At 44.8% G+C, this 115,343-nt stretch carries 112 protein-coding genes (2 of these 112 only partly in view); 105 read left to right on the top strand and 7 right to left on the bottom strand.

Features of this window, described 5'->3' with window-relative positions; translation table 11 throughout:
* The 11 genes from DESACI_RS17670 to DESACI_RS17625 all read left to right on the top strand — a co-directional run.
* Positions 1-2,188, top strand: the 3' portion of a protein-coding gene (locus tag DESACI_RS17670; protein ID WP_014828570.1) for a calcium-transporting P-type ATPase, PMR1-type. 572 nt of this gene lie to the left of the window's left edge; 2,188 of the gene's 2,760 nt are visible here — the last part of the coding sequence; its start codon lies beyond the left edge, outside the window; the stop codon is at positions 2,186-2,188.
* Between the two features lie 442 nt (positions 2,189-2,630).
* Positions 2,631-3,476, top strand: a complete 846-nt coding sequence (gene dapF, locus DESACI_RS17665) for a diaminopimelate epimerase (RefSeq protein ID WP_014828569.1) — start codon at positions 2,631-2,633, stop codon at positions 3,474-3,476.
* A gap of 58 nt (positions 3,477-3,534) precedes the next feature.
* Positions 3,535-3,816: a hypothetical protein gene (locus tag DESACI_RS24300; RefSeq protein ID WP_148271325.1), complete on the top strand. Its 282-nt coding sequence runs from the start codon at positions 3,535-3,537 to the stop codon at positions 3,814-3,816.
* Positions 3,806-4,684 carry a YicC/YloC family endoribonuclease gene (locus DESACI_RS17660; RefSeq protein ID WP_041276127.1) on the top strand — a complete coding sequence of 293 codons (879 nt, stop codon included), beginning with the start codon at positions 3,806-3,808 and terminating at the stop codon, positions 4,682-4,684. The genes DESACI_RS24300 and DESACI_RS17660 overlap by 11 nt, the downstream gene beginning before the upstream one ends.
* A 13-nt stretch (positions 4,685-4,697) precedes the next feature.
* Complete coding sequence (gene remA, locus DESACI_RS17655) at positions 4,698-4,973, top strand: extracellular matrix/biofilm regulator RemA (protein WP_014828567.1); 276 nt, start codon at positions 4,698-4,700, stop codon at positions 4,971-4,973.
* Between the two features lie 9 nt (positions 4,974-4,982).
* Positions 4,983-5,588 (top strand): guanylate kinase, encoded by a 606-nt coding sequence (gene gmk / locus DESACI_RS17650; RefSeq protein ID WP_014828566.1) that lies wholly within the window; start codon positions 4,983-4,985, stop codon positions 5,586-5,588.
* On the top strand, positions 5,588-5,800 hold the full coding sequence (gene rpoZ, locus DESACI_RS17645; protein WP_014828565.1) for a DNA-directed RNA polymerase subunit omega: 213 nt from the start codon (positions 5,588-5,590) through the stop codon (positions 5,798-5,800). Before gmk ends, rpoZ begins: the two co-directional genes overlap by 1 nt.
* The gene (coaBC, locus tag DESACI_RS17640) at positions 5,794-7,002 is read left to right on the top strand and encodes a bifunctional phosphopantothenoylcysteine decarboxylase/phosphopantothenate--cysteine ligase CoaBC (protein WP_014828564.1); all 1,209 of its coding nucleotides are present in this window, start codon (positions 5,794-5,796) and stop codon (positions 7,000-7,002) included. The genes rpoZ and coaBC overlap by 7 nt, the downstream gene beginning before the upstream one ends.
* Positions 7,003-7,009: 7 nt before the next feature.
* A complete protein-coding gene (gene metK / locus DESACI_RS17635; protein WP_014828563.1) occupies positions 7,010-8,200 on the top strand; it encodes a methionine adenosyltransferase in 1,191 nt (396 codons plus the stop codon).
* A 239-nt stretch (positions 8,201-8,439) separates the two neighbouring features.
* Entirely contained in the window at positions 8,440-9,687 is a 1,248-nt protein-coding gene (locus DESACI_RS17630) for a phenylacetate--CoA ligase family protein (RefSeq protein WP_014828562.1), read from the top strand.
* Between the two features lie 11 nt (positions 9,688-9,698).
* Positions 9,699-10,100 (top strand): ACT domain-containing protein, encoded by a 402-nt coding sequence (locus tag DESACI_RS17625; protein WP_014828561.1) that lies wholly within the window; start codon positions 9,699-9,701, stop codon positions 10,098-10,100.
* 346 nt (positions 10,101-10,446) lie between these two features.
* Here the strand turns inward: DESACI_RS17625 and DESACI_RS17620 are convergent, their stop codons facing one another.
* Together DESACI_RS17620 and DESACI_RS17615 are read right to left on the bottom strand one after the other, a co-directional pair.
* Positions 10,447-10,995, bottom strand: coding sequence for a hypothetical protein (locus DESACI_RS17620; protein ID WP_014828560.1), 549 nt, complete (start codon positions 10,993-10,995; stop codon positions 10,447-10,449).
* A 291-nt stretch (positions 10,996-11,286) separates the two neighbouring features.
* Positions 11,287-12,513: a solute carrier family 23 protein gene (locus DESACI_RS17615; RefSeq protein ID WP_014828559.1), complete on the bottom strand. Its 1,227-nt coding sequence runs from the start codon at positions 12,511-12,513 to the stop codon at positions 11,287-11,289.
* Between the two features lie 458 nt (positions 12,514-12,971).
* Here DESACI_RS17615 and priA point away from each other — a divergent pair, with 458 nt between their 5' ends.
* The 16 genes from priA to hslO all read left to right on the top strand — a co-directional run bounded on the left by priA (position 12,972) and on the right by hslO (position 29,831).
* On the top strand, positions 12,972-15,233 hold the full coding sequence (priA, locus tag DESACI_RS17610) for a replication restart helicase PriA (protein ID WP_014828558.1): 2,262 nt from the start codon (positions 12,972-12,974) through the stop codon (positions 15,231-15,233).
* A gap of 66 nt (positions 15,234-15,299) precedes the next feature.
* Positions 15,300-15,752, top strand: a complete 453-nt coding sequence (gene def, locus DESACI_RS17605) for a peptide deformylase (protein WP_014828557.1) — start codon at positions 15,300-15,302, stop codon at positions 15,750-15,752.
* Between the two features lie 110 nt (positions 15,753-15,862).
* Positions 15,863-16,822 (top strand): methionyl-tRNA formyltransferase, encoded by a 960-nt coding sequence (fmt, locus tag DESACI_RS17600; protein ID WP_014828556.1) that lies wholly within the window; start codon positions 15,863-15,865, stop codon positions 16,820-16,822.
* 93 nt (positions 16,823-16,915) lie between these two features.
* Positions 16,916-17,602, top strand: a complete 687-nt coding sequence (locus DESACI_RS17595) for a zinc metallopeptidase (protein ID WP_014828555.1) — start codon at positions 16,916-16,918, stop codon at positions 17,600-17,602.
* Positions 17,595-18,953, top strand: coding sequence for a 16S rRNA (cytosine(967)-C(5))-methyltransferase RsmB (rsmB, locus tag DESACI_RS17590; RefSeq protein WP_014828554.1), 1,359 nt, complete (start codon positions 17,595-17,597; stop codon positions 18,951-18,953). Before DESACI_RS17595 ends, rsmB begins: the two co-directional genes overlap by 8 nt.
* A 164-nt stretch (positions 18,954-19,117) precedes the next feature.
* Complete coding sequence (gene rlmN / locus DESACI_RS17585) at positions 19,118-20,209, top strand: dual-specificity RNA methyltransferase RlmN (RefSeq protein WP_427846754.1); 1,092 nt, start codon at positions 19,118-19,120, stop codon at positions 20,207-20,209.
* Positions 20,187-20,987, top strand: a complete 801-nt coding sequence (locus DESACI_RS17580) for an FhaA domain-containing protein (protein ID WP_014828552.1) — start codon at positions 20,187-20,189, stop codon at positions 20,985-20,987. Before rlmN ends, DESACI_RS17580 begins: the two co-directional genes overlap by 23 nt.
* A 51-nt stretch (positions 20,988-21,038) precedes the next feature.
* The gene (locus DESACI_RS17575) at positions 21,039-21,488 is read left to right on the top strand and encodes an FHA domain-containing protein (RefSeq protein WP_014828551.1); all 450 of its coding nucleotides are present in this window, start codon (positions 21,039-21,041) and stop codon (positions 21,486-21,488) included.
* Complete coding sequence (locus DESACI_RS17570) at positions 21,469-22,188, top strand: Stp1/IreP family PP2C-type Ser/Thr phosphatase (RefSeq protein ID WP_014828550.1); 720 nt, start codon at positions 21,469-21,471, stop codon at positions 22,186-22,188. Before DESACI_RS17575 ends, DESACI_RS17570 begins: the two co-directional genes overlap by 20 nt.
* A 4-nt stretch (positions 22,189-22,192) precedes the next feature.
* Positions 22,193-23,476 carry an FtsW/RodA/SpoVE family cell cycle protein gene (locus DESACI_RS17565; RefSeq protein WP_014828549.1) on the top strand — a complete coding sequence of 428 codons (1,284 nt, stop codon included), beginning with the start codon at positions 22,193-22,195 and terminating at the stop codon, positions 23,474-23,476.
* Positions 23,473-24,879, top strand: coding sequence for a peptidoglycan D,D-transpeptidase FtsI family protein (locus DESACI_RS17560; RefSeq protein ID WP_085939237.1), 1,407 nt, complete (start codon positions 23,473-23,475; stop codon positions 24,877-24,879). Before DESACI_RS17565 ends, DESACI_RS17560 begins: the two co-directional genes overlap by 4 nt.
* Before the next feature lie 9 nt (positions 24,880-24,888).
* Positions 24,889-26,670, top strand: a complete 1,782-nt coding sequence (gene pknB / locus DESACI_RS17555) for a Stk1 family PASTA domain-containing Ser/Thr kinase (RefSeq protein WP_014828547.1) — start codon at positions 24,889-24,891, stop codon at positions 26,668-26,670.
* A gap of 40 nt (positions 26,671-26,710) precedes the next feature.
* Entirely contained in the window at positions 26,711-27,604 is an 894-nt protein-coding gene (gene rsgA, locus DESACI_RS17550) for a ribosome small subunit-dependent GTPase A (protein WP_014828546.1), read from the top strand.
* Between the two features lies 1 nt (position 27,605).
* Entirely contained in the window at positions 27,606-28,274 is a 669-nt protein-coding gene (gene rpe / locus DESACI_RS17545) for a ribulose-phosphate 3-epimerase (RefSeq protein ID WP_014828545.1), read from the top strand.
* A 1-nt stretch (position 28,275) separates the two neighbouring features.
* Positions 28,276-28,914, top strand: coding sequence for a thiamine diphosphokinase (locus DESACI_RS17540; RefSeq protein WP_041276602.1), 639 nt, complete (start codon positions 28,276-28,278; stop codon positions 28,912-28,914).
* A 35-nt stretch (positions 28,915-28,949) separates the two neighbouring features.
* On the top strand, positions 28,950-29,831 hold the full coding sequence (gene hslO / locus DESACI_RS17535) for an Hsp33 family molecular chaperone HslO (protein WP_014828543.1): 882 nt from the start codon (positions 28,950-28,952) through the stop codon (positions 29,829-29,831).
* Positions 29,832-29,980: 149 nt separating this feature from the next.
* Here hslO and rpmB read toward each other — a convergent pair whose 3' ends face one another.
* Complete coding sequence (rpmB, locus tag DESACI_RS17530) at positions 29,981-30,172, bottom strand: 50S ribosomal protein L28 (RefSeq protein ID WP_014828542.1); 192 nt, start codon at positions 30,170-30,172, stop codon at positions 29,981-29,983.
* A gap of 216 nt (positions 30,173-30,388) precedes the next feature.
* Between rpmB and DESACI_RS17525 the strand changes: the two genes are divergently transcribed.
* The 6 genes from DESACI_RS17525 (at position 30,389) to DESACI_RS17500 (ending at position 37,047) form a co-directional block, all read left to right on the top strand.
* Positions 30,389-30,745 carry an Asp23/Gls24 family envelope stress response protein gene (locus DESACI_RS17525; RefSeq protein WP_014828541.1) on the top strand — a complete coding sequence of 119 codons (357 nt, stop codon included), beginning with the start codon at positions 30,389-30,391 and terminating at the stop codon, positions 30,743-30,745.
* Between the two features lie 79 nt (positions 30,746-30,824).
* The gene (locus tag DESACI_RS17520; protein WP_049804136.1) at positions 30,825-32,465 is read left to right on the top strand and encodes a DAK2 domain-containing protein; all 1,641 of its coding nucleotides are present in this window, start codon (positions 30,825-30,827) and stop codon (positions 32,463-32,465) included.
* A 143-nt stretch (positions 32,466-32,608) separates the two neighbouring features.
* Positions 32,609-33,277, top strand: a complete 669-nt coding sequence (gene sdaAB / locus DESACI_RS17515) for an L-serine ammonia-lyase, iron-sulfur-dependent subunit beta (protein ID WP_014828539.1) — start codon at positions 32,609-32,611, stop codon at positions 33,275-33,277.
* Positions 33,278-33,288: 11 nt separating this feature from the next.
* Positions 33,289-34,152 (top strand): L-serine ammonia-lyase, iron-sulfur-dependent, subunit alpha, encoded by an 864-nt coding sequence (gene sdaAA, locus DESACI_RS17510; protein ID WP_014828538.1) that lies wholly within the window; start codon positions 33,289-33,291, stop codon positions 34,150-34,152.
* Positions 34,149-36,752 carry an ATP-dependent DNA helicase RecG gene (gene recG, locus DESACI_RS17505; protein WP_014828537.1) on the top strand — a complete coding sequence of 868 codons (2,604 nt, stop codon included), beginning with the start codon at positions 34,149-34,151 and terminating at the stop codon, positions 36,750-36,752. The genes sdaAA and recG overlap by 4 nt, the downstream gene beginning before the upstream one ends.
* Positions 36,753-36,921: 169 nt before the next feature.
* Positions 36,922-37,047 (top strand): small, acid-soluble spore protein, alpha/beta type, encoded by a 126-nt coding sequence (locus DESACI_RS17500; protein WP_148271324.1) that lies wholly within the window; start codon positions 36,922-36,924, stop codon positions 37,045-37,047.
* Positions 37,048-37,144: 97 nt separating this feature from the next.
* Here the strand turns inward: DESACI_RS17500 and gpr are convergent, their stop codons facing one another.
* Entirely contained in the window at positions 37,145-38,131 is a 987-nt protein-coding gene (gpr, locus tag DESACI_RS17495) for a GPR endopeptidase (RefSeq protein WP_014828536.1), read from the bottom strand.
* 267 nt (positions 38,132-38,398) lie between these two features.
* Between gpr and rsmD the strand changes: the two genes are divergently transcribed.
* Both rsmD and DESACI_RS17485 read left to right on the top strand, forming a co-directional pair.
* Positions 38,399-38,977 (top strand): 16S rRNA (guanine(966)-N(2))-methyltransferase RsmD, encoded by a 579-nt coding sequence (gene rsmD, locus DESACI_RS17490; RefSeq protein ID WP_083845613.1) that lies wholly within the window; start codon positions 38,399-38,401, stop codon positions 38,975-38,977.
* 17 nt (positions 38,978-38,994) lie between these two features.
* Positions 38,995-39,495: an ATPase gene (locus tag DESACI_RS17485; protein ID WP_014828534.1), complete on the top strand. Its 501-nt coding sequence runs from the start codon at positions 38,995-38,997 to the stop codon at positions 39,493-39,495.
* 58 nt (positions 39,496-39,553) lie between these two features.
* Here DESACI_RS17485 and ylbJ read toward each other — a convergent pair whose 3' ends face one another.
* Complete coding sequence (ylbJ, locus tag DESACI_RS17480; protein ID WP_014828533.1) at positions 39,554-40,705, bottom strand: sporulation integral membrane protein YlbJ; 1,152 nt, start codon at positions 40,703-40,705, stop codon at positions 39,554-39,556.
* Positions 40,706-41,198: 493 nt separating this feature from the next.
* Between ylbJ and DESACI_RS17475 the strand changes: the two genes are divergently transcribed.
* The 60 genes from DESACI_RS17475 to DESACI_RS17185 all read left to right on the top strand — a co-directional run bounded on the left by DESACI_RS17475 (position 41,199) and on the right by DESACI_RS17185 (position 101,741).
* Positions 41,199-42,395, top strand: a complete 1,197-nt coding sequence (locus DESACI_RS17475; RefSeq protein ID WP_014828532.1) for an acetate/propionate family kinase — start codon at positions 41,199-41,201, stop codon at positions 42,393-42,395.
* Between the two features lie 72 nt (positions 42,396-42,467).
* Entirely contained in the window at positions 42,468-42,977 is a 510-nt protein-coding gene (locus tag DESACI_RS17470) for a YceD family protein (protein ID WP_041276125.1), read from the top strand.
* 32 nt (positions 42,978-43,009) lie between these two features.
* Entirely contained in the window at positions 43,010-43,189 is a 180-nt protein-coding gene (rpmF, locus tag DESACI_RS23800) for a 50S ribosomal protein L32 (RefSeq protein ID WP_014828530.1), read from the top strand.
* A 243-nt stretch (positions 43,190-43,432) separates the two neighbouring features.
* The gene (fapR, locus tag DESACI_RS17465) at positions 43,433-44,017 is read left to right on the top strand and encodes a transcription factor FapR (protein WP_041276600.1); all 585 of its coding nucleotides are present in this window, start codon (positions 43,433-43,435) and stop codon (positions 44,015-44,017) included.
* Positions 44,018-45,001, top strand: coding sequence for a phosphate acyltransferase PlsX (gene plsX, locus DESACI_RS17460; protein ID WP_014828528.1), 984 nt, complete (start codon positions 44,018-44,020; stop codon positions 44,999-45,001).
* 35 nt (positions 45,002-45,036) lie between these two features.
* A complete protein-coding gene (locus DESACI_RS17455) occupies positions 45,037-46,032 on the top strand; it encodes a beta-ketoacyl-ACP synthase III (protein ID WP_014828527.1) in 996 nt (331 codons plus the stop codon).
* Between the two features lies 1 nt (position 46,033).
* Entirely contained in the window at positions 46,034-46,984 is a 951-nt protein-coding gene (gene fabK, locus DESACI_RS17450) for an enoyl-[acyl-carrier-protein] reductase FabK (RefSeq protein ID WP_014828526.1), read from the top strand.
* Positions 46,985-46,992: 8 nt separating this feature from the next.
* On the top strand, positions 46,993-47,928 hold the full coding sequence (gene fabD, locus DESACI_RS17445) for an ACP S-malonyltransferase (RefSeq protein ID WP_014828525.1): 936 nt from the start codon (positions 46,993-46,995) through the stop codon (positions 47,926-47,928).
* A gap of 1 nt (position 47,929) precedes the next feature.
* The gene (gene fabG, locus DESACI_RS17440; RefSeq protein ID WP_014828524.1) at positions 47,930-48,673 is read left to right on the top strand and encodes a 3-oxoacyl-[acyl-carrier-protein] reductase; all 744 of its coding nucleotides are present in this window, start codon (positions 47,930-47,932) and stop codon (positions 48,671-48,673) included.
* A 46-nt stretch (positions 48,674-48,719) separates the two neighbouring features.
* Positions 48,720-48,947 carry an acyl carrier protein gene (acpP, locus tag DESACI_RS17435; RefSeq protein ID WP_014828523.1) on the top strand — a complete coding sequence of 76 codons (228 nt, stop codon included), beginning with the start codon at positions 48,720-48,722 and terminating at the stop codon, positions 48,945-48,947.
* 144 nt (positions 48,948-49,091) lie between these two features.
* Positions 49,092-50,036, top strand: a complete 945-nt coding sequence (locus tag DESACI_RS17430; protein ID WP_014828522.1) for an NAD(P)H-dependent flavin oxidoreductase — start codon at positions 49,092-49,094, stop codon at positions 50,034-50,036.
* 12 nt (positions 50,037-50,048) lie between these two features.
* A complete protein-coding gene (gene fabF, locus DESACI_RS17425) occupies positions 50,049-51,290 on the top strand; it encodes a beta-ketoacyl-ACP synthase II (protein ID WP_014828521.1) in 1,242 nt (413 codons plus the stop codon).
* 22 nt (positions 51,291-51,312) lie between these two features.
* Positions 51,313-52,101 (top strand): ribonuclease III, encoded by a 789-nt coding sequence (rnc, locus tag DESACI_RS17420; RefSeq protein WP_014828520.1) that lies wholly within the window; start codon positions 51,313-51,315, stop codon positions 52,099-52,101.
* Entirely contained in the window at positions 52,091-55,678 is a 3,588-nt protein-coding gene (smc, locus tag DESACI_RS17415; RefSeq protein ID WP_014828519.1) for a chromosome segregation protein SMC, read from the top strand. Before rnc ends, smc begins: the two co-directional genes overlap by 11 nt.
* The gene (locus DESACI_RS17410) at positions 55,671-55,913 is read left to right on the top strand and encodes a hypothetical protein (RefSeq protein ID WP_014828518.1); all 243 of its coding nucleotides are present in this window, start codon (positions 55,671-55,673) and stop codon (positions 55,911-55,913) included. The genes smc and DESACI_RS17410 overlap by 8 nt, the downstream gene beginning before the upstream one ends.
* Positions 55,914-56,532: 619 nt before the next feature.
* The gene (ftsY, locus tag DESACI_RS17405; RefSeq protein ID WP_085939236.1) at positions 56,533-57,459 is read left to right on the top strand and encodes a signal recognition particle-docking protein FtsY; all 927 of its coding nucleotides are present in this window, start codon (positions 56,533-56,535) and stop codon (positions 57,457-57,459) included.
* Complete coding sequence (gene mtnP, locus DESACI_RS17400) at positions 57,459-58,247, top strand: S-methyl-5'-thioadenosine phosphorylase (RefSeq protein WP_242833198.1); 789 nt, start codon at positions 57,459-57,461, stop codon at positions 58,245-58,247. The genes ftsY and mtnP overlap by 1 nt, the downstream gene beginning before the upstream one ends.
* A gap of 16 nt (positions 58,248-58,263) precedes the next feature.
* The gene (gene mtnA, locus DESACI_RS17395; RefSeq protein WP_014828515.1) at positions 58,264-59,301 is read left to right on the top strand and encodes an S-methyl-5-thioribose-1-phosphate isomerase; all 1,038 of its coding nucleotides are present in this window, start codon (positions 58,264-58,266) and stop codon (positions 59,299-59,301) included.
* A gap of 32 nt (positions 59,302-59,333) precedes the next feature.
* Positions 59,334-60,635 carry an amidohydrolase gene (locus DESACI_RS17390; RefSeq protein WP_014828514.1) on the top strand — a complete coding sequence of 434 codons (1,302 nt, stop codon included), beginning with the start codon at positions 59,334-59,336 and terminating at the stop codon, positions 60,633-60,635.
* Between the two features lie 77 nt (positions 60,636-60,712).
* Positions 60,713-61,069, top strand: a complete 357-nt coding sequence (locus tag DESACI_RS17385) for a putative DNA-binding protein (RefSeq protein ID WP_014828513.1) — start codon at positions 60,713-60,715, stop codon at positions 61,067-61,069.
* 61 nt (positions 61,070-61,130) lie between these two features.
* Entirely contained in the window at positions 61,131-62,489 is a 1,359-nt protein-coding gene (ffh, locus tag DESACI_RS17380) for a signal recognition particle protein (RefSeq protein ID WP_014828512.1), read from the top strand.
* Positions 62,490-62,907: 418 nt separating this feature from the next.
* Positions 62,908-63,174: a 30S ribosomal protein S16 gene (rpsP, locus tag DESACI_RS17375; protein WP_014828510.1), complete on the top strand. Its 267-nt coding sequence runs from the start codon at positions 62,908-62,910 to the stop codon at positions 63,172-63,174.
* Positions 63,175-63,197: 23 nt separating this feature from the next.
* Complete coding sequence (locus DESACI_RS17370; protein ID WP_014828509.1) at positions 63,198-63,428, top strand: KH domain-containing protein; 231 nt, start codon at positions 63,198-63,200, stop codon at positions 63,426-63,428.
* Between the two features lie 64 nt (positions 63,429-63,492).
* Complete coding sequence (gene rimM, locus DESACI_RS17365; protein ID WP_014828508.1) at positions 63,493-63,993, top strand: ribosome maturation factor RimM; 501 nt, start codon at positions 63,493-63,495, stop codon at positions 63,991-63,993.
* 9 nt (positions 63,994-64,002) lie between these two features.
* Positions 64,003-64,812, top strand: coding sequence for a tRNA (guanosine(37)-N1)-methyltransferase TrmD (gene trmD, locus DESACI_RS17360; protein ID WP_041276598.1), 810 nt, complete (start codon positions 64,003-64,005; stop codon positions 64,810-64,812).
* Positions 64,813-64,995: 183 nt separating this feature from the next.
* A complete protein-coding gene (locus tag DESACI_RS17355; protein WP_014828506.1) occupies positions 64,996-65,553 on the top strand; it encodes an RNA methyltransferase in 558 nt (185 codons plus the stop codon).
* A 152-nt stretch (positions 65,554-65,705) separates the two neighbouring features.
* The gene (rplS, locus tag DESACI_RS17350) at positions 65,706-66,053 is read left to right on the top strand and encodes a 50S ribosomal protein L19 (protein WP_014828505.1); all 348 of its coding nucleotides are present in this window, start codon (positions 65,706-65,708) and stop codon (positions 66,051-66,053) included.
* Positions 66,054-66,360: 307 nt separating this feature from the next.
* On the top strand, positions 66,361-66,873 hold the full coding sequence (gene lepB, locus DESACI_RS17345; protein WP_014828504.1) for a signal peptidase I: 513 nt from the start codon (positions 66,361-66,363) through the stop codon (positions 66,871-66,873).
* A 42-nt stretch (positions 66,874-66,915) separates the two neighbouring features.
* The gene (gene ylqF, locus DESACI_RS17340) at positions 66,916-67,746 is read left to right on the top strand and encodes a ribosome biogenesis GTPase YlqF (protein ID WP_014828503.1); all 831 of its coding nucleotides are present in this window, start codon (positions 66,916-66,918) and stop codon (positions 67,744-67,746) included.
* 85 nt (positions 67,747-67,831) lie between these two features.
* Positions 67,832-68,614 carry a ribonuclease HII gene (locus tag DESACI_RS17335; protein ID WP_014828502.1) on the top strand — a complete coding sequence of 261 codons (783 nt, stop codon included), beginning with the start codon at positions 67,832-67,834 and terminating at the stop codon, positions 68,612-68,614.
* Between the two features lie 111 nt (positions 68,615-68,725).
* Positions 68,726-69,082, top strand: coding sequence for an NADH-quinone oxidoreductase subunit A (locus tag DESACI_RS17330; RefSeq protein ID WP_014828501.1), 357 nt, complete (start codon positions 68,726-68,728; stop codon positions 69,080-69,082).
* Entirely contained in the window at positions 69,073-69,594 is a 522-nt protein-coding gene (locus DESACI_RS17325) for an NADH-quinone oxidoreductase subunit B (protein WP_014828500.1), read from the top strand. Before DESACI_RS17330 ends, DESACI_RS17325 begins: the two co-directional genes overlap by 10 nt.
* Positions 69,584-70,075, top strand: coding sequence for an NADH-quinone oxidoreductase subunit C (locus DESACI_RS17320; RefSeq protein ID WP_014828499.1), 492 nt, complete (start codon positions 69,584-69,586; stop codon positions 70,073-70,075). Before DESACI_RS17325 ends, DESACI_RS17320 begins: the two co-directional genes overlap by 11 nt.
* An 11-nt stretch (positions 70,076-70,086) precedes the next feature.
* Complete coding sequence (locus DESACI_RS17315) at positions 70,087-71,190, top strand: NADH-quinone oxidoreductase subunit D (RefSeq protein WP_014828498.1); 1,104 nt, start codon at positions 70,087-70,089, stop codon at positions 71,188-71,190.
* Between the two features lie 24 nt (positions 71,191-71,214).
* On the top strand, positions 71,215-72,258 hold the full coding sequence (gene nuoH, locus DESACI_RS17310; RefSeq protein WP_014828497.1) for an NADH-quinone oxidoreductase subunit NuoH: 1,044 nt from the start codon (positions 71,215-71,217) through the stop codon (positions 72,256-72,258).
* A gap of 4 nt (positions 72,259-72,262) precedes the next feature.
* Entirely contained in the window at positions 72,263-72,664 is a 402-nt protein-coding gene (locus DESACI_RS17305; RefSeq protein WP_014828496.1) for a NuoI/complex I 23 kDa subunit family protein, read from the top strand.
* On the top strand, positions 72,619-73,170 hold the full coding sequence (locus DESACI_RS17300; protein WP_049804075.1) for an NADH-quinone oxidoreductase subunit J family protein: 552 nt from the start codon (positions 72,619-72,621) through the stop codon (positions 73,168-73,170). The genes DESACI_RS17305 and DESACI_RS17300 overlap by 46 nt, the downstream gene beginning before the upstream one ends.
* On the top strand, positions 73,167-73,511 hold the full coding sequence (gene nuoK, locus DESACI_RS17295) for an NADH-quinone oxidoreductase subunit NuoK (RefSeq protein WP_014828494.1): 345 nt from the start codon (positions 73,167-73,169) through the stop codon (positions 73,509-73,511). Before DESACI_RS17300 ends, nuoK begins: the two co-directional genes overlap by 4 nt.
* 21 nt (positions 73,512-73,532) lie before the next feature.
* Complete coding sequence (nuoL, locus tag DESACI_RS17290) at positions 73,533-75,476, top strand: NADH-quinone oxidoreductase subunit L (protein ID WP_014828493.1); 1,944 nt, start codon at positions 73,533-73,535, stop codon at positions 75,474-75,476.
* Positions 75,476-77,020, top strand: coding sequence for a complex I subunit 4 family protein (locus tag DESACI_RS17285; RefSeq protein ID WP_014828492.1), 1,545 nt, complete (start codon positions 75,476-75,478; stop codon positions 77,018-77,020). Before nuoL ends, DESACI_RS17285 begins: the two co-directional genes overlap by 1 nt.
* Complete coding sequence (locus tag DESACI_RS17280) at positions 77,020-78,465, top strand: NADH-quinone oxidoreductase subunit N (RefSeq protein ID WP_014828491.1); 1,446 nt, start codon at positions 77,020-77,022, stop codon at positions 78,463-78,465. Before DESACI_RS17285 ends, DESACI_RS17280 begins: the two co-directional genes overlap by 1 nt.
* A gap of 335 nt (positions 78,466-78,800) precedes the next feature.
* Complete coding sequence (locus tag DESACI_RS17275) at positions 78,801-79,160, top strand: YraN family protein (RefSeq protein WP_014828490.1); 360 nt, start codon at positions 78,801-78,803, stop codon at positions 79,158-79,160.
* A gap of 141 nt (positions 79,161-79,301) precedes the next feature.
* Positions 79,302-79,991 (top strand): response regulator transcription factor, encoded by a 690-nt coding sequence (locus DESACI_RS17270; protein WP_014828489.1) that lies wholly within the window; start codon positions 79,302-79,304, stop codon positions 79,989-79,991.
* The gene (locus DESACI_RS17265; protein ID WP_014828488.1) at positions 79,991-81,841 is read left to right on the top strand and encodes a sensor histidine kinase; all 1,851 of its coding nucleotides are present in this window, start codon (positions 79,991-79,993) and stop codon (positions 81,839-81,841) included. The genes DESACI_RS17270 and DESACI_RS17265 overlap by 1 nt, the downstream gene beginning before the upstream one ends.
* Before the next feature lie 247 nt (positions 81,842-82,088).
* Positions 82,089-83,651 carry a YifB family Mg chelatase-like AAA ATPase gene (locus DESACI_RS17260; protein ID WP_041276123.1) on the top strand — a complete coding sequence of 521 codons (1,563 nt, stop codon included), beginning with the start codon at positions 82,089-82,091 and terminating at the stop codon, positions 83,649-83,651.
* A gap of 192 nt (positions 83,652-83,843) precedes the next feature.
* Positions 83,844-85,142, top strand: a complete 1,299-nt coding sequence (gene nagA, locus DESACI_RS17255) for an N-acetylglucosamine-6-phosphate deacetylase (protein WP_014828486.1) — start codon at positions 83,844-83,846, stop codon at positions 85,140-85,142.
* A gap of 273 nt (positions 85,143-85,415) precedes the next feature.
* Entirely contained in the window at positions 85,416-85,976 is a 561-nt protein-coding gene (locus tag DESACI_RS17250; RefSeq protein WP_014828485.1) for a GNAT family N-acetyltransferase, read from the top strand.
* A 395-nt stretch (positions 85,977-86,371) separates the two neighbouring features.
* Positions 86,372-88,462, top strand: a complete 2,091-nt coding sequence (locus tag DESACI_RS17245; RefSeq protein ID WP_014828484.1) for a sigma-54-dependent Fis family transcriptional regulator — start codon at positions 86,372-86,374, stop codon at positions 88,460-88,462.
* A 339-nt stretch (positions 88,463-88,801) separates the two neighbouring features.
* Positions 88,802-89,647 carry a 3-hydroxybutyryl-CoA dehydrogenase gene (locus DESACI_RS17240; protein WP_014828483.1) on the top strand — a complete coding sequence of 282 codons (846 nt, stop codon included), beginning with the start codon at positions 88,802-88,804 and terminating at the stop codon, positions 89,645-89,647.
* Positions 89,648-89,662: 15 nt separating this feature from the next.
* The gene (locus DESACI_RS17235) at positions 89,663-90,445 is read left to right on the top strand and encodes a short-chain-enoyl-CoA hydratase (protein WP_014828482.1); all 783 of its coding nucleotides are present in this window, start codon (positions 89,663-89,665) and stop codon (positions 90,443-90,445) included.
* Positions 90,446-90,569: 124 nt separating this feature from the next.
* On the top strand, positions 90,570-91,928 hold the full coding sequence (locus DESACI_RS17230) for a thiolase family protein (RefSeq protein WP_014828481.1): 1,359 nt from the start codon (positions 90,570-90,572) through the stop codon (positions 91,926-91,928).
* 47 nt (positions 91,929-91,975) lie between these two features.
* Positions 91,976-93,124, top strand: a complete 1,149-nt coding sequence (locus tag DESACI_RS17225) for an acyl-CoA dehydrogenase family protein (protein WP_014828480.1) — start codon at positions 91,976-91,978, stop codon at positions 93,122-93,124.
* An 86-nt stretch (positions 93,125-93,210) separates the two neighbouring features.
* Entirely contained in the window at positions 93,211-94,185 is a 975-nt protein-coding gene (locus DESACI_RS17220) for a CoA transferase subunit A (RefSeq protein ID WP_014828479.1), read from the top strand.
* Positions 94,185-94,994: a CoA-transferase subunit beta gene (locus tag DESACI_RS17215; protein ID WP_014828478.1), complete on the top strand. Its 810-nt coding sequence runs from the start codon at positions 94,185-94,187 to the stop codon at positions 94,992-94,994. Before DESACI_RS17220 ends, DESACI_RS17215 begins: the two co-directional genes overlap by 1 nt.
* A gap of 268 nt (positions 94,995-95,262) precedes the next feature.
* On the top strand, positions 95,263-95,730 hold the full coding sequence (locus DESACI_RS17210; protein ID WP_014828477.1) for a chemotaxis protein CheW: 468 nt from the start codon (positions 95,263-95,265) through the stop codon (positions 95,728-95,730).
* Between the two features lie 18 nt (positions 95,731-95,748).
* On the top strand, positions 95,749-96,564 hold the full coding sequence (locus DESACI_RS17205; RefSeq protein WP_014828476.1) for a methyl-accepting chemotaxis protein: 816 nt from the start codon (positions 95,749-95,751) through the stop codon (positions 96,562-96,564).
* A gap of 413 nt (positions 96,565-96,977) precedes the next feature.
* Positions 96,978-97,904: a PhnD/SsuA/transferrin family substrate-binding protein gene (locus DESACI_RS17200; protein ID WP_041276122.1), complete on the top strand. Its 927-nt coding sequence runs from the start codon at positions 96,978-96,980 to the stop codon at positions 97,902-97,904.
* 333 nt (positions 97,905-98,237) lie between these two features.
* Positions 98,238-98,897 carry a universal stress protein gene (locus tag DESACI_RS17195; protein WP_014828474.1) on the top strand — a complete coding sequence of 220 codons (660 nt, stop codon included), beginning with the start codon at positions 98,238-98,240 and terminating at the stop codon, positions 98,895-98,897.
* 846 nt (positions 98,898-99,743) lie between these two features.
* Positions 99,744-101,192, top strand: a complete 1,449-nt coding sequence (locus DESACI_RS17190; RefSeq protein ID WP_014828473.1) for an MFS transporter — start codon at positions 99,744-99,746, stop codon at positions 101,190-101,192.
* 15 nt (positions 101,193-101,207) lie between these two features.
* The gene (locus tag DESACI_RS17185; protein WP_014828472.1) at positions 101,208-101,741 is read left to right on the top strand and encodes a universal stress protein; all 534 of its coding nucleotides are present in this window, start codon (positions 101,208-101,210) and stop codon (positions 101,739-101,741) included.
* 240 nt (positions 101,742-101,981) lie between these two features.
* On the opposite strand, the gene DESACI_RS17180 is transcribed toward DESACI_RS17185, so the two are convergent.
* A complete protein-coding gene (locus DESACI_RS17180) occupies positions 101,982-102,623 on the bottom strand; it encodes a response regulator (protein WP_014828471.1) in 642 nt (213 codons plus the stop codon).
* Entirely contained in the window at positions 102,601-104,079 is a 1,479-nt protein-coding gene (locus tag DESACI_RS23170; RefSeq protein WP_014828470.1) for a sensor histidine kinase, read from the bottom strand. Before DESACI_RS23170 ends, DESACI_RS17180 begins: the two co-directional genes overlap by 23 nt.
* Before the next feature lie 526 nt (positions 104,080-104,605).
* On the opposite strand from DESACI_RS23170, the gene DESACI_RS17170 reads away from it, so the two are divergent.
* From DESACI_RS17170 to DESACI_RS17130, 10 genes are all read left to right on the top strand, one after another.
* Positions 104,606-106,186, top strand: a complete 1,581-nt coding sequence (locus DESACI_RS17170) for an APC family permease (protein ID WP_014828469.1) — start codon at positions 104,606-104,608, stop codon at positions 106,184-106,186.
* 507 nt (positions 106,187-106,693) lie between these two features.
* A complete protein-coding gene (locus DESACI_RS17165; protein ID WP_242833079.1) occupies positions 106,694-107,539 on the top strand; it encodes an undecaprenyl-diphosphate phosphatase in 846 nt (281 codons plus the stop codon).
* A gap of 206 nt (positions 107,540-107,745) precedes the next feature.
* Positions 107,746-108,405 (top strand): TetR/AcrR family transcriptional regulator, encoded by a 660-nt coding sequence (locus DESACI_RS17160; protein ID WP_014828467.1) that lies wholly within the window; start codon positions 107,746-107,748, stop codon positions 108,403-108,405.
* A gap of 6 nt (positions 108,406-108,411) precedes the next feature.
* A complete protein-coding gene (locus DESACI_RS17155) occupies positions 108,412-109,479 on the top strand; it encodes an HlyD family secretion protein (protein ID WP_041276592.1) in 1,068 nt (355 codons plus the stop codon).
* Positions 109,480-109,481: 2 nt separating this feature from the next.
* Entirely contained in the window at positions 109,482-110,189 is a 708-nt protein-coding gene (locus tag DESACI_RS17150; RefSeq protein WP_014828465.1) for an ATP-binding cassette domain-containing protein, read from the top strand.
* Positions 110,182-111,348 (top strand): ABC transporter permease, encoded by a 1,167-nt coding sequence (locus DESACI_RS17145; protein WP_014828464.1) that lies wholly within the window; start codon positions 110,182-110,184, stop codon positions 111,346-111,348. The genes DESACI_RS17150 and DESACI_RS17145 overlap by 8 nt, the downstream gene beginning before the upstream one ends.
* Positions 111,345-112,553, top strand: coding sequence for an ABC transporter permease (locus tag DESACI_RS17140; RefSeq protein WP_014828463.1), 1,209 nt, complete (start codon positions 111,345-111,347; stop codon positions 112,551-112,553). The genes DESACI_RS17145 and DESACI_RS17140 overlap by 4 nt, the downstream gene beginning before the upstream one ends.
* Before the next feature lie 296 nt (positions 112,554-112,849).
* Entirely contained in the window at positions 112,850-114,295 is a 1,446-nt protein-coding gene (locus DESACI_RS17135) for an MFS transporter (protein ID WP_014828462.1), read from the top strand.
* A gap of 31 nt (positions 114,296-114,326) precedes the next feature.
* Positions 114,327-114,464, top strand: coding sequence for a hypothetical protein (locus DESACI_RS24995; protein ID WP_207643900.1), 138 nt, complete (start codon positions 114,327-114,329; stop codon positions 114,462-114,464).
* A 106-nt stretch (positions 114,465-114,570) separates the two neighbouring features.
* Positions 114,571-115,343, top strand: partial view of an iron-containing alcohol dehydrogenase gene (locus tag DESACI_RS17130; RefSeq protein ID WP_014828461.1) — the 5' portion only. Its footprint extends 430 nt past the window's final position; 773 of the gene's 1,203 nt are visible here — the first part of the coding sequence; it begins with the start codon at positions 114,571-114,573; its stop codon lies beyond the right edge, outside the window.

Here is a 115,343-nt window from a genome sequence, read left to right as displayed (position 1 = left end):
CCGGCGCAATATGGGCTATATGGGGACTTCTGTCGTCAACGGGCGAGGTGCCGGTGTTGTAGTGGCCACAGGTATGGATACAGAAATGGGCGTTATTGCGGGGATGATTCAAAGCGTAGAAGAGGAAGAAACCCCTTTGCAGAAACGTTTAGCGGAATTGGGAAAATGGTTGGTCCTCATTAGTATTCTTGTTTGTTTAGCCGTAGTGATTACAGGAATTTTACGGGGCGAAGATTTCTATAAGATGTTCTTCACGGGTGTATCCCTTGCCGTTGCAGCGATTCCCGAGGGCTTGCCGGCGATTGTTACTGTTGCTTTGGCGGTAGGTGTGCAGCGGATGGTCAATAGGCAGGCGATTATACGCAAACTCCCTGCAGTGGAAACGTTAGGTTGTGCCACGGTGATTTGTTCCGATAAAACCGGGACGTTAACTCAAAATGAAATGACTGTACGTCAAATTTATTCGGACGGCAGAAAAATAACGGTTTCCGGTCAGGGCTATGATCCTAAGGGGGATTTTTATGGTGCTGATCCTGAGAAGGAAAAAGATCCTCTGCATGAAGGCTTAAAAATTGCTGCCTTGTGCAACAATGCAATCTTGACGAAGAAGGGAGCTCAAGTTGCAGGACTTTTTCGCTCGAAGGGAAATGATGCTCCCTGGGGGATTGAAGGCGACCCCACTGAAGGAGCAATTTTGGTGGCGGCGGCTAAGGCGGGGATCTGGCGCGAGGTTTTGGAGCGGAAGGAAGAACGGATCGGAGAATTACCCTTTGATTCTGACCGTAAAAGAATGACCGTGGTCTATAAAACAAAGCATGGTCGTAAAGCCTATGTTAAGGGAGCTCCGGACAGAATCCTGCAGCTTTGTAAGCAGGAGTTAACATCTCAAGGTACTGTGGAGTTATCTTCTCAGCGCAGGCAAAGCATTATGCGGGCAAATGACGAGATGGCTCGGCACGCTCTCCGCGTCCTGGCTGTGGCGGAAAAACCCCTTGCGGAGAACGAGAGGCTCGATGAAGGGATTGAACAAGGTCTAACCTTCGTAGGTTTGTTGGGAATGATTGATCCTCCGCGTCCCAGTGCAATTAGAGCAATAAAATTATGCCGTCAGGCCGGTGTTAAGCCTGTTATGATCACGGGAGACCATCGGCTGACAGCAGAGGCCGTAGGTCGTGAACTGGGGATTTTAAGAGGGAAAGGCGGAGTTATCTCGGGAGAAGAGCTGGAGCGAATGTCCGATGAAGACCTCAGCCAGCGTGTTATGGATCTGTCCGTCTATGCCCGTGTTACTCCTAAGGACAAATTACGGATCGTACGTGCCTTTAAAAACCACGGTCAAGTGGTTGCTATGACCGGTGATGGCGTTAATGATGCTCCTGCGGTCAAAGAAGCGGATATCGGGGTTGCTATGGGTGTCACCGGAACCGATGTGACCAAGGAAGCGTCTTCCATGGTTCTGGGAGATGATAATTTTTCGACCATTGTCGCTGCCGTGGAAGAGGGGCGAGGAATTTATGATAATATCCGTAAGTTTATTCGTTACTTGCTCTCCTGTAATCTGGGAGAAGTTTTGACAATGTTTTTAGCAACCCTTGTAGGTTTGCCCCTTCCCCTCCTGCCAATTCAAATTCTCTGGGTGAATTTGGTTACAGATGGTTTGCCTGCGATGGCATTGGGAGTAGATGGAGCGGAGCCGGAAATTATGAGTCGTCCGCCGAGGATTCCCGGGGAAAGCATATTTGCCCGCGGTCTGGCTCGCAAAATCGGTATCAGGGGAACGTTAATAGGTCTTGGCACTCTTTCGGTTTTTGTGATCGGACTTTTTATGGGCGTCAATATGTTAGGGGCTCGAACCATGGCTTTCAGTACCCTAGTGTTTTCTCAATTATTTCATGTTTTCGATTGTCGCTCGGAAGAGCGCGGTATCTTTGAAGTTGGCCTTTTTTCTAACCCTTATCTGGTAGGAGCAGTCTTGGTTTCAACGATAATGCAGCTCAGTGTCATCTATCTTCCACCCTTGCAGGCAATTTTTAAAACCACAACCTTACAAAGCTGGCAATGGATTATTATAATTTGCGTAGCCGGTGGACCCTCAGTTCTGATAGGTTTAGTACGCCTTCTCAAGAACAGTTGGCAAGGTAAACCGTCGATAGCTAAAGGTGAACCGCCCCTGCCTACACTTCGTTAAGAGGTAGGGCTTCCGGCAAGCCCAAAATCCATGTCTCAAGTATATCTCGTTAGACACCTCACCCGATAGGAGTGAGTCCATCGTTTCGGAAAGGACGGCCTGTATGCATTTGCTGCATATAGGCCGGATTCATGGTTTCTACTAGAGAATGAGACTTAGATATTAATGTTAAAGGGTAAGTCCCAGATCTATCAAGTGAGCACTGAAATAATGATAGCTTGTAATCACTCGTGTATACTTAACATAACTGGTTGACCCGTTTTATCTTGCGTAGTATCCTTTAATAAGAAATTACGTAAACTATACTAAAACGTTTAGATGGAGATTACTCCATCTAAACGTTTTAGTCAGACTAATCAAAGGAGTCTATTCAAGTTATATTCGATATGTTTAAAGCGACTATAACATAAACAGCGAAAAATGTATGGGGGGAGCAAGTGCTATGGAATTTGTCAAAATGCATGGTCTGGGGAATGATTTTGTTTTCCTCGATCATTTTTCTCTTACACCGGAAAAACCGGTAGATTACCCGAAGCTGGCCCAGAAACTCTGCCACCGTCAATTTGGGATAGGGGGAGATGGGTTAATTGTAATTTTGCCATCAAAAGTAGCGGATGCCCGGATGCGTATCATAAATTCGGACGGATCCGAACCTGAAATGTGCGGTAACGGTATCCGTTGTTTTGCACGGTATGTCTATGACCGAGGAATTGTCTCCCAAAACCCGATGAGAGTGGAGACTCTGGCCGGAGTTTTAACCTTGGTACTTGATATTAAGGAAAGTGAGGTTCAGGGAGTTCGTGTCGATATGGGCGAACCTATTTTAAAAGCTGATCTTATTCCGGTTCTTAGCGAAGTCGAGCCGGTAGTCGAGCAGCCTCTTGAAGTCTTAGGGCAAACATTTCATTATACGGCCGTTTCCATGGGAAATCCCCACTGTGTCATTTTTGTCAATGATTATTCCGCTCTGGACTTTGAGCGTTTTGGTCCGGCAATTGAGAAACATCCCTTGTTCCCGCGTAAAACCAATGTAGAATTTATTCGCGTTGACTCCCCTAAGGAAATGACCATGAAAGTCTGGGAACGGGGTGCCGGACCAACGCTTGCCTGCGGGACAGGTGCTTGTGCATCCGCAGTTGCCGCTGTACTCAATAAGAAGACGGAACGTACTGTGACCGTTCATCTCCCGGGGGGAGACCTGTTGATAGAGTGGGGAGCCGACAATCATGTTTATATGACGGGACCTGCGGCTTATGTGTTTAAAGGAGAATGGCTGGGAGCTGAATAATCTGACAGACCGGTCGATTCTTTAGTTTGAATGTTGAACTACAGTAACTGCGTGCTTTTTGGGGCTCGCAGTTCTCTTTTTATTATCAGACATCCATCTCACGAAGCAGCTCCTCACAGCCGCTGGCCAAGGACGGCCGAGTGTCTCTGAAGCCAAGGATGGCGAGAAGAGACCGATGGGCGGAGGAGATTTTCGGGATTTTTTACTTAGGGAAAATGATTCCCAGATCTGTTATAATATAGTATGGGCAACGACCACACTTAGTTTAACGTGCCCGATTAAGCATAAAGGGGTGAACAGCCCGGTTGTATTGACTTACCGGGTGAAGTATGGCGTATAGCATGACGGGATTTGGACGAGGGGAAGCAAGCGGCAGCGGTTATCAGTTTTCTGTGGAGTTGAAGGCCGTCAATCATCGCTTCTTAGAAATTGTTGTTCGTTTACCGCGTAATTTTGTCGGGTTCGAAGAACGCGTCCGCAAAATTTTACAAGAAAAATTCAAACGTGGGCGGATAGAAGTACATATCAATATCGTGGAAACTGAAGGAAAAATGAGATTAGCGAAGGTTGACAAAGAATTGGCGCTGTCGTATGATAAGGCATTGAAGGATCTCGCTTCAGCTCTTCATACGGCCTATGATGCGGATATTTACCGATTAGTGGCTTTACCCGAGGTGCTTTCAGTTCAGGAACCGGAAGTCGAACCGGATACCTTGTGGAGTGAATGTGCAAAGGCACTCTTGAAAGCTGCCGAAGGTTTCGGGCAAATGCGCCGTGCTGAAGGAGAAAAGCTAACTGTCGATCTTTTGCAAAGATTAGATCAGCTGACAGAGCATATGCATCTAATTTCTGAACGCGCGCCTCATGTTGTGACCGAATATCAGGAGCGGCTACAGGAACGGATCCAAACCTTATTAGGCGGTGTAGAATTAGATCCTGTTCGCTTAGCAAATGAAGTTGCCTATTTTGCAGATCGCGCTTCAATTACAGAGGAACTGGTTCGTTTTGACAGCCATTTGGCTCAGAGTCGTGAGGCTCTGCGCAGCTATGATTCTGTTGGACGTAAACTGGACTTTTTGGTTCAAGAAATGAACCGCGAAATTAATACCATCGGTTCTAAAGCTAATGATTTGATTATCGGAAAACAGGTTGTCATTGTCAAAAGCGAACTTGAGAAAGTGCGCGAGCAGATTCAAAATTTAGAGTAATGGAGGATTCATTTTGGACATCAAGCTTATTAATATTGGTTTTGGCAATATAGTTTCTGCCAACCGAATTATCTCGATTGTAAGCCCGGAATCTGCCCCAATTAAGCGTATCATCCAAGAGGCACGTGATGCGGGTATGCTGATTGATGCGACTTACGGCCGGCGTACACGTGCTGTCATTATTTGTGACAGCCATCATGTGATTCTGTCTGCAGTGCAGCCGGAAACTGTGGCCCATCGCCTTTCAACCAAAGAGTCCAGCAATCATGTGGAAGATCCGGCGGATTAGGGGTGTAGCGTGGAAAAAAGTCATGGGTTATTAATTGTCCTTTCCGGACCTTCGGGTGCAGGGAAAGGAACCCTTTGTCAGGAATTGCTTCGCCAAATGCCTAATTTAAAATATTCTGTCTCGATGACCACCCGCTTACCGCGTCCCGGTGAAGTGGATGGAGTTCATTACTTTTTCCGCTCGCGGGAAGATGTCGAAGCAATGATCGCCAGAGACGAATTGTTGGAATGGGCTCAGTTTTGTGATAACTACTATGGGACACCAAGGTTCGCAGTAGAGCAAGCTATTGTGGACGGTCAGGATGTTATTTTAGAGATAGAAATCCAAGGTGCCTTACAAGTTAAAAAGCGTTTTCCTCAGGGAGTCTTTACCTTCATAGTTCCTCCTTCCCTCGCTGCGCTCTCAGAGCGGATACATAAACGGGGAACTGAGTCTGAGGAAGTTATTCAAAAGCGTTTAGCTACTGCTATACAGGAATTGGAGTATGTCAGTGAATATGACTACGTTGTGGTCAATGATGAAATTCCTGCGGCTGTTGATAAATTGAAGAGTATTATTATCGCTGAAAAATGTCGGGTCAAACGAAAACCGTTCGTTTTTAAGGAGGAATCCTAATGAAACAACCGTCACTTGATAAGTTGATGGAAAAAGTCGACAGTAAATATACATTAGTTATTGTAGTTGCCAAGCGGGCACGTTCGATTATGGAAGAAGGGAAGCATGAGGATTTGTCTAAGGGAGTTAAATCAGTCAGCATATCCCTTGAAGAGATTTCCAAATCAACCAGCAGCTATGAATGCATTCCTGATGAGCATTCAGCATGCTAGCAGGCAGAAAAATTCTGGTGGGAGTCAGCGGCGGTATCGCCGCTTATAAAACGGCTGACTTGGTAAGCCGCTTGAGAAAGCTTCATGCTGAAGTTCACGTGGTGATGACACAGTCAGCGACGGAATTTATAACCCCGCTGACCTTAAGGAGCTTGTCTGCTAATCCGGTCTATATTGACCTGTTTGAAGAACCGAAGGTATGGAACGTTGAACATATTGCCTTAGCAGAGTTAGCAGATGTCGTGATTGTCGCTCCGGCAACGGCAAATATTTTAGCCAAGATGGCAACCGGTTTAGCGGATGATTTTCTGTCCACGGTTTTGCTGGCGACTCGGGCGCCGATTTTTGCAGCTCCGGCGATGAACCATGCTATGTATCATCATCCGGCTACCCAGAGAAATCTTGCAATTCTTCAAGAACGAGGAATACGTCTGATTGGGCCTGATTCGGGTTTTCAAGCCTGCGGCACCGATGGAGACGGCCGCATGAGTCAACCCGAAGAGATCGTAGAGACGCTCCTCCGCTTTTTTCAGATAGGGAATTATTTAAAAGGAAAAAAAGCGCTTGTGACTGCGGGGGGAACTCAAGAACCATTAGATCCGGTGCGCTATCTTGGCAATCGAAGTTCCGGGCGGATGGGCTATGCCGTTGCCCAGGCTTTGCAAGAAGCCGGGGCTGAGACTATATTGGTCAGCGCCCCCACCGATTTGTCTGCTCCCCGGGGAGTTGCCCGTGTGTCCGTGCAAACTGCTTTGGAGATGCATGATGAGGTCTTGTCGCGCTTTGAAGACATGGATATTGTTGTCAAGGCTGCTGCCGTAGCCGATTATCGTCCTGCCATACAGGCCGAGCAGAAAATTAAAAAAGACGGGTCGGGGCGAATTATTGAATTGGTCCCCAATCCTGATATTCTAGCCGAACTTGGTCACAAGAAGAAATCCCAGGTTTTGATCGGTTTTGCTGCCGAGACAGAAAATCTTTTAATCTACGCTCAAGAAAAAATGAAGCGTAAGAATGTCGATCTTCTCGTGGCAAATGATGTTACAAAGCAGGGGGCAGGGTTTGGGAGTTCGACCAATATCGTTAGTTTTCTTTTTCCTGACGGAAGAAAAATAGATTTTCCTAAAATGAGCAAGCTTGAGGTTGCTCGACATCTCGTGAAAGAGATTGCTGACATCCTTGGGGTGAAAGTAAAGGAGTGATTTGCTGATGGCCAAAAGGTTATTTACCTCAGAGTCCGTAACTGAAGGGCATCCCGATAAGATTTGCGATCAGATATCGGATGCTATTTTGGATGCGATTTTTACTCAAGATCCTAATGCAAGGGTTGCTTGTGAAGCCATGGTTACTACAGGTTTAGTTCTTGTCAGTGGTGAAATCACAACATCCTGTTATGTGGATATTCCGCATGTTGTCCGCGAAACAGTACGGGAAGTGGGCTATACACGTGCTAAATATGGTTTTGATGCTGATACCTGTGCAGTTTTAACCTCCATCGGAGAACAATCGGCAGATATTGCCTTAGGTGTAAACCAAGCCTTGGAGTCAAAAACCGGGGAAATGTCGGATCTTGACATTGAAGCCATCGGTGCCGGTGACCAAGGAATGATGTTTGGCTATGCAACCAATGAGACTGAAAGCTATATGCCTGTACCCATTGACTTAGCTCATCGTTTGGCACGCCGTTTAACAGAAGTCCGTAAATCGGAATTTTTAAGTTATTTGCGCCCGGACGGCAAAACCCAAGTTACCGTAGAATACGATGGAGACAAGCCGGTTCGTGTTGATACCATCGTGATTTCTACCCAACACCATCCGGATGTCACCCAAGAACAAATTCGCCGGGATTTGCTCCAGCACGTAATTTATCCCACGGTCCCCAAGGAATTGCTTAATGAAGATACAAAATACTTTATTAATCCTACCGGACGTTTTGTTATTGGAGGACCACAAGGGGATTGTGGTTTAACAGGGCGGAAAATTATCGTAGATACCTATGGCGGCATGGCTCGCCATGGAGGAGGCGCTTTTTCCGGAAAGGATCCCACAAAGGTTGACCGTTCCGCCGCTTATGCGGCACGGTATGTGGCGAAAAACGTGGTAGCAGCCGGATTTGCAGACCGTTGTGAAATTCAGATCGCTTACGCCATCGGTGTAGCCCGTCCGGTCTCAGTTTCCGTTGAAACCTTCGGAACAGGAAAGCTGCCGGATGAGAAAATCGTTGAATTAGTGATGAAGACCTTTGATCTCCGCCCAGCGGGAATCATTAAAAATTTGGATCTTCGCCGCCCGATTTATCGCCAGACGGCTGCTTATGGGCATTTCGGCAGAACAGACCTTGACCTTCCCTGGGAAAGAACCGATAAAGTAGAAGCTTTAAAAAAGCTTGCCGGTTTATAAGTTAAATTCAGATTCTTTGAGAGGAGTTCCTATCATAATAATGAGAGGGACTCCTCTTTTTGATTTAACTCCATTGGAGACTAACAGGATGGCGAGAAGAGACGGTCTTGACGTGAGTTGGAGAATTGGGTATTATAAGGCAAACTGTATTATATCAGATAAGAAAAGAGGAGACAGTTATAGCAGTTGTAATTGTCTAAGAAAACTGCGAAAATACTAGGTAAAGAGGGATGGTAGAAATGGAACAACAATGGCTGGAAGGTTTGCGTAGAACGGTTGAGCGAGTGTTGCCGATTTCTTATTATCAAAGGAGATTTCGAGAACTGGGACTTCATTCTGCCGGGGATATTCGTACTCTTGGAGATTTCCAACGTATTCCGCTGACAACGAAAGAAGACTTGCGTCAAAATTACCCTTTTGGTCTTTTTGCTGAACCGATGGAAAATATTGTCCGGCTTCATGCGTCTTCCGGAACAACAGGTAAACCGACTGTTGTGGGGTATACTCATAATGACATCAAACTCTGGTCCCAGATCGTTGCCGACGAACTTCGAAGAGCGGGTGTTACCCCCAAAGATGTCGTCCAAATTGCCTATGGTTACGGATTATTTACTGGAGGAATGGGCTTGCATTACGGGTGTGAAGAACTGGGTGCGGTGGTAGTTCCCATTTCAGGCGGAAATACCGCTCGACAACTCATGCTGATGCGAGACTTTGGAACCACGGTCTTGGCCTGTACCCCCTCTTACGCCTTATATTTAGCGGAAAGCCTTGAGGAATCAGGGATTTCACGGGATGAACTGAAGCTAAGGATTGGGGTCTTTGGCGCCGAGCCTTGGACGGAAGGTATGAGAGAGCAGATTGAAGACCGTCTGGGAATAAAGGCCTATGATATTTATGGTTTAAGCGAAACCATGGGTCCGGGGGTAGCCATGGAGTGCCCGGCTCATGATGGCCTGCATATTGATGACCATTTTTATCCGGAGATATTGGATACTAACGGAAATCCGGTTGCGGAAGGCGTACAGGGAGAGCTGGTGATAACAAGTATAGATAAAGAAGGCTTTCCTGTTTTGCGTTATCGGACCAAAGATCTAACGACACTGCATTACGGTACTTGTTCCTGCGGAAAAACGGGGTGGAAAATGGACCGTGTTTCGGCACGAGTGGATGATATGCTGATTATTCGGGGGGTTAACGTCTTTCCCAGTCAAGTGGAAGAGGCGATTTTATCCGCGGGTGGGTTTGAGCCCCACTATTTGCTTGTTGTTGAACGAGCCGGGAATTTGGATCAATTGGAGATTCAGGTTGAGGTCAATGAGACGAGCTTCTTTGATGAAGTTCGAGAGTTAGAAGATCGACAGGAACGTTTGCAGCGAAAAATTGAAGAGATTCTGGGTATTTCTGTTCGTCTTCGTTTGGTAGAACCTAAAAGCATTCCTCGGAGTGAGGGGAAAGCTGTTCGTGTTATTGATAAGCGCAGATAGGAGGAGAACTTATGTTACAATTATCAATTTTTTTGGAAAATGCTAAAGGCCGCTTAGCTGAAGTTATTAGTCTTCTCGCGGAACTTAAGGTAAATATACGGGCACTGTCGCTGGCGGATACCAAGGATTTCGGGGTTTTGCGAATTATCGTGGATGACCCTGAACACACTACCGAAAAGCTGCGCGAACGTAAAGTCGTTGTCTCTTTAACCCAGGTCTGGGTTCTAAAAGTTCCTGACCGAACCGGCGGGCTTGCTGAGGTTTTGAACCAATTGGTGAAACATAATGTTATTGTTGAGTATATGTACGCTTTTGTGGAAAGAGAGAATGAGCAGGCTCGGGTTGTCATCAGGGCTCAGGATCAGGCGGTCATGGAAAAAGCCATGCGTGAACTTAATTTGCCGTTGCTGTGACACTTAAGATGAAAACAGATCTGGAAATATTAAAGCTTAGCATTTCTCTGGTGAAGGGGAATGCTAAGCTATTTTATACGATCAGAAAGTATAACCTTCGGTTAAATACTGCAAGAAGTTTTCTTCGGTGTCTGTAGAGCTCTTTTCCGAAGTTCTGAGGTTCGGCTTTAGCTGAAGGAGTTTTCTTGGTTCTCATAAGAAATGTCAGAAGTGATAAGTTTTATTTTAGAACTGAATATATTATTGCTCCAATTAAATTAGGTAATCCAAATAAATAGCTTACCTGCCCAACCTTGGTGAATACCCTCATACTTAGCAATCGAGCAGCTCGTAATTTCTAAAAACGCTATGGTGACAACGGTGTTAGTTGTACTGAATCTTTGGCCTTAAATGCCGTCTCAAATAATGCCTGCCATTTGTTCTCATTAAAAGTACGTGCCAGAGGGTTGACATTTTTCAATTGACCGCTAAAACTCTGAAATACTGCATCCCAACTTTGCTCTGCTTTCATGTAGTTCTCGTTTGTAGTATTTGATACACTGCCATTTTCCTTGAGTTCCTGTTTCATCCTTTCTAAGATGATAAACTGATATTGCAGCAGTGTTTCGGATTTTTTTATCGTATTTTCCTCGATAATGACATTGCCTTCGGGTAAAAGCTGCATGTTGAATAATTGTTGCTGAATATTCTTCAAGCCCTGATATTGTGAAGCGATGCCGTCTACTGTGTCTATCACCGAAGTATTGGACGTAGAGTTATGAATACTGTTTGCAAAATTTGAAGTTAATCTATACCAAGATGTATTTAAACGTTCCATTTTTATAGCCAAACTATAGACCAGGATTACATTGATTAAAACTGAAATCACAAGCGTCAGGGCCAACCATTTTTTCATAAATCGTTTTCCTCACTTTGATAAATTTTAAGTCAAGAGTTTCAGGTTTGCTCTAGTTATCCTAAAAACCACCCTGTCAGACACTTCTTGCTATAGAAGCATATGAAAAGTTTACACAGATCTTACTACAAGTAAGTTTCGCTATATTAGCATAAGTTTCCTCTTTATCCGGGATCATGACATAGACTTTTCCTCGGCCAAAGGTACCGGCCTATCAGGCTGCGGTTGGAATTCAATAAAAATAGCCTAGCAAGGTTTGTGTCCTTGCTAGGCTATTTTATATACAACAGGCTACTTGGCAGCTTGTTTAGTCTTATTTGAGACGTTGCCTGTTTCTTCCTTGAGAATAAGATTTAAGAAGATCCCTGCCAGAGTAGCAAACATGATTCCGTGATTAGGCTCTCCGATTCCGACAGCAAAGATCACTGCTGCAATAATAAGGTTTTTGTTTGATGAAAAATCAACTTTCGCTTCGATCAGCGTGCGGAGTCCGGCTGCGCCGATCATTCCGAATAATAGGACCACTACGCCGCCCATAACTGCGGTTGGAATGGACATGATCAATACCTGTAAGGGATTGAAGGTACTTAGAATAATGGCTGCGATAGCGGCAATCCAGAGATTCAAGGAGCTATATACCTTCGTAATCGCTAATACTCCAATATTTTCCGCATAGGTTGTGAGTGGAACTCCCCCGAATAAACTGGCTATGCCTGTTGCCAGGCCGTTTCCGAGGACAACCTTATCAAAACCGGGATCTTCGATGATATCTGTATGAGTAATGTTTCCTAGGATCATCATATGACCCAAATCTTCAATCAGAGTAATGAGAGCCAAGGGGGCGAACGTAAGAATAGCTGTTATATCTAAGTGAATTGCGCCAAAGCTTTGGAAAGGTAAGACAAAGGGCGTTTTGAAAGAGGCAACGATCTTGGCTGAATCAACCAATCCCATAAATCCAGCGAGTATATATCCTGCTACAATCGCTATAAGAACCGGTATGACTTTGGAAAACCCTTTACCATATACACTAATTAAGGCTGCTACTGCCAAGGTAAAGACGGCAATAATCCAATTTGAACTTGCCATTTGTACTGCGGTTGGGGTTAAACTTAAACCGATAATTGCGACGACACTTCCTGCAACAACAGGAGGAATGAGTTTATGAATCCACTTAGTGCCGAATAAACGAAGTATGCAGAAAATAAGAAGATATGCTATGCCTACTGATAAAACTCCGGCCATTGCGGAACCTAAATTATGCTGATCTTTAATAAATGCCGTCAAGCTCGCAATGAAGGCAAAAGATGAACCGAGATAAGCCGGAACTTTGCTGCGTGTCAAAAGTAAGAATACAATGGTACCGATACCAGAACAAAACAAGGCCGTCGCGGGATTCAATCCTACAAGAAAAGGTACAAGGATTGTCGAGCCCGTCATGGCGAACAAATGCTGAACCCCTAATGGTATGGCTCTTGTTAGTGGTAATCGTTCGTTTATTTGTACTTCATTCATCATCGTGTCATCCTCCTAATCTTACTTAATGCCTTTACAGGCATGTAAACTCTCGGGTTTACTCTGAAGGAATCTTCCTTACAGCCGGTAGTGTTTTTGCTTTGCTGATGAGAATCAACCTATGTTCTCGTACCTCCTCTTTTGCACTAAAAAACCTCCTCCCTGCCCGCAAGCAAGAAAGAGGTGTCCACGTTCAATCCATGGTCCGTCATTCCCTTCTTAGCCTCACGGGACTAATTTAAAGGTTAAGGGTTTCCGTTATTGCTAAGAGCATATCATAATTAACGGTAGTTTGACAAGGGTTTTCTGCAATCATTATTTTTCAAGGGTTGTCAAAGAAAAACCTAAGAAAACGTAAAAATCTTTTAATTATATTAGGAGCTAGTAATATGATAAAATAAGGGAGGTGTTCTTATAAAAATTAGAATTGAAGGAATTTATGAGGATTAGGAGTCGTCGTCATGTTACGATATGCAGAGGTCTTGTTGGATGTAGCTAACCGACGCTTTGATCAAAGTTATCACTATCTTGTTCCGGAGCACTTTGTAGCAATAGAAATCGGGATGAGAGTACTTGTTAATCTCCAAAATCGCAAGGTTCAGGGACTTGTTGTCGGAGTGAGCACTGAATTACCGGAAGAACTCGAGGGAAAAACGCTTAAACCGGTTTTAGAAATCATCGACGCACATAGTCTTGTGCCCACTGAGCTCATCGAATTGGCAGACTGGCTGGCGAAAACAACTCTCTGCTCTAAGGCGCAAAGCTTACATACAGTTTGGCCGCTACTCAAGGGTAAGATGGAAAAGAAGGTAATTCTTCTCGCTTCCCCGGATGATTTGGATGTTAAAGCTCTGCGCTGGCTTGATGAAGATGCTTTTCGGGCTATTGAAGTGCTTGCCCGGACACGGAAGAAAGAAATTTCCCGCAGCGTTTTTTTAAAACGAGCAGGAATTAGCGAAGAGACTTTTGATCTGTTGGTTCAAAAAGGTTTTGTAAGACAAGAGCATTCCTTTATGACAATGGGAGCAAAGGGAAGAAGACGGGAAGCGACAGTGCCTAGTTCTCAAGAGCTCAAGGAAAGAACCTATAAATTGTCATTGGAACAGGAAGCTGTTGTGAATGATGTCAAGATTTCTTTGGAAACAGGTTCATTTCAAACCTTCTTATTGCACGGAGTTACCGGAAGCGGAAAAACTGAAGTCTACCGGGAACTCATTGCTCACGTACTTTCTCAGGGCGGAGATGCGATTCTGCTGGTTCCGGAAATCTCGCTGACTGCTCAGATGGCTCGCTATTTCGAAACTCAATTCCGCGACAAGGTGATTATTTTGCATTCCGGATTGGGAGCAAAAGAAAAAGCCCTATCCTGGGAAGAAATATTAAGTGGAGACAAACGAATTGTGATCGGTGCACGCTCAGCCGTGTTTGCTCCCTTGGCCAATTTGCGGCTCGTTATTTTGGACGAGGAGCATGACGGTGCTTATAAGCAAGATGAGAATCCCAAATATCATGCTCGGGAGGTTGCTCGTAAAAGGATGGAGCAGGTGGGCGGGGTGGTTTTATTGGGAAGTGCGACGCCTTCTTTAGAAGCCTATGCGGCAGCTAAAGCAGGGAAAATTCGTTTGTTAACCATGACACGGCGTATAGGGAACAGTTTCTTGCCTCCCGTTGAAATTGTAGATATGCGCAAGGAACTGATGCAGGGAAATCGCAGTATGTTTTCTAGAGTCTTGCTGCAAAAACTTCGGGAACGATTGGAATTGGGAGAGCAGACCATGCTTTTCTTAAACCGGAGAGGTTATTCCACCTTTGTTGTCTGCCGGGAATGCGGCTATGTGGTAAACTGCCCAAACTGTGATGTGGCTCTAACCTATCACAGTCAAGGACAGTCCATGCGCTGCCACTATTGTGATCATAAAGAGCAGCCGCCATTGACGTGCCCTCATTGCGGGAGCCGCTATATCCGATTTTTCGGCCAAGGTACTCAAAGGGTTGAAGAGGAACTTCAAGGATTATTGCCGGAAGCGTCGATTCTGCGGTTAGATTTTGATACAACACGAAACCATGCAGCGCATACAACTATTTTAGAGAGTTTTCGCCAGCAAAAAGCGTCAATTCTTGTAGGAACCCAAATGATGGCCAAAGGATTGGATTTTCCCAATGTGACCTTAGTGGGGGTTATAGCCGCCGATCAAATGCTGAACATGCCGGATTTCAGAGCCAAAGAGCGGACTTTTCAGCTCTTGACGCAAGTTGCCGGCAGGGCGGGACGAAGTGTGAAGCCGGGCGAAGTAGTGATTCAAACCTATTCTCCCGGAGACAGCGCTATCGAAAAGGCTGCTCACCATGATTTCGAAGGTTTTTTTTGGGAAGAGATTCGCTATCGCAAAGGGCGCAAATATCCTCCCTTTACGCATATCATTCGCGTTTTGCTGCTTCATGAAAAAGAGGAACGAGTTATCTTAGGGGCCAATAGCTTGGGGGCTTGCTTGAGGGGAAGAATGCAAGATCCTAAATTTGGAAATACTGATTTAGATATCCTTGGGCCGGCTCAAGCTGTTATGGCCAGAGTGAAAAACCAATGGCGGTGGCAAATATCGGTTCGTGGGATCATTATTGAGGAACTGAGAGAACTTGTACATCAGGGAATTCAAGATTTTTTCAAAAGTTCGGCGAGCAATGGTATTATATTAAATATCGAGGCAGACCCGCTGACGAATTAAGGTTTATGGTTAATTATTGATCAAGATAGACAGAAATAAGTTTCTTGGAAGAAAGGGGTATTAATCATGGCAGTTTATCAGATTGTTGAAATTGGTGCAGATATATTACGGGAGAAAGCAAAAGAGGTCAAAGAGATTAATCCTTCAATTATTAAGCTTTTGGATAACATGGTTGATACGATGATAGCCGCAGACGGGGTGGGTTTAGCAGCACCACAGATAGGAGTTTCCAAGAGAGTCGTGGTGGTTAAAGTAGGGGACGTTTTGCTTGAACTGGTTAATCCAGTAATCTTGGAAAAAGAGGGAGAATCTCTTGCCGAGGAAGGCTGTCTCAGCGTTCCCGATATGACAGGGGATGTTGTGCGGGCGGCGAAAGTTCATGTTCAGGGATTAAATCGGGAAGGAAAAATGGTGGATATTCATGCTGACCGTTTGATGGCCCGGGCCTTGCAGCATGAGATCGATCATCTTGAAGGAATTTTGTTTGTTGATTTAGCTAAAAAGACCTATCGAAAATAAGTCAAGGCTGTACAGGTCTGTCGGATACGCAGACACATCAGCTTGCAAAATTGAAATGATATAACATAGAAGGTTTCGAGTCTCGAACTTCTCTAAAAAGGAGAATTGGTATGCGTATTGTTTTCATGGGAACACCTGATTTTGCCGTACCTTCTCTGCGGGCCCTGGCCGGTCATGGACATGAGATTGTGGGGGTCTTCACTCAACCGGATCGCCCGGCAGGCCGCGGGAAAAAGTTGAAACCCAGCCCAGTAAAATCTGCGGCTGAAGAATTAAATCTGCCGATTTTCCAACCTGCTAAGATTAAGACACCTGAGGGTATCCAATGTTTGCGTGAGTTAGCTCCGGAATGTATTATTGTCGTCGCTTACGGGCAGCTTCTCTCCAAGGAGATTTTAGACTTGCCTTCCAGAGGATGCATTAATGTACATGCCTCCCTGCTTCCTTCTTATCGCGGAGCGGCCCCCATTCATTGGGCAATTATCAACGGCGAAGAGTATACCGGTGTAACGACGATGCTCATGGATGAAGGGCTGGATACCGGAGATATGTTATTGAAACGTGAAATTAAAATTTCCCAAAAAGATACTATGGGAGAAATTCATGATAAATTAGCGCTTCTGGGAGGAGAGTTATTGATTCAAACGCTGCGGGAGTTAGAACAAGGTACTCTAACCGCCACAGCCCAATCAGGAAAATCCAATTATGCACCCCTTCTGAATCGCGACCATGAACGAATTGACTGGACTCGATCAGCTGTTGAACTGCATAACCAAATCAGAGGCTTAAATCCTTGGCCTGGTGCTTTCGCGTTATTTCGAGAGGAGCAATTTAAGGTCTGGCGGAGCACAGTATTCTCTGGGCAAAGGGCGGCGGAGAAAGAAAACTCATTTCAGGGTTCGAACGCTGAGGTGGGCCAAATTCTCGAGGTGTTGGAAGAAGGGCTGCTTGTTCAAACGGGAGATGGCCTTCTCTGGATTGCAGAGGTGCAGCCCGCAGGTAAGCGTCCTATGTCCGCGCGGGATTTTCTGAATGGAAGGCACGGTCAGGCGGGAGAAAAGTTCACTTAAACGAACTTACCGGGAGTTTGTTCTTTAGTTCTTTAGCTTAACGAGTTCACTCTTCCTTAGATCCTGTACTTAGAATAAAAAGGAGGTTAAGCTATGTTCTGGGATCCTACAATGGTTCTTTTGATTCCGGCGATTCTATTGTCACTCTATGCACAATATAAAATATCATCAGCATATAACCACTACTCTAAAATCCGAGCTCAGTCAGGACTTACCGGCGCTCAAGCCGCAAGAGCACTCTTAAATAGCAGAGGGCTATACGATGTCAATGTGGAGGCTATTCGGGGAAACCTTTCAGATCACTATGATCCCCGTACAAGAGTTATTAGTTTGAGTGAGGACGTGTATTATGGGAATTCTCTGGCTTCAGTAGCGGTTGCGGCTCATGAAACGGGGCATGCCCTACAGCATTCCTCAGGATATGTACCTTTACAGCTCAGGTCATCCTTTGTCCCGGCAGCCAATTTTGGCAGCGGGGCCGGACCGCTGTTAATTCTCGTCGGATTGTTTATGCCTAGCTTCGGCTGGCTGCTGCAGTTGGGAATCTTGTTTTTTTCCTTGGCTGTTCTATTTCAATTAATTACTTTGCCGGTGGAATTTAACGCCAGCCACAGGGCGTTAGGTCTCTTGCAGGAAGGAAGATTACTGGGAAGTGATGAAGTCCGCGGCGCTCGTTCTGTTTTAAATGCCGCTGCCTTGACCTATGTCGCCGCGGCATTAGCAGCGGTGCTCCAGTTGGCACGCTTTATCATCATTGCCCAGGGTAGAAGGGATGACTAGAGAAACAGCGCGCGGGATGGCTGCCCAAATTCTGACCCGTGTTGAGGTTGAAGGGGCTTATGCCAATCTTTTACTACAGAGAACCCTTGCTAAATTGTCAGACCCGCGGGAACGTCAATTTATTACGCTCTTGGTGAATGGGGTTTTGAAGAATAAGTTAACCTTGGATTATGCCTTACGTCTTCATTTAAGCAAGCCCATGTCAGCCCTTCCTCATGAAATTCGGGCTATTCTGCGAATCGGAGCTTTCCAACTTCTCTTTGTAGATAGGGTTCCTATGGCCGTCGCCGTCAATGAAAGTGTGGAGTTGGCCAAATCCTTTCCTAAATTTACGGGCTTAGTAAACGTTGTTCTGCGCAAGGTATTGGCTAATGGCTGGAATATTTCCTGGCCGGATGCCAAACGGGAAACGGTTCGTTATCTTTCTGTTCGTTATTCTCATCCTGAATGGATGATTCAGCGCTGGCTGAAACGGTGGGGAAAGGATGAGACTGAAGCGTTATGCCTGATCAATAATGAACCCGCTCAGACTTGGATCAGAACCAATACTCTCAAAATTTCACGCCAGGATTTAGCGGACCGGCTTATGGGAACTGGAGTTTTGGTTGAATTCGGAGAACGAGTCCCTGAAAGTTTGCGGATTCAAAATTTCGGCGCTATAGAAGGTTTGGAAGCTTTTAAAGCGGGCTATTTTACAGTCCAAGACGAAAGTTCTCAATTAATCGCTCATGTCGTTTCGCCCGAAGCAGGTCAGCGGGTTCTGGACGCCTGCAGCGCCCCGGGCGGCAAAACGACCCATCTGGCCCAAATGATGAAGGATGAGGGAGTTATCGTTGCCTTTGATGTCCATACTCATAAGTTAGAGCTCATTGAACAATTGGCGCAGCGGTTAGGGATAACCTGCATTGAAACTCGTTTAGGTGATGCCCGGGATTTGACGGGGATAGAACCCTGTTCTCAGCAACGGGTTTTGGTGGATGCACCTTGTTCCGGTTTGGGTGTGCTGCGGCGAAGATCAGACCTGCGCTGGCAGAAAGCGGAAGGGGACATTCAGGATTTGCCGGTTCTTCAACTTGCTATTTTAGAACGTGCCGCCTCCTGTGTAGACGTTGGAGGAGATTTAATTTATTCCACCTGTACCATTGAACCGGAGGAAAACTTTGAATTAATCAAGAAGTTTCGCTCAGCTCATCCTGAGTTTGAGCCTGTGAACTTAGCTGATGCGCTGCCCTTTAAACTTGAGGATCCTAGGGATCTTCAACAAGCTAAAAAAGGAATGCTTCAGCTTTTACCCCAGCGTCACGGCACAGATGGATTTTTTATAGCAAAATTTCATCGTACCGGTTCGTGAGATAACCCCATGGAGTATTTGATCCTGAGTTTTTATGAGCATTATTTAGAGAGTGGGGACCACTCCCACATATTAAAGTGGGAATTCATGGTTAGATAAATTGAAAGGTCGTTATGTTAAGTTTTCTTATGAGTGAAGTTTAACTGGAACGAATTGGGTGAATAATAACTATTATGGAAATGTACGATTTGCGAAGCTGCACCGAAGAAATACTGCAGACAGTTTGCGGGGAACTTGGTCTAAAACGCTTTCGGGCAGCTCAGTTATTCCACTGGGTGCAACAAAAGGCAGTGCGTTCTTGGGATGAAATCGCAAATGTTGGCAAGGGAGATCTCAAGCTGATATCCTCCCGTTTGAGTTTTCATCCGCCGGAACTGTTGAAAGAGCGGAGGTCAGTCGATGGAACTCGAAAATATCTGTTTCGTCTTCATGACGGGGAAATGATCGAATGCGTTTTGATGGATTATGCTCGAGAACAATCGAGAGACAGGCATACGGTATGTGTCTCCACCCAGGTTGGCTGTGCGGTGGGATGCGCCTTCTGTGCTACGGGAATGGAGGGCTTCCGCAGAAACTTAACCAGTGGAGAGATTGTAGGCCAAGTTTTGGATATAACGTACTTTATCCGGCGGGAAGATCCTGATTTTCAAGTGACGAACATTGTCTTTATGGGAATGGGTGAACCCCTGTTAAATTATGAGGAAGTGCTTGGGGCGATTAAGCTTATGAATCAGGAGAAGGGATTAAATATCGGAATGCGGCGCATGACTATCTCAACAAGTGGTGTCGTTCCCCAAATCCTCCAATTAGCGCAGGAAAATCCTCAGGTTGGACTGGCCGTTTCCTTGCATGCTGCTAATGATAGGGCAAGAAGTGATTTGGTTCCTATGAATCGGCGGTATTCCTTGGCTCAGCTCATGGAAGCATGCCGGGAATACTCCCGTATTACGCGAAGACGAGTAACCTTTGAGGTAGCGTTGACCGATGATAATGCCAATCAAACTGAAGCAGAAGATTTCGTACGATTATTAAAAGGCCAATTAGGCCATGTTAATTTGATTCCCGTTAATCCGGTAACAGGAACAGGGATGAAACGTCCTGATCTTGAAAAGCTAAAAACGTTTGCTCGAGTGTTGGAAGCCGGAGGAATTTCCGTATCCGTGCGGGAAGAGCGCGGGACGGATATTGAAGCAGCCTGTGGTCAACTTCGGCGACAGTGGAGGGAGGGTAACCATGAGCCTATTAGCTCGATTTGAAGGAATGGCTGAATTTCTATTTACGGGGGCTTTTAAAAAAGGGGGAGCCAGACTTCAACCGGTTGAACTGGCAAAAGAACTGGTGAAAGCTATGTTCAGGCATAAACAGATCAGTATTTCTCAAGTATATGTGCCGAATATTTACCGGGTCTATCTCCATTCCAGTGATTGGGGCCCTTTAGCAAGTTTTGGAGAAGTTTTTTTAATTGAGCTTTCCAAGTATTTATACTCTGAGGCTACACGTGAAGGATATACCTTCTTGTCTAAACCAGCTATTGAACTGCATTCTGATGATACCGTTCAACCCAGAGAAATGATTGTTGAGGTGGATTTTGACGATTCTATTGAAGTAGACTGGGAAGATGAAGAGGAAAACGAAAATGAGTTTCAGAAAGAATCGAATTGGCGAGAAAACACGACCATTTTCCGAGAAAGTGTCACGACAAACTCCAGGGAAGCAGACAGTCCAGGAAGGATTTCCGATTATTTTCTCGAAATTATTGAGGGACCGGATAAAGGTCAATCGTTTAAATTAGGGGATCATGATGTGTTTATTGGCCGTCATGGGCAATGTGACATTGTGCTCCATGATCCCGAGGTTTCCAGGCGGCATTTAAAGATCACGCCAGGGCAGAACGGATGGTGGCTCGATGATTTGGGGAGCACCAATGGTTCTTTTGTCAATGGGCAAAGAATTACACATCAGACGGTGGCTCCAGGCGATCGAATTCAGATGGGGTTAAGCCTTCTCGTTATTCAAAAAGTACCTCTGCCGTAATTTTGGAGAGTTGTTATTGATTACTCTCTGATGTTGGATTGGGAGGGTTTTATGCAAATTGTTACAGTGATCGGCCGGCTTATTTTTGTAGCCTTAATTTATCTGTTTATCTTTAGAGTTTTTACAGCCCTTTTGGCAGATCTTCAGCTTAAAGGGATGTTTCAACGCTCAAGTCAAGAATTTGGACGCATAGAGGTTTTAACAGGGACAGATACTCTTCCCCGAGGCCGGGTATTTAAGGTGGATGGGAAAGGTCTGCGCTTAGGACGGGGTAAAAATAATGATATTGTATTACCAGATCATTTTGCTTCTATAGACCATGCTGTTTTCCGCTGCCAAAAAGGGCAGACTTATGTCGAAGATCTTGGGAGTACAAACGGTACATGGGTTAATGGCGAGCAAATTCATTCTCCGGTTCAATTGGTTGCCGGAGATTATGTGAAAATTGGAAGTATCACATTCCAATACTCGAGGTGGCAAAATGAGAGTGCTAAGCTTTAGTGAAAAAGGGTGTATCAGAAAAAATAACGAGGATTCCTTCTTAGTTCTGTCAGATCACGGGATTTTTGCTGTGGCTGATGGTATGGGAGGGCATCGGTCCGGAGAAATAGCCTCAGCCACGGCCTTGCGCGAATTAGAGAAACTGGCCCCCCGGCTGAAAGGACTGACTGATCAGGATTTAGAAGGATGGCTTGTTGAATCTTTTGCTCAGGCAAATAGGGTTGTCTATGAATCGTCGACTACGGAGCCTGAAAATGCCGGAATGGGTACTACTCTTACGGCTTTGCTCGTTCGTGAGACAAGTGCCTTAATTGCTCATGCCGGAGACAGCAGGGCATATTTGTGGCGTGGGGAAGAACTAAAGGTTTTAACGAAAGATCATTCATTGGTTGGTGAACTGGTGCGTTTGGGTCAAATCTCCCTGGAGGAAGCGGAGAAGCATCCCCAACGCAATATCTTGATGAGAGCCATTGGCGCGGATCAGCAAATTGAAGTGGATTGTCAAAAAATAGCGCTTCAGTCCGGGGATGTCATTTTATTATGCACAGATGGATTCTCCAATGTGATCAGTGATCAAGAACTGGCGAGTGAATTTTCCCAGCCCGGTACTTGGGAAGAATGCTTAGAAAGGCTGCGCCTGCTCATTTTAGAACGGGGTGCGCCAGATAATTTTACAGCCTTGTGTTGTATTATGGAGTAAGATGATGCTATATTATTTTATTTCACGTATGATCATTATGGGAATTATGTGGCTGGGCATGGTTCTGCTAAAATGGGGAGGGGACGGCAGCCAACTTGTTTGGCAGGCCCTGATCTTCACAGTCATTGTCTTAATGGGGGGCTTTGCAGAAAAGGTTCTTCATTATGAGGGGGACCCTTATGTCCTTCCGGTTGTGCAGGCAATACTGGCCCTAGGACTTGTTTTTCTTGTGCGCATTAGTCCTGTAATAGGTCTGCGCCAATTTTGGTGGGCCAATATCGGACAGTTGATTTTCTATGGTATTTTGTTTGCCGTCAGGGATTACCGGCAGTTGGGTAAGTTTCGTTACTTATGGGGATTGTTGGCCGTAAGCTTGCTGTTTATTACACTTGTCTTTGGCTTTGCAGCAGGCGGTGCAACAAGTTGGCTAAGAATCGGAGGAGTCGGGGTCGAACCTGAAGAATTTGTAAAACTGGCTTTACTGCTTTTCATGGCTACCTATCTGGAAGAAAATGAAGAGTTGCTGCGGGTTGGGACGGTTCAGGTAGGGAAATTTTCGCTGCCTGATTGGCGGACCCTAGGACCGTTTCTGGTTATGGCCGTATTTTCTCTCGGGCTTTTAGGAGCCCAGAAAAGTCTTGGAACAGCCTTGGTGTTTTATGCCCTGTTTGTTCTCATGATCTATGTTGTTACTGAACGAGCTTTGTATTTAGGGATTTCTCTGCCCATTTTTTTATTGGTGGGCAGCTTGGGGTATCTGCTTTTCAGGCATGTCCGCGTCAGGGTGATAGTTTGGCTGAATCCGTGGCAAGATCCCACGGGCATGGGATATCAGATTGCTCAATCCTTGTTTGCCATCAGCGGTGGGAAGATCTTGGGTACGGGATTAGGCAACGGCATAGGGGCTGCGATGGTTCCTGCGTCAAGTACAGACTTCATTTTCTCTGTGATAGCGGAAGAGCTTGGTTTTGCCGGAGCCATGGCCGTTCTTCTTCTCTTTCTCATCGTGGTTATGAGGGCGTTTTCCATTAGTTTAAGAGCCAAAGACCGCTTTGGACAGATTTTAGCGGCGGGAATTGGCATTCTCCTGGGAACCGAGACCTTAATTATTCTTGCCGGCGTGACTAAATTGCTTCCTTTGACAGGTATTCCGCTGCCCTGGGTTAGCTATGGCGGAAGTTCCATACTCGTTCATTTTATCCTATTGGGGGTATTACTGAATATTTCCAATGCTACCGCTGTGGGATCTCAGCGCAATAAGACCAAAGGAAGGGAGTATGCAACATAATGCGAGGGCTTCGTCGCGTAGCATTAGGAATGGCCTTTAGTTTCTTTGTTTTGAGTTTAGGACTTGTTTATTGGCAGGTAGTTCAGGCCGACACTCTCTTGGAAAACCCCGCGAATCGGCGCTTAATTCTTATGGAAAGCCGAGTGACCCGTGGAGGAATTTTTGATCGTAACGGCGAAATAATAGCCAAAACTCAGACAATCGACGGTAAAAGGGTTCGCGTCTATCCCAAAGGAGAAATGTATGAGCCTACTCTTGGATATTCTACTGCCCGGCTTGGCGCAGCGGGACTTGAGGGAAGTTTGGCGAATTGGCTCATGGGAGTCAAAAACGCCACTGCGGCTCAAACAATTCAGCAAATGTTTTCTTTGCCCCGTCAAGGGGATGATGTGGTGCTGACCTTAGATTCCCATTTGCAAAGTGTTGCTTATAATGCTCTCAAAGGGAAAAAAGGCGCAGCGATTGCCATTGATCCTCAAACCGGCGAAGTGCTGGCTTTAGTGAGTCAGCCGGGATATGACCCGACAAATTTAGATGATCATTGGAAAGATATTATTAAGCAAACAGAGGAAAAACCTCTGGATAATCGTGCTTTTTCCCTTTTCCCTCCGGGTTCCATTATGAAGGTAGTGACTTCCGCATCTTTATTTAGGAGCGGTTTAAACACGACAAATCTTTATGAGTGTAAAGGTTCCACAGTTATCAACGGACAAGTTATTCCGGAACAAAACCAGGAGGCTCATGGTTGGGTCAACTATAACATGGCTTTAGCCGATTCTTGTAATACTTATTTTGCGACCTTTGGAGTTCAGGCAGGCGATAAGAGTTTTCTGTCTGCGGCTAAAGGATTTGGTTTTGGACAAAAAATACCATTTGAACTGAATGTTCCTTTGAGCCAGATCACAAATTCACCTAAGGTTCCTGAATCTCTGTCAACGAATCTTCTTGCTGCAAGCTGCTTTGGACAGGGGCAAGTCTTAGTTACTCCTTTTCAGATGGCTTTGGTTACTGCAGGTATTGCTAATCATGGAGTTATCATGACTCCCCACATTGTAGAGCGGGTTCTCGATCCTTCGCAAACAGTGGAATATGAACCAAAGCCTCAGCCTTGGCTGACGGCACTTTCCAAGGACGAAGCGGATAAGATAACAAGTGCAATGGTGACTGCCGTTACCGCTGGAACAGCTTCTCCCGGAGCTTTACCGGGTGTCCAGGTAGCGGCGAAAACGGGTTCGGCGGAACCCGGAGGCAACCAACCTACCCATGCCTGGTATATTGCTTTTGCACCTGCAGAGGCCCCACGCATTGCGGTAGCTGTTTTTGTAGAACATGGCGGAACCGGAGGAGGAGCGGCTGCTCCCATTGCGCGCCAAATTATTCAAGAAGCATTAGCCAGAAAGTAGGTGAGAATCGTGAGTAAAATCTTTGGGGGACGTTATGAAGTTTTGGAACGCATTGGTGCCGGCGGAATGGCCATTGTATATAAAGCCAAAGACCAACTGCTTAATCGTGTCGTAACGATCAAAGTGCTGAGAGAGCAGTTTGCCACGGATGATGACTTTATTCGCCGTTTTCGAAGAGAAGCCCAGGCTGTAGCAAGTCTCTCTCACCCAAATATTGTCTCTGTTTATGATGTGGGTAAAGAAGGGGATACTGAATATATCGTCATGGAGTATGTGGAAGGGCGGAATCTCAAAGAAATTATTCGAGAGTATGCTCCCCTGTCCACAGATCAAACGATTAATCTCGCCCGCCAAATTACCAGTGCTATTCAAAATGCTCATGAACACCATATTATTCATAGGGATATAAAACCTCATAATATTTTAGTGACTGCGGACGGACACGCTAAAGTTACGGATTTTGGCATCGCACGAGCAGTTTCTTCTGCGACAGTGACGCATACTGGGGATATTATCGGCTCTGTTCATTATTTGTCGCCGGAACAGGCCAAGGGTCTGCAGAGTAATGAACAATCGGATATCTATTCGTTAGGCATAATTTTGTACGAATTAGTTACCGGCCGAGTTCCTTATGATGGAGAAACTCCCATCTCTATTGCTCTGAAGCACCTTCAGGAACAGCCAACTCTGCCTAGTAAACTTAATCCGCGGGTTGATAAAGAATTTGAGCGAGTGATTATGAGGGCCATTGCTAAGTCCTCGGAACAAAGGTATGCTTCCGCTAAGGAGCTTTTGGAAGACTTGAACCACATTCAGGCCGGTCGTCCGATCAATCATCCGGAGGTATTTCCCGTAGACGATTTGGAAGCCACTATGACTCATCATGGGATGGGGAAAGTCTTGGCTCCTGTCAGTGTTCGTGATGAGGAACCGAAAAGTGATTTAAAACCCACGAAGAAAAAGAAAAAGCGTTGGCCTTTGATTACCGCAATCATCGTCATTTTGCTGCTCTTAACGGGCGGCGGAATAGCGTTGAGAAATTACCTTCTGGTGGGTACTACAAAAGTTCCCAATGTGGTTGGACAAACACTGCCGACAGCAGGGACCTACCTAAAATCAGCAGGATTGGCACTCAACCCGGAAGTTAAGAAAGAGTTCGATGATAAGGTCGAGAACGGTCTCATTATTAGCCAGGATCCTGCAGCAGACACCGTAGTTAAAGTCGGCAGAGAGATCCAGGTGGTTGTGAGTAAAGGCCCGGACACCGGGACATTTCCGGATGTAACAACGAGTCCGATGTCAAAGGCAGATGCTGTAAACATGATCCAAAATGATGGATTTAAAGGGAAAATAACCTTTGCAACCCAGTCAAATCCAACGATCCCTAAAGACTATGTGATCCAGCAAAACCCAGCGCCCTCAGCTACCTGGCCGAAGAGCGGGCCAATTACTTTGACAATTAGCTCCGGCCCTGACAATGGATCTTCCTCTGGAACCATCAACATGCCTAATGTGATCAATAAGTCATCGGCAGATGCTAAAACGATCCTGCAACAGAATAATTTAGTTCCTTTGGTTGAGACTCAAGATTCTACTACGATTCCTGCGGATTTCGTCATTAGTACTTCTCCTAATCCCGGAGAAGCGGTTCAGCAGGGGAGTCAAGTCACAATCGTAGTATCGCGAGGTCCCGGCCCTCTTGCGCTGAATATTAAAAAAGATGTCTCGGCTTTAGTAGCCCAAATCATAAGTGTTATGCCGCGTGACGATAAAGACTATGTTAAACATTAAGCTGTGCTTTAGTGTCAAACGCAATTAGTGAGGAAATTATATGATCGAAGGAGTTCTACTTAAAGGATACGGTGGATTCTATTATGTCTATGCGGAAGACCGAGTATGGGAATGTTCTCTGCGCGGTCGTTTTCGCATTAAAGATCAGGACTTTCTGCCGGGTGATCGGGTGCGTATTTTGCCTGAAGGGAACAATAAGGCAAGAATTGAAGGGGCTGAACCAAGGCTTAATTCCTTAACCCGGCCGTCAATAGCCAATGTTGACCAAGCCCTTCTTGTTTTTGCTCTGACTTCGCCTAAACCCGACCTGAATCTTCTGGACCGCTTATTAATTCAGGTGACCTGCTCAGAAATCGAACCGCTTATTATTTTCACGAAACTTGATAAGTATTTGACTGAGGCACCGCCTGATGACTCCCTGGCCAAATCCTCAATCCCGGATATATACCGCCGCATCGGATATACGGTTTTTGAGGTATCTAATAAAACAGGGATTGGCATCACTGAGCTGAGGAAGTGTTTAGAAGAGAAGATTAGTGTTTTAGCCGGCCCGTCAGGCGCAGGCAAATCAAGTCTCTTTAATGCTTTATCCGATGGAAAACAATTAAAAACCGGCGAAATTAGTCAGAAGTCTCAGCGGGGGCGTCATACAACCCGTCATGTCGAGTTAATGGTTTGTGCCGGAGGATTAGTGGCGGATACGCCGGGTTTTTCCTCTCTCTTTCTGCCGAAAATGAAGCGGGAGGACTTGGCAACTTACTTTCCCGAATTTGACGAACACCGGAACCATTGCCGGTTTAGCAGCTGCTTACATGATAAAGAACCTGATTGCGCCATTAAAGCTGCTCAAGAAAATGGAGAAATATCCGGCACTCGCTACGACCATTATCGAATTTTTCTACAAGAAGTTATAGCCGCTGAAAGGAGATATTAAGATGATTCAACTTGCCCCGTCTATTTTGTCAGCAGATTTCTCTCGTTTAGGTGATCAGGTACGTCTGGTTGAGGATGCCGGTGCCGAAGTTTTACATATTGATGTCATGGACGGGCATTTTGTTCCGAATCTCACCTTCGGACCTGCGCTGGTCAAAGCCCTGAGACCCCACTCTAAGATGCGTTTTGATGTCCATTTAATGATAGAAGAACCGGAACGCTTTATTGCAGATTTTGCTGCCGCAGGAGCGGACCATATTACCTTTCACCTCGAAGCGTCACGCCATGTCCATCGTGTTATTCAACTAATTAAGGAACAGGGACTTACGGCAGGGATTGCCCTCAATCCGGCAACCCAATTAGACGGGCTCAAATATATCCTTGAGGATTTGGACATGGTACTGTTAATGACAGTGAATCCCGGTTTTGGAGGACAAAACTTTATCACCAGCGTTCTTCCTAAAATTCAGGTGCTCCGTCACCATATTGAGCAAAAGCAGTCTTCCTGCGAGATTGAAGTTGACGGCGGAATTAATTTGGAAACAGCGCCTTTGGCTGTTCAGGCCGGAGCAAATATTTTAGTAGCAGGCTCCGCGGTATTTGACCAAGCAGATCCTAAGCTGGCCGTAAAAAAACTCCGGCAGGCAGTTGGCGGAGCACTGAGTGAATAAAATGATGATAGCGGTATTGGCGAATGGTGCTTGGGATTCAGAATGGGGAAAACAAGCACTGGACAAGGTGGACTATTTGATTTGTGCTGATGGCGGCGCCAATCATGCACTTAACTCCGGATTTATGCCGGAACAGCTTATCGGGGATCTGGATTCGGTTACCGGCGAGAATTTAAGTCAATGCCGCAATGCCGGTTGTTTTATTGAACAATTTCCTCGGGAAAAGGACGAAACGGATTTGGAACTGGCTCTCCTGCGGGCCAAAGAGAAAGCTTTTTCTGCTGGGGAGCAGGAGATCTGGCTCTATGGCGCCACAGGGAAACGAATGGATCACTTTTTAGGTAATTTAGCACTGATGCTGGCTTACGCCCGGCAAGGGTATCGCATTCATTTAGCGGACCCTGATCATGAGATGTGGGTTCTCCAAGGGCGGGAGGAAATTTCGACGTACAAGGGACAGGAGCTTTCCTTGATAGCGCTTTCTGAGAGGGCTGTTGTCAGTACTGAGGGATTATATTATCCTCTGGAACATGGTGTTTTGCGGCAGGATGTTCCGCGGGGAGTGAGCAATGTCTCTTTAGGGGAGCGCGTTACCATTGAGGTTCACGAGGGGTGGGTTTTGGTGGTCTTATTAGCTTGAGGGTCTTATAAAATTAGATAAAGGAACGAAGATTAATGCAGCAGGATGAACTTTGGATTGGTACGATGCTTGAGGGCAGGGCCCGTTGGGTTGCCGTGAGGACGACGGATACGGTTGAAGAGGCGAGGAAACGTCATGGTTTGTCTCCTGTCGCTGCAGCGGCTTTGGGCCGAGCGATGACTGGGACGCTTATCTTAGCGAGTTCTCTGAAGGGCGATGAGAGTGTGACTCTGCGCATACTGGGAGACGGGCCTCTGCAGGGTGTCGTAAGCGTGGGTAATGCTCTTGGGGAAGTTCGGGGGTATGTTAGGGAACCGTGGGTAGAGCTGCCGTTAAAGCCCAATGGCAAGCTTGATGTAGCGACGGCGGTGGGAGCTGGGGAGCTGGCGGTGAGCCGGAGCTTGCAGAACGGAGAAGTTTATACCGGTATGGTTCCGCTGGTCAGCGGTGAAGTTGCGGAGGATCTTGTTCATTATTTATTATCGTCGGAACAGATCCCTTCGGCTATGCTCTTGGGAGTACTTGTTGAAAAGGACTATCATGTGGCAGGGGCAGGCGGCTTTTTAATGCAGCCTCTGCCTGGAGCGAAGGATGAGGATATTCAGGTGCTTGAAGATGTCCTCGGGCAGTTGAAGGTCGGAATCAGCGAATTGGCGGCTGAGAGCCGTGGTATTGATGAAATGCTTGGCCATTTGTTGGGAGAACTTCCCTATCAAGTCCTGGAGCGTCGTTCGGTTGGATTTTCCTGTACCTGTTCCAAGGACCGCTTAGGGGATTCTCTAGTCTCGCTGGGCAGAGAAGAATTGGAAGACTTAATCTCGGACGGGAAGGCTGAAATGATTTGCCATTTTTGTAATGAACATTATCTATTTTCTAAAGAGGATTTAGAGGTTCTTAGAGAAAGAGCAGAACGTTAGATAATCGGCCAACCCACTCGGCCAATCACGCTAAAAAACCTTGGCGGCACGGGCGGCTGCCAAGGTGAACTTGTGATAGGAAGGTTAAATGCAGGCTTGCTTTCCGATAGTATGAAAAAAGCCCGACCCATCGTCGGACTTTTGATTCATTAGCTAACGCGTTGGACTTTGCCGGAACGTAAGCATCTGGTGCAAACTTTGATCCGGGCAGGAGTACCGTTCACAATAGCATGAACGCTCTGCAGGTTAGGTTTCCAAGTGCGTTTAGATCTTATATGTGAGTGGCTGACTTGAAATCCGGTGACAACCCCTTTGCCGCATACTGCACAAACATTGGCCATGCTCTAAATCCTCCTTTGCAGCCGAAATGATACTTAACTATTTTAGCAAAAGTCAAAGAGATTGGCAAGGTTTTCCCACCTGAATTTTCCTAAATTCTTATGTCTAAAACTATTTTTCGCTGACTTTAGTAAATATCCAAAGTTTTCTTTGAACATTTTTGATTTACTTGGTAAAATGGAATCCATGTGGACTAAGCTGGAAGGGGAGGGTCCTTTATGGGAAAGGAAATAAATAATAGCTTAGGTAAAATCGAGATTTCGGAAGAAGTGATCGCCACTATTGCCGGTGCCACTGCTGTAGAATGCTACGGCTTAGTTGGTATGGCATCCCGCAAAATTACCGATGGATTTGTTGATTTGCTGGGTCGTGAAAATTTGGCCCGAGGGGTTGTTGTATCCCTTAATGAAAATGAAGTGGTAATTGATCTCCATATTGTGGTGGGTTATGGTGTTCGAATTTCCGAAGTCGCTGCTAATGTCATGGAACGCGTTCGTTATACCACAGAGAAACTTACGGGATTGAACGTATCCCAAGTGAATGTGAACGTACAAGGAGTTCGCGTTTTAGAGTAGTGCGAAAGATTAGGGGGATACTGTTTTGAGACCAGTTTCAAACGCAAAGAGCGTTCTCGAAGCGCAAGAGTGGAAACAAATGATGGTTGCCGGTGCCCAGGCCTTAGAACTAAAAAAACAGGATGTTGATGCTCTGAATGTTTTTCCTGTGCCTGACGGAGATACGGGAACAAATATGTTCCTAACGATTCAATCCGCTGCCAGGGATGCTGAGAAGGCGACCGGAGCTACGATAAGCGATATTGCCGCTGCTGCTTCAATGGGTTCCTTAATGGGTGCCCGTGGTAATTCAGGAGTCATTCTTTCACAACTTTTACGTGGAATTGCCAAAGGACTGGACGGACTGGCTGCGGCTAATCCTCTTCAATTGGCTCTGGCTTTGCAATCCGGGGTTGACACGGCTTATAAAGCAGTTATGAAACCTGTTGAAGGAACAATCCTTACGGTTGCCCGGGAAACAGCCCGAGCCGCGCTCAGTAAAGCTAAAGCCGGAGGATCGCTTCTTGAGACGCTGCAAGAAGCTCATAAGAAGGGTTTAGAATCCCTTGCTAAAACACCTGATATGTTGCCGGCTTTGAAGCAGGCCGGTGTGGTAGATGCAGGGGGGCAGGGATTTCTGATTATTTTGGGCGGATGGATCGGAGTCTTGACTGGGGAAACCACTAAGGTTGGATTCCAGCAGGAGCAAAGGCCCACTGCGGAAACTCCTCATTCTGAGGAGCATAGCCAAGCCAATCAAGGTTTTATCCAGATTGAGGATTTAGAATTCCCCTACTGTACGGAATTCCTTGTTCAAGGCTCAGATTTGCAAGTGGATAGAATTCGTCAGGATTTATTCGATCGCGGGGATAGTTTACTTGTGGTGGGAACTCCTGAAGTAGTAAAGATTCATGTGCATGTTAAAAACCCGGGCAAGATTTTGGATTATGCAATTCAGTGGGGATCACTTCATCAAGTGCAAATTCACAATATGTTGGAACAAAATGAAGCTATGGCTCATGCCATGAAGTCAAAATCCGCAGAATCTGCTGAGAGTGTGGAGACCAAGGCAGCACCTATGAAAGAATATGGTGTCGTTGCCGTGGCCATGGGACAGGGAATAGCCGATGTTTTTTTAAGTTTGGGTGTTGATGAGGTGGTCCTGGGCGGACAAACTATGAATCCCAGTACAGAGGATTTAGCGGCTGCCGTTGGCAAAGTCCGAGCACGTAAAGTCCTTATTCTCCCGAATAATGGGAACATTATTTTGGCTGCACGTCAAGTAAAAGATGTGGTTTTAGATCGAGAAGTCTATGTCATTCCCAGCAAATCGGTGCCTCAGGGAATTTCAGCCCTTTTAAATCTAAATCCCGAAGGCGAAACGAGTGCTAACCTTCAAAATATGGAGCGTTCTTTAAAGAACGTCAGTTCCGGTGAAGTGACCTATGCGGTACGAGATTCACAGTTTGGGGAATTGGCCATTGCCGCAGGGGATATTCTTGGCTTAGTCGAAGATACAATTGTCGAAACAGGACAAAATCTTCTTGAAGTTGCTAAAGCAACTTTGGAGAAAATGGAGTGGAAAGACCGTGATTTGGTTACCATATTCTATGGAGAAGATACGGAACTACACGAAGTTGAACGGTTAAAAACTTGGCTCCAAGAAGAAAACTCAAATGTGGAAGTTGAAGTTCACCCCGGTAAACAACCGCTCTACTATTATATTTTTGGCGTGGAATAGGTTGACCTCCGGAATTTCCGGAGGTTTTCTTTTCTCCACCTATCGGGGCGGGAAAAGACCGCAGACATGAACGGTAAAAATGTATTAAGAACGTATAATATAGTTATAGAAGTATGTCTCAATTTATTGCGGGAGATGGAACAGTGAGTAAAAGTAATGTCTTTGATCTTCTTGGACCGATTATGGTCGGACCATCAAGCTCACATACAGCTGGTGCTGTTCGTTTAGGCACCATGGCCAGGAAAATTTTAGGGGAGGAACCTCTTGAAGGGGTTATCACGCTTCATGGTTCCTTTGCCCAGACGGGAAAGGGACATGGAACCAATTTGGCCTTAATAGCGGGTCTTTTGGGCATGTCGCCGGATGATGAAAGAATTCCCGAGGCTCCTAAACTTGCCCAAGAACAGGGCTTAAAGATTCGCTTTGAAACAGATGATCTCGGGGACGTACATCCTAATACGGTAAAGTTTAATTTAACAGGCAGTATGGGAACAATTCAAGTAGTGGGGTCGTCTATTGGGGGAGGGGCCATCTTAATTCGTCAAATAAATAATTTTATGGTGGATATTAACGGGGATTACCCCACCCTAGTCATCCTGCATCAAGATTTACCTGGAGTTGTGGCGCAAGTAACGTTACTCTTAGCCACTGCTCAGATTAATATTGCCACAATGCGGGTTTCCCGTGAGAAGAAAGGTGCCCAAGCCTTAATGGTTTTGGAGACGGATCAAAAGATTGATGAAGCTGTACTGGGTTTAACGCGGAGACTTCCGAGCGTTAAACAGGCCTTGGCGATTGAACCGCTGGAATAGGAGGTGGCCGAATGCGTGCCTATGAAGATTGGGTTGTTTTGGCTGAAAATAAGGGTCTAAAAATTAGCCAGGTTGTTCTGCTAAATCAAATTGAGGAACTGGAAATACCGGAGCAAGCTCTTCTTGAACGCATGGGAAAGAATCTTAAGGTTATGCGCGAGTCTGTCAACATGGGATTGAGTGGCAATCGACGTTCGGTCTCCGGCTTGGTGGGGGGGGACGCGGCAAAAATCGAAGCCCGCCGCAAAAGTGGACTTACTTTACTCGGAGCTCCATTAAGTGGCGCCATTGCCAGGGCCCTGGCTGTCGCTGAAGTCAATGCTTCCATGGGGAGAATTGTTGCGGCGCCGACAGCCGGTTCCTGTGGTGTTTTGCCGGCAGTTCTTTTAACCTTGGAAGAAATTCTCGGAGTCGGGGAAACGGAGTTGTTATCTGCCCTTTTTACAGCGGCTGGTCTAGGAATGGTTATTACCGATCGAGCCAATGTCTCGGGGGCCGAAGGCGGATGCCAGGCGGAGATCGGATCGGCCGCGGCCATGTCTGCCGCAGCTGCGGTAGAATTAGCGGGGGGCTCACCCCGACAAACGGCGGACGGTGCTGCGATTGCTCTAAAGTCAATGTTGGGTTTAGTCTGTGATCCTGTTGCAGGGCTGGTTGAGGTGCCTTGCGTAAAACGCAATGCCACAGGAGCAATGATTGCCCTGACAGCAGCCGAGATGGCTCTTTCAGGGGTGAAAAGCGCCATTCCTATTGATGAGGTTATCGATACAATGGCAGAGATCGGACAGCAAATGTCCTGTTCTTTGAAGGAAACAGCTCAAGGCGGCCTTGCCATGACTCCTACCGGCCGCAAAATCCGAGCTGATTTTCTATGAATTTTACTCAAATTCAACTTGTCCTCAATAACCTTCAAAGAGCACTGATTGCTGAAGAAAAACAAGGGTTCTTGAACACGGGGGTTTTAGGAGGGTTTAGTTCTTTCTTGAGAGGAATACTTTCCAGACTTGAACAACTGTTTCCAGGTTACGATATGGCACTCCTGCGAGAATTAGCTCAAAACTATTCCGCCTGGAGTCCCCTTCGGCGACGAGAAGCATTCTCGGAATTAAAGCGTTTTCGGCAAGAGATTTTGCTGGAAGCAGAAAATCGCTTTCAGCAGGGGCAAAATTTTGAGGACATACCGGAGACAAAAGACCGGGTAATAAACAAAGAGAAACCAGAGAGCTCCGAGAGATCCGGAAGACTAGAAAGACCAGAAAGAGAAGGAAGATCAGAAAGACTAGAGTTACCGGGGAAGCCGGAAAGGTCTGAAAGTCAAGAAGCTTGGGGTGAGGATTTCTTTCAAGGAGCGCCGGCGAGGAAAATCGATAAGGTTGTTCATAAACCAGCGCAACTACATAATCATGTTAAATCTGACCATAGAGAAGCTAAATCTTCGAAACGAAATGAAGGGGAAAAGACCCTCCAGTTTTTAAAAGGGGTTGGCCCGGAGAGAGCGAAACAATTAGAAAAATTGGGGATTCAAAATGTTTTTGATCTGCTGCTTTATTATCCCCGCAGATATGAAGATCGTCGTAAACGCCTGATTTCTGAATTAAAAGACGGAGAGTCGGCTACCCTATCCGGTAAAGTCGCAGCCGGGCAAATTATCAGAGGCAGGCTTAAGGTGGTCAAGCTGAGTATTGAGCAACAAGGACGTTTAATCCAAGCGATATGGTTTAATCAGACGTTTATTTTGAAGCAATACCCTGTAGGGTCAAGAGTTATCGTGACAGGAAAAGTACGTTGGCAGCAACAGGTTCCGGAACTTTTAGTGACAGATATTGAAATGGAAAAAGTGGGAGAGTCTACCGATTCTTCAGCGGTTCCTAGGTCGCCGGCGATTTTGCCAGTTTATTCGGAAACTGCACGCTTATCCTCCAAAGCTATTCGCAGTATCATTAAAAATGTAATGAATGAAGTTGAGAAGAACTTTCCTGAGATAATTCCGGAGAGTGAATTAAATGGATGGATGGAACGACCCATAGCCCATCGAGAAATTCATTTCCCTGCGGACTACGCTCGTCTTACAAGAGCAAGGGATCGGTTAGTCTGGGAAGAGGTGCTCCTTTTACAATTAGCCTTTGCCGGGCTGCGGCAGGGATTAGTGCGGCTTGGAAGTCCCCCGCTGCTTGGAGGGGAAAAAGAGATTCAAAGTTTCTATAAGAGTTTGCCCTTTCAATTGACAGGAGCACAACAGCGTGTGATTCAGGAGATTTTTCAAGATATGGCTAAACCTCAGGGGATGGCTCGCTTGGTTCAGGGAGATGTAGGGTCTGGCAAAACAGCTGTCGCAATGGCGGCTTTGCTGCGGGCAGTGGGTTCAGGATATCAGGGAGCTATGATGGCACCTACAGAAATCCTAGCTGTTCAACATTTTCAGGCCCTTGAGAAAGTGTTCACTCCTTTGGGCATTACAGTGGTTTGTTTACTGGGAAGTCAGAGTAAAAGTGAGAGAGAAGGCGTTTTGGCCGGGATTGCGGAGGGCAGCGCCCAGGTTATTGTGGGGACTCATGCCTTGATACAAGAGTCGGTGGTATTTAAAGCTCTGGGGCTGGCAATAACCGATGAACAACATCGCTTTGGAGTTCGCCAAAGATCAATGCTTCAGGGCAAAGGTGACAGCCCTCATGTACTAGTACTCACAGCAACGCCAATTCCCAGAACTTTAGCCTTGACTCTCTACGGAGATTTGCAGCTTTCTGTTCTCGATGAGATGCCGGCAGGAAGAAAACCGATTGTTACCAGGAAACTAACGGAACGCAGTCGTCCAAAGCTTGAGAAATTTTTGGAAGAGCAAGTTAATTTGGGAAGGCAAATCTATGTGGTATGTCCCTTAGTTGAAGAGTCAGAGACGCTTGATCTCATTTCGGCGACCCAGAGAGCTTCCGAATTCCAAGCGAGATTTTCTCACTGTCGAGTGGCATTGCTGCATGGAAAGATGAAGGGTTCGGAAAAGGACAGTATTATGGCCGAATTTCAAGCGGGAGATATTGATATCCTAGTAGCAACGACGGTTGTGGAGGTGGGAGTAAATGTCCCTAATGCTTCCGTTATGGTCATAGAGTCGGCAGAACGATTTGGTTTAGCTCAACTGCACCAACTTCGAGGGCGGGTTGGCCGGGGAAGTGAACAATCCTATTGCTTTTTGCTGTCGGAACAAACTCACAGCCGTCGTTTAGATATTCTTTGTCAGACGGAAGATGGCTTTAAAATCGCAGAAGAAGACATGAGGCTGCGCGGAACCGGAGAATTGTTAGGCACCCGGCAGCATGGACTGGGACAGCTGCACCTGGCGGATCTTTCTCGTGATGGGCAGCTTGTGGAAAAGGCTTATCAGATGGCCCAGAAGGCTTTGCGGGAACCTAAAAAGTATCCGTTGCTCTTTCAAGAAGTTCAAAAAATGTTTCCGCCCGATAAAATCGGAGTTCATTAGGTGAAGAATTAATTCATTTTAACAAGCTAATTCGTTTGGAAAGAATTGCCGAGTATTGTTTTAAGCCAAAAGAAGAATAATATGAGTGAACAAAGCCTAAAGGTTGAAAGCGAAGCAGCAGCGAAGCAGGTCTGCTGCCTTACTGAATAAATCTATGGGGGTGTAAGCTTTGGCTAAAACAACGAAACCTATGGTCCAACTTTCACCGGAATTAGAGAAGTTCAAGTATGAAGTCGCTCAAGAGATTGGGATTGCCAATCGCAAACACAAAAGCTTTCCCAATACTCCCCAATAACGTAATAAGGCATTCAAGGAAAAAGGTCAGGTATAAACTACCTGGCCTTTTTCCCTGTTTTTCTGACAACTATAGTCAGATCGTCAAAGTCGGCGGACTATTGCAGATATCGTTCATAATCCTCACGGTCAATACCTGGATGTAGACTGATCGTTAATGCGCCGGCAATAATCTTAGCCGAAATTTGAATCAGCGAATCAATTTCTTTGGGGGTGACCATAAGATTGCCTTGAAAGGGTGAGAGCACATCATCAATAATTTTACTATAAACCTCGGGCTTGATGCCCTTATAGAGTTTATAGAGAGAAGGACTCGTCACAAATTCTTTGAAGATACCTTCAACTGCATCGTGGGCAATGATGGCAGCGTTCAGTACCGTTGGCAGACCAATAGCAATAACTTTACAGCCAATAGTTTCTTCATTAATCCCGGCCCGGGGATTTCCAACGCCTGAACCTGGGTGTATCCCTGTATCGGCTAACTGAATACTGGTGCCAATACGTTCCGGAGAGCCGGCTGCTAAGGCGTCAATGGCAATGACTAAGTCGGGTTTTACATGATCAACAATTCCGCGTATGATTTCGGCAGTCTCAATACCTGTCGTACCAAGGACTCCGGGGGATATAGCACTTACTTTGCGCATTTTGCCCTTTAATTCTTCGGGAGATAGTTGATAGAGGTGACGGGTTACCATAGTCTTGTCAATGACTTGCGGACCTAAAGCATCCGGTGTAGCGTTCCAATTGCCTAAACCAATGATCAAGATGCTGGCATCTTCTGAGAGATCCATGAGGTCAATTAAGCGGTCGGCTAGAATTTGAGTAATAGCTTCATGCACAGAATAATCATTATTTCTGATTTCCGGTGCGTCGATGGTGATGTATTGACCTTTGGGTTTACCAATGGCTTCAACACCTTCATCGGTTTCCACAGTAATAATGGTTACTTTGGCATGGTCGAGTTTTTGCTCATCCATGATCACCCCCGGAATTTCTTCGCCGCTCTCTCCGCGAAGCATCTGATGCGCTTCAACCGCTAAATCAACCTGGACATTAAGGTGGCGATAAAGTTGAGATTTGTTCATTTTTCTTATAACTCCTTTACTTTAAAAAGTCACTGGGGCTTTAATTAGCTCCCAGTGAACAGAGAGGAAAAACGAAAGGAAGAGCTGGATGGGGGAAGAGTATTCTATGATTATAAAAAATCACCGAATACAAGGATAGTATTGGCAAAAACATAAATCATATGCAAAGAAAATTAAAGAACGAGTTTAGAGTATTTGTGTTATACTAAACGAAAAATGTCCAATTAACTAAATTATTGGCTGAAAAGCTGTATAAGCTCTGCTATAATGAAGTTTGGAGGGTATATGAGAATTATAGCCGGTGAAATGCGGGGACGAATTCTAAAGGCAGTGGAAGGAATGATGACGCGTCCGACTTCGGATAAAGTAAAAGGTGCGATATTCAATGTCTTAGGGGACCGAGTTCAAGATGCCCGTGTGCTTGATCTCTTCTCAGGCACAGGAAATTTAGCCTTTGAAGCACTTTCCCGGGGAGCACGCGAAGCGGTTCTCGTTGAAAAGAGTCACAATGCCCATAATGTGATCCGAGAGAATATGGATCGGCTTGGCATAGGTTCAAAGACAAAAGTTTTATTGGTGGATGCCTTCAAGTACTTAGAGAACAATCCGGATGAAGTCTTTAACCTTATTTTTTTAGATCCCCCTTATCATAAAGATTTAGCAGCAAAGTCTTTAGCTGTCTTGAGTTGCAGCTCAAATTTAGAAACCAATGGCGTTATTATTGCTGAAACAGCAAAAGATGAACAACTGGATGTAACAGATAATACATCTCATCCTTTAGAAGTTCGGAAAATAAGTCTCTATGGTGATACAAAAGTTTGGTATATCCAGAGAATGGATATATAGCGAGGGGGAGGATTTACGTGGAAGAGGATGTTTTGAGTTTAATCAATGAGGTAGAAGAAATTATAGATCATGGACCTAAAATCCCCATGACTGGGAAAGTCCTTGTGGATGATGCCGTGATTTTTGAACTTCTTGATCGAGTGCGTGCCGCTTTACCGGAAGAGCTGGAAAATGCCAAATGGGTTTTGAAAGAACGGCAGCGCATCCTCGATGAAGCACAAGCGGAAGCCCAAAAACTCATGGATCGTGGAAAAGCTTATGTAGACAAGATGGCAGTGGAACATGAAGTCGTGAGGCAGGCTCAGACCTATGGAGAAGAGATTGTAAAACAAGCTCAGACATTTGCTCATAATGTGAAGGTTGGAGCAGTTCAATATGCGGATGATATGCTTCAACATGTTGAAGAGAGTTTGTTTGAAACACTTCAATCTTTGCGGAAGAATCATGAAGAATTAAAAGGTTTAGCTAAAGAGGACAAAGAACAAAAGGTTAACTACGAAAGAGAGAAGGAAGAGTAAGGATCGTGCTCTTCCTTCTCCCTTTCTCATTCCGGTGGATTATAGAGTTCGATATCATTTAACGATGTAACCGCTGGCTGGCAGCAAGAGAGAGAAGAATCCCTGACGCACCAAGAAACATGAGAAGACTAAGGTGCCATGTACTCCAGAATTGAGATTGAGGACTAAGACTCTGGGAGGGCAGTGCCATGACAGGCAATTTTGCGAATTTTAGGAAGAGTTGACTTAGTCCTAAAGCGAAAATTCCGTGGAGAGTTCGGGCAGCAATAAAAGGTGCAATTCTCAAATCAGTACCGCTAATGAAACCAATAATTTGAGCAAATACGGACAGACCACTCCAACCCATGAGCAAGGCCAACAAAGCTATTTGCTGATTGATAATTGGAACTGCCTGGATACTTTGTTGACAACCGATGGTCATCTCTAAGAGGCCGTTAAAGAAAGCTTGCTGAATTGATAAAGGAATTGCTCTTACTAGATAATGACTCAGAGATGCTAATAAAAAGGTAATACGCCAGATATTTAGGAGACGGAGAATTACAGAAAAAAAGGCCATAAACCCACCAACCATGAGTACCGTTGTAAAGCTTTGCTTGATGGAGTCACTGAGAAGTTGTCCTAGGGTGCGTTTGTCCTGGAGTTGGGCGGTTTTTAATTCGTGCCAGGCCTGTTGGAACGAGGGCAATCTGAGCGATTGCGCAGGGGAGGCTGAGAAATGGTAAAAACGAAAGAGAAATCCTACCATGAGATTGGCGAGATAAACGGAAGCGGCTAGGACAACTCCAAGAGATGGTTTTCCTAACATACCCGAAGCAACTGCCCCAAACATAAACCCAGGACTTGGGTTATTGGTAAATGCCAGTAATCTCTCTCCTTCAATACGGGATATTTTGCCCGCTTTGCGAAGTCTGGCGGTGAGAACTGCTCCCATAGGAAAGCCCGAGGTATACCCCATAGCCACCACAAAGGCTGCTTGACCAGGAAGCCGAAAGATCGGACGCATCAATGATTCCAGAAAAACTCCGAGGAAATGGACAAAGCCTGAAGCCATGAGAAGCTCCGAAAGAATGAAAAAGGGAAGTAAGGCCGGGAGAACAAAACGCCACCATAAAGTTAAGCTTGCACCGGCAGAGTTAAGAACTTCCTGAGGATATATAAACATGCCCAAGGCAAGGAGACTTAAACCTATTACGCGAATCACTACAGACATAGAAAGATCACCCTCCTCCACCTTTCTTTATACTATCAGACCCTCATGCCGCTTAGAGGACCATCAAAGAATGAAAACTGGTGCTGTGGAAATAAATACCTTATACGGCTAGCGAATCGAGATCGACCTTTCGTGGTGTTCTTTTTAAATTTATATGGAAAAATATCAGGCTCTAGAAGTCTGCCAGTATATCAGAGTCCTCCGGCCATGCCTTTTATTGGGAATATTGTAATTTTCAGCTTGGTTTTGCAATTGAAGCAATTCAGTCAGCAGGAAAGCAAGTTTTAGCGCAATCTTCTGAAATTGGAAGAAAAATGGAGATAGGGCTTGAAATAACCTTAAAAACTGTGCTACACTCACTGAGGAAAAAGAAGATTCCATGGGAAAATGTGGAAGACTATAGTTATGAAAAAATTCAAATTTTCCGGGGAAGACTAAGTCTATCTTAAAAAGAGAATTCTAAAAGAGACTGGAAAAACGAAGGGGATTAGAAATGAAAATTCTAGTAATAAACTGTGGAAGTTCATCACTGAAGTATCAAGCCATTGACATGAATACTAAAAACCCTATCGCCAAAGGGCTTGTAGAACGAATTGGTCTTCAAGGTTCGGTTCTCACTCACACTACCGCCTCAGGGAAAAAAGAAGTTATGAAAACGAGCATCCCCAATCATTCCGTGGCCATTGAACTTGTACTTAAAGCGTTGGTATCTCCTGAATATGGTGCCCTGAAAGACCTGGGTGAAATTGCTGCTGTGGGTCATCGGGTTGTTCATGGCGGAGAAAAATTTGCAAATTCTGTGGTTATTAATGATGATGTGATGAAAGCTCTTGATGAATGTATAGAATTGGCACCGCTGCATAATCCGCCAAATATTGCCGGGATCAAAGCTTGCCAGGCCATCATGCCCAATGTGCCTCAAGTAGCAGTCTTCGATACCGCCTTCCATCAATCCATGAAACCGGATAGTTACATTTACGGTTTACCTTATGAATTTTATCAAAAATATGGCATTCGGAAATATGGCTTTCATGGCACATCGCATAAATATGTCAGCCAAAGGGCGTCAGTACTTCTGCAAAAGCCTCTTAAAGACTTAAAACTGATCAGTTGTCATTTAGGAAATGGTGCTTCTATCTCCGCCATCAAAGGCGGCAAGTCTATGGAAACTTCTATGGGATTTACGCCTCTGGACGGATTGCTTATGGGTACACGCTCCGGAGCTTTAGACCCGGCAATTGTAACTTATATTATGAACAAAGAAAAATTTAATGTAGATCAAATGAATGATTTTTTGAATACCAAATGCGGTGCCCTTGGCGTTTCTGGAGTTAGCAGTGACTTTAGAGATATAGAAGTGGCAGCCTCGCATGGTAATTTTCGTGCTCAGTTAGCTCTGGATATTTTTGCTCATGATGTCAGGGAGTATATTGGAGCCTATGTTGCCGAATTAGGCGGTGTCGATGCCATTATCTTTACAGCAGGGGTTGGGGAAAATTCGGCGAGTACCCGTGCTTCAATCTGTGCCAACATGGAATTCTTCGGCATTGAACTTGATTTGGAGAAAAATAAGGTACGCGGTGAAGAAGTTGACGTTTCTAAAGCGAATGCCCGTTGCCGGGTTCTTGTGATTCCGACCAACGAGGAATTGATGATTGCTCTCGACGCACAGGAATTGACGGCAAAATAGGTGTAAAGAGTTTTCCTTGACAAAGAAAAATGTGCCAACTATAATGGTGTATGTGTATTGGGGTGATTTAAGGTGAAAGTGAATGTTGCTCAAGTTCGTCGCACATCTGGAGAAAGCATCCATTTTGATGTAGTGGAAAATTTTTCGCCATTTGAATTAGGTACAGAATCATTCTCCTTCTCAGCGCCTGTACACGTACAACTTCAGGTAATCAACACAAATAAAGCAGTGCTGGTTAGCGGAACAATTGAGACGGAACTGAAAGTAATCTGCGGACGATGTCTGGAACCTTTCGATTACCCTCTTAATTTACCCTACCAAGATGAATGGGCTTTCCCGGCGCAGGCGACGGAAGAATTGCTGGAGTCGGCACTTCTTTTAGAAAAGGATGAGGTTGACATTAGTCAACGAATTTTTGAACAACTTGTGTTGGCTTTACCTATGAAGTTTGTTTGTTCAGAGGAATGTCAAGGTTTATGTTTGACCTGTGGTGCGAATCTAAACCAGACTAAATGTTCGTGTAAAGAGGAAGTTATAGATCCTCGATTTGCAGCACTGGCCAAGTGGCAAGCCAATGACTAATCAATTTTCGAGAATTTAAAGGGGGTGTAATTATGGGTGTTCCGCAACATCGCCAATCAAAATCAAGAGTACGTAAACGCCGGGCTATGTGGAAAATCACTGCACCAAACCACATTGAATGCCCCCAATGCCATAAACCGAAACTGCCGCACTATATATGCCCAAACTGTGGGTACTATAATTCCAAAGTAGTTATTTCCAAGGAAGCTTAAGGTTTATAAGGTTTTGAGAGAACAAAGAATTCTATATTTAGGGTTCTTTGTTTTTTTATTTTCTTTATTGCTTTCTTCCCCTCCTATTTCGACAGGCTAATTTCTTGTAATAACGTTTGAGATAGTTTATAATTGTGACCAGGTCACAATTGCGATGATCGAACTTCGAAATTGATTTACCTTTTAGTTAATTCGCGGATGGTTAACGCGGTAGGAAATATAGAGTAAGATTTGGTGATAGCGATGGTTCGATATGGTAAAGAAGAACGCCGCAAAGTTCTTGAAGCGGAATTAACCAAACATCCTTTTTTTACAGATGAAGAACTTGCCCGACGCTTTCGAGTAAGTGTTTCAACCATTCGATTGGATCGGGGTGTCCTGGGGATACCCGAAGTAAGAGAACGAACCAGAGTAGTTGCGCAGGAAGCCTATTCAACGTTAAAATCTCTGGATGATCAAGAAGTGATTGGTGAACTTCAGGAGTTGGTTATCGGGGAAAGAGCTCGTTCTGCAATGACGATTGAGGAAAGCATGGTCTTGGCCAAAGCGAGAGTTGCCAGGGGGCATTATCTGTTTGCCCAAGCCAATTCGTTAGCCATTGCCTTGGTGGATGCACCGGTAGCTTTGACTGGGAGTGTGGAACTTAAGTTTATTCGTCCTGTTCAATTAGGAGAATTGGTCGTTGCAGAGGGTAAGGTTTCTCAACGAAAAGGTGACAAATACTGGGTGGAAGTCTTGTTACTGGTTAACACAGAGGTTGTGCTTCGAGGACAATGGATTTTATTTGCCAAAGAGAAAGAGGAAGTACGGGAAATGGAGATGGAATAGATGAGAATTGCTGTAGATGCTATGGGCGGTGACTATGCTCCCGAAGAGATCGTTAAAGGGGTCTTGAGGGCGGCAGAAGCAAATCCCGAGTTACATCTTTTGCTGGTTGGGCAAAAAGTTCGCATCCAACCATTCTTGCCCGACTCATGTCCAGCTAACCTATCATTGGTTGAGGCTTCTGAAGTCGTGGAAATGGATGAACATCCTGCGAACGCTGTGCGAAAAAAGAAAGATTCGTCCATTGTAGTAGCGACCCGTATGGTAAAGCAAGGCGAAGCCGATGCTCTTGTCAGTGCAGGGAGCACCGGGGCACAAATGGCTGCCTCTTTGTTGGGCTTGGGTAGAATTAAGGGAATTGAACGTCCTGCGATTGCTACTGTCCTGCCCACAGCACAGGGGGGAAAATTAATTCTTGATGTGGGTGCTAATTTAGATGCATCGCCGGAACAACTTTGCCAGTATGGGCTTATGGGAAGCGTCTATGCCGAAAAAATCTTAGGGATCTCCAATCCGCGGGTCGGATTGCTGAATATCGGCGGCGAAGAAGGGAAAGGGAACGATCTAGTCCAGAAGGCCTATGAACTTCTAAAAAATGCTCCCATCAATTTTACGGGGAATGTTGAGGGCCGGGATGTTCCTTATGGCCGGGCTGACGTGGTTGTTTGCGATGGTTTTGTAGGCAATGTGCTGCTGAAAACGGCAGAAGGCCTTGCAGGGGTTTTGTTTGAGCAGATTAAGGAGAAAATCACTTCAACGATGCTGCGAAAATTAGGAGCCCTTGCCGTTAAGCCAGGACTGAAGGAAATAGCTCAAATGATGGATTATGCCGAATATGGCGGGGCTCCACTGTTGGGAGTTAACGGAATCAGCATTATCTGTCATGGAAGTTCCAAAAACAAGGCGATTTATAATGCGATCCGCGTCGCTCAAGAATGTGTAAAAATACGACTTCTTGAACAAATACAAAACAATCTCCCCAAGTAAGGTGTTTAAATAATGAACAGAGAGGATATTTTGCCATGAGAAATGTAGGAATTGTGGGAACAGGGTCATTTGTTCCGGATAAGATTTTAACAAATGCAGACATGGAGAAACTCGTTGAAACCAATGATGAATGGATTGTGACTCGCACGGGGATCAAGGAACGGCATATTGCTCCCGAGGATATGCCGGTATCCGAATTATGCTATCAGGCGGGGTTAAGAGCCTTAGAGGATGCTAAGATAAGTCCTGATGAGGTTGACCTCGTGATTGTAGCAACCGTGACGGGTGACTATGCTTTTCCCTCAACTTCTTGCTTAGTGGCGGACCGCTTAGGAGCAAAAAATGCAGCGGCTTTTGATTTGCAAGCCGGCTGCACCGGTTTTATTTATGGAGTAACAACGGCCTCTCAGTATATTGCTGCGGGCCTGTATAAAACTGTACTTGTTATCGGCGGCGAAACTTTGAGCAAAATTCTTAATTGGAATGACCGCAGTACCTGTGTTCTTTTTGGTGATGGCGCAGGAGCTGCGGTGCTCAGGCCTGTAGAGGAGGGCTATGGATTCCTTAGCTTTGAGTTAGGGTCTGACGGCTCAGGGGGCAAACTGCTGACCCAAACCGCCGGCGGTTCTATGCATCCGGCAAGCAGGGAAACGGTGGAGAATAATCTCCATACCATTCAGATGGAAGGTAAGGAAGTTTATAAATTTGCCGTACGCATCATGGGGGACGTATCAGTCAGTGTTTTAGAAAAAGCAGGGTTAGTTAAAGAAGATGTAGATTTGCTTGTTCCCCATCAGGCCAATATACGAATTGTCGAGGCATCGGTTAAGCGCTTGGGGATTTCACCTGAAAAAGTGGTCATCAATCTCGATAAATATGGGAATATGTCGGCTGCTTCCATTCCCGTAGCCCTGGATGAAGCGGTGAAAGCCGGACGGCTGCATGAAGGCGATGTTGTCGTCATGGTTGGTTTTGGGGCCGGATTGACTTGGGGAGCCTGTGTTTTGAAATGGACGAAAGTGGGAAAATAGTATGTTTAAAACGAGAATTTGCGATTTAGTTGGAATTGAATATCCGATCTTTCAGGGGGGCATGGCTTGGACCGCCACCGGAGAGTTAGCCGCTGCCGTTTCCGAAGCAGGCGGTTTGGGAATTATTGGTTCGGGGCAGGCCCCCGCTGACTGGCTCCGTCAGGAAATCAGCAAAATAAAAGCGATTACGCGTAAGCCCTTTGGCGTTAATGTGATGCTGATGTCTCCGTTTTTAGAGGACATTATGCAGGTGATTCTTGAGGAGAGGGTTCCTGTTATTACCACCGGAGCTGGGAATCCTGGAAAATATGTTCCGGAACTTAAAGAAGTGGGGACGAAGGTAATTCCGGTGGTCGCTTCTGTAGCTTTAGCTAAGCGCCTTGAGAAGGCTGGAGCGGATGCGTTGATTGCTGAGGGTATGGAATCCGGCGGACATATCGGAGAAATTGCTACCTTTCCGTTGATTCCCCAAGTTGTGGACGCGGTAAATATTCCTGTAATAGCGGCAGGCGGGATTTTTGACGGCCGAGGACTGGTTGCTGCTATGGCTCTCGGTGCGGAAGGGGTTCAAATGGGGACCCGCTTTATGTGCGCTGAGGAATGCACCATCTCTCCACTAGTTAAGGACAAAATAATCAAGGCGAAGGATCGTTCCACGGTGATAACCGGGAGATCAACAGGTCATCCTGTTCGCTGCTTGGATAATCGGTTTACGCGAGACTTGGCACAATATGAAAAGGCAGGGATGCCTGTTTCTGAGCTGGAAAGGATTGGCCAAGGCAAGCTTCGTTTAGCTATGGTTGAAGGAGATATAGAGAACGGCTCAATCATGGCAGGCCAGATTGCGGGAGCCGTTGAAAAGATTGAACCTGCTGCCATGATTATTAAAGATATCATGCAATCGGCAGAAAAGGAATTCTCACGTCTTACAGCGTTGTTCGGGAAGAGGTGAAATGAGTTTTGGCCAAATTAGCAGTAATTTTCCCAGGCCAGGGTTCTCAATACGTGGGGATGGGCAAGGAATTATTTCAAACCTCAAGCGGGAAAAAGGCTCTGGAAACGGCCCGAGAGGTTCTTGGCGATCAATTCCTGGAACTTTTGGAAAATGGCCCTGAAGAGGAATTGCAGCAGACGGCGAATACTCAGCCGGCGATTCTCCTTGTCAGCGTTGCGGCTTGGCTGCAGCTTCAGGAAGCTGGGGTTAAGCCCGATTATGCAGCGGGTCATAGCCTGGGCGAATATTCGGCTCATGTCGCTGCAGGCAGTTTAACACTGGCAGAGGCGCTCAGAGTTGTGAGACGCCGGGGAGAACTGATGCAAAGAGCAGTTCCTGCGGGAGGAGGTATGGCAGCTGTTTTGGGGCTTTCTGCTGAAAAAGTAGAAGAGGCTTGTCAGCGGGCATCAGACTTAGGAGTCGTTGCTCCGGCAAATTTTAATTGTCCTGGGCAAGTGGTTATCTCTGGTGAATTAACGGCGGTAACGCGTGCCATTGAAGTTGCTAAGGAGCTGGGAGCCAAAAGGGCCATGCCTCTGGCGGTCAGCGGGCCGTTTCATTCCGCTCTGATGAGGAAAGCGGGAGAAGAACTGCTCTCGGTTTTAAGGCAGGTTCAGTGGGCTCCTCCTATCTGCCCGGTCATTGCCAATATTGACGCCGGGGAGGTTGTTTCCGCCGAACGCACCGTACAGTCCTTAGTTGATCAAGTGAGCGGACCTGTCCGCTGGGAACAATCGGTGCGCTATCTTGTAGACTCAGGCGTTGATACGTTTATTGAGTGTGGTCCGGGCAAGGTATTGAGCGGGCTCGTCAAGAAAATAGCTCCCGAGGTCAATCTTCTTCGTGTTGAGAATAAGGAGAGCTTGGAAAAGTCACTTGCATATTTGAAGGAGAGTCGTTAAAATGGTGCTGAATGAAAGCGTAGCTATCGTTACAGGGGGCGGTCGGGGAATCGGACGAGCTATCGCCCTTGAATTAGCAGCTGCAGGTAGCAAAGTTGTTGTAAATTATGCAGGACGGTCTGAAAAGGCGGAGGAAACCGTCGCCTTAATTCGCCAGGCAGGAGGAGAAAGCATCGCCGTACAGGCGGATGTAAGTCAAGCGGCAGATGTTGATCGCTTAGTGCAAACCTCTCTTGAACATTTCGGAAAAATTGATATCCTGGTCAACAATGCAGGGATTACCCGTGATGGATTACTGCTTCGCATGAAAGAAGCGGATTGGGATGCAGTCTTGGCAACGAATCTCAAAGGGGTTTTTCTCTGTACAAAAGCTGTCAGTAAAGGAATGCTTAAACAACGGTCCGGTGTTATTGTTAACATTTCTTCAGTTGTGGGTATATCGGGAAATGCCGGTCAAGCAAATTATGCGGCAGCCAAGGCTGGAATCATCGGTTTGTCCAAAGCGACGGCTAAAGAGTTTGCCTCTCGCGGAATACGAGTCAATGTTGTTGCCCCGGGGTATATTAGTACGGATATGACGGAAACATTACCTGAAGGGGTGCAGCAGGAGATTTTGCAGGGAATCCCCTTAGGCCGCATAGGAAAGCCGGAGGATATTGCCAAAGTTGTTCGATTTTTAGTATCACCGGAATCATCTTACATAACGGGTCAAGTCTTATGCGTTGATGGTGGTATGGAAATGTAAGTGCAAGTGCGTAAATTTAGTCTGTGAGAGGAGGTGAAGAAACACCATGGGAGTTTTCGAACAAGTGAAAGCCATCGTCGTCGAACAACTTGGGGTCGACGAAGCAACGGTTACCCAGGAGACCTCCTTTGAAGAGCTGAATGCCGATTCTTTGGACATCGTTGAATTGATTATGGCTCTGGAAGAGGCCTTCGATATGGATATTCCGGACGAAGAAGCAGAAAAAATCCGGACAGTCGGGGATGCAGTCAATTACATCAAAGAAAACAAATAATAACGAAAAGTCCCGTACAAAGTTGCGGGGCTTTCTCTTAGAGAGTTTGCTTTTTCCGCAGATCGTAATAACTTCGGAGAGAGATCAGATAGATTCAGTTTCATTATACCAGGCAAAGGGGTATAACTGACGGGAGGAAGCATTGTGAAAATACCCGAACTTCATATCGCAGATTTAGTTGCAAAAATACCAATCATTCAAGGAGGAATGGCTGTTCGCATATCTATGGCCCCCCTGGCAGCCGCTGTGGCTGAGGAAGGTGGAATTGGCCTCATTGCTGGCAGCGGTTTGTCTGTGGAAGAATTAATCGCTGAAATTCGTGAAGCTCGCCGGCGTACGAAAGGGATTATTGGAGTCAATATAATGTTTGCCGTGCGTGAATTTGCTCAGTTAGTTCATGCCGCCTTTGAGGAAAAAATTGACCTTTTAGTGTCAGGGGCGGGATTCTCAAGAGATATGTTTACATGGGGTAAGGAAAAGGGCATTCCGGTGGTACCGATAGTCTCTACCGCCAAATTGGCTAAGTTATCCGAGAAATTGGGGGCAGCCGCTGTTATTGTTGAAGGAACAGAAGCCGGCGGCCATCTTGGAACGGATCGTTCAATCCACGAAATCCTTCCGGAAGTTATTACTGCTGTGAATATTCCTGTCATTGGTGCAGGAGGGGTTACAGACGGGCATGGTGTGGCAGAAATGCTGAAGTCCGGAGCAGACGGCGTGCAAATGGGAACCCGTTTCGCTGTTAGTAAAGAGAGCAGTGCTGCTGCAGAATGGAAAAACGAAATGATCAAGGCCAAGGAAGAGGATATTGTAATTATTCATAGTCCGGTAGGTTTACCGGGCAGGGGGATTAGAAATCCATTCACGAAAGCTCTGGAGGATCATAGTGATGTCAAGCCTAATGGATGCAGTCTCTGCCTCAAACATTGTGAGGGGAACTTCTGCATTATGCGCCGTTTGATAAAGGCACAACAAGGCGATGTCCAAGAGGGATTGATTTTTTCCGGTGCCAAAGTCCACAAAATTAATGAAGTTCAGTCAGTTCATGAAATCTTTGAAAACATCAAAGCCGGTATAGAAGAGGCTTAAGGAGGAAGAGAGTTGAAACATCGTGCAGTAATCACGGGAATGGGCGTTATCACTCCCGTTGGCAATCAACTTAACGAATTTTGGAATAATTTAATTTCAGGCAACTCAGGAATCGGGTTGTTAACTCGTTTTGATACTTCTACGCTGTCGACGAAAGTTGCGGGAGAAGTTAAAAACTTTGAACCTACGGAGTGGATTGATAAAAAAGAAAGCCGCCATATGGACCGTTTTTCCCAATTTGCCATCGCTGCCGCAAAACTCGCTGTTCAGGATTCCGGACTTGATTTTGAAAAGGTCAATAAGGAACGTGCCGGGGCCGTGATGGGGTGCGGAATCGGCGGAGTCATTACCTTTGAAGAACAAAAGGAGGTTCTGATGAACCGGGGCACCGGCAGAGTAAGTCCCTTTTTTGTTCCTATGTTAATCGGCAATATGGCAGCAGGACATTTATCCATTGAGTTTGGGCTGCAAGGTTCAAGTATGACCATTGTTACAGCTTGTGCTTCAGCAACCAATGCGGTAGGAGAGGCCCTGCGCCAGATTCAGCGCGGAGAGGCAGATGTTGTTTTATGCGGGGGTACTGAAGCTCCCTTAACTGCTCTGGCCTTTGCCGGTTTTTGTTCCATGAAAGCGATGTCCACGGAAAAGGAAAACCCGGAGCAAGCCTGCCGGCCTTTTGACAAGCGGCGCAGCGGTTTTGTTATGGGCGAAGGTGCCGGTGTTCTGGTTTTGGAATCCTTAGAACATGCCAAGGCTCGCGGGGCACGGATTTATGCCGAACTTGCAGGTTATGGCAGTACTTCTGATGCGTATCATATAACGACTCCGGTTCCCGGTGGTGACGGCGCAGCACGGGCTATGAAAATGGCGATAGATGATGCCTGCTTGAGTCCCAGTGAAGTGGATTACATCAATGCTCATGGAACGGGTACCGGGCCTAATGATTCTACTGAAACTGCGGCTATCAAAACCGTCTTTGGCGACGCTGCTGCAAAATTAGCCATCAGTTCAACGAAGTCTATGACGGGACATTTAATGGGAGCTGCCGGAGCCATTGAGGCTATTATTTGTGCCTTGGCCATAGATCGCGGTGCAATTCCGCCTACGGCAAATTACGGAGAGCCTGATCCGGAATGTGACTTGGATTATGTTCCTAATCAAGCTCGTCACCAGGAGGTCAAGGTTTCAATGTCTAATTCCTTAGGGTTTGGGGGGCATAACGCAACGGTTGTCTTGAAAAGATTTGCCGAATAACTTGGTAAGGAGATCTCGATCTATGGGACAAAAGAACCACAACTCGACGAATACCTCTTCTCAGCCGGAGGGAAAAGCGGGGCGGAAACGATATGGATTTGCTCCCGGCAAAAAAGAACTAGGACTTAATTTAGCGAAACGATTGGGATTGGATACTCCTCCCAATCGACTCTTTATTACGGCTCTGACTCATCCATCCTATGTCTTTGAAAATCCGCAGTTCGGCAGGGAGAATAATCAACGTCTGGAGTTTCTGGGAGATGCCATTTTAGATTTTGTGATTGCCGAGTATTTATACCTGAATTACCCTGACCGCCCGGAAGGGGAACTCACCAAGATGAGAGCTGCTGTCGTCAATGAGACGACCTTGGCCCACAAGGCTCGTGACATTAGTTTGGGTCAAGAGCTCTTGCTGGGGAAGGGAGAACAGGTTTCCGGGGGTCGGGAAAGACCCTCAATTTTAGCCGATGCCTGGGAGGCCGTCATTGGCGCGATTTATTTACAATATGGATTTCAAGAAGCACGGCGTGTTATTTTAGAAATGCTCAAACCCCCCATTGAAGAAGTTGCCAAAGGAAATTATGGTGACTACAAAACGATGCTGCAAGAAAAAGCACAGCGACAGGAGATTGAAGTAGGATACCAAATCTTGGTAGAGGAAGGTCCGGATCACAATAAGTCCTTCACGGCAGGCGTTTTTCTTCAAGGGAATTTGATGGGAAAAGGAATAGGGCGTACTAAAAAAGAGGCGGAGCAGCATGCTGCCCAACAGGTCTTAGAGAATTGGGGGAAAGAAAACGATGAGTCCTGAGAATTTCCCTGTATTCTTGAAGGAAATTCACATTCAAGGATTTAAATCGTTTGCTGATCGCGTTAAATTAGAACTGGGTCATGGACTAAGTGTCATTGTGGGCCCCAACGGCAGCGGAAAAAGTAACGTAGCTGATGCGGTTCGCTGGGTCTTGGGGGAGCAGAGCGCTAAAAGTCTTAGAGGCTCAAAAATGGAAGACGTGATTTTTGCAGGAAGTACTCAGCGCAAACCCGTTGGAGTGGCAGAAGTCTCTCTGATTTTTGATAATGAAACAGGAATTTTCCCCTTGGATTTTCGCGAAGTCACGATAACTAGGCGTGTCTATCGCGATGGGGAAGGACAATATTTAATTAACAAAGCTTCATGCCGCCTGAAGGATATTCAAGAGTTATTTATGGATACCGGTGCCGGTAAGGAAGGATTTTCGATCATTGGGCAGGGGCGGGTTGAGGAAATTTTAAATCTTAAGTCGGAAGAACGTCGATCATTGATTGAAGAAACGGCTGGGATTACAAAGTTCCGCTATCGGAAGAAAGAGGCTTTAAAGCGCCTTGATGCCACTACTGCGAATCTTCAGCGTCTTGAAGATATTATTCAGGAGATTGAAGTACAACTGATTCCTCTGGCTGCCCAAGCCCAAGTGGCCGAACAAAGTCTTGCTCTCATGGCTGAACAAAAGTCACTTGAGATTCAGGCTGTCGTTTTAGATGTTGCGGATGTCAAAAAGAAGTTGACACAGGCAACCCAGGATTCTGAAACAATGAAACAAAGCTTAATTGAGTCACAAACCCTTCTGAGTCAAATTGAAAGTCAAGATTTGCAGCAAAAAGTTCATTTAAAAACCATTGATGAAGAAATTCAGGCGAAACAGGGAGAAGCTTTTAGGGCTGAACAGGCCTATAATACGATAAAACATGAGCAAAGCCTGCGCTTAGAACGGGCTAAGAATTTTAAGGAGCAGATCGAACGTTTATCTCAAGAGGTTAGTGAAGGTGAAGATAAACTTCGTCAACTGGAGCAGCGTCGAAAAACCTTGGCGGCTAAACAGGCGGTTTTAGGCTTAACCATAGAGGAATCCCGGCATAAGGTTGCTGAACAAGAACTGAAATTAGCGGACGGCCGGGATCATAAATTGAAGGAAGAGATTGACCGTTTAAAGGCTGATCTTTTTGAAGCAATGACCGAACAAGCGAACTGTTCCAATGCTCTCACCGGCATGCGCCATTCCTTAGCTTCTTTGGAGCAGCAGCTTTTGCAGATTCAGAATGAGCAAGCTAAAAAGGAGCAAGAGCTGGAATCTCTGACAAAGGAATCTGAAGCCCAAAATCAGGAACTTCTGCAGCTGCAGGAGCAAGCTCAAGTTTTTCAGCACGAGAGAGTTCGGCTTCAGGCGGATTTGGAAAGCCTAAAGAGGTCTCGCCAAGAGAAAGTCACGGAACTGCAAAGACAGCGAACCAGAATCGATCAAACTCGTGCCCGGCTGCAAGCGCTGCAGACCTTGGAAGATTCCCTCGAGGGATATCAGCGCGGGGTGCGAGAAATTATGCTCGCCAAGAAAAAAGGGATTCGAGAGGGATCGGGACTCTGCGGGACAGTGGCTGACCTGATTTCCGTTCGCGAAAGCCATGAAATTGCTATTGAAACTGCTCTGGGGGCAGGTTTACAAAATATTGTCGCTGAAAATGAGCAGGCAGCTAAGACAGCGATTGCTTATTTAAAAGCACATCAGTTGGGCAGAGTTACGTTTCTTCCCTTGGATGTGATTCAGGGAAATAGATTAAGCCTTGCCAAAGCTGTGGAAAGTGATCCGGGATTTATTGGAATAGCCGTTAATTTAGTCGAATATGATCCCAAGTATCGGGCAGCCATGGAGTTTTTGTTGGGACGTATTGTGGTTGTCAGCGATATGGATGCTGCAACCCGGATTGCACGGGCCTCGGGGTATAAGCTGCGAATTGTCACCTTAGAAGGCGACCAGGTAAACCCTGGGGGCTCTTTAACTGGAGGAAGCATTCAGCGCAAAGGCGGAAATTTGCTGGGGCGTTCCCGTGAAATTGAAACCCTGCGTTTAGAATTAATTAAACTGGAAACAGTTTATAGGGATAAAGAGCAGGAATTTAAAAACTTAGAAGGTCAAGAAAGCGAACTGCAAGGGAACCTTGAAGCCATAAGTCAGAAACAGCGCCAGGCAAAAGAACGAGAGGTCATGCTGAAAACAGCTTTTGATAATGTCTCGAACCAGGTACGCCGGGTTGAAAACGAGCTGCGGGGGTTAAACCAGCGTAAACAGGGAACTTTGGCTGAAATAGACGAGATTACTTTGAGGTTAAAGGACAGTTCGGAACAGTTAGAGAAGGCGGAAGCAAATGCCCGCCATTTGCGCGAAGAGTTTAACCTAAGGGAGCAAGAAGCACAAACTGCTGCCGAGGAGCTCGATCTTAGCAGAGAACACTTGACTCAGGAGAAAGTAAGCTTAGCCAAGTGGGAGCAAGAACTAGCCCAGTGTTTAGAGCAAATTGAGCAGGAAAAAGTTGTTTTCCAGGAAAGCGAGCAAAGTCTTAAACAGAAAAAACTTAACCAAGTATCACTCCAAAATAATCTTCAGAAGGTTGACCAGGAACAGTCAGAGTTAAATGAAACCCTTGAGGAGCATGCCCAGGTCCAAGAGTCTTTGCAATACGATTTAATGAAGCGGAGGCAGGAGAGAGAAGGTCTCTTGGCCCAAGCCCAATCCCTTGAACAAGAGATGCACAGCCGGAGTCAAAAAGTCCACGACTATGAACAACGTTTGCACGCTAATGATCTTAGGATCGTCCGCTGGGAAACTGAATGCCATACAGGACTGGCCCGCTTGGAAGAGGAGTTTTCACTTCAGTGGGAGGAAGCAGTAACGTATCTTTCTCAAGAAGAGAGGGCTGTGATCGGGAAAAGAGTTCAAGAGTTAAAACGACAGATTGAAGAATTCGGCCCTATTAACCAAGCGGCTATCGAAGAATACCCGAAACTGCGGGAACGACATGAATTTATGCTCTCCCAGCAGAGGGATCTGATCGAAGCAGATCAGACCTTGCGCCAGTTAATCAGTGAACTTGATGAGACAATGAGTGAACGATTCCTGGAAAGCTTTAATGCAGTCAATGCCGCCTTTCAGGAAGTGTTCAAGGAACTCTTCAATGGCGGAAATGCCGAACTGTCGCTGGTGGAACCTGAGGAACTCTTGGAAACTGGTGTTGAGATTGTGGCTCAGCCGCCGGGGAAAAAGCCCCAGCTGCTTTCGTTGCTTTCCGGGGGAGAAAGAGCCCTGACGGCCATAGCTCTTTTGTTCGCTCTCTTACGCGTAAAACCAACGCCGTTCTGCATTCTAGATGAGATAGAAGCATCCCTGGACGATGCTAATGTACAGAGGTTCGCGGAGTATCTTCACCGCTTTTCAGATTCAACTCAGTTTGTGGTTATTTCCCACCGCAAAGGGACGATGGAATCGGCCGATATCTTATATGGGATTACCATGGAAGAGAGCGGGGTATCCAAGCTGCTTTCGGTGCGGCTGCATGAGAAGGAAGAGGGACTTGCGTGACACCGGGCTCGGTCATACGCTCGCAGAGCAAACTACCGTTCAAGCTCTTTCTTTGGGGAGCGGGGTTCATCCTACGGCGATAGTATTTTTTGAAGAACCCGCCTTCGGCGATAGTCTCCACTGGAGACTATCGTGCCATAAGCGCCATCCATGGCGCTATGGCGGCGGTGCACATCCGGTGCACCGCCCCGTGTCTGGGGTCGCTTTCACGGAGTTTGCTGAGCTGCTCTTGTAAAGACCTCGCCCTTGTGTCACGCTGCGTTCCTGTCTTGGGTCGGAGGACGACGAAAGCAGGAGATGAATGAGGAGAACTTCGAGTCATGGGTTGAGGTTCCGCTGTCGATATGTGGAAGACATCAAAAGAAAGAGTTCTTCGTATGTAGATAAAGAATTCGTATTGTGGCAGAGTATCCATGCCATGGAGCATCGGAGTGAAAAAGTGGGGAAGACTTTAAGTATAGAAGATGGTGCATAAATGTGGATCATCAACAAGATGAATATAGGATAAGGAAGATGGAGAGCAGTTCTTGCTTGAGTATTTGAATATAAGGGAGCTTTTTGAGTTATCTTATAGGAATTGGTTTAATGTTGTACCGTTTTCAGAAGAAAGCGTTTAAGGGATTGCCCCACTGTCTGTTGTCCTCAGTTCACCTTGATTGATTCCTTCTGTCAACTTTTGTACTTGCTATTTTGATTACGTAAAGATATGGTATATATGGTAAACACTTCATTTGTATTTTTGTTTTGGCATGAATTGAGCAAAAGCGACATACAAGATGAGTAATACCGTTCATTTTTTATATTCTTATCTGGGAATTGTGAATTCGAACCACAACATGGGAGGGTGGTATTGTTTGGCAGGTTTTTTCTCTCAGCTTAAAGCTGGTCTTACGAAAACACGTCAAAATTTTGTTGAAAAGGTTGAACAAATATTTACTGGCTATAAAAAAATTGATGAAGAGTTATATGAGGAATTGGAAGAAGTTTTAATTCGTTCGGATGTCGGAGTAAACACTTCTATGGAGTTAGTTGAACGTTTGCGTAAAGAGGTGAAGCAGCGTAAGATTTCTGACCCTCAAGAGTTAACTAAGGTTCTGCAAGAGTTAATCGTAGAATTATTAGGGAAAGAAGAAACTATTGCGTTCGCCGAGCGTGGCCCGAGTGTTATTTTGGTGGTTGGGGTTAATGGGGTTGGTAAAACAACGACCATTGGGAAACTGGCGAACCGCTTTAAACTGGATGGGAAACGTGTTGTTTTGGCTGCCGGGGATACATTCAGGGCGGCGGCTATTGATCAATTGGAGGTTTGGGGAGAACGTTCCGGGGTTGAGGTAATTAAACAGCGTGAAGGGGCTGATCCGGCAGCTGTTGCTTATGATGCGGTTCAGGCTGCCAAGTCTCGCGAGATGGATGTGGTGCTTGTGGATACAGCAGGCCGGCTCCATAATAAGGTGAATCTTATGGAGGAACTTCGTAAGGTTAAACGTGTCATTGAGCGGGAAATCCCGGGAGCGCCTCATGAAGTACTTCTTGTTTTAGATGCCACAACAGGCCAAAATGCTTTACAGCAGGCTAAGTTATTCCAGGAAGTTGCTGGGGTTACCGGTATAGTATTGACCAAACTCGATGGGACGGCCAAAGGCGGCGTTGTCTTAGGAATTCAGGGGGAAACACGAATTCCGGTGAAATGGATTGGTATCGGCGAAGGTATGGAAGATTTGCGTCCCTTTGTTCCTAAAGACTTTGCCGAGGCTCTTTTTGGCAGCTCTGAGGAGGGATAATTCTGAGTTGGTTTGCCTTAATTGGGGGTACGGGGGTTGATAATTTCATCCTAAGCGACCAACGTTTGCTTGCGGTGGAAACTCCCTATGGAACGGTTCAGCTAATGGTCGGGAAACTTTCGGGACTTGAAATTGTATTTTTAAGTCGTCATGGTCGTGGACATGCTGCCCCTCCTCACTTAGTAAACTACAGAGCCAATATTTGGGCCCTGCATTCTTTAGGGGTACGCAAGATATTGGCGACGGCGGCAGTTGGATCTCTGTCTCGGAATTATCATTTAGGTGAATTGGTTCTCTTAAGTCAGTTTTTAGATTTTACCAAAAGTCGTCCCCAAACATATTATGAAGGTGGAGATCAGGGAGTCCTTCATGTCGACATGACTGAACCCTATTGTTCTTCTTTGAAGCAGGATGTTTTGGCTGCTTCAGAAAAAACCGGGATTGTAGTTAAGGATGGGGCATGTTATGTTTGTACGGAAGGGCCAAGATTTGAAACACCTGCGGAAATACGGATGTTTCAACAACTTGGGGCGGACGTCGTTGGCATGACGAGCGTCCCGGAAGTGGTTTTGGCCCGAGAACTTGGGATGTGTTATGCTTCTATCGGAATGGTCACGAATGAAGCCGCTGGAATCTCTGATCATCGACTTAGTCACGCAGAAGTGACGGAAAGTTTAAAAACTTTGGGAGAGAAGGCCGCGCGACTTCTTCAGGCAACCTTTGAGGTTTTGTCCCCTGAACAGAATTGTTGGTGTCCTGCGGCAAATCAGGAAGTTGGTAAGTTTTAGAAAGGGCGGTGGGATGATGAAATCAATCGAATGGCTGGGAAATGTCTTGAGAATATTAGATCAGACCAAGCTACCTAGAGAAACAGCCTACCGGGATGCTGTATCCTATGAGGAAGTTGCCGAAGCTATTGAAACTATGGAAGTGCGTGGAGCGCCGGCCATAGGTGCGGCAGCGGCTTATGGATATGTACTGGGAGCACTTGAGTACAAAGGAGACAGAGAGGGATTAAAAGACTTTATGGAGGTTGTCCAGACACGTCTGGCTCAAACTCGCCCTACAGCTGTCAACTTGTTTTGGGCCTTGCGCCGTATGGAAGATCGTTTGCGTGAAAGCCGGGAAATAGAAGATTTAGATGACGTTCGTAAGGCACTGATCGAGGAAGCGGATAATATTGCGGAAGATGATCGCCGTATGAACCGATTGATTGGTGAACTTGGAAATGAGATCGTTCCGGAGAAAAGTAATATTTTGACCCATTGCAACGCCGGAGCTTTAGCAACGGTGGAATATGGAACGGCTCTAAGTGTCATTCGCATAGCCCATTCATCCGGCAAAGCGATTCGCGTTTATGCTGATGAAACAAGGCCTTTGCTGCAGGGAGCCAGGCTTACGGCTTTAGAACTCATGAATGATAAAATTCCTGTGACCTTAATCGCTGATAATATGGCGGGCTTTCTGATGCAGCAAGGTAAGGTTGACTTGGTGATTGTTGGTGCGGATCGTATTGCCGCCAATGGAGATACGGCCAATAAGATTGGGACCTATTCATTAGCCGTCTTGGCTCAAGCCCATGAAGTTCCTTTTTATGTTGCTGCTCCGACCTCAACCATTGATTTAAAAGTAGCAACCGGTCAAGAGATTCCCATTGAAGAAAGAGCGGCTAAAGAAATGAGAGAATGTTTTGGCGTTCCTATGGCTCCAGATGAAGTCAGTGTTTATAATCCTGCCTTTGACGTCACTCCGGCAAAATATATCACAGGCATCATCACCGAGAAAGGGATTGTTACGGCACCATATTCGGTCAACCTCCTTAAATTGATGGTGCGTTCATAGGGCGATAGGCGCAAGGTAAGGAGTGATAGATCTTGTCAAGAATTCTAATTAGGGCCATGGTCTTGCCTATGACTGGCCCTGATGTCTTTTATCCCCACGGGGAAATTTGTATTGAAAACGATCGTATTGTTGCTGTCGGCGCAGAGGGATCGGTTTCTGAGAACTTTAAAACTGATCGGGTTTTTAATTTGCCGAATGATGTTGTAATGCCCGGCTTAATTAATACTCATACCCATGCAGCCATGACCTTGCTTAGGAGTTATGCCGATGACCTTCCTCTTATGCCCTGGTTAAACGAAAAAGTGTGGCCCTTTGAGGATAAGATGACGGAGCAGGATATCTATTGGGGAACCGCCTTAGCAATTTGTGAAATGATACGATCCGGAACCACCACCATGCTTGATATGTATGCCTCGATGGAGAAAGTCGCTGAAGCAGTGCTGCAGGCAGGGACTCGTGCGGTCTTGTCCCGCGGACTTATTGGCAATGGCCCCAATGGTGAACGGGCCCTGCAAGAAGCCGGTGATTTGTTTCATCAATATCAAGGGGCCGGCGGAGGACGCCTGAAGGTCATGTTTGGACCCCATGCCCCGTATACTTGTTCCGGAGAATACTTGCAGAGAGTTAAAGCTCAGGCAGATAGCCTGGGTGTGGGAATTCACATCCATGTGGCAGAAACCCTTGACGAAATTAAGATGATTCAGGAGCAATATGGGAAGACTCCCGTGGAATGGCTGGATGAGTTAGGCTTGTTTGGAGGTCATGTGGTGGCAGCTCACTGTGTGCATTTAACTGCAAAGGATATGGATATTTTGGCTCGCAATCATGTTTGTATAGCCCACAATCCCGAAAGCAATATGAAGTTAAATAGTGGAACTGCTCCCATTACCGAACTGCTTGACCGAGAAATCGTCGTGGGGCTAGGGACCGATGGGGCGTCAAGCAATAACAATCTTGATCTTTTTGGAGAGATGCGCACAGCTGCATTTCAGCAAAAACTTCAAGTGAATTCTACTGCCCTTCCAGCTTATAAGGTGCTTGAGATGGCCACTGTCAAGGGTGCTCGAACATTAGGTCTTGAAGACGTTGGTATGTTGGCTCCCGGTTTTAAGGCAGATCTTATCACTGTCGATATGGATCAGCCTCATTTTTATCCCCGTTTTTCTATTCCTGCTCATTTAGTTTACGTTGCTCATGCAGGCGACGTTCGAACGGTGATGGTGGACGGAAAGGTAATCATGGAAGAACGGAAAATCCTAACCCTAGATGTTAATAAGGTTTGTCAGGAAGCGGAAATACGAGCCAAGAGAATCGCACAGGAATTGAATGGATAATCTAGGTTCTTGACAAATCGTTGGTTTTAGTCTACTATTCCATTGTAAAGTAAAAATACTTTACAGGAGGATTTGATATGGAGAAACTAGCCACTATGGCTCTTTTCGCCGATTTCTACGGACCGTTGCTTACAGAAAAGCAGCGAAATGTTTGGGATCTGCATTACCAACAGGATCTTTCGCTTGCGGAAATCGCTGAGTTGGAACATATCAGCCGCCAAGCTATTCACGATTTACTCAAGCGTACGGAGAGAATACTTGAAGAATACGAACAGAAGCTAGGACTTGTACACAGATTTTGGAAGGAACGCGAGAAGCTCGCAGAGGTGCGAAGCTTAATGCGGGGGTTAACTGAGAAGGACTTTTCCAGTCATGAAGCTTGGGAACGTCACTGCCAAATCGGTGTCAGGATTGAGGATATATTTGATATTTGAGAGTAAGTTGCTCTTGAACTGAGGTTTACGAGGCGACGGCACAGGAGGTGTCACACAGAGCATGTTTCAAGGATTAAGCGACAAACTCCAAGAAACATTTAAGAAACTCAAGGGAAAGGGTATTTTAAAGGAAGCCGATGTTAACGAAGCAATGAGAGAAGTTCGAGTTGCTTTACTTGAGGCGGATGTTAACTTTAAAGTAGTTAAGGACTTCGTTGCTAAGGTTAAAGAACGCTGCATTGGTCAAGATGTTTTAGAATCACTTTCACCTGCACAGCAAGTCATTAAAATTGTCCACGAAGAAATGATTGATCTGATGGGAGGGGCAACAGGAAAAATCCTCGTTGCACCGAAACCGCCTACTGTGATTTTACTTTTAGGATTGCAAGGTGCCGGGAAAACAACTCATGCGGCAAAACTTGCTAATATGCTCAAGAAGCAGGGAAAGCATCCTTTGCTGGTGGCTTGTGATATTTATCGCCCTGCTGCCATCAAGCAATTGGAGGTTTTAGGCGAACAGATAAAGGTACCTGTATTCTCTATGGGACAGGAACCTCCTGCTGATATTGCACTTGCCAGTCTTAAACATGCTTATCAAAATGGGCAAGATGTTGTGATTATCGATACGGCGGGGCGATTGCACATCAATGAAGAATTGATGGATGAACTGAGAGCCATTAAAACCACTGTCAAACCGCACGAGATCCTCTTAGTGGTTGATGCTATGACCGGTCAGGATGCGGTGAACGTTGCTGAATCGTTCCATAAAGAGATTGGTCTTGACGGAGTTATTCTCACGAAGTTAGACGGGGACACTCGCGGTGGAGCGGCACTTTCTATTAAAGCGGTTACCGGGTGCACGATTAAGTTCGCCGGCACCGGGGAAAAAATGGATGCACTTGAACCCTTCCATCCGGATCGTATGGCATCTCGGATCTTGGGGATGGGAGATGTTCTGACCCTGATCGAAAAGGCTCAAGAGTCTTTTGACCAGAAAAAAGCCAAGGAAATGGAACAGAAGCTGCGCAAGCAGGAATTCACCCTTGATGATTTTCTTGACCAGATGCAGCAAATGAAGAAAATGGGTCCCTTGTCTTCCCTCTTGGAAATGATTCCGGGGGTTGGAAAACAATTAAAAGATGTAAAAATTGATGAGAAAGATACCGCTCATATTGAAGCGATTATACGCTCAATGACTCTTGAAGAGCGCAGGAAGCCTGCCCTTATCAAAGATTCCCGGAAAAAGAGAATTGCTAAAGGGAGCGGAACAAGCGTTCAGGAAGTTGGGCGGCTCTTAAAGCAATTTGAACAGATGCAAAAGATGATGAAGCAGCTGACGGGTTCCGGCGCTATGGGAATGCTCGGAATGGGTAAGAAGGGCAAAAAGGGCGGCAAGAAAGCAGGCTTCAGGGGCTTCTGAGGACTTGTATGACACAGCGCTCCGTCATACGTACCGTTCAAGCTCTTGTCTTTGGGGTGCGGGGTTCCCGCCATAAGCGCCGTCCGACGGCCATGGATGGCCTAGTGTCGCCGAAGCCAAGGATGGCGGGAGGCGACCATGGCGCTATGGCGGCGGTGCACATCCCTGTGCACCGCCCCGGTCTGGAGTCGCTTTCACGGAGTTTGCTGAGCTGCTTACGTAAAGACTTCGCGCTCGTGTCATACTGCGTCCTGAGCTTGGGACGGGGAACGACGAAGTTTTATGGGTGACAGCACAAAAATGTGCACCGTCTGCTTCGAAGAAGTACTCCGGCCTGCGTCTGAGTCGCAATATGAGTTTGTTCGAGCCGGGGACTACGGTCCTATAAGTTTGGGTATTCTGTAAAGGAGGTGAAAAGATGGCTACGAAAATTCGTTTGTGCCGTATCGGCGCGAAAAAGAATCCTTTTTATCGCATGGTAATTGCCGAGTCTTCAGCTCCGCGTGATGGACGCTTTATTGAGCAAATCGGTTATTATGATCCGACAAAGAGCCCTGTCGTTTTAAATATCGACGAGGAAAAGGCTTTAAAATGGCTTTCTACGGGAGCTCAGCCTTCAAATACTGCTAAGTCTTTGTTAAGTCAAGCTGGTATCTTAACAAAATTCCATGAGTCCAAGAACTAAGAGTAGTGTGGGGGGTGGTTCCTGTGAAGGAACTTGTTGAAATCCTCGCGAAGGCGTTGGTCGATCATTCTGACCAGGTTCTTGTTGCACAGTCTGAGACAGATAAGACCGTTCATCTGCAGCTTACTGTTGCTCCTGAAGACATGGGTAAAGTTATTGGAAAACAAGGGAAGATCGCGAACGCAATTCGTACGCTGGTGAAAGCCGCTGCCGTTAAAGATGGTCGCCGAGTTCATATGGACATTGATCAATGATGTTAAGAAGGGCTTTGGGCCCTTCTTAATGTTTTAGATTGAAAAATGAAAGGGGGTATGGGGAATGGATGAAGTGTTGGTTGGAGAAGTTTTGCGTCCTCATGGGGTTAATGGGGCGATGAAAGTCTATCCGATTACGTCGAACCGGTCACGGTTTTCTCAGCTTCAGGAAGTGATCCTGTGTAAGGGCGAATTAAATCAGCGCTTTAAAGTTATCTCTGCCCGCGTTCAGGGGGATCAAGTTCTGCTCTTGGTTGAGGGAATTGAGAGTATTGAAGATGCGGAGAAGTTTCGCGGCTGGGAAGTGCGAATAGACCGTTCGGAAGTTCCTCCTCTGCAAGAAGGATGGTATTATTTCGAGCTTGAGGGAATGAAGGTCTATGAAGGGGATACTTATTTAGGAGTTTTATCTCAAGTCCTAGAAACCGGCGCCAATGATGTTTATATTGTCAAAGGAAAGCAGGGAGAACTATGCATCCCAGCTTTAAAAAGTGTCGTAAAAGAAGTGGATGTCAAAGGTCGGCGTATGGATGTTGCCCTTCCTCCAGGTTTGTTGGAGGACTAGCTGATGTCAATGAAAATGACTGTTTTAACCTTATTTCCGGAGATGTTTGCGCCGGTTCGCGAAAGCATTCTTAAACGTGCCCAGGCGGCAGGGTATTTGGAATTTGAGTTTGTGGATTTTCGAAACTATGCTGCCGGTAAACATCGAAACGTCGATGATGTTCCTTATGGCGGTGGGGTTGGGATGGTCTTGAAGCCTGAACCAATCTATGCAGCCATGCGGGATTTGCCTCCGGCACATGGCCGTCGGCGGACAATTCTGATGTCTCCTCAAGGGCAGGTTTTTCACCAAACGACGGCAAAACGTTGGTCGGAATATGAAGAATTAGTCTTTATCTGCGGACATTATGAAGGGTTTGATGAACGGATACGTGAGTTGGCTGATGAGGAAGCTTCTTTAGGGGATTATGTCCTAACGGGGGGAGAACTGGCTGCTATGGTTATGATGGATGCCGTAGCCCGCTTGGTGCCCGGCGTATTGGGAGAGGAGACTTCTATTGAGGAAGAATCCCATAGCACTGCCCTTTTAGAATACCCCCAATATACCAGACCGGCTGATTTTGAGGGGCGACTGGTTCCTGAGGTTTTGCTCTCCGGTCATCACGCGCTGATTAAACGTTGGCGGCGAAAAGAATCCCTTCGGCGCACTTTTTTGAGGCGCCCCGATTTATTTAAGGGTATTAATTTTGAGGCTGAGGACTATTCTATTTTGGAAGAACTTGTTCTCGAATACCCGGAAATGGCAGAGTGGCGGGAAAAATGGGAACCTTTCAGACCTTTGCCTAAAAGAAGGCGGAGAAGTATAAAGGGTCTGAAATAATTTCACTCTGGAATACAGAGGAGTTATTAGGGTTTATCCGGCCTGGCAGGGATAACATGTATCCCCACGAAGCCCCGAGGTTCAGCTTTAGCTGGACGATCTCAATGTTCTGAAATCGCCTACATATACATCGATAAGATTTTGGCAATGATAAGTTCCAATGGAAGATCAGGAGGAAATGTCGTGGCGGATATATATCTGGCTTTAATCCATGCACCAGTCTACAATAAAAATATGGAAACGGTTGCAACATCAATTACGAATTTAGATTTACATGATATTGCTCGCAGTTCGACGACTTATGGAATTAAACGCTACTATGTCGTACATCCTGCTGAAGCTCAACGTGAGTTGGCAAAGCGGATTATGGGGTTTTGGCAAGATGGTTATGGAGCTGAATATAATCCTGACCGCCAAGAGGCCTTTTCACGAGTGAAAATCGCTGCAGATTTAGCTGAAGTTTACGCTGAGATTGAGGCCGAACAGGGCGTGGCTCCTTTGAGGGTAGCTACTGATGCTCGAAAATATGCCAATACAGTTTCTTATGCCCAACTGCGCAAGGACATTGAAACCTCGGACACCCCCATTCTCTTGCTGTTTGGAACGGGCTGGGGATTATTAAAGGAAGACATGGAAGCTATGGATCAAATTCTTGAACCTATTTATGGGCCTACGGAATATAATCATTTATCGGTTCGTTCAGCTGTGGCAATTATTCTGGACCGCTTAAGGGGTCATTGATTTATTATAAATAACGATAGAATTATTACATTTTATAATGGAAGTTGCATAACTATCCAGGTTATGATAAGATAAATTGTCTATAAGGGATGGTCCGCTCGCTGTAAACACAGTGCATGAACATCTAGGCAAGGAAGGGGGGTAATTTAATAATGGATTATATTCGCATGATCGAAGAAGAGCAAATGAAGAAAGATCTTCCTCACTTCCGTCCGGGTGATACAGTACGTGTGCATGTGCGTATTGTTGAAGGAACTCGTGAACGTATTCAGGTGTTTGAAGGACTTGTTATCGCCATGAAAGGCGGCGGTATCAGAGAGACCTTTACGGTTCGTCGTGTATTTGCCGGAGTAGGGGTAGAACGTACATTTCCCTTGCATTCCCCTCGTTTGGATAAAATTGAGGTGGTTCGCCGAGGTATTGTGCGTCGGGCTAAGCTCTACTATTTACGTTCTTTATCCGGAAAGGCGGCGCGGATTCGCGATCGTCGTTCGATCTAATGTTAAAAATGGGCTGGAGCGATCTAGCCCTTTTTTTTGCATACAAGCGAAAGCAAATTCAGGCGATCTCTTACATAGGCTAATCATTGGAGAGACGCTTGGTCATTTTGTGACGATGATGTAGAAAAACTGACGGCTTCCGCCCTAGCGAGGCTCGGCGCAAGCCGAGCCTTCTTTAATGCGATCCGTGCAACAATTTTGAGTTGTCAGATTTAACTTAATTGATAGCCAAGACTTTAGTTATCTTTTACGTATGCTCCGCAGAATCTTGTTCATACTATGAGTAGTTCAAGAGGGGAGCTATGGAATGGAACAATCAAAATCGAAAAGAAAATGGGTCGTAATTTTGTTTGCTATCGTCTTGGTGAGCGGCGGTTTGCTTCGTTGGGGAGTATTACAGCCTTATCTTATCCCTTCACCATCGATGGAACCAGGGATCGCTCCGGGGGATCGAATTCTTGTCAATCGATTAGCTTATCGTCTTTGGGCTCCTACCCGGGGGGATATTATTGTCTTTGCTTTTCCCAAAGACACAAAACGTACCTTTGTCAAACGTGTTATCGCGGTGGAAGGTGAGAAAGTAGAACTGCGCGATAACCAGGTATTTGTCAATGGTGTGTCAATTCAAGAACCTTATGTTAAACCTGGGGATTATCCGCCCTTTGGCCCTCAAGTAGTACCGGTAGATAAAGTCTTTGTATTAGGAGATAACCGGCGTCAAAGCGAAGATTCTCGAGAATGGGGACTTCTTCCGAAAAGCTATCTCTTAGGAAAAGCATGGCTAGTCTATTATCCATTTCGGCGAATAAGATTTCTTTAAATAAATTATTTGATGTTGGTTTAAACTAGAAGGATGGTTTTCATGAGTATTCAGTGGTTTCCCGGCCATATGGCTAAAGCAAGACGGTTGCTGACAGATCAGCTGAAATGGGTTGATGTCGTCATTGAACTTGCCGATGCCAGAATTCCGGCCAGCAGCCGCAATCCGTTATTGCATGAGATGCTTGGTAAGAAGCAAAAATTATTATTGCTTAATAAGGCTGATTTGGCAGATCCCGCCTGGACCCAAAAATGGCTTGAAAAATTAAGAACTAAAAGTCCGGCCTATGCGCTGAGCGCTGCTACCGGAAACGGAGTTAAACAGATTGTACCAGCTTTAGAATCCCTAGTGCGCTCCAAACAGGCTAAGCTTGCCGAAAAAGGGGTTCGTCCCCAACTGATTAAGGTTATGATTGTGGGGATTCCTAATATCGGCAAATCATCTTTAATCAATCAACTGACTGGCGGATCTCAAGCCAAGGTTGGCAATAAGCCAGGAGTGACAAGGGGAAACCAATGGGTTCGGATTCATGATCGAGTTGAACTTCTAGATACGCCCGGTATGCTGTGGCCAAAATTTGAAGATCAGGAAATCGGCCGTAAACTCGCAGCTTTAGGAGCTATTAAAGACGAAGTTTTCGATGTTGAGGAATTATCGATTTGGATTATGGATTGGCTTAAAGCGAATTCTCCCCAGTCTTTAAACCGTTATCAGGAACCCGTCCCGGATATAAATCTCGAAACCATAGGTCGTAAACGAGGATGTTTGATTCGGGGCGGACAGGTAGATACCTTAAAATCGGCTCAAATATTCTTACGTGAACTTAGGACAGGGCAACTTGGTCCTATTACCATGGATATTAATTTCGACTGAGCTTTCTCCAGTATTTGGTATGAATTAAGGGCTATCTCAACAGGAAATAGACTATCTATGTCGAACTGAGAAAGAGGGCAAATAGGTGGAACCATTATCCCAGATGAATGTTAAAGAAATAGAAATTGCCTTATATAAGGACCCTTCCCCGCAAATGCTTGATGCCTGCCAAAATGACCCCCGGCAAGGTGTCCGGCGGCTGGCAGAGCGCTTAATTAAGCAAAAGCAAGCACTTTCTCAAGAAGATGCACGTATCCAGCAATTGCTCGTGGAAGAAAAGAAATTATGGCAAAACGGTTTTTTACTGATAGCCGGTATTGATGAAGCGGGCCGCGGCCCCCTGGCCGGGCCGGTAGTTGCTGCAGCCTGTATTCTGCCGACAAGGTTTAATTTGCCGGGGCTCAATGACTCAAAGGCTTTAACGGAAAGCAGACGGGAAAAACTATTTACTAAAATTCAAACTCAAGCTATAGACTATGCTATCGGCAGTGCAGAACCAGCTGAGATTGATGCCTTAAATATCTTACAAGCGACAAAATTAGCGATGAAAAGAGCGGTTGAAGGATTAACTGTTCGCCCTCACTACTTATTGATAGATGCACTTACCTTACCTGCGGTTAACTTGCCGCAATTCCCCCTCGTTAGGGGAGATCAGCTAAGTGCCTCGATTGCGGCTGCTTCGATTTTAGCGAAAGTAACTCGCGATCGACTGATGACTGAACTCGATACCCTCTATCCTGAGTATACGTTTGCGAAGAATAAAGGGTATGGTACAAGCGACCATATGAAAGTTTTGCGGCGTTTAGGGCCATGTCCTCTTCATCGAAGGAGTTTTGCCCCGGTCAAACAGGAGTCCTCGGCTCTTTAATTTGACCGATGTCAATGGCGCCGCTTTATGCCGGATTAACTGCCCTCCTAAGGGGCAAGATGATTATACCCGGCGGATAAAAAAATAATTTTCGGGAAGGAGGTAAGGAAGTTGGACAACAATTTTGCTGCTGTCGGAGTGTTTCTTGTTGGTGCCATCGCTGTTTCGATTATTATGATGCTTATGCCCAAGTTGTTGGCTCCCAATAAGCCGCATAAGGAAAAACTGACAACGTATGAGTGCGGGAACGAAACGATTGGTCGTACCTGGCTCGGATTCAAGAGCAATTATTTTATGTATGCTCTTGTATTTACAGCGTTTGATGTTGAGACTGTCTTCTTATATCCTTGGGCGCTCACATTCCAAAAACTGGGGACATTCGCCTTCGTGGAAATGTTCATCTTTATCGTCATTCTTTTGGTTGGTTTCTGGTATGCTTGGAAAGAAGGTGCTTTAGAGTGGATGTAACGTTGGAAAGACAGCTGCGTGAAGATGAGACGCTGCTGGAAAAGAACATTTTAACGACGAATATTGATAAGCTTCTTAACTGGGCACGCGGGCACTCCTTTTGGCCGGTTACCTTTGGTTTGGCCTGCTGCGCCATTGAGATGATGGCTACAGGCGGACCACGCTATGATATTTCCCGCTTTGGCTATGAGGTATTCCGTGCGTCACCGCGCCAGGCTGATGTTATGATTGTGGCGGGAACCTGTACACGTAAGATGGCACCGCTTTTAAGAAGAATTTATGACCAAATGCCCGAACCCAAATGGGTTATCGCCATGGGAAGTTGTGCCAACGCCGGAGGACCTTTTGTTGATTCCTATTCAATGATGGCAGGCGTTGATAAGATTGTCCCGGTTGATGTCTATATTCCCGGGTGTCCTCCGCGGCCGGAATCCTTAATCTATGGGCTTTTGCAACTTCAATATAAAGTTTCAAATCCCGCTAAGGTGAGGTTAATGAGACATGGAAAATAAAGAACTGTTAAAACAACGAGTGGAAGAGCTGGCCGGCAGGGTTAACGGCGAGGTTGAAGAGATCTTAGGAGCACTTATTCTTAAAGTTCAGTCGCCTTATGTGACAGAAACCCTTACAGCGGCGAAAAGCTTCGATGATGTTCCATGTGACTTTCTCCACGATCTGGCCGGGATGGACCTTGTGGATCATCTTGAGGTCGTGTACCAGTTGACAAGTTTGAACGGCCCCCAGCACCTGCGCGTAAAAGCCATTGTTGATCGGGAAAACCCAGTGGTTGATTCGGTCACAAGAATCTGGCAAGGCGCAGACTATTTAGAGCGTGAAGCTTACGACATGTTTGGAATTCAATTTAAAGGTCATCCTAACCTGAAGAGGATTTATTTGTGGGATGATTTTGAAGGCTATCCATTACGCAAGGACTATGTGACCGAACCTATTGAGATTCGCAATCTTGTCCGTCAGCGTATAGAAGGGGAATAGGGGGGAAAACCATGAGTATTGATAAAACGGAAGAACTTGTTCTTAACATGGGTCCCCAACACCCGAGTATGCACGGCTTATTTCGGATGATTGTTCATTTAGAAGGGGAAACAGTAACAGAAATTGAGCCTAAAATTGGATATTTACATCGAGGAATAGAGAAACTAGCAGAAAGCCGAACGTATACGCAGTTTATTCCTTATACAGATCGCTTAGATTACTTAGCTTCTCCGCATAATAACTGGGCCTACGTACAGGCAGTTGAAAAGTTGATGGGTGTTGAAATTCCTGAGCGGGCTGAATATCTCCGGGTAATTTTTGGGGAACTTGCTCGTATTGCCAGCCATCAGGTCATGATTGCCAGTACGGCCCTGGATATTGCGGGCTGGACGGCTTGGGGCTATGCCTTCCGGGACCGGGAACGCATCCTGGATATGTATGAAATGACTGCAGGAAGCCGCTTGACTGTAAACTGCATGCGTATTGGCGGTATGAGTGCCGAACCTCCGGCTGAATTTTGGCCCGCCTTACAATCGTTCTTGGATGATATCCCCGAGATGCTCGAAGAATACTACGGCATCTTTTTCGGGAATGAAATTGCTCAAGGCCGTTTGAAAAGTGTGGGGATTATGCCTAAAGAACTGGCAGAAAATCTATCAATTACCGGTCCGGTTTTACGGGCATCCGGGGTTCAGTATGATGTGCGCAAAGCATATCCGTACAGTATCTATGACCGCTTTGATTTCGATGTCCCTGTTCGTTACGGATGTGACAGCTATGACCGCACTATAATACGGATGGATGAAATTAAGGAAAGCGTTAAGATTATTAGGCAGGCTATCCGCGATATCCCTGAAGGGCCGATTATGGCCAAGGTCCCGAAAGTCATTAAGCCTCCGGTTGGCGAAGTTTATCACCGCGTGGAGAACCCCAAAGGGGAATTGGGATTCTACATTGTCAGTGATGGAACGACGAAACCGGCACGTGTTCGCATTCGTCCAGGCACATTCATTAATTTGCAAATGCTTCCCATCGTTGCCAAGGGGTGGAAAATACAAGACGTTGTGGCGATATTTGCAACTTTGGATGCAGTCTTGGGTGAAGTGGACAAGTAGAAAATCCTATGAGGGGAGAATAAGATGCAGACTTTAAATAATCTGTTTTTGATTATCGCGCATTTCATCCGTAGTCTCTTTGCGGATCCCCAATCGGTTTGGGCTAATTTAACCATGGATGTCATTAATTTCATCATCGTGGTTGTCATCATTGTCCTCGCCGCATTAATACTTATCTTACTCGAGCGTAAAGTAGCGGGTTGGACTTCAATGAGAACAGGGCCCAATCGTCTCGGTCCGCGCGGATGGTTCCAGACTATTGCTGATGCGTTGAAATTAATGGGGAAAGAGGATGTTACTCCGGCAGGTGCAGATAAAATTCTCTTTAAAATTGCACCCATGATTGTATTTTCACTGCCGATGCTGACCTTAGCCGTAATTCCTTATGGCAATCAAATGGCACCCATCAATCTGGATTTAGGTATCTTTTATTTCCTAGCGATTTCGGCAATCTCCACCTTGGCTTTTTTAATGGCTGGTTGGAGCTCCAACAATAAATACTCTTTGTTGGGCGGCATGCGTGCCGTTGCGCAAATGATAAGCTACGAAATTCCATTGTTATTTTCTCTTTTGGGAGTAATCATGATTACTCAGTCTTTTAATCTCGGCGATATCGTTAAGGCTCAGCATACCGTTCCCTTTATCGTTCTTCAACCTTTGGCCTTTGTTATTTATATTATTGCGGGGATTGCCGAAGTCAACCGCGCTCCCTTTGACTTGGTTGAAGCGGATCAAGAGGTTGTAGCCGGACCCTTTACCGAGTATACAGGTTTGCGCTGGGGTCTGTTCTTCTTAGGAGAGTATGGCAATATGACAGCAGTCTCAGCACTTGCCGCTACAGTATTCCTCGGGGGATGGCAAGGTCCTTTCTTACCTGGCTGGATTTGGTTTTGGACAAAAGTCGGCGTTATTATCTTCTTTATGATGTGGGTTCGTTGGACGTTCCCCAGAATCCGGGTGGATCATTTGATGCATTTGGCCTGGAAGGTATTGCTGCCGCTTTCGATTTTGAACATTTTCTTAACGGGTCTGGGAATCTTTATTTACCGACTCGTGATGGGAGGTTGACGCAGTGTTTGGTAAAGGTCTGTTTCAAGGATTAGGCATCACGTTCAAACGCATGGTCGGTCCCAATGTCACAGAGTTTTATCCTGAGCAGAAACCCGTGCTTCCGACCAGAGTGCGAAGCTCAATGGGTTTAGAACGGGAAAAGTGTATTTCTTGCAATATGTGCGCGATGGCTTGTCCGAACGGGGTTATTAAATTAACCAGCGAAAAAGATGAAAACAACAAACGGGTTCTTAAAACTTATCATATGGATGTAGGCCGCTGTCTGTTCTGTGGTCTCTGCACCGAAGCCTGTCCGACAAAAGCTTTGACAGTTACTCAGGAATATGAAAATGCGGTATATGAGCCTAGTGATATGAAATGGGATATGATTGCACGGGCTCAGCGGAAAGGAAAGGAGGGATAAGCGTGGGCACTATCGTTTTCTTTATCTTTGCTATTTTGGCAATTGCCGCAGCATGGGGCGTTGTCACTTCAAAAAATATTGTGCACAGCGCGTTTTATCTGGCACTTTCCTTTTCAGGAGTTGCAGTACTTTACGTCCTTATGAATGCTGACTTCCTTGCTGCTGTCCAATTGCTTGTTTATACCGGTGCGGTGTCGATCATGGTTGTCTTTGCCGTGATGCTGACCCTGCGCGGAGACGTTTGTGACAGTAATCCTGAAAATCGTAAGGCTGGATGGGGAGCCCTTATTTCGGCATTGGTGTTTGTGGTGATTGCCCTCGTCATTTATACAAATCCGGACTGGCGAGTTTTGGCTTCGCCCTGGACGAGTGGCGGCACTGCGCAAGATCTTTCCTTGCTGATGCTCACCCAGTACATGATTCCCTTTGAAGCAGCTGCCGTATTGCTGACTGTGGCCTTAGCCGGAGCTGTTATTTTGGCGAAGGGAGTGAAAGGAAACAAATGAATTTTACGAATCTGAGTGTTGGACTTACAACCTATCTTTTAGTGGGAGCAATGCTCTTTTGTCTTGGGCTGTATGGCGTGTTTTCGAAAAGGAATATCATTGCTGTACTCATGTCCATTGAGTTAATGCTCAATGCAGTCAATATTAACTTTGTTGCCTTTAATCGCTTTGTCTGGAACCAAAAAGTCGACATCCACTATATTCTCACCGGACATGTGGCGGCACTTTTCGTAATTGTCGTAGCTGCGGCGGAAATTGCTGTGGGACTGGCTCTTGTGATTACTATTTATCGTAATCGTCATTCAACAAATGTCGATGAATTTAATTGGTTGAAGTGGTAAGAGAGACTATGGAGAAGGTAGGTGTTCAAGGAAATGCATGATCTCTTTCGATGGGCATGGTTAATCCCTGCTTTGCCCTTCCTGTCGTTTCTACTCATCGCCTTTGTCACGAAACGATCCAAAGGACTGTCTTCCACGGTGTCAATCCTTGCGATTCTAACTGCATTGGGTTTAGCTATCGCAATCGGTTTAGGCATTATTCAGTCTGGGGCTGAAATTGTGGAACATCCGGTGGTTGTTAGTGCAAACTGGCTGACTATTGGGGGGTTAAAGATTGATTTTGGAACAATCGTAGATCCCTTGAGCGGTATGATGTTGTTTGTCGTGACCCTGGTAGCCTCGATGGTGCAGATTTACTCACTGGGCTACATGCATGGAGATAAAGGATGGTCACGTTACTATGCATATCAATCTTTGTTTGCTTCTTCCATGCTGGGTATGGTATTAGCAACTAACTTGTTGCAGCTCTTTATTTTCTGGGAACTTGTCGGTCTTTGTTCCTATCTCTTGATTGGCTTCTGGTACTTTAAAGTCTCAGCGCGTGAAGCTGCCAAGAAAGCATTTATTACAACGCGCGTTGGTGATTTCGGTCTATTACTGGGGATTCTCTTCTTATATAATAAATTCGGCACTTTGGATTTTACCGCGCTTTCCGCAGCTCTTAGCACAAGCCTGCAAAATGTTGCGGTGGTTGGGACTGCCGGCTATGTAACGGTGATGGCATTCCTGATCTTCATGGGACCCATGGGCAAGTCGGGTCAGTTTCCTTTGCATGTCTGGCTTCCAGACGCTATGGAAGGTCCTACACCTGTCAGTGCCTTGATCCATGCTGCAACCATGGTTGTTGCCGGGGTTTATCTCGTCGCTAAAATGTATTTTCTCTTTCAAGCTTCCCCGACGGCATTGCAGTTTGTTGCCGGAATCGGTGCCTTCACTGCAATTTTTGCGGCATCCATTGCCATAGCTCAAGATGATATTAAGAGAATTTTAGCTTATTCAACGTTAAGTCAGCTGGGCTATATGATCTTTGCTCTGGGGGTTGGTTCCTATTCGGGCTCAATGTTCCATCTTATGACCCATGCTTTCTTTAAGGCCTTGATGTTCTTAGGTGCAGGTTCTGTAATCCATGCCATGCATGAAAAACAGAACATCTGGGACATGGGTGGTTTGTGGAAGAAAATGCCCATCACGGGAACTACGTTCTTTATTGGGGTATTGGCAATCTCGGGGATCCCGCCTTTTGCCGGGTTTTGGTCGAAGGATGAAATATTAGCCAACGCCTTGCAAAACGGTCACCCCATTATTTATGCAGTTGGCTTATTCACGGCATTCCTGACGGCCTTTTATATGAGCCGCTTGTTCTTCGTAGCCTTTATGGGGCCTGAAAAACCGGAAAATCATCCCCATGAATCTCCGTTGACAATGACCATTCCCTTAGTTATTCTTGCTTTCTTCAGTGTTTTCGGTGGTTTTGCAGCCTTACCGGAGCATAACTTCAACTTTTTCGTTCACTTTGGAGAATATGAGGCAGAAGCTATGAACTGGGGCTTGGCTGGAATCTCTGTAATTGCCGGCTTATTAGGTATAGGGCTTGCGTATTATATCTATATTAAAGAGGCGATTAGCGCAGAGAGCATCGTTGCTCGTTTCCCTGTTCCCTACAAAATCCTTAAGAACAAATACTACATTGATGAGCTGTACCTCTGGATTATTCACAACATTATGGATGGATTAGCTAAGATTCTCTATTTCTTTGACATCTATATTGTGGACGGAATCATCAATGGAATCGCTTTATTGACACGTGGGAGTGCAAAAGGACTGCGCAGAATGAGCACGGGACAACTTCAAACCTATGCTATGGTATTTTTCTTCGCAGTTGTTGTCATTTTCATGGTCTTCGCCTTTGGGGAAGGACAGCTTTCATCCCTTAACCCCTTAGCGATGCTGGGAGGTGTGAAATAATGTCAGCACTGCCAACAGGGGGTTCTTACCTGCTTCCATTTATCTTGTTAGCACCGTTACTGGCCATGTTTATCATTGTTTTCCTGCCGAAAGAAGAAACGAAAACGATCAAAATTATTGCCGCTATGGGTACGTTTGCCGCTATGGTTCTCTCGGTTTATGCGTTCTTTGCCTATAACCGTTCCACCGGCGGAATGCAATTCACCCTTACAATTCCTTGGGTTCCTGACCTAGGAGTTAACTTGGCCTTTGGAGTTGACGGTATCAGTTTGCCCATGCTTCTTCTGACGAATTTAATTGGTTTTTCTTCTATTTATGCCTCTTGGAATATGGAAAAACGTGCGAAAGAATTCTTTGTACTCTTGCTCATTTTAATCACCGGTGTCATGGGAACCTTTATCGCACGTGACCTATTCATTTTCTTCCTCTTCTACGAAATCGTGGTTATCCCAATTTACATCATGGTTATCATTTGGGGAAGTACCAAACGGGTAACCAAGGAATATGCCGGTATGAAACTGACGATTTATCTCTTGATCGGGTCGGCATTCCTGCTCGTCGCTTTGGTGGCTCTCTACCTGGCAGCTTCTTCACAGGGACAACAACCTACCTTTATGTTTGACCAATTAGCCGCAAGGCAGAACCTTTACAGTGCACCTTTTCAAAAGATTGCTTTCGGTTTAATGCTCTTTGGCTTTGGTTCCTTAATATCCATGTTTCCTTTCCACTCTTGGTCTCCGGATGGTTACGCCGGAGCTCCTACAGCAGTCAGTATGATTCACGCCGGCGTCTTAAAGAAAATCGGCGGCTATGGATTAATTCGCCTTGGTATTTATGTTCTACCTATCGGGGCTAAGTATTGGGCTCCGGTCATTGCAGTTTTGGCAATTGCCAATGTTCTCTACGCAGCATTCATTGCTTTGGCTCAGAAAGATCTTAAATATGTCATCGGTTACTCTTCAGTGAGCCATATGGGTTACGTTCTCATTGCTATTGCTGCCTTAAATCCCACGGCCATTGGAGGTGCGGTGGCGATGATGTTTGCTCACGGTGTTATGTCCGCTTTGTTCTTCTCTATGATTGGGTTTATCTACGAAAAAACCCACACACGCAACATTCCGGATTTGGGTGGTTTAGCTCATCAGATGCCGCGTTTGGCTATTGGCTTTATTATCGCAGGCATGGCTTCTCTGGGTCTACCCAGTACCGTTAACTTCATTTCAGAATTCACCATTTTCATGGGCACGATTAAGGTTCTTCCTGTTCAAGCAATTCTTGGCATTGCAGGGATTATCTTTACGGCGGTTTATACTTTGAGGGTGATTGCCAACGTTATGTTCGGACCTCGTCGGTCGGAGTGGGATCACCTAAAGGATATCCGGGGTCCTGAACTAGTTCCCTTAGTTGTCCTGGGATTGGTGATTTTCGCGACAGGGATGTTCCCTAACATCTTATTCGGTCTGGTAAATACTGGTGTTACCTCCTCAGGCCTTGCGAAGGTCCTTGAGACGGTGAGTCAGGCGAAGATGGGAGGGCTGTTCTAATGGTTGATTTCAATATCGCTGCAGTACTCACGCCCGAAGTTGCGCTTGCCGCACTGGCCTTGATTCTCTTGGCCATCGGACTTCTGATTCCGCCAAGTGCTAGAAAAGGCATGATGCCGCTCACAGCGTTCTCCCTAATCGGGGTCCTAAGCTACACACTTTATGATTTTTTCTACGGCCCTAAAACATCCTTCTTAAATGGCCTATACTGGCATGATCAGTTCGCCGTATATTTCAAAGTGCTTTTCTTAGCGGCCGCACTTCTGGTCGTTCTCTCTTCAGGGGGATATGTCCAGAAGTTTCCTAAATATCGCGGTGAATTTTATTCTTTAATTCTGACGGCAACGTTGGGCATGATGCTCATGGCCGGAGCCGGTGAGCTCATTACCATGTATGTTGGCTTAGAATTAATGACGATTTCCTTTTATATTCTCGTTGCTTATTTGTCCGACGATGCCCGTTCCTCAGAAGCTGGAATTAAGTATCTGGTTTTGGGTGCCACGTCCTCAGCCATTTTACTTTATGGCATCAGCCTTATCTATGGCTTGACGGGATCGACTATGCTTTCAGAGGTCGCCAGCGGTCTCGGAGCTACTTTAACGCCCGTCTCGTTTTTGGCTACGGTCTTTATCCTCGCAGGACTGGGCTTTAAGATCTCTTTGGTTCCCTTCCATCTATGGGCACCGGACATTTATGAAGGGGCACCGACACCCGTTACTGCCTTTTTGGCAATTGCCTCCAAGGCTGCAGCCTTTGCTGCGCTGATAAGGGTTTATCTCATCACTATGAACAGCCAATCGTTTTCCACAACAGGTCAGACCCTGCTCTTAGTTTTGGCGGCTCTGACGATGATCATAGGTAATTTAGTTGCTATTCCTCAGACGAATATCAAGCGGCTTTTGGCTTATTCCAGTGTTGCCCAAGCCGGATATCTGATGGTCGGCATCATTGCTGAATCCATTTCCGGGGTGAAAGGCGTTCTGTTTTATGCTATGATTTATGTCTTTGCCAACATGGGGGCTTTTGCAGTGGCTACTCATGTTTCCGAGCAGCAAGGAAGCGACGAAATTCAGGATTTTGCGGGTTTGGCACGCAGGTCGCCTCTTGCAGCCGTTGTAATGACAGCTTCCTTGTTGTCCTTAGCAGGAATTCCTCCATTGGCAGGGTTTGTAGGGAAATTTTATCTCTTCTCCGCTGTGATGGGCAGCGGCTATACAGGCATTGCCTACATTGGCTTTGTCATGAGCATGGTGTCCGTTTACTACTATCTCTCCGTGGTTAAGGTCATGTTCCTGGGAGAGGGCGAAGGATTACCTGATATTCCAGTGCATGGTGCGGTTAAATTTACGATGTTGTTTTCAATGATTATCACCGTGGCTATTGGAATTTATCCCACTCCTCTGGCACAAATGGCTATTAAAGCTGCCCAAAGTTTAGTTCAATAACGTTCTTTAAGTTTTACTATTAACGCTATAATATATAAAAAGAGGTTCTCAGTTCGTTCTGAGGACCTCTTTTTATATATTATCAGACTTTGATCAATGAAAATTAATTTAGCCTAGGTGCCCCCAATGTCTCTGCGCAGCATCAGTAGATGGCGAAAGCAGGTCATGTCTTCAGATTGGGTTGTGCCGCCCACATCGTTCGCTCGGTAACCCGCGGCTCGCTCACAGGCCACGTGTTCACCAGTTAATGAAATGGATACAAATTCCTTAAGAAAAGGAATTTTATACAGCAGTAAAGAATTAGATGTCTAGGCCCTCAAAAGGAGTGGATTGGCATGGGAGTGAAGAGAAATCTCTTAGGGAAATCCGGTGAAGAACTTGCTGTTCGCTTTGTGACAGCATCAGGATTAAAAATCCTGGCACGGAATTATCGGTGTCCAAAAGGTGAAATGGATATTATTGCTCTTGATCATGAAACGTTAGTGTTTATCGAGGTGCGGACTCGCAGCTCGTCGTATAGGGGCTGGGGGGAAGAGAGTATCACTTATCAGAAGGCACTGCGCCTAAGGTCGATAGCAGCTTATTACGTGCTTCAACAGGGGTATGCAAGCTGGCCAGAGTTAAGATTTGATGTCATTGCCATACGTTGGCTGGACGATAATCAGGATTTAATGTGGATTAAAGCCGCTTTATAATATTCTTCATTTAATTTTCACAAAATAATCATTATATCGTGGTAAACTAAAGCTGAACACAAGAATTAAATAAATTCTAAAACTGAATTTAATGCACTATGATAGATAACTTTGCATCAAGTTCTCAAAGGGGAGTTGAACATGGATCCAATTCTAATTGTCGATGATGAAGAAAGAATTCGCAGTTTGGTCAGATTATATCTTGAGCGGGAAGGATTTGCGGTCGAAGAAGCGGAAGATGGCAGCGTCGCCTTAGCGAAGTTTAAAGCGGGCCGGTTTTCCTTATTAATTGTTGATCTCATGATGCCTGAAATCGATGGCTGGAGGGTTTGCCGGGAAATACGCGAAAGCTCAGGAATCCCAATCATTATGTTGACAGCCCGGGGGGAAGAATTTGATCGTGTCTTAGGCCTGGAACTGGGCGCCGATGATTACTTAGTGAAACCCTTCAGTACTAAGGAATTAGTCGCCAGAGTCAAAGCACTGCTGCGCCGGTCAAGCGGTCAATTGCATACCGTTTCTTCGGAAATTTCGGTGGGCCCGCTTAGTATCGATAAAGAAAAACACCGTGTGACGATAGGCGACGAGGCGATCAACTTAACCCCACTGGAATTTGATTTGCTCTATTTTCTAGCTAAAAATCGGGGAAGAGTTTTTTCGCGGGAGCAGCTTATGGAAACAGTCTGGGGATACGATTTTTACGGCGATGCTCGAACTGTCGATACTCATGTGAAAAAACTGCGGGAAAAATTAGCTAACCCCAGCATTAAAAAGATGCTTGTTACCGTTTGGGGAGTGGGTTATAAATTCGATCCGGATATGGTGTCCTGATGGAAGGGCAAAAGAGGCGCTGGCGGTCTTGGACCATTTCCATTAAACTATGGATGGCAATGACACTTCTGATACTTGTGGTTTTGGGCGGCCTGGGCCTGACGATTACGTGGCTGTTCGGAGACTTTTATTTGCAACAAAAACTTGATTCCCTGCGAACAGAAGCAACGGAAGTTTCAGCGCAATTAGCGGCGATTCCTAGTTGGAGTGAAAAATTGAGCTTATTGGAAACGTTTAAGCTTACCTCCGGAACGCAGTTGGTTTTGCTGGATCCACAAGGAAATATCCTGGTAATTGCCGGGTCATCCACGAGTAAAAATCAAGGATTAGGGCTAACCGGACCCATCGGAGAGATTGGCGGATTGCTTGGAGAGTGGTCACGCCCCTTGCTACCGTCAGACTTTTTTACCGATGATTATTTGGCTCAAGTACTTGCGGGCAATACCATCTCCATCAAGGCCCTGCCGGTTAACGGAGGAGGGCAGGCCATGCTGATAGCAGCGGCTCCTGTCGGGATTAAACCGGTGAAGGCCGTTGTACTGTTGGGCAGCTCGCCTATACCCATACAAGAGAGTATTGCAACTTTTCGGCGCTTAATTGTTTACGCCTCGTTAATTGCCGTATTCTTAGCCACAATAGTCAGTCTCTTTTTTGCCCGGCAGGTTACACGACCTCTTGCCTTAATGCAGCGCAGTGCCTCGAGAATGGCAAAAGGCGATTTTCTTCCAATCCAAGGAGTAACGAGTCAGGACGAAATCGGAGAATTAGCCGAAGCCCTTAATTTCATGGGAGAAAGCTTAAAAAATCATATGGAATGGCTTTCCCAGCAGAAGAATCTATTACAAGGAATTATTGAAAGCATCAGCGATGCAGTGGTCATGCTAGGCTGTGATGGATCTATTCTTTATGCCAATGACACTGCTCGATTATTATGGCAAGAAAATGATGTCGAACTGCAAGATCGTAAGACTCAAATTGTAAACTATTTACAGAAGATGCGGCAAGAGACAGATCAAATTGAAAACAACTCAACCTTAACTTTGGGGCTTCAGGTACTGCAGGTTATTATGGCACCGATGACAGAGACCGAAGGTTTTCGCGGGCATGTGGCAGTCCTTCGGGATATTACGGCATCACTACGGGCGGAAAAGTCACGCCGGGAATTTTTAGCCAGTGTCACACATGAACTCAGAACTCCTTTGCATCTCATTCAAGGCTATCTGGAGGCAATCCAGGATGATGTTGTGCCTAAGAATCAGCGCGGGGAATATATCGACTTAGTTTTAGAAGAAGCTAAACGCTTAGCTCGCTTGGTCAAGGATTTGCAAGATATTAATTGGCTGGAGCGGGGGCAGAGTATCCAGCCTGTTCCCCTGGATTTGGAGAATTTTCTTAACGAAGTATACCAGCGTTTTCAGGGCAGAGCTCAAGATTTGGGTCTCACTTTAGAGGTTGCCAAAGGTTCGGGCGCAATTACCGCTGATCCGGATCGTCTTTTGCAGGTTTTTATAAATCTCTTAGATAATGCCATGCGCCACACTCCCAGAGGCAAGGCAGTACGTGTTCTGTTTGCCGAGGATGAAAAACAAGTCCGATTTTCTATCCAAGATGAAGGGGAGGGAATCCCGCGCGAAGCCTTGCCCTATATCTTTGATCGATTCTTTAGAGTTAATAAAGCCCGCACTAGGAAAGACGGAGGCATGGGCTTAGGTTTAGCAATTGTCCGTCAGATCGTAGAAGCTCACGGAGGACAGATCAAAGTAGAAAGCGATATGGGAAGCGGCACAACCTTTGTGATAACCTTACCTAAAGAAGCGAATTATGCATTGTTAGAATATAAGAGTTATTAGTATTTTCTGGAAGGAATAATAAGAAATAAGGCGAACATCTACCTATACTCTCTAGATTTGAAGGCCGGAAATCTGCAGCAGGTCAAGTTTTCTTAAACTAGAAGCAAGTATAACCTTCGGTTGTATACTTGCTTCTAGCATACGTGCAACTAGACAGTTGCCTGCGCTGGGCCTGCAAGGAGGTTAATTCGTGCGAAGACAGTGTCTTCGGGCGCCAACCAAGTTTTCTTTATTGGGGGAGAGAGAGATGTTCGCTTCGGTTTATGGAATGACGGTTTTGGGTTTACAGGCTCACTTAGTTCGAGTAGAAGTTGACGTCTCAAACGGGTTGCCTGGGTTTGAGATTGTCGGGCTTCCGACCACTGCGGTCCGGGAGGCTCGTGACCGAGTACGTTCTGCAATTCGAAACTCCGGTTACCAGTTTCCTCTTCAGCGGGTGACAGTAAATCTGGCACCGGCGGATTTGCGCAAACAAGGCTCAGGGCTGGATCTGCCGATTGCTATAGGTATCCTTGCCGCCACGCAGCAATGTCGTTGCTCTGACCTGGATCGTTATGTATTTACGGGTGAATTATCCTTGGAAGGCTCGCTGAGGTCTGTCCCAGGTGTATTAACCATGGCTATTGCCCTTTATCGGGATAAACAGTCTGGAACACAAACAAAAAGGGAATCCCAAACCTTGTCCTTGATAGTACCTCCCGAAAACCTGGCGGAAGCCCGCCTTGTGGCGGGTTTAAAAACCCACAGCACCTCTGCCTTACAGCGACTGATAACTTCTCTGGAGGGCGAGAATGTTTTTGAAGACGAAATGATAACTCAGCCATCTCAAGCCGAAAATGCTTCATTGGAACACCGCGTTGATTGGCAAGATATATGCGGTCAGCAGCATGTAAAACGTGCTTTGGAAATTGCGGCGGCGGGCGGGCATAACGTTATCTTGGCCGGACCGCCGGGTTCAGGCAAGACCCTGCTCGCTAAGGCCTATTCGGGGATACTTCCTCCCTTGAGTGAAAGGGAGAGCCTTGAAGTAACTCAACTGTACAGTGTTTGTGGGTTACAACCTTGCAATGGCTCATTAGTTCGCCATCGCCCTTTTCGCAGTCCACACCACACTGTTACCAAGGTTGGCATGATTGGCGGAGGGCGAGACATGCGGCCTGGGGAACTAAGTTTCGCTAATTATGGTGTTTTATTTTTAGATGAGCTGCCGGAGTTCTCAAGAGAAGTTTTAGAATGCCTCCGTCAGCCCCTGGAAGACCGGGAACTGACAATTACTCGTCAATTAGGCAGTATTACGTATCCTGCTCATGTTAGTGTTATTGCCAGTATGAACCCTTGTCCTTGTGGATTTTTTACAGATCCTGGAAGAGAGTGCCACTGCACTCCTCTGCAAATCCAAAATTACCGGGGGAGAATTTCCGGGCCCCTCTTAGATCGCTTTGACATGCACGTGGAAGTACCGAGGCTGAACTATGCTGAATTGAAGGAGAGAAGAGGTAATAACGAATCCTCTGAAACCGTCCGGGAACGGGTCCTAGCAGCCCGGGAGAGACAATGGGCTAGGTTTGGGTCAGCGAAAACTAATGCGGAGATGACCTCGAAGGAAAGTAAAGAATATAGCAGGTTAACACCCAGTGGAGAGGCTCTTTTGCAAAGGGTATTTGATGCCCAAAACTTAAGTGCCCGCGGGCATGACCGAATCTTAAGAGTAGCTCGTACGATTGCGGATTTAAGTGGTTCTTCAGATATTCTTCCTGAGCATTTGGCTGAGGCAATACAGTTTCGAGCCTTGGACAAACGACTGATCTAATCGTGAGACTCCCATTTCTACAAGTGGGAGTGGTCCTCGTTTTCTGCTTAAGGTGAGGGTAGAGTCCCCCACCGAGGCCCAGATGTTCAGCTTTAGCTGAAAGAGTTCACTTAAAGTGAAGGACGCCAGTAGGTTCTATTGTCCTAATAGATGCATACGCATATAGATTCTGAGAAAGGAGGCGGGAAGATAATGGCTGGAGGACGGATTAAGAATGCAACTTTGGTTTTGTTGGAAGGGTTGCTTCAAGACGGCGAACTCCGTTTTAACGAAGGGAAAATCGAGAAAATCTTTAAGTCACCACCATCCGTTGAAGAGCCTAGGTTGGAATTATACGAGCCGAGCGGAAATGTAGTTGGAGACCAATATTCGGATGAACATCGCGGGACATTGGAGAACTGTTTGGAATGGGATCTGCAAGGAGATTATCTGATCCCAGGTCTGATTGACACCCACGTGCATGGGGCAGGCGGTTTTGATGTGATGGATGGGACCCCTGAGGCCATTAGATCCGTTCAGGCAGCTTTGCTTGAGCAGGGCACTACAGCCTTTCTAGGCACAACAATGTCAGCCTCCAAGGATTTTATTATGCAAGCAATTCATAATGCAGCTCAAATCAGATCGGAGAATACAAGAATAGTGAAAGGAAATGTTCTGGCCGGCCAAGTGAATTCCCCGGCGGGAGGAGCGGAAATTCTTGGTGTACATATGGAAGGTCCGTTTCTATCACAGGAGTATAAAGGAGCTCAGGCCACGGATGGGATTTGGGCAGATGATGGGATGGCATCAGAGGATTTCTTGCTTGGAATATTCAAGGAATATCCCGGCTTGGTGCGTATTCTGACGCTGGCTCCTGAACGGGCGGATGCCAGGGAATTAATTGCCTGCTGTTCTGGGCAGGGGGTGATTCCTTCGGCGGGACATTCGGCGGCCTCTTATGAGAGGATGCTGGAAGCCGTATCCTGGGGGCTCAAACGGGTTACTCATGCTTTTAATGCCAAGCCAGGCATCCACCACCGTAAGCCTGGATTGCTTGCGGCGGCTTTGGCGGACAACCGGGTGTCCCTCGAACTCATTGCCGACGGCGTTCATATCCATCCTTCAGTTTTAGAAATTGTGTTGCGGTTGAAGCCTGAAAACGGCGTCTGTCTGGTTTCTGACGGGTCTCGGTCCGTGGGAATGGCAGACGGGGAATATGAACTGGGCGGTCAACAGACATTTGTCCATCAGGGTGTGGCCCGCTTGGCGGATGGGACCATTGCAGGCAGTGCCTTCCCACTGCTTCAGGGAGTTAAAACTCTGGTTAGGGCTGCCCATTTTCCGCTTCATCTGGCCGTGAAGGCTGCCAGTCTGATTCCGGCAAGAATATTGGGAGCCGATGAACGTCTGGGAAGCCTGGAGGTGAATAAAGAGGCGACTTTTGTACGCCTGACACGGGAGCTGAATGTAGCACAGGTATGGCGGAAAGGAGTTCTCGTAGTTGACAAATAGGCCGGGAACTGTCAGATACAATTAGATAGTTTACCGGATTAAACCTGGCCGTAGGATGCTATACTAATCAAAATCGTGGAGTGTGTATGGGGGAGTTCCCCTTTTCTCGGGAATCTTGCGAGAAGATGAGGTTGTCTTTCGAGTCCCCGCTAACCTAAAGAAGAAACAGCCGCGATGAAATAAGGATAGCTGGCGGTAGTGTTGGGGTGCCGAAAGCCAAAAATGAAGGTTGTATGAAACTTGATTCCCATCTTTCCTGGAAGAAGGCGTTTTATGGAAAGAGACAAATCGATGAAACAGGGTCTGATTGCGGTAGCCGGTGAAACGGAACATTTGCTAATAAGAGATTCTGTCTTTTTAGAATGCGAAGAATTACAGAGGATGAACGAGGCTTCGGATTACCTTCAAAATTGGGTTGGATGGAAAACTCCAGAAGATTACGCAAGCAAAACATTAACCGAGGGAAACCTGCCGCCTGGCGGTACAAGGGATCGTTTTAGAGCTAAATCCCTATACCTAAAACAGACATCTAAGTTGATAGGAGTTCTTGAACTATATCATGGGTATCCTCAAGAAGAAGTACTTTGGATTGGATGGTTGTTTATACACTCAAGTTTTCAAAGAAGAGGATATGCCCAAGAAACGGTAGAATATTTATTTTCGGAGGCAAAAAAGGCTAACTTTAAGAAAATTAGAGTTGGAGTAGGCTTAAAGAATTGGCCCGCCCTCAGATTTTGGTATAGAAATGGATTCCGCCAGCTCGTAGGTATAATAGGAGATAAGGTGTATAGTGAAAGAACATTTGCCTCAATCGGTCTTGAGAAAGATGTATAGCATTATACCGAAGGGAAAAAGAGCATCATGAATATACCTTCTATTGAAGGGGCTAAGCTATTATTGTCTGAAGCTGCCACGCTTAATCCTGGCCCTTGGGTCAATCATTCGATCCTCACAGCAGAAGCGGCAAGAAATATAGCAAGTAGTGACCAATTCCTGCACACCCTGCACCTCACTAACCTCTAGAAGAAATAGCCGCCACTTATAAAGCCTAGCCATGAGTCTGAAAGGGGGTTATATGGGGATGAGTTAGTAATTTAAAAATCTTTATTAAATCGGTAGGTTATAGTATGGTAGAATAAATATCTAGGGGGACTTAGTCTTTTTAAGTAACGACTCAAATGAAAATTATCCGACGGGTTGAATCCGTATTTACAAAGGAGTGAATAACTGTGCTCCTTCAGGAAGGAACGAATTCTAAAATTTCTTATTTAAGGCTTGGAGATACAATCGCTAAAGCTGTTAATATTTTTTTGGATCTAAAGATTGCTATTATTCCGGTGTTAGATGAGAGAGGCGGGCTTTTGAGTATATTTAGCAGGAGCAGTCTTTATAGGGCAATCTTAGACGGTGCGACCCAAAAGGATATAATTGATCCCTACCTAATAAAAGAAGTGATTAGTATTTCCGAGGAAACTCCAGATGATCAGGTGGCTGATTTCGTGAAAACCAGCTCCGTTGGATCGGTTCCCGTTGTAAATAGAGAGGGGAAAGTTCTTGGCCTCTTATGCAAAACAAATATGGTCATGACTTTGTTTAGACATTCGGAACTACTTAATGTACAACTGAAAGCGATTCTGGATTCTATGCATAATGGGGTAATTGTTGTTGACAGCCGGGGGGTGGTAACTCATGTTAATAATGGGGCAATTCGAATATTGGGTTTAGAAACGGATTCCTCTCTTGGGTTATCTTTGGAAGAATTGTTGCCTGATCTGGATTGCCAAGCAGCACTCCTTCACGGTGAGATTACAGTAGGTCTTAGGTACAAACACGATAACGTTACTATGATCGTAAATATTACTCCTTTAAATATCAGTGGGAACATTGCCGGAGGAACTATTATATTTCAAGATCTAACAGAACTAGAAAACGCCGCCAGAGAATTGGAAACAGTTAAAGCTTTAAACAGGACTTTCGATACAGTTCTTAACATTATTCATGATGGCATTATAGTAGTGGATGACAAAGGAAAGACGACGCTCGTTAATCAAGCGATGGTGGACTTTTTAGGGATAAATCAGGAGGACATTATCGGACACAATATTATGGATGTCATGGAGTCAAGCAGATTACACATTGTAGCAAACACAGGCATTCCCGAAACAAGCGATGTCCAGACTATTGAGGGCAAGCCGTATATTGTTTCCCGGCTGCCAATAATTCGAGACGGGAAGGTTGTTGGCGCAGTGGGGAAAGCCGTATTTCCCCAGCTTGCCGAAGTTAGGCAGCTTGCTGAAAAAATAACACTATTAGAGAATAAAGTAACGTTCTTCCAAGAAGAATTGCAAAAAAATAAAACTGCCCAGGATATTATGAAAGATATAATTGCCGAAAGTACCGAAATGAAAAAAGTAAAAGAAGAGATAACAATTGTTGCCTCAAGCAGTTCTACTGTTTTAATTACCGGAGATAGCGGCACCGGAAAAGAAGGTGTCGCCCATGCCATTCATCTCTGTAGTGATCGGAACAAAGGACCTTTTGTTAAAGTGAATTGTGCAGCTATTCCCGAAAACCTAATGGAAGCTGAAATGTTCGGTTATGTTGGGGGCGCATTTACGGGAGCGGCAAAATCGGGAAAACCAGGACGACTGGAGATGGCTAATGGCGGAACTATCTTTTTGGATGAAATCGGGGATATGCCCCTATCTCTTCAGTCTAAGCTTCTGCGTGTATTACAAGACCGTGAATTTGAACGATTAGGCGGTACAAAAAGTATTAAAGTTAATGTTCGGATTATCGCAGCAACCAATAAAAACCTTAATAAAGCTATTTCCGAAGGGGAGTTTCGAGCAGATCTTTATTACAGGTTAAACGTTATTAATATTCATTTGCCGCCGTTACGGGAGCGTTCCGAGGATATAGAACCTTTAACCCATTTTTTCATAGCTAAATTTAATCATATCCTTAAGGCTAACGTTTCAGGTATAGATGATAAAGCCATACGGACCTTACTAAACTATTCATGGCCAGGGAATATTCGAGAACTGGAAAACGTTGTCGAGAGAGCTGTCAATTATACGCGCAGTGGTATGATCCAGCTAACTCACTTCCCCAAAGAAATCCTTTCCGACAATTCTTCTAAAGACAAAACAACCATGGGAATGATTCGACACCAAGATAAAATTGGCAATATAGAGCGAAAAATGATTATTGATGCTATGGAAAAGGCTGGGGGTAACAAATCAAAAGCCGCAAAGCTCTTGAATCTCACTAGGTCCAGACTTTATGACAAACTAGTAAAGTATGATATAAAGACCTAATTTTCCTTAAGTTATAATTTAATCAATTTGTTATGTCCGAAAGCGGACACATTTGCTTGAAGTGTGTCCGCTTTCGGACATTTTTGTTCCATTAAAAGAAGGGTCGAGTTAGTTTTCTTAAAAATCACATATCTTAAAATTTTTGACCAATTCCGATTTTTGCACCCACCTCTTGAAGCTTGAGCTCCATTAATAGTGAACTAATGCTTACACAAAAAGTTTATATAATGCAATCAGTTCTTGGCATGCCAATTGCAACATAATCTGATGTGTTTCAGCAAATCTCACGACAATATGTAATGAATTTAGTTATCACGACAAGAAATGGAGGAGTTAATTATGAAGACAATCATGGTTATTGGCTCAGGACAAATGGGTGGTGGAATTGCTCAGGTTGCTGCACAAGCGGGCTACTCGGTGATCCTTAATGACATTAAAGAAGAATTTGTAAATCGAGGTCTTAGTATCATTGAAAAAAATCTTCGGCGAAATGTGGAAAAAGGGAAGCTTAATGGGCCGGATATGGAAATTATTTTAGGACGTATTACCAAATCTGTCTCTCTGCAAGACGCCGCTTTAGCCGACCTAGTAATTGAGGCTGCTGTGGAAAATATGAAAGTTAAGGCCCAAATTTTCTCGCAGCTCGATGTTATTTGTCCGGAACATACCATTCTTTCGACCAATACCTCTTCCTTACCCATTACCGAGATTGCTGCCAGTACCAAACGGCCGGAGAAAGTCATAGGAATGCACTTTATGAATCCCGTCCCGGTGATGAAGCTTGTAGAAATTATACGCGGGTTAGCAACTAGTGACGAAGTCTATAAAACAATTGAAGAGCTCAGCTTGGAAATGGGAAAGATCCCTGTGGAAGTCAATGATGCACCGGGATTTATATCCAATCGGGTCCTAATTCCTATGATTAACGAAGCAATCTATACCCTTTATGAAGGGATCGCTACGGTCGAAGCCATAGACAATGTTATGAAATTGGGTATGAATCATCCTATGGGACCGTTAGCACTAGCTGATTTAATCGGATTGGACACTGTTCTCTCTATTTGTGAAGTCCTTCATGAAGGATTAGGCGACAAATATCGTCCCTGCCCATTACTGCGTAAGTATGTTAAAGCGGGTTGGTATGGCAAGAAATCCGGTCGCGGCTTCTATAATTACAATTCATAAGGGGGGGAATAACGAGTGGAGTACCAAAATCTCTTACTTGAAAGGAACGGCCCAATTGCCGTTCTGACCATCAATCGCCCTAAAGCTTTAAATGCTCTAAATAGTGACACGTTAACAGAACTGTCCACGGCACTCGATGAGCTCAGGGGTGATTCCAGTGTTAAAGCCGTTATACTGACGGGCAGTGGTGAGAAAGCATTTGTCGCCGGTGCAGATATCTCGCAGATGAAAGAACTTTCTCCCTTAGAAGGGCGGCGATTTGCTCAATTGGGTCAAGCAGTCTTCAGAAAGATCGAGCTTCTCCCCCAGCCCGTGATTGCTGTCATCAACGGCTTCGCTTTAGGTGGAGGCTGCGAGTTAGCCATGTCCTGTGATATTCGGCTTGCCAGCGAAAATTCCAAATTTGGACAACCGGAAGTAGGACTCGGTCTTACAGCAGGATTCGGAGGTACACAGCGTTTGCCCCGCATAGTGGGCACTGGAATTGCCAGCGAGATCCTCTTTACCGGTGATATTATCGATGCCCAAGAAGCTTATCGTATCGGGTTAGTAAATCATATATATTCGCGCGAAAACCTTATGGAAGAAGCTCAAAAACTTGCTCGGAAAATTGCCGGACGAGCTCCTGTAGCTGTTCAACTAAGTAAAACTGCCATCCAACGTGGCATGAATTTAGACTTAGACAGCGCTCAAGCCTATGAGTCGGAAGTTTTTGGTTTAACGTTTAGTACTCAGGACCAAACAGAAGGTTGTACAGCCTTTATGGAAAAACGCAAACCTATTTTTAAAGGACTATAGCATTCGCTAATTTCCTATGGCGTTTTAAATCTTGTAAAAAGGAACTTGGCGTTTGTGGTCTTGAGAAATGGATCTTCGTTAGTTCTCTTAGAAAATTAAAACAAGTGAGAAGGAGAAATAATTGATGTCTAAAGTAATTCAAAAGCTTGAACTTACCAGAAAAACCTACTATAAGGATGCTAAAATAAGCGCCTACGGCGAAAGAAAACCCGATTATTCAACTATGGGCCGGAAAATTGCCAATACCTATGCCCAACAACGTGAAGTTGTTTGTGTAGAGGCTTGCAGAACCCCTTATGGTAAGTCTCTTGGCGCCTTGGTTGAATATGATGCTGCCCAATTAGGGGCTCTGGCTATTAAGGAAGTTATCCGCAGAACCGAGGGCAAGGTTGAACCCGGAGATGTTGATTATGTTATTATGGGCCACGTGGTTCAGGCCGGCAGCGGGCAGGTTCCCAGCCGACAAGCGACTTTGCTGGCCGGACTTCCTGAACATGTACCCTCGATTACGGTTAATAAAGTCTGCTCCTCAGGTGTGAAAACCATTGATTTAGCTGCCCAAATGATTGCTCTGGGAAGGGCCGAGATCGTGATTGCCGGTGGTCAGGAGAGCATGAGTAACATTCCTTTTGCCCTTCCTGATATGAGGCGCGGGAAGAAAATGGGATTCCTGAATGCTGATTGTGAAGATTTAATGGTCAAAGATGGGCTCTGGGACTCTATCTACGACCGGCATATGGCTATTCATGGCTCGGAAGTGGCTGATGAATTTGGGTTTAGTCGTGAAGAACAGGATGAATGGGCACTGCATTCTCAGCTGGCTGCTTCCGAGGCTATGGCCGCAGGAAAACTTGATGCTGAAATCTTCCCGATTGCTGTTAAAAAAGGCAAGGAAGTCCTGGAAAAGGATGAAGGTCCTCGGGCAAACTCAACGATGGAAGGTCTAGCTAAGCTTGGACCGGTATTCAATCATGTAAGTGATGTTACCGGAAAGCCTGGAAGTGTGACTGCCGGTAATGCCCCAGGTACGAACGATGGCGGAGATGTCTGTTTATTAATGAGCCGTGCCAAGGCTGACGAGCTCGGTATAAAACCTCTCTTTACGATCGTGGATTATGCGGAAGTTTCTCAACCCACCAAAGACATTGCAACTGTTCCCGGCCTTTCCATCAAAAAGGTCTTGGAACAAAACAATATGACATTGAATGATGTAAAACTGATAGAAATTAATGAAGCGTTCGCAGCAGTGGCTCTTGTCAGTGCCCGAAGCATTTTAGGAATGACTAAGGAACAAATGTTTGAAAAGGTTAATGTCAACGGTGGAGCTATCGCTTATGGGCATCCTATCGGAGCAACGGGAGCCAGGATTGTCATGACATTAGCTTACGAACTTAAACGCCGCGGCGGGGGATACGGTGTTTGCGGAATTTGTGCCGGTCATGCCCAGGGTGACGCGATGCTGATTCGTGTCGATGCTGATTAGTGATTCTCTAAGTTTTGCTAAAGATAAAAGAATGGAGTGGATTTGAGATGGAATTTAGACTAAGTGATGAAACTATAATGGTAAGAGATATGGTAAGAAAGTTCGCTAGAACTGAAGTTGCTCCTTTAGCAGAAAAGCTTGACAAAGAACATGTGTTTCCTACGGAAACATGGAAAAAAATGAGGGAATTAGGACTGACGGGTTTTCCTATTCCTGAAGAGTGGGGCGGAGGCGGAGGTTCCTATTTGGATTTCGCTATTATCGTTGAGGAATTAGCTAAGGCCTGCGCATCAACCGCAGTTATTACAAGCGTCCATACGGGTTTAGGCTGTATGAGTATTTACCTATATGGAAGCCAAAGATTAAAAGAAAAATATCTTAGAAGTTTAGCCACCGGAGAGATAATTGGTGCTTATGCTTTGACTGAACCCAACGCCGGGTCAGATGCCGGATCTTTGAAATGCCGGGCAGAAGACATGGGAGATTATTTCCTTGTCAATGGCAGCAAAATATTTATCACCAATGGCGGACAGGCAACCACCTATTGCACCTTTGTTAAAACAGACTCAACGCAACCAAATGGGAAAGGGATTACTTGTTTAATCATAGAAAAGGACACTCCCGGATTTACAATGAGCAAACCTGTTGAAAAAATGGGTATGCATGGATCACCAACCGTGGAACTGAATTTTGATAATGTGAAAGTTCCTAAGGAAAATGTGTTAGGAGAAGTTAATAATGGTTTTGCCGTCGCTATGGGGCTTCTCGCCGGGGGGCGCATCACCATTGGCGCTCAAGGGTTAGGAATTGCTGAGGGGGCCTTGGAATATACCACTAATTATATTAAGGAAAGAAAACAATTTGGAAAAGCACTGGCAGCTAATCAGGGCGTACAGTTTATGATCGCTGAAATGGCTACCAAGATAGATGCTGCTCAGTTATTGATTTATAGGACTGCCTGGCTGAAAGACAATAAAATGCCTCATAACAAAGAAGCATCCATGGCTAAGTTTTTCGCAACGGATACAGCCATGGAGGTGACTACTAATTGCGTGCAGTTAATGGGCGGATATGGTTACTGTTCTGAATTCCCAGTCGAACGAATGATGAGAGATGCTAAAATTACACAAATCTATGAAGGCTCTAACCAGATTCAGCGAATGATCATTGGGCGCGAAGTTATTGGTCGCTTTTAAGACAGAATTTTGGAATCTATGAAACTGAACCAACATCAAAATAAAAACACTGATAATATATGTAACTTTTATAAGGGGGTTGAATAATGGCCAGGCCTAAAAAAGTTAGTCTCACGAAAGCAATAGAGCAGATTAAGGATGGCGATATGCTGACATTCGGAGGTTTTACAGTCTGGCGCCGTCCCATGGCAGCTATTTATGAACTGATTCGGCAGAAAAAACGCAATCTCCACCTTGTTGAGGTCAACGGCGGCACTCATGATGATATGCTTGTTGGCGCCGGTTGTGTTGGAATTTGGGAATCCAGTTGGTGTGGACATGAACTCTATGGAAAATTTGGCAGTAATTTAGCCCGTAAAATTGAAAAGGGTGAAATTCTTTATGAGGATTGGGCTCATATCCATGTTTTAAATCGGTTAACCGCTGGGTCCAAGGGACTGCCGTTTTTACCCACTTATGCTGCTATGGGATGCGATATGTTAAATCCAGAGAATGATAACCTGGGTAAAGCCGGTCTTCGTGATGGTTCCAATCCGCATATCGGTAAGCACAAATATGTTATGTATCAAGAGCCTTTTACGGATTCCGAAATTATCTTAATTCCGGCAGCTAATCCGGATTGGTGCATTACACACGTGCAAATGGTCGGTGAAGAAGGAACAGTAAGGGTTGAAGGATTAAAATTTAGTGATCTGGAAGTTATAAAGGCGTCAAAACATAATATTATTATCGCGGAACAGGTTGTTCCTGAAGAATACTTACGCCGAGAACCAACCCGCAATATGTTGCCGGGCTATCTGGTGGATTACATTGTGGAATTGCCTTGGGGTGCACATCCGACAGGTTTGTTTGGGGTACATGAACCTGATGGGGAGTTTATCTCGAACTTCTTTAAAGCCACCCGTACTCAAGAGGGATTTGATCAATGGGCTGAAGAATGGATTTTTGGTGTTAAAGACTTCCAAGAATATCTCAATAAATTGGGCATCAACCGTTTAGAATCTCTTAAAGCCAATCCTGCTCTAGGTTATTCCTCGACAATGAAAAGGGGGTCAAGATAATGGAGAGCCAAAAAGGATATTCAAAACCCGGTGAATTTAAGCCTTTGGATCTCTTGGCCTGCGCAGCTGCTCGGGAAGTAAGAGATGGTGAAATTGTCTTTGCAGGAACGGGTTTACCGATGCTCGCGATTATGGTGGCTCAGCATACCCAAGCCCCTACGGCCGTCTGTATCTATGAATCGGGTTCAATCGACGGAAGACCGATTGATCTGCCAACCTCGGTAGCGGATGCTCGCTGCAGCTACCAGGCATCAGTTGCCGATGGCTTGACCGACGTGTTTGGGCAGCTTCAAGCCGGTAAGGTGGATTTGGCCTATCTCGGGGGAGCCGAAGTTGATCGCTATGGAAATGTGAATTGCACCTTCATGGGCGGCCCAGCGGGTAAAAGACTCACCGGCAGCGGCGGTAATTCCGATATTCATTCCCTTGCCAAGAGAAGCGTTTTGATCATGCCGCAATTGGGTCAAAAACGTCGTTTTGTGGAGAGAGTCAGCTATATTACCTCGCCAGGCTGGAAGATCCCTCACTGGCCCAGTAAAGAATGGGTTCCTAAACAGCAGGTATACGGTCCTGCATTTAATGGTGGACCGGCTGCTGTGATTTCCGACATGGGAGTTTATCGCTTTGATGAAAACGGAGAAATGTATCTTGATACCGTTCATCCTGGGTTTGCTCCGGAAGATTGCCGGGAAAACTGCAGTTTTGATCTTAACATTTCTCGTTGTAAGGGAGAAACTTTGACTCCGACGTATGTAGAGTTGGATCTGCTTTATAAGGTTATTGATCCGGAAGGCATTATTATGAAGTAGAATTCTAAATGATTCTTCTCAAGTGGGATTAGTTAACCTGATTAAAATTTAACCAAACACTTTTTGCCCGCAATGCATGGCTTTGAATTGCGGGCAAATTGTAATAGTTCCTCCCCCAACGCTCTCGGCGAGTGAACTACTTTGTGATCGAACTATTTTGGACGGACGACTTTGGTTTAGTCGGATACTAAACCAAACGGATTTAGAAAGAGGAGTCCTGAAACTGAGGATCGACTATTGGTAGCAGAACAAGAAAGGAGGATCATCAATGAATGAACTGAAGCAATTTATCCAATTTAAATTGGGTTCTGACGACTATGCAGTGGAAATGGGTTTAGTTCGTGAAATCATTAAACCCGTCAAAGTTAAACCGCTTTTAGGTGCCCCTGAATTTATACAAGGAATTGCTAAAGTACGAGATGGTGTGGTAACGATTGTCGATATTAGAAAGAAATATGCCCTGACTCCTTTTGACGAAGGAGAACCGAGAATTATTATATTTGATTCCGATAAAGACACTGAACAAATCGGATTATGGGTTGACGATGTCGTTGAAATTCTTGAAAGCAACTCCATCGAGCAAGTGCCTCATATTATTTTTCAGGGAACAATTCAAGAAATCATTAAAACGGATGAAGCGATTATACCTGTATTAGATATAAACAAGCTATTTTCGAATGACGTTCTGACCTGGTTAGGTTCCAATGATAACGAAATAACAAATGAAAAGGATTAATGATTAGGAGGTTTGGAAATGTTAGAGGATTTTGTTCAGATCATGCAAATGTTATATGATGCTGACTTTGGTAAGTCGTCTGTTTTACTGTATGACCTTGAAAAATATATAGTAATAAAAGAGGGATCTGTCGTAAAATTTCCCCTTAAGGAGGGTGATAAATTACTTCCAGGTTCTGCTACTCATGAATCAGTTATAACTGGTAAAAAGGTGACAAGGCAAAATGGAGCGGAATTACTTGGCTTTCCTTACTATTCAATAGCTTATCCCTTAACACTAAACGGTGAAGTTATAGGTGGAATTGCCATTGGCTCTTCAGCAGAGAAGGAACACGCACAAGAGAAATTACAAGCTTTAGCCCAAAATCTTTCATCTTCCCTCCAACAAGTATCCGCTGCCATAGAAAATATTGCCGCCTCGGCACAAGTGCTTGCTGATATGGGGCAATCTGTTACAGTATCTTCTCAAAATGTTAATGAGAAAGCACTACAAATGGAAGAAGTCGTTGAATATATTAATTCCGTTGCCAGTGACACAAAGCTTCTTGGACTTAATGCTTCTATAGAGGCTGCGAGAGCCGGGGAGGTTGGACGTGGTTTTGCTGTCGTGGCCTCTGAAATTCGAGCGATGGCGATATCGAGTGCAACTTCTGCCAAAGATATTCGCAAAATTATTGTTGGTATTCAAGAAGTCGTCGGTAGAATGACGAAGGAGCTGGAAAAGTCCGGAGAAAATACACAGGAAGTCTCGGCAGCTATTGAAGAAATTGGTGCTACTGTCGAATCTTTAACGCAATCCGCTATAGAGTTAGCATCATTATCAGAAAAACTATAATTTACCCCGCAAAAGTTTCCACTATCTATTTCTTTTTACGCGCTATCCTAAATATGGCTGACCTTGCTTTGGAGTGAGAGGTTCTATTACGAAGAGTATTTGAATTAGGTTTCTACGGACTCGTAAAATGTTGAATTATCAAATCTGGACAAGTATATAAGGAAACATTACTTTGTTAAAACCTCCTTTTTATGAAGAACTATGAAAAAGGAGGTTTTATCTTTGGAAAATATAGCAACTTTATTAATTAAGGGTAAGTTGAAAACATAAGGTACAGTTTTAACAGGAATTCTAAGCGGTTGGGACACTTGAGAAACGGTTGGTTTGAACACCGGATCTGGAGTTACGAGGTTGGAATGTTTTTAATGATTCTTAAGACATGCTATACTGAATTAACTAAGGGAGGAATAGCAATGCCGAGAAAATTGTGGCTTCTTTCTATCGTGGTATTTATCACAATAATTTTATTTGTCGGTGGATGCCAAACTACTGCTCCGCTTAAAATTGACCTAAAGAAGACCATTTCTGCTGGGCAATTGAAGGAAATGGTTAAAGATAGTTCTAATTATTATCATGTCGGTTTCGACTGGAGATTAGAGCCTAGTGAGGACGTCAAAATGTATATTCCATTATTAAATTATGTGGATCGACAAACAGGCTATAAATTTAGGCTCAGAGTTTTTCCGCATGATACAGATATTGCTCAGGAGATGGTTACAGGTCAGATTCAATTCGCCATTATTGGACCTTTAAGTCTACTCCGTGCTGAAAAATATGGTGTTAAGAGCCTAGTTATTGGTGTTACAGGAAACGGAACCTCCAATTACAGAACCATGTTTGTCACTCAACCTAAGAGTCCCATAAAAACAATTCAAGATTTGCGAGGCCGGATGCTGGCCCTTGGCTCGAGGACTTCGACCCAAGGATATCTAATCCCACGCATCATGTTGGCTCAAGCCAAACTAAGTCTTAGTGATTTGGCCTCCTTCGAATCATTTCAATCCTATGCCGACGCGGCTAATGCTGTTCTAGGCGGAGCTTATGACGCGGCTGCTTTGCCCGATACTTTGGCCGAAAAATTGGCCTCTCAAGGTTTAGTAAAGATTATAGCGATCTCTGATTATTATCCCTCCGGTGGAATAGCAGTGTCTCCTGGATGCAATTCAGCAGTTGTAGCAGCGGTCCAGAAAGCTTTGCTGCGATTTGATCCGCAGGGTAAAGACAGCAAAGGTCTATATAAATGGGATAATTCAGAAATGCCCAAGGGTTTTGGCCCAGTAATTGGGGATCCTTATGCTAGCTACCGTCCATGGGTTAAAGAATTTGGACTTATAAAATAGTCATAATCTGTCTAAAGCGAAAAAGTACTTTGAGGACGAAAAAGGATATAGTATTTAAAGGTTTTTATTTTTGGTCGAGCGAACTGATAGTTCGCTCGGTTTCTTTTTGGTCAGTACTCGTATTTTCCCTAGGTTAAAATCAAAGTAATATCTAAAAATAACTAATATATTTGACAGTTACTCCCATAACTTTTATCGCGTATAATATCAACATAATTAAATTGGCTTTTTACCCGGTGAATGGAACTAAGCAAATTTGCTTTTGTCTGCTGCATAATTCCTCTCGCAGTCAGGCATATGACTGGATTACGTTCACATAAAGGGGGAATTCAGGTGAATCATTCTTTGTATAAGGTGCTTCTTTATATCGATGGGTCAAATCAGTCTTTTTCCGCAGCCGTTTATACCGCCATTTTATTTAAGGAAATTTCCAACATACATTTAACCATTATACAAATAGAGGAATGTATTGGCGGTTCTATGGGGATAGAATATAGTTGGAGAGAATTAAGGCCCAAATACAAAAAGTGTTATTGGGGATGCTCTAAAGAGAAAGAATATTGCTGGAGAGACATATGGCCGGTCCGGCCTAACCCAGACTGGATGAAACTTGTGCTTTCAGAAGCAAATATGGAAACCAGGAACAAGTACGATAGAATACTCGCCAAGACTGATGAAATATTTTCCAGGAGGGGGCTTAATCCCAATCATCAAACATTATACGCTAATATATCCGTTTCCGATAAATCAGATATTGCGAATATGATTATTGATTATGCAACAAAAAATTCATTTCAATTATTGATAATGGGAACACGCGGATTACCGACAATTCAAGGATTGGTTTCCGGTAGTTTAGCACAAATGGTGCGTAGCAAGTCAACTATTCCGGTTTTATTAGTTAAGAAACTTCCTCAAGAATTTATCGATAGTTATTTGTCGGATACTGAACCTTTAATTTCGAATAAAGATCAACTAGTGAAACAATGTTGATTACAGTTAAAACGCCTCCAATAGATTAACCTCCCCTCCACAAAAGGAGGGGAATTTTTTGTGATGGTTATCGAAGATTCCCTTGATAAGCTACTACCTCTGTAGTAAAAATATAAATTCTTTGTCGAAACCATAAAAAATCATTATCAACAGATTCCTGATGGAGTCCTTTAAATGATTTGTCTTAATCCTATTTGAGTGATGCGATAAGCCAAGGAAAATCTAATCTGATTGCGTAGAGGATCAAAAAATAACCGAGATTGTTAAAGAGGAAATTCTTTACCTAGGTATTAACCTAGTTTTACAAGCGATATTACCTATTTGCTCTGTATAATTTTGTTGTTTGGATTAGTTAACTAGGTATAAATATTAATTTTCAGAGAGAAGACCGAATGTAGAATAGATATTTAATATTACCTTAAATATAAATAATTGATAAAATATTTACAAATAATTTAGATTTTAATTGGGACTTTTTCATAGTTGGCATTTTATAATTAATAAAATTACTATTTGCATACCGCATTACAATAACTAGGTAAAATACTTGTTTAATCACTAGGTAAAACACAGTATTAAATAATAAAATTTGACATTATTGATCTGTTTATTCAATAATGTAATTGCGACTATATTGACTTAATTATAACTCGATGTTAATCTCGAATTGTGAGTGGAATCACTAATTAAACACTAAGATTTAACCAAAATATTTAAATTATTTTTTTGAGGGTGTCCTTACCAAGTGATTATCAGGATTTTATTGTAAGGGAAGGAGGTTGATATATAGAACATCCCGTTATATTAGATAAATGAATATTATTCTTTACTTTGAGGAGGATTTATATGGGAGAAAGTATTCCGTTTCACAAGAGAAATGGATATCATTGGTTTGTGGTAGGTACTGTCTGCATAGGTGCATTTATGGCGGCTCTTGATGCTAGTATTATCAATGTTGCTATGCCTACGTTAAGTAAAGGCTTTTCAGTCGGAATGAATACGGTGGAATGGGTTTCTATTGCCTATCTACTTACTTTAACCTCACTATTAACGTTACTAGGTAGTTTATCTGACAGAATAGGGCGAAAACTATTTTATACTGTGGGGTTTGCAATTTTTGGGTTAGGCTCAGGACTATGCGGCATAGCACCCACCATAGCAATTCTGGTAGGTGCAAGAGTACTACAAGCTTTAGGCGCTGCCATGCTTCAGGCTAACTCTATTGCTATCATTACTTCTGCGGTTCCCGCAACGAGCAGGGGCAAAGCAATTGGGATTCAAGGCTCTGCTCAAGCAATAGGATTGTCTATCGGACCAACAGTTGGCGGATTATTGATCGCTAATTTTGGCTGGCGCTTAATCTTTGATGTTAATATTCCTGTAGCAATAATCGGTACGCTCCTTGCTACATTAATTTTGCCCAGGGATATGCCCAATCCTCATACAAATCGATTTGACTATTTAGGGGCTATACTTTTTACCCCTTCTCTTATTCTCTTGGTGCTCATTTTCAAAGACGGTTACAAAATAGGCTGGACTTCCTCTCAGATTATTATCGAGTTTATCGGAGTAATTATCTTTTTAGCGCTCTTTGTCTGGCGTGAAAAGAAATGTACTAATCCTATGATTGATTTAAGATTACTCAAAATTAAGGCATTTACCAGTGGAAATATTTCAGGATTACTTTCATATTCATTGATGTTTGGAGTTCTTTTTCTGATGCCTTTCTATTTGGATTGGATTATGAAGCTCAACTCGTTATATACCGGGCTGATGCTGACAGTGGTTTCGTTAGCAATGTTTGTTATGTCTCCAATGTCCGGGGCTATTGCAGATCGAATTGGTACTAGAATATTAACGAGCTGTGGGATGGCGATTGCCACTTTGGGTTCATTAGTATTAATTACACTTTCCCAAAGGTCTTCAATCGTTATTGACCTAGTTGGGTTGGCTATGGTGGGATTAGGAATGGGAATGTTTACTCCTCCGAATAATAGTTCGGTGATGGGAAGTGCACCGCCGGAACATATTGGCGTCGCGGGGGGGATATTAAACATGTCCAGGTCATTGGGTATGAGCTTGGGAGTGGCTATCGCAGGTACTCTTTATAATAGTGATTTTAATAGTTTTCATCTAATCAAACATACTCTTAACGGGGCACGTATTCTTGCCTTTCATGTAGGGTTTGAGGGTATGGCTCTGCTCGGAATAACCGCCACTTTGATATGTGTTTTCATCTATAATCGTTCAATGCCCAATAAGCTTGATACAAGTGAATACGTCTCATTTCATTAGAAAGGGGTATGGGACATGACAGATGACAGATTTAATGTGCTGCTTTATGTTGGTGGATCTGAACATTCCTTTTCAGCAGCTGTATATGCAGCGACACTTTTAAAACGCCTTCCTAATATTCATCTTACCGTGGTACAGGTTCAAGAAAGTACGGAAGGTTTGTTGGGTTCAGATAACTACCAATGGACTGATATTTGGCCGCTCACTCCTAATGCCGTATGGATGAAGAAGATTTTAAACGAAGCGGATCATGAAACCCAAAAAGAGTATCAGGACATTTTAGATAGAACCAATGAGATATTTTCTCAAAAGGGACTAAATGTTAAACATGAAATTTTGGCAGCACATAACAATATTCTCGACGTTGCTGAAGCCATTATCGATTATGCAGCCAAAAATTCCTTTAAGTTAATTATTATGGGGACCCGTGGACTTTCGGATATCAAAGGATTGGTCTTCGGCAGTTTCGCCCATACGATGCTCAACCGTTCGCCCATTCCTGTCTTATTAATCAAAAAGTTGCCTCAAGAGTTTATTGATAATCTATAATTAGTAATTTTTTGTTTCGATATAGTTACCTTATCATTAAAATATGAGGAGTTTTGAAAAGTCAGTGAATAATTTCTTAGATATTCACTGACTTTAATTCGTCGAACCAGCTATTTATTAGGAAGCAATAAAAACGATGACAATTACATCTCGTGCTGCCCATCGTTATTGTAAGAGATGGATAGTTTGAATCTTTATTGTCAACGCTGCCAGGAACTACAAGCGGCTTAAGCAGATGGCTCACTCAACAAACCCATGCCGTAAAGCATATTGAGCTAGAGCTACCCTGCCCTTGATACCTAATTTCTTCATGATTCTGGCGCAGTGAAAATCCACCGTTTTGGGGCTGATTTTCAGAAGTTCGGCGATCTGCCGGTTGCTGTATCCACGCGCCAACATGACAAGGATCTCGCGTTCTCTCTCTGATAACTGTATAGAGTTTGTCTCCGTACTCTTCTTTCCATCCAGGCAATAATCTGCCAAAATCGTTGAAGTTACGTTGGAATCAAGAAATGATTTCCCCTGATGGACAGCACGAATAGCCATAACCAGTTCATCTGCAGCGGCCCGCTTCAAAACATATCCCTTAGCCCCAATTTTAAGAGCCGGCTGAATATATTCTTTATTTTCATGTTGTGTAAGCAGGATGATTTTAGTTGAGGGTGCAGTCTCAATAATTTGCCTGGCGGAGCTCAGTCCATCAACACCCGGCATGGCAATATCCATCAGGACTACCTCCGGCTGAAGTTCACGGACGAGTGCCAGAGCTTTTGCTCCGTCCTCGGCCTCTCCAACCACTTTGAAGTCTGGTTGCATTTCCAAAAGAACCTTGATACCCGCCCGAAAAATTGTATGATCATCAACCAAGAGGAGTTGAATCAAAGCTATTGTCCTCCTTTGAATGTTCTGTCTGAGTCAATTCTATGGTAACAGTCACGACAGTTCCATTTCCTATCTGTGAACTGATTTCAATGATGCCACCGAATAGACCTGCCCTTTCGCGCATGCCTAAAAGGCCAAGGTGAACCTCTTCATCCGTCGTATTCCATAGTTCATTGCTAATAAATCCTCGCCCATCATCTTTGACCTGCATCGTTAAATAATTGTCTTTTTCGGTTAAAATTAATACAACTTTAGAGGCTTGAGCATGCTTAAAGATATTGCTGATGGCTTCTTGACCTATGCGAAAGAGGGTCGTTTCGATTTCAGCTGAGAAGCGGTGAGTGATTCCCTCCGCCTGCAGATCGAACCCTATCCCTCTGGTTCCTAGGCGCGATTCTGCATACCAGCGCAGGGCCGGGACCAAGCCAAGATCATCAAGGATGGTCGGTCGCAAATCATAGACTATATTGTGTAATTCTTTGACAATTTGTCCGGCCATATTGCGAAGTTGCCCCAAAAAATCTATGCCTTTATTTTGGTCTTTAGGTATGATTTCTTCCGCCGTCTTTAAACCAATGGTGATGGCAGCCAGAGACTGAGTCGTTTCATCGTGCAGCTCTCTGGCAATCCGTTTTCGCTCCTCTTCTTGAGCGGAAATAACCTTAAGCCAGAGTTTGCCTAAAAGTTCTTCCCTCTCACCCAGTTTTTGCGAGAGGAGAGACAGATCTTGATTGCGTCGCTGCAGGGCTTGAATATTCTCCTTAAGATGAGTGGTCATCCTATTAAAGCTGCGAGCTAAGTTTCCTACCTCATCCCGGCTGTTCAGCAGAATTTCACCATCCAGATTTCCTTCACCGATCTGCACTGCCTGCAAGGTCAATGTTTCCAAAGGGCCGGTGATCAAACGACTTAAAATAAGAGCCGCAAGGCTGCCGATGATAATACCCAAGACTGTCATTAAAGCAATTACCCAGGAGATTTTTGACAGTGGAAGGAGTAAGGCGCTCTCGCTTAAACCGATATGCAATTCAATACCATCAAACCCACTGACAAGGGGTACCCCCGTATCTCTTACTAGATTGCCATTCATACTCAGCAGTTTAGTGACGGAGGAACTGCCCTTCGGAAGAGGATCAGCCTGCACTAACCCTGCTGGAAAGCCTTGCTGAAATGTATCTACGACTGTAGCATCGTCTCGGTTTAGAATATAGGCATACACCAGGTAATGATTGCTGTTCAGTTGATTTTCTAAAACACTTTTCACCGTTAATAGTTTACCATCTAGATATTGGTTTGCAACATTACTGACAGTGGTCTCCGCTAAAACAACTCCGTTTTGTTCAATACTTCCGCGTATGGTATTTTTTACAACACCATTGATGGCAACAATCGTTACTAAACCCATAACTGCTACGATACCAGATGTCATATAAATTATTTTACGGCTAAGCCGCATTTGGGATACCTCCTCCAATTACTTTTTCTTTAATTGCTCAGAAGGAACGGTCTTTTTGCATCGTTATTTTTCCTTCTTTTCCTATTTTAAGGATACAGTCAATTTTTCATTATAAGACTTTATTATTAAGCAATTTTATCATGGTATCTTGTAATTCTTCGGGTTGAGCCGTATTTCCTGCAAGTGAGATATTATCTATCGCTTGCACTAAATAAATGAACCTTAAGTGGTGACTAACCCTATGATTTGAGTAAGAGTTTTAAGCAAAAATGCAAATATCCAAAATGTATGTATAATATACAACATCAATAATTCTTTTGTATAACAATAAAAAAATGAAATTGCGAACAAATTTCCTTTTGTCAATGCATGTCATATAATAAGTGATGCCGGTGAATAAACTCTATATATTAGTAAAATAATAATAATTCCTGATTTTATCAGTCTATTATTATTTTCAAGAATCTTCAAACTAGAGAAGGAGGTGGATTACTTTGTTCTAATGAACATTAGGACAAAGTAGAGCATGAAGCAAGGACTTAAAAGGGATCTTGGTTTGCTTGATTTGACGATGATGGGTTTAGGGGCCATCATCGGTTCCGGGTGGCTTTATGCGGCACAAAAGGCAGGTAATCTTGCCGGTCCGGCAGCAATTTTTGCCTGGCTGGGCGGCGGTGTTGCTGTTATGTTTATTGCCTTGGTGTATGCTGAGCTGGGCGCAATGCTTCCCGAATCCGGAGGACTCGTACGTTTTTCTCAATATTCCCATGGAAGTTTCGTTAGTTACATGATGGCTTTTGCACTTATACTTGCCGATTCTACGGTCATCGCCATTGAGGCTGAAGCGGTTGTCCAGTATGCTAGTTACTATATCCCATCTCTCTATAATAATTCTGCCGGTGTTATGACAGCGGGGGGCTGGTTACTGGCAGTCTGCTTAATCGTAATTTTCTTCTTTCTCAATTACCTCAGTGCTAAGGCTTTTGCCAAGAGCAATACAATTATTACGGCTTTGAAATTTTTAACACCTGCTTTAACAGTGATTGTTCTTTTGACTCAGTTTCACAGCGGAAATATGGCAACAGGTGGCTTCGCTCCTTTTGGTGTGCCTGGTGTCTTTGCTGCTATTTCTTCTGGGGGAATTATTTTCTCATATTTTGGCTTCCGCCAAGCAGTCGTTATGGCCGGAGAAGCCAAAAATCCCCAGCGAGATGTTCCCTTGGCGATTGGCTTAGCCATCGGTTTGGGTATTATCCTCTACATTTTGCTCCAAACAGTGTTTATTGGCGCCTTGCCGGGCAGTGAACTGGCGAAAGGCTGGGGGCATATTAATTTCCGTTCTCCTTTTGCCGAGTTGGCGATATTGCTTAACTTTAATTGGCTGGCTGCTATTCTCTTTGCAGATGCGGTCATCTCTCCGGCCGGAACAGGAAATATTTATATGGGAACCACCTCACGTCTGATCATGGCCCAGTCGGAAAATGGTTTCTGGTGGAAGGTCTTCAAGAAAGTCCATGCTAAATCGGGGGTTCCCAGACCTGCTCTTTGGCTAACTCTGGTGCTGGCGGTTGTTTGGACGGCACCTTTCCCTTCATGGGGAAAGCTCGTTGGAGTTGTTTCCGGAGCAGTTGTATTTACTTATATGATAGGCCCCATCAGCCTCGTAGCTTTGCGACGCACTGCCCCCGGACTGCACCGCCCCTTTGTTCTTAAAGGCTTGAATGTGGTAGCAGGAATTGCGTTTATTGTCAGCACTCTGATTATCTATTGGAGCGGCTGGTCTACTGATTCCATTGTGATGCTGGCCAATCTCTTCGGGCTTGTACTTTTTGCCAGTTTTCTGGTCATTCGCCCCGATCTGCGGAAGGACATCGGTAAGCATATTAAAGCCGGGATCTGGCTTGTGGTATACATGTTGTTTATGATTGCCATCAGCTATTTCGGGAGTTCAAAATTCGGAGGCAAGGACTTCCTCAAGTATCCGATGGATCAGCTTGTCGCAATCATTGGAGGTATTATTTTCTACCTCTGGGGAACTGCCAGCGCGTTTGTTACGGATGAGATAGTCGATGTTGTTAAGGAGCAAGAAAAGGAAAGAGCATCCTAAACACTTGTATTATTAACTCCAGCTCAGGTTTTATTTAATAGAAGAAAACAATCGGAACTCTAGAAAACCTTGAATATTACAGCAGCCTTCTGTCGTAAGAGTGAAACTTCGACAGAAGGCTTTCCAATGTCAGGGAAAGGAGGGCGTTGTCTAATAGGTGCACTTTATTATCGGCGGCAACATCAAAGCTTGGTGACTATTAAGGCCATATGATTAAATATTTTTACGGGTTTTTACATGGATTTAATACTACCTTAATAAGAATGTTTTATAATTAAAGCAACCTTTAATATAATAATCAAATCGGATTTTTTGTTAATCTATTAATAATATTTTTAATTTTGCCTATCTAGGTGCAAGTACGATTAGTCAAAGGAGATAGAAGCGTGATGGCTACATTAGCTCCTAACCTTCTCTGATCGAGAGCTAAACTTATTTATCTTCCAATATTTTTAAGCCATTTTCATGGGAAAAGTGGTAAGATAGAGCTGTTACATAGTTTAGTAAATGACCAAAATGTTAAAAATGATGGAGGGGTTAATACAGGTGAGTCTAATTATTAAAGCAATCATTTTAGGTATTGTTGAAGGGATTACCGAATTTTTGCCAGTTTCCTCGACCGGCCATTTAATTATCGTTAATGAATTTATTAACTTTACCGGAAATTTTGCAAAAATGTTTGATGTGATTATCCAACTTGGAGCTATTCTTTCTGTGGTTGTGTATTTTTGGCACAAGCTTTTTCCTTTTGGAAAACATAAATCCAGACTGGAAAAGGCTGAAATTTGGGACATCTGGAAGAAGACGATTGTTGGAGTACTGCCCGCTTTGTTTATTGGAGCAATCTTCGGAAAGCGCATTGAAGACAAATTATTTACGCCCATAGTTGTTGCCTTAGCCTTACTTATTGGCGGTATCATCTTAATTATCATAGAAAGCAAAAACAAAGGCGGAAAAATAAATTCTATAAAACAATTAAGCTTTAAGACAGCCTTGAGCATTGGTTTTATTCAGTGTTTAGCTATGATACCTGGGACTTCAAGATCCGCAGCGACGATTATTGGAGCGATGCTTCTGGGTTCTACGAGACTAGTTGCTGCAGAATTCTCTTTTTTCCTTGCTATTCCCACAATGGTTGCGGCATCAGGATACTCACTTTTAAAAATCGGTTTTGGGCTGACTTCAAATGAGATGTTACTGCTGGCAATTGGTTTTGTGGTCTCGTTTATCGTGGCCTTATTTGTTATCTCAGGTTTTATGAACTATATTTCTAAGAGGGATTTCAAATTATTTGGATATTACCGGATCATATTAGGAATTCTTGTCTTAGTATATTTTAGCTTTTTGAAATAATATAGTATAATTTCTTTTCGCGAAAATTAAAACTAACAGCGCCGGAGTGTAAGCTCCGGCGTTTTACTGTCTTGGATAGGCTGAATATCTCGTACAAAAACGCAAAAATACCATAAAGTTCCTTGACGTATACTTTTGGAACTATTAGAATACTTTTATGGGAAAGTAACTAACTAGTTACATACTTATTAATTGGGGGACACCTTATGGATAACAGAGAAAAAGATTTTAAGAAAATCGATGGGCGAGGACAACGTTCTGAAGAAAGCAGAGGACGGATTTTAAGTTCAGCTACGAGGATTTTCGCAGAGAAGGGGCTTGATGGCGCACGAATCGATGAAATTGCAGAGGATGCGGGAATAAACAAACGAATGCTCTATCATTATTATGGCAGCAAGGAAGACCTATATGTAGAAGTACTACGTTATAACTATGAAAAAATCTATACCTTAAGCAAAAATGCCTTTAACTTAGGAGATGATCCTAAAGAAAATGTTACGAGGGCAGTTCGTGCTTACTTTTACTTTTTGGCTCAGAATGAAGACTTTGTGCGGCTTACCAGCTGGGAAGCACTTAATAGGGGCAGGTTTGCCAAGAAGGTAATTCCTCAATTCTTCGATCTTGTTGAATTAGAGTTTGTTGACATTATTAAGAACGGAATTAAGCGAAATTTTATTAGGCCGGATACGGATATTCGTCAAGTGATTGTAAGTGTGCAGGCTTTGTGTCTTGCTTATTTTAATAGACGCGAGATCGTTCAGCCTCTTTGGCAAGAAGATTTGCTTTCTGAAGAAATGCTGGAAGTAAGACTGCAGCATATATTGGCCCTAATTTTTGACGGAATTTTTAGTCATAAGGAGGAATAGAGAATGATGGATGCATTAGAGAAAATTAATTACAAGAAACTGGGCATTTTTATTTTGTTCATGGGGATTATTGGGGGAAGTTTGTTCATTTTTAACCAATACTTCTACAAACATCAAGTTGCTTTGGCTGATGAGCAACAGAGCCTGACCGCGACGGGCACAATTGAAGCGACAGATGTCATGGCTTCGTTTAAAGTTCCGGGCAAATTGGCAAAAACCTTGGTGGATGAGGGGAGTCAAGTAAAAGCAGGACAGGAAATAGCGTCCTTGGAAAGCGAGGAAATCGGTTCTGATGTTGTGACTGCCCAAGGGGCTTATAGCGCTGCTCTGCAGGATTCTCAAAGAGCTGCTGATGCAGTTCCTTTGACAAAGCAGCAGGTTGACAGCACCATCGCTCAGACTCAAGCTAAAGTAGCCCAAGCAGAAATAGGTGTTAAAGATGCTAAACAATCCTATGACCGGGTTACAGAGCTGTTTAAAGGAGGAGCTGTTCCGCAGAAGACAATGGATGATGCAACCAATGCCTATGATTTGGCAAAAAGCAAGCTTCAGGAAGCTCAAGCCGCTCTTCAACAGGCGTTGTCTGCTCAGAGTAATGTAACAATCGCCCAGGCGCAATATGAGGCAGCTCAGGGCGTGGTTAAACAAGCGAGCGGAGCGGTAGATAAAGCGTCAGCCTATCTTAGCGACACTCATTTGCTGTCTCCGTTGACAGGCTATATTACAAAGAAATACCTTCAGGCTGGTGAAATGTTAAATGCCGGTACTCCTGTTTATGAAATTGCTGATTTAGCGAATCCTTATGTTAATGTTTATATTAGTGAAACTAAAATCGGACGTGTTCATTTAAACCAGGAGGCTGAAGTTACTGTGGATGCCTATCCGAACCGAGTCTTCAAGGGAAAAGTTGTTCTCGTCAATGGAGCCGGAGAATTTGCAGTAAAAAAAGCCATTAATGACCAGTACGAGCATGACATTCAGAGTTTTGAAGTTAAGATTGCTTTGCCAAATCAGGATTTAGCCTTGAAGACAGGAATGACGGCAAAGGTTAAGATCGTAGAGGGGGCTAAGTGAGTATGGGGCCAGTAATTAAGGTGGATAATCTGGTGCAGAAAATTGGCCGTAAACCCCTTTTGCAAGGAATCACTTTTGAAGTTATGGCCGGAGAGTGTTTGGGCATTTTTGGCACTCGGGGAGCAGGGAAGACATCGTTAATTCATAGTTTAGCGGGAGTTGATCGTTTTTCCTCCGGCCGGATTGAAATCCATGGACATAATATAAAGAAGACAGAGAAATTCAAACGCGAGACAGGGCTTGTGACTCAAAAGAATAGTTTATTTCAGGATATGACGGTCGTCGAAAATCTAGATTTTATTGCTGCTCTAAAAAAGGCATCAAAAGCCAATGTACTTGAAATGATTGAACGATTTAATCTCAAGGAATTTCTCTCTAAACCGGTGGCAGTTTTAGATATAGGTGTTCTGCAGAGGCTTTCTTTGGCCTGCGCACTGCTTAACCGGCCGAAATTACTGCTTGTGGATGAACTTATAAAAGATATCGATTTATATTCCCGCAATCTTATCTTGAAAGAGATGGAACAATTTTTAGCAACAGGCGGGACTTGTGTGAGTGCAATTAGTACTTTGACAAATTGTGATTATATAAACAAAGTCGCCTGGTTAGAGGGCGGAACTATAACCCTCTATGATTTGCCAGAAGCCCAAGCGGAATGGGAGAGGCAGGAAGAATATTACGCAGAACAGAGTGGTCGCTGCCATGCTTAAACAATGTCGTGCAGTTTTAGAGCGTGAACTCTTTTATATGTGGCGGGACAAGAGTTTGCGTTATATTTTGCTTGTGGGTCCTTTGCTGGGTATGCTGCTTTTTGCGGGTGTTTATAGCTATCAACGAATAGGTAATATCCCCACGGGGATCGTCGATCTGGATAACAGCCAGGCCAGCAGGCAAGTTGTAAGCGAACTGAAAAATACTCAAAATTTACAGGTGGCAGCCTATTATGACAGTTATGCTCAACTGGAGGAGTCCATTAAAAGGGGAGAGGTTATTGTCGGGGTTGTCATACCCGAAAACTTTGGCAAAAATATTGCCTTGCATCGCCAAACCAAGGTGGCAGTATTTATTGACGGTATGAATATGGCCTATGCTACTAATGCCTCAAGCGCCGTTTTGACGGTGACAAGAACTTATGGGGCCCAAGTGGGAATTCAAACTCTAATTGCCCAGGGAATTCAGGCCAATCAAGCCCAGGAGGCCTATCAGTCCATCGCTTTTCCGGAAGAAGCATGGTTCAACTCTACTTTGAATTACGCTTATTTCACAGTATTAGGTTTTGCCTTAAATGTCTGGCAGCAATGTTTGACCCTCGCTGCCTGTATGACCATCATCGGTGAGAATGGTTTAAGCAGCTGGCTTCAAATTAAAGCTTCCGGGATATCGTCACCAGTACTCTTTTTCTGCAAATCAGTGGTTCACATTGCAGTTTTTATGCTGATTGTTTTGCCTCTGTATTTCTTGGCCTTTGTGGTCTTCAAGCTTCCTTTGGCCTGTGGATGGTTGAACTTATTGTCTTTCACCTTGATTTTTGCCATTGCCTTGCATAGTCTGGGCACGATGATGTCGAGTATTTCCCGAAATGCCGTGAATGCCACTCGCTATGGGATGATTATTGCTTTACCTGCTTTCGTTATTTCGGGTTTTACCTGGCCGCTCGAAGCCATGCCGCAGTGGTTTCAGCATGCAGCTTGGTTCCTTCCTCAAACCTGGTTTTTTCAGGGAATCAATTATTTGACCTTTAAGAATCCGGGTTGGGGATTTATGAGTCATTACTATTTGGTTTTGGGTTTGATGGCTGTTCTTTTTTATAGCGCAGCGGCTTTGCGCCTTATGGCTGAGGACTTCTTACCTAAGGGGGAGATGATGTGAAGCAGATTCTAAACATTGCTTACTATGAAATGAGGCATATTTTAAAGGAGCGGGTTCTTTTCTTAATGATCTTTCTCGTACCGCTTCTCTACGCCTCGTTATTCGGTATCGTCTACGTTTCAGGTATTCTGCAGCATGTTCCTCTTGGGATTGTTGACCTTGATCATTCTAAGGAAAGCCGTGCTGTCGTTTCTGCCTTTGAAAATACTCCGAGTTTCAAAGTCGTGCCGGAAGTGAATACTTATGCGGCTTTGGAAAAAGGTATGAAAACTGGTTTGGTTCGAGCGGGTGTTGTGATTCCTGAAGATTATTCTCAGAAATTATCCCAGCATCAACTCACCCAGATTTTGACCATTTATGATGGATCTAATCTTATCTATGGATTCAATATTCGCAAGTATTTTCAACAAGTGCTCAATACCTTCAGCGCTGATCATACTGCAGCTTATCTCAGTGGTTTAGGCATGACGAAGCAGGAGATCACGAACGTTATGGATACGGTGTCCTACAGCATGGAGATTTGGTACAATCCGACCTTAAGTTATGCCACCTTTATCTATATGGGCTTAGCTCTGATGATTTTCCAGCAGATCGGTTTGCTTGGCATTGGTTTGACGGTGACTCGGGAGAAAGAACAGAATACTTGGGTTCAGTATCTTAGTGCTGCCGTTTCAGCATGGAAGATTTTTATAGGAAAAGCGCTGCCCTATTTTATTGTTAACTTTTTCAACTATGGCTTAGTCATGTGGGTTGCCGTGCGTTTTGTTAATGTGAAGATCGAAGGTTCGGTAGCCCTGATTGTTCTCTTGGGCTTGCTTTTTGACATTATTGTCGTCTCGGCAGGTTTTGTTGTTTCCGTTTATGTTCCCAACTCCTTATTGGCAACGAGATATCTGATGTTAATTTCTGTTCCCATTTTTGTAAGTTCGGGATATTCCTGGCCCAGTACTCATATACCAAAGATTATCAATGAATTAGTTCGTCTTATGCCCTACCCTTGGATGGCTGAAGGGTTTCGTTTGGTTACCATTAAAAATTTAAGCGTATCATATATAATAGATAAGATTATGGTCCTTATTGTTATGGCAGTCATAAGCTTATTTTTCGCCTTGACCTTCTCTAAGAGAAGGAAACCCCCTGTCCGAAGCGGTTTGGCCGTAAATGGTACGATAACTTATCCTGATAAGTCTTCCTTTAGTTCGTAATTTTGAGTTATAAAAAATTACCGTACTCTATTTCATGACTTTGAAGTACTTTTACTCTTTGAGCAAAGGGTAGAGGTACTTTTATTTTAACTTAGATTAGATAAGTCTGCGGGACTCACATTGATTCATAGTGGATATTTTTTTGCAAGACAAAAAGGTTATGCGTTTGTAAACATACCTTTTTAGTGTATTATAAACTATAGTAACTATAAAAAGACGCTGTGAGTTTGGTTCACCGTTAAAGACTGAGAAATTGGGTAATCTAACTTCAGATGAAGTAAGGAAGGGGTTTTAGCTTGACAACGACAACCATAAGAGAACATCCGAATATTCGATGGTTTATCCTCCTGACTGTATCAGTTGGTACCTTTATGTCCACGCTTGATTCAAGTATCGTAAATGTTGCTTTACCGACAATTTCAACTGCTTTAAAAACAGATCTTCAAACATTACAATGGGTTGTAACAGGTTATCTACTGACGATTTCCAGTCTTCTGCCAATTTTCGGACGGTTAGCAGACTTACTTGGGCGTAAACGAATTTTTTCAATGGGTTTTATCCTTTTTACAATCGGTTCGGCTCTTTGCGGCCTTTCAAGCAACGTTTTTATGCTAATAGGCTTTCGTGTCTTTCAAGCTCTTGGGGCATCAATGCTCATGGCCAACTCCCAAGCTATTATTGTCGCAGCTTTTTCGACAAGTGAACGGGGACGAGCCCTCGGATTAACAGGGACGACTGTCGCTCTTGGTTCATTAACCGGTCCGGCTATAGGCGGTTTAATCGTAGGTTTAATTGGTTGGGAATATATCTTCTACATAAATGTTCCTATTGGTATTATCGGATTTATTGTTTCACAAATTATATTGCCTGACGATAAACCGGTTAAGGATCGTGAACCTTTCGATTTCTCAGGCGCCCTTCTCTTTTCTCTAGGGATGGTCGCTCTTCTTTTTGCGATCAACAATGGCGAAGATTATGGATGGTCTTCGGTTCCCATCCTTTTAGGAATTGCAGCGGGCCTTATTCTCCTCATTTCATTCTTTGTGATCGAGCAAAAAGTTAAAGTTCCAATGATTAATCTTTCTCTGTATAAAATTAAGCCATTTGCCATTGGAAATATATCCGGTTTTCTCTCGTTTGTGGCAACATTTTGTAATACTATGCTAATGCCTTTTGTTCTTCAGCACTCTTTCAATTGGACTCCGGAAAAAATCGGGCTTTTGATGGCCACCTATCCAGTGGTCATGGCAATCATTGCTCCGACAAGCGGCTATCTCTCCGATAAAATCGGACCGGTTTTTCTAACGACCGGTGGTCTTCTCATTAACGGCTTAGGCTTATTCTTCCTGGCAACGCTTCAGATCAGTTCCCCATTTTGGTATATTATGATTGGCACGATTCTCATGGGGCTCGGTTCAGGGATGTTTCAGTCACCCAATAACAGCAGTGTTATGGGTGCTGTTCCCAAGCATATGCTGGGCACTGCCGGGGGACTCAATGCTTTGGTGCGTAATGTAGGCATGGTGGTAGGTACAACCCTGGCCGTTTCGGTTTTTGATGCACGCCAAAATAGAATATTGGCTGGGATGACAAAACCAACAATGACTCAGCAAATCGGTGCATCCCTTTCCGCGTATCATACCGTGATGATTATTGGGGGCGTGATTTCGCTCACTGCGGCGTTTCTCTCAATGAGCCGCAAGGGCTATCTTTCAAGTGATCTCAATAAAGCTCATACCTAACGTCCGAGATCATTTACTTTTAACATGATAAATGGTAAATATTGCTAAACCTTCTATTGAAGGGTTCAACAGAGCCGGAACATACACTAAGCGTTCCGGCTTTGTTATACTGCAAAGGCTTTGGATTGTCTATGATGTGAGACGATTGGATTGGAGTTCCGAAGAATAGAAAAAATTGAGAGGAATAAGCATAGTACCAGATACATTATTTTATCTAACTGCATTTTAATATCCCATGACATTGCCTTAATACTCTACTAAAAGGAGGTTGTGGAATGTACAAATTATACTGTAGACTTTACCAATATGTATTTAAAGGAGCTTCCTTGCTTCTGCCTTGGCGGGAACCGCAGTTGCTGGAGGGGAAAAACAGTCTGAACAAGCTTCCCCATATAATAAAAAATCAAGGCATTGAATGTCTCTTAATTGTTACCGACCGGATGATCGCCTCCCTTGGACTTATGGATGGATTTTTAAAAGGTTTGAGTGAGGAGGGGGTAGCTTATATCATCTATAAGGAAACTGTGCCTAATCCAACCATTGATAACATTGAGGAAGCTCTGCAGCTCTATCACTCTAACCATTGCCAGGGGATTGTCGCCTTTGGAGGCGGTTCTTCTATGGATTGTGCCAAAGGGGTAGGAGCTCGTGCAGCAAGGCCTGATAAGATCATTCCCGAAATGAAGGGCCTCTTTAAGGTTAGGAGGAAAATTCCTCCGCTTTTTGCTATACCGACAACATCCGGTACAGGAAGCGAAACCACTATAGCCGCAGTAATAACTGATTCCAGAACTCATGAAAAGTATGCTATCAATGATATGGCGCTGATTCCGCAGACTGCGGTACTGGATCCTTTGCTTACGATTAATTTACCGCCGCATATTACGTCAACGACCGGGATGGATGCTCTGACTCATGCTGTTGAGGCTTACATTGGGAAAAGCAACACCAAGAGGACAAAACATTACAGCAGAGAAGCGGTTTCCTTAATTTTTGAGAACCTATTTCAAGCCTATACCGATGGACAAAATATAGCTGCGCGGGAGAA

Source organism: Desulfosporosinus acidiphilus SJ4 (genome assembly GCF_000255115.2).
In the GTDB taxonomy this organism is placed as follows: domain Bacteria; phylum Bacillota; class Desulfitobacteriia; order Desulfitobacteriales; family Desulfitobacteriaceae; genus Desulfosporosinus; species Desulfosporosinus acidiphilus.
Note: the sequence above shows the minus strand (reverse complement) of the source record. Positions and strands in the feature narration are given on the sequence as shown.

Excerpts from the sequence above, each read along its gene's own strand:
- dapF (WP_014828569.1), top strand. The coding sequence starts at position 2,631 with ATGGAATTTGTCAAAATGCATGGTCTGGGGAATGATTTTGTTTTCCTC.
- DESACI_RS17660 (WP_041276127.1), top strand. The coding sequence starts at position 3,806 with ATGGCGTATAGCATGACGGGATTTGGACGAGGGGAAGCAAGCGGCAGC.
- rpoZ (WP_014828565.1), top strand. The coding sequence starts at position 5,588 with ATGAAACAACCGTCACTTGATAAGTTGATGGAAAAAGTCGACAGTAAA.
- coaBC (WP_014828564.1), top strand. The coding sequence starts at position 5,794 with ATGCTAGCAGGCAGAAAAATTCTGGTGGGAGTCAGCGGCGGTATCGCC.
- metK (WP_014828563.1), top strand. The coding sequence starts at position 7,010 with ATGGCCAAAAGGTTATTTACCTCAGAGTCCGTAACTGAAGGGCATCCC.
- DESACI_RS17630 (WP_014828562.1), top strand. The coding sequence starts at position 8,440 with ATGGAACAACAATGGCTGGAAGGTTTGCGTAGAACGGTTGAGCGAGTG.
- DESACI_RS17625 (WP_014828561.1), top strand. The coding sequence starts at position 9,699 with ATGTTACAATTATCAATTTTTTTGGAAAATGCTAAAGGCCGCTTAGCT.
- DESACI_RS17620 (WP_014828560.1), bottom strand. The coding sequence starts at position 10,995 with ATGAAAAAATGGTTGGCCCTGACGCTTGTGATTTCAGTTTTAATCAAT.
- DESACI_RS17615 (WP_014828559.1), bottom strand. The coding sequence starts at position 12,513 with ATGATGAATGAAGTACAAATAAACGAACGATTACCACTAACAAGAGCC.
- priA (WP_014828558.1), top strand. The coding sequence starts at position 12,972 with ATGTTACGATATGCAGAGGTCTTGTTGGATGTAGCTAACCGACGCTTT.
- def (WP_014828557.1), top strand. The coding sequence starts at position 15,300 with ATGGCAGTTTATCAGATTGTTGAAATTGGTGCAGATATATTACGGGAG.
- fmt (WP_014828556.1), top strand. The coding sequence starts at position 15,863 with ATGCGTATTGTTTTCATGGGAACACCTGATTTTGCCGTACCTTCTCTG.
- DESACI_RS17595 (WP_014828555.1), top strand. The coding sequence starts at position 16,916 with ATGTTCTGGGATCCTACAATGGTTCTTTTGATTCCGGCGATTCTATTG.
- rsmB (WP_014828554.1), top strand. The coding sequence starts at position 17,595 with ATGACTAGAGAAACAGCGCGCGGGATGGCTGCCCAAATTCTGACCCGT.
- DESACI_RS17580 (WP_014828552.1), top strand. The coding sequence starts at position 20,187 with ATGAGCCTATTAGCTCGATTTGAAGGAATGGCTGAATTTCTATTTACG.
- DESACI_RS17575 (WP_014828551.1), top strand. The coding sequence starts at position 21,039 with ATGCAAATTGTTACAGTGATCGGCCGGCTTATTTTTGTAGCCTTAATT.
- DESACI_RS17570 (WP_014828550.1), top strand. The coding sequence starts at position 21,469 with ATGAGAGTGCTAAGCTTTAGTGAAAAAGGGTGTATCAGAAAAAATAAC.
- DESACI_RS17565 (WP_014828549.1), top strand. The coding sequence starts at position 22,193 with ATGCTATATTATTTTATTTCACGTATGATCATTATGGGAATTATGTGG.
- rsgA (WP_014828546.1), top strand. The coding sequence starts at position 26,711 with ATGATCGAAGGAGTTCTACTTAAAGGATACGGTGGATTCTATTATGTC.
- rpe (WP_014828545.1), top strand. The coding sequence starts at position 27,606 with ATGATTCAACTTGCCCCGTCTATTTTGTCAGCAGATTTCTCTCGTTTA.
- DESACI_RS17540 (WP_041276602.1), top strand. The coding sequence starts at position 28,276 with ATGATGATAGCGGTATTGGCGAATGGTGCTTGGGATTCAGAATGGGGA.
- hslO (WP_014828543.1), top strand. The coding sequence starts at position 28,950 with ATGCAGCAGGATGAACTTTGGATTGGTACGATGCTTGAGGGCAGGGCC.
- rpmB (WP_014828542.1), bottom strand. The coding sequence starts at position 30,172 with ATGGCCAATGTTTGTGCAGTATGCGGCAAAGGGGTTGTCACCGGATTT.
- DESACI_RS17525 (WP_014828541.1), top strand. The coding sequence starts at position 30,389 with ATGGGAAAGGAAATAAATAATAGCTTAGGTAAAATCGAGATTTCGGAA.
- DESACI_RS17520 (WP_049804136.1), top strand. The coding sequence starts at position 30,825 with ATGATGGTTGCCGGTGCCCAGGCCTTAGAACTAAAAAAACAGGATGTT.
- sdaAA (WP_014828538.1), top strand. The coding sequence starts at position 33,289 with ATGCGTGCCTATGAAGATTGGGTTGTTTTGGCTGAAAATAAGGGTCTA.
- recG (WP_014828537.1), top strand. The coding sequence starts at position 34,149 with ATGAATTTTACTCAAATTCAACTTGTCCTCAATAACCTTCAAAGAGCA.
- gpr (WP_014828536.1), bottom strand. The coding sequence starts at position 38,131 with ATGAACAAATCTCAACTTTATCGCCACCTTAATGTCCAGGTTGATTTA.
- rsmD (WP_083845613.1), top strand. The coding sequence starts at position 38,399 with ATGAAGTTTGGAGGGTATATGAGAATTATAGCCGGTGAAATGCGGGGA.
- ylbJ (WP_014828533.1), bottom strand. The coding sequence starts at position 40,705 with ATGTCTGTAGTGATTCGCGTAATAGGTTTAAGTCTCCTTGCCTTGGGC.
- DESACI_RS17475 (WP_014828532.1), top strand. The coding sequence starts at position 41,199 with ATGAAAATTCTAGTAATAAACTGTGGAAGTTCATCACTGAAGTATCAA.
- rpmF (WP_014828530.1), top strand. The coding sequence starts at position 43,010 with ATGGGTGTTCCGCAACATCGCCAATCAAAATCAAGAGTACGTAAACGC.
- fapR (WP_041276600.1), top strand. The coding sequence starts at position 43,433 with ATGGTTCGATATGGTAAAGAAGAACGCCGCAAAGTTCTTGAAGCGGAA.
- plsX (WP_014828528.1), top strand. The coding sequence starts at position 44,018 with ATGAGAATTGCTGTAGATGCTATGGGCGGTGACTATGCTCCCGAAGAG.
- DESACI_RS17455 (WP_014828527.1), top strand. The coding sequence starts at position 45,037 with ATGAGAAATGTAGGAATTGTGGGAACAGGGTCATTTGTTCCGGATAAG.
- fabK (WP_014828526.1), top strand. The coding sequence starts at position 46,034 with ATGTTTAAAACGAGAATTTGCGATTTAGTTGGAATTGAATATCCGATC.
- fabG (WP_014828524.1), top strand. The coding sequence starts at position 47,930 with ATGGTGCTGAATGAAAGCGTAGCTATCGTTACAGGGGGCGGTCGGGGA.
- acpP (WP_014828523.1), top strand. The coding sequence starts at position 48,720 with ATGGGAGTTTTCGAACAAGTGAAAGCCATCGTCGTCGAACAACTTGGG.
- rnc (WP_014828520.1), top strand. The coding sequence starts at position 51,313 with ATGGGACAAAAGAACCACAACTCGACGAATACCTCTTCTCAGCCGGAG.
- smc (WP_014828519.1), top strand. The coding sequence starts at position 52,091 with ATGAGTCCTGAGAATTTCCCTGTATTCTTGAAGGAAATTCACATTCAA.
- mtnA (WP_014828515.1), top strand. The coding sequence starts at position 58,264 with ATGAAATCAATCGAATGGCTGGGAAATGTCTTGAGAATATTAGATCAG.
- DESACI_RS17385 (WP_014828513.1), top strand. The coding sequence starts at position 60,713 with ATGGAGAAACTAGCCACTATGGCTCTTTTCGCCGATTTCTACGGACCG.
- ffh (WP_014828512.1), top strand. The coding sequence starts at position 61,131 with ATGTTTCAAGGATTAAGCGACAAACTCCAAGAAACATTTAAGAAACTC.
- rpsP (WP_014828510.1), top strand. The coding sequence starts at position 62,908 with ATGGCTACGAAAATTCGTTTGTGCCGTATCGGCGCGAAAAAGAATCCT.
- rimM (WP_014828508.1), top strand. The coding sequence starts at position 63,493 with ATGGATGAAGTGTTGGTTGGAGAAGTTTTGCGTCCTCATGGGGTTAAT.
- trmD (WP_041276598.1), top strand. The coding sequence starts at position 64,003 with ATGAAAATGACTGTTTTAACCTTATTTCCGGAGATGTTTGCGCCGGTT.
- rplS (WP_014828505.1), top strand. The coding sequence starts at position 65,706 with ATGGATTATATTCGCATGATCGAAGAAGAGCAAATGAAGAAAGATCTT.
- lepB (WP_014828504.1), top strand. The coding sequence starts at position 66,361 with ATGGAACAATCAAAATCGAAAAGAAAATGGGTCGTAATTTTGTTTGCT.
- ylqF (WP_014828503.1), top strand. The coding sequence starts at position 66,916 with ATGAGTATTCAGTGGTTTCCCGGCCATATGGCTAAAGCAAGACGGTTG.
- DESACI_RS17320 (WP_014828499.1), top strand. The coding sequence starts at position 69,584 with ATGGAAAATAAAGAACTGTTAAAACAACGAGTGGAAGAGCTGGCCGGC.
- DESACI_RS17315 (WP_014828498.1), top strand. The coding sequence starts at position 70,087 with ATGAGTATTGATAAAACGGAAGAACTTGTTCTTAACATGGGTCCCCAA.
- nuoH (WP_014828497.1), top strand. The coding sequence starts at position 71,215 with ATGCAGACTTTAAATAATCTGTTTTTGATTATCGCGCATTTCATCCGT.
- DESACI_RS17300 (WP_049804075.1), top strand. The coding sequence starts at position 72,619 with ATGGGATATGATTGCACGGGCTCAGCGGAAAGGAAAGGAGGGATAAGC.
- nuoK (WP_014828494.1), top strand. The coding sequence starts at position 73,167 with ATGAATTTTACGAATCTGAGTGTTGGACTTACAACCTATCTTTTAGTG.
- DESACI_RS17285 (WP_014828492.1), top strand. The coding sequence starts at position 75,476 with ATGTCAGCACTGCCAACAGGGGGTTCTTACCTGCTTCCATTTATCTTG.
- DESACI_RS17280 (WP_014828491.1), top strand. The coding sequence starts at position 77,020 with ATGGTTGATTTCAATATCGCTGCAGTACTCACGCCCGAAGTTGCGCTT.
- DESACI_RS17275 (WP_014828490.1), top strand. The coding sequence starts at position 78,801 with ATGGGAGTGAAGAGAAATCTCTTAGGGAAATCCGGTGAAGAACTTGCT.
- DESACI_RS17270 (WP_014828489.1), top strand. The coding sequence starts at position 79,302 with ATGGATCCAATTCTAATTGTCGATGATGAAGAAAGAATTCGCAGTTTG.
- DESACI_RS17265 (WP_014828488.1), top strand. The coding sequence starts at position 79,991 with ATGGAAGGGCAAAAGAGGCGCTGGCGGTCTTGGACCATTTCCATTAAA.
- DESACI_RS17260 (WP_041276123.1), top strand. The coding sequence starts at position 82,089 with ATGTTCGCTTCGGTTTATGGAATGACGGTTTTGGGTTTACAGGCTCAC.
- nagA (WP_014828486.1), top strand. The coding sequence starts at position 83,844 with ATGGCTGGAGGACGGATTAAGAATGCAACTTTGGTTTTGTTGGAAGGG.
- DESACI_RS17250 (WP_014828485.1), top strand. The coding sequence starts at position 85,416 with ATGGAAAGAGACAAATCGATGAAACAGGGTCTGATTGCGGTAGCCGGT.
- DESACI_RS17240 (WP_014828483.1), top strand. The coding sequence starts at position 88,802 with ATGAAGACAATCATGGTTATTGGCTCAGGACAAATGGGTGGTGGAATT.
- DESACI_RS17230 (WP_014828481.1), top strand. The coding sequence starts at position 90,570 with ATGTCTAAAGTAATTCAAAAGCTTGAACTTACCAGAAAAACCTACTAT.
- DESACI_RS17225 (WP_014828480.1), top strand. The coding sequence starts at position 91,976 with ATGGAATTTAGACTAAGTGATGAAACTATAATGGTAAGAGATATGGTA.
- DESACI_RS17220 (WP_014828479.1), top strand. The coding sequence starts at position 93,211 with ATGGCCAGGCCTAAAAAAGTTAGTCTCACGAAAGCAATAGAGCAGATT.
- DESACI_RS17215 (WP_014828478.1), top strand. The coding sequence starts at position 94,185 with ATGGAGAGCCAAAAAGGATATTCAAAACCCGGTGAATTTAAGCCTTTG.
- DESACI_RS17210 (WP_014828477.1), top strand. The coding sequence starts at position 95,263 with ATGAATGAACTGAAGCAATTTATCCAATTTAAATTGGGTTCTGACGAC.
- DESACI_RS17205 (WP_014828476.1), top strand. The coding sequence starts at position 95,749 with ATGTTAGAGGATTTTGTTCAGATCATGCAAATGTTATATGATGCTGAC.
- DESACI_RS17200 (WP_041276122.1), top strand. The coding sequence starts at position 96,978 with ATGCCGAGAAAATTGTGGCTTCTTTCTATCGTGGTATTTATCACAATA.
- DESACI_RS17190 (WP_014828473.1), top strand. The coding sequence starts at position 99,744 with ATGGGAGAAAGTATTCCGTTTCACAAGAGAAATGGATATCATTGGTTT.
- DESACI_RS17185 (WP_014828472.1), top strand. The coding sequence starts at position 101,208 with ATGACAGATGACAGATTTAATGTGCTGCTTTATGTTGGTGGATCTGAA.
- DESACI_RS23170 (WP_014828470.1), bottom strand. The coding sequence starts at position 104,079 with ATGCGGCTTAGCCGTAAAATAATTTATATGACATCTGGTATCGTAGCA.
- DESACI_RS17170 (WP_014828469.1), top strand. The coding sequence starts at position 104,606 with ATGAAGCAAGGACTTAAAAGGGATCTTGGTTTGCTTGATTTGACGATG.
- DESACI_RS17165 (WP_242833079.1), top strand. The coding sequence starts at position 106,694 with ATGACCAAAATGTTAAAAATGATGGAGGGGTTAATACAGGTGAGTCTA.
- DESACI_RS17160 (WP_014828467.1), top strand. The coding sequence starts at position 107,746 with ATGGATAACAGAGAAAAAGATTTTAAGAAAATCGATGGGCGAGGACAA.
- DESACI_RS17155 (WP_041276592.1), top strand. The coding sequence starts at position 108,412 with ATGGATGCATTAGAGAAAATTAATTACAAGAAACTGGGCATTTTTATT.
- DESACI_RS17150 (WP_014828465.1), top strand. The coding sequence starts at position 109,482 with ATGGGGCCAGTAATTAAGGTGGATAATCTGGTGCAGAAAATTGGCCGT.
- DESACI_RS17145 (WP_014828464.1), top strand. The coding sequence starts at position 110,182 with ATGCTTAAACAATGTCGTGCAGTTTTAGAGCGTGAACTCTTTTATATG.
- DESACI_RS24995 (WP_207643900.1), top strand. The coding sequence starts at position 114,327 with ATGGTAAATATTGCTAAACCTTCTATTGAAGGGTTCAACAGAGCCGGA.